The organism is Selenomonas sputigena (assembly GCF_026015965.1).
In the GTDB taxonomy this organism is placed as follows: domain Bacteria; phylum Bacillota; class Negativicutes; order Selenomonadales; family Selenomonadaceae; genus Selenomonas.
Map to the genome: position 1 here is coordinate 1172844 of NZ_CP110383.1, position 115343 is coordinate 1288186.

A 115343-nucleotide genomic window follows, 5' to 3' on the forward strand; every position below is an offset into this window, starting at 1 on the left:
GTCCCCTTCTCGCGGTAGCTGCGCAGCGCCGCCGCCAGAGCCGTCACCGCCTGACGACCGCCCGCAAAGAGGCGGCGCTCCGCCCCCTCCAACGGAACGGTCTGCAAAGAGACGGCAGGCAGGACGGTGCGGATCTGCCCGAGCAGAGAGGCGGGCAGGAGAGCCTTTCCCTCCGTATCGGCGAGAGCATAGGAAACCCACAGATAGTCACGCGCTTCCGTGAATCCTTTGTAGAGCAGGAATCTCTCGTTGAAACTTCCCTCGACGGAGCCTTGCGGAAGCTCCAGCCCGGCCTCCTTCAAATGCAGCCGGTCAGCATCGGAGAGCAGCCCCTTCTCCTGGCTGCGGCGCGGCATGACGCCCTCGTTCGCGCCGAGAATGTAGATGGCACGTGCATTTTCTACACTGTTCCGGTCGAAATCGGCGACGGTCACATAGTCGAGTCCCGGCGGAATCAAGGAAATCTGCAGGGCGTCAAGCCCGTCGCCCAAGACGTCCTCAAATTCGCGCACCTTGATCGTCTCGTCGCCGCTCGTCTCTGCCATCTGTTCCAACAGGGAGATGACGTCGTCCCAGATTTGACGATGCTCGCGCGACTCAGCGAGGCGACCCGCCTTCTCGGCCTCGTCCGCCCACCGCTCCAACGTCTGCGGCACGTCGAGCGCGAGCAGCAGACGATAGAGCGCCTCAGCATAGCCGCGCACCGTCGATGCCGCCTTCACCTGCGCCGCAAACTCCTGCAGGGGCTCTGCCACGGCGCGGCGGCAGGAATTGATCTGACAAAGGCGCTCCGCTTCCTTCTGCGTCGCGCCCTCTTCTTCCTCGTCCAGACTGCGGCGGCGATGCCAATGCCAATCCTCTTCCATCGTCCAGCGCGAGCCGCGAATGCCGAATTCCAGCACATAATTTTCAAGCAGGTCGATCTGACCGCGCGTCTTTTTGAAAAAGCCCGTCTTCAGTGCGCGGAACATGGCATCGTAGCGCCAGCCGCGCAGCACCTCGAAGGCCGAGCGCACGAGCTCGGCGAGCGGATGATGGACGCCCTCACGCTTGTTGTCGCGAAAGTACGGGATGCCGCAGTCCTCAAGCGTCAGAGCGAGCATGTCGCCGTAGGCAGCCTCGTCGCGCGTCAAGATGGCGATGTCGCGCCAGCGCAGTCCCTTCTCGCGGCACAGGCGCACGATGTCAGCAGCAGCCGCCTCCATTTCCAGCCGCCTCGTCGCCGCCTCGACGAGCGCGACGCCCGCCGCCCCTGCCTGCGGTACGAGAGGGAAGGAAAACGCCGTGCGCTCGATGGCGGCGAGCACATCGCTTTGAAAGCGCCGCCTCTCCTCCAAGCTGCGCACGCGCACGGGAATCTGCATCTCCTGCGCCAACCGCCGCAGCTGCTGCAAGGTCTGCGCCTGCCGATAGAAGAGGCTGCCCTCGCGCTGCATGGCCGCCTCATCCGTCGGATCGAACGTCAGCGTGATATGCACATTCTTCGCTTTTTGGAAGAGCGCCGCAAGAATCTTTCTTTCCTGCGGATTGAAGAAGGAGAAGCCGTCAACCCATACCTCCGCCCCCTCCAAAAGGCGCGAGGAAGGAATCTTCTCGGCAAGCGCGTCGAGCATGTCGCCCGTATCGTTGTAGCGCCCCGCCATCTTCTCTCTGTAGCGGCTGTAGATGAGCGCGAGATCCGCGAGCTTCCGGCACAGATCATCGTCAGCGAGCGCAGATTCCGCCTGCATCAAGGCGTCGCTGTCGATGCCGTAGCTGCGCATCTCCTCCATAGCTCTTTCCAGCGTCTCTGTAAAGCCGCGCTGCTTCGCCGCACGCGCGAATGCCTGCAGGCTCTCTCCTTCTTCGGCGAGGATGCGTTTCAGCAGCAGCCGTCTGCCCACGCTCGTGATGCGTGCGGCTGCCGCACCGCCCGTCTCCTGCAGTACATGACGCGCGAAGCGCTTGAAGCCGAACACGAGACCGCGCACAAATCCCTCGCCCGCACCCGCCATCATAGCGGCGAGGCGGCGCTCTGCACGATACGTCGCATGTTCGGGCAGGAGAAGCACGAGGGCGCTGCCCATAGGCTCTGCCTTCATGCGCTCTGCCATGCTGGAGAGGCAGGCGTGCGTCTTTCCCGTTCCCGCACGCCCCAGGATGAACTCGATCATATCTTCTCCCTCGTTTCCCATTCGTGCCAAAGAAAAATGCCGCGCGGCATAAAAGATGCCCGCGGCATTTTTGTCATATAAACGGCTCAGCGCGTCAAGCCGAACGGCGTCGCAAGGCGCACGAAGGCACGTCCGCAGCCGCACGGCTCGTCAAGCCGCATGACCGCCTGTCCCGTGCGATAGCGTATGAGCGGCATCGCCTCTGCAGCGAGCATCGTGACGACAAGCTCACCCATGCGTCCAGGCTCGTGAATGACTTTCGCGCCACTGAACTCAATGAGCTCCGTGTAGCAGTAATCCTCCTGCACATGATGCCCCTGCCCCTTGCCGCACGGATAAAAAAGGCCCGCCGTTCCCAGCTCCGTCGAAGCGAAGAGGTCATGCACCTCAGTCTGCAGCCGATCCGAGATATGGCGTCTCATCGGATTCGAGATCGCCTCGTTCAGACAGACGACCGTCTTGATCGGCAAGGTCGACGGCTCGATGTTTTTCATCTGCGCGTGCACGATGAGCTGCATGACGAGCGGCTGGCTCGCCAAGAGCGTATCCATACCCGTCAGGCGCACGAGTTCGACCGCCGACTGCATGTCCTCGCCGAGCAGCACGGTCGTCGCGCCGATCACCTCCGCCGCCATCTGCAAATCGAGCAGCCGTCCGTCCGACATGTCGCCGAGAATGCCGACGACAGAAGCGCGATAGACGCCCGTCGCTGCGAGAGCACGCGTCAACATGTCGACGTTTCTCGCAATGTCGCCGTTCGTATACATCTTGACGACAGCGCCCGTATGATTGCGGCAACTGATGCGCAGGACACCACTCAAAGGAAGCGTGAGGAAATCGAACGGCGATGTCGCGAGGATGTCGGGCAGAGAAGTGAACGGCAATTTCTCGATGTCTTCCAGCTTCTCAATCTGCGACGCGCAGCCGTTTGCAAACTTCGTGCGGTAAAAGGCGCTCTTCTCACTCGCCCAAGAAACCGCCTTCTTCAGGCGCACAAGCTGCAAATCCCGCAAATCATCACGGCTCATGCACTCGATCTTCTCGTTTGCAAACACCTGCCCCGCCCCCTTTCCTCAAAGATGCCGCCTCGCTCACGCCAGCGGTCTCTGATAAAAGAAAGGCTGGTAACTTGTGTAGCCGATCTTGCGGAAATTCAAAATTGCCTCCGTCGCGCCGACGAAGAGGATGCCTCCGGGCTTCAGTGCGCGGAAGAAGTTCGTGTAGAGGTCGAACTTCGCTTCCTCCGTGAAATAGATGACAACGTTGCGGCAGAGAATCAGATCGAAGCCCGTCTCAAAGGGATCCTTCAAAAGGTTGTGACGCTTGAACTCGATGAGCTTCTTGATGTCCTCATGCACGGCAAACGTACCGTCGCTTCCCTTCGTGAAATATTTGTTGAGGCGCGGACTCTCGACGCACTTGAGCTCGTTGTCCGTGTAGACGCCCCTCTTCGCCTTGGCAATGATCTCGACGTCGAGATCCGTCGCGAGGATGCGATGCTGCTTGCCCGGCGTCATCTCTTTCAAGATCATCGCCAGAGAATACGGCTCAGCGCCAATGGAGCAGCCCGCGCTCCAGATATTGAGCTTGGGCGAGCGCGTCAACAAATCGGGAATGACGTCCGTCTCAAGCTTCGAGAACTTCTCCGGCGTGCGGAAGAACTCCGAGACGTTGATCGTCAGATATTCGATGAAGGCGTCAAACTCCGTCTTGTCCTGCGTCGCCATATCGAAATACTTCGTATACGAATCGTAGCCCTTGCGCGTCACAAGACTGCCGATACGCCGCTTCATCTGCGGCTCCTTGTAGAGATCAAGGTCGATCTCCGCCTTCGCCTTGAGCTTCCGCTTGAATGCGCCCCAATCCTGATCGTCCAACATATTCCTTTTACCTCCTGCCGGCGGGGACATCGCGTACGCCGCCGCCTCTCATTTCGTTCTGCGAAAAGTGCCAAGCCGCTTTTCAAAGCGAGATGACACACCTTACTCTTTTTAATTCTACACAAAGGGAAAGAATCCTGTTTTTTCTCATGAACGCGCTAAAAGGCTGCTGCACTGAGCAGCAGCCCATGATGACCCTCAGCCTACTTGATCTCTATGCTGTTCTTTTTGATGTCCTCAACGCCGAGCTTCGGCAGGACAACCTTGAGGATGCCATTCTCCATCGAAGCCGCACTTTCCTCCCACTTGATGCCGTCGACGGCGAAGGAACGCTCGAAGCGACCCGTGCGGCGCTCGCGCATCAGATACTTCAAGTGGTTCTCGCGCTCAGGAACTTCCACGGCAATCGTCAGATACTTGTCGTCCTCGTAGGTCAGAGAGACGTCTTCCTTGAGGACGCCGGGCAGTTCCGCTTCAATCTCATAGTAATTTTCTTCATCGAGGATGTCGCAGCGAAAAGAAGCGAGCGCCCCCGTCACCTTGCCAATGGGATTGAGCGGCTGCTCCATGATGAAGTCCACCACGCGCTCCACCGTATCGCGCGTCTTCTCCGCATTGTTTCGGAAATTGAAAGGTATGCTGCGAATCATGACGTTTTCCTCCGATCAACACTCACGTCCTATTCTCATTTCTTATATTATACGGTGTTTTGCTAAAAAATTCAAGCGACGGACAAGGTTGTCGAGGAAAAATCAAGAGGTCAGCTTCATGTGGCGGCGCAGCAGATAGAGAAAGTACGGCGTACCGATAAATGCCGTCATGATGCCCACGCGGATCTCCATGCCTTGAAGCAGGATGCGCCCCAAGGAGTCGCAGACGACGAGGAATATGCCGCCGGCCAGGAGGCTTGCAGGCAGCAGCTTCCGATGGTCAGGGCCGATCAGGAGGCGCATCATGTGCGGCACGACGAGTCCGACGAAGCCGATGTTGCCGCTGATGCAGACGCCCGCCGCCGTCGTCAGCGACGCGAGCGCCAGAAAGAGCAGGCGGAAGAAGGTCACGGGCATGCCTGCGGCACGCGCCTCGACCTCGCCGAATGCGAGGAGGTTCAGATGGCGTGAGAGGAGCAGCATGAGAAAGGCGCCGCCGCTGATCGGCGCGATTCCCAGAAGGACGTGATCCCAGCGGCGATAGTCGAGGCCGCCGATCGTCCAGAAAAGGTACTGCTGCATCTTCTGCTCGTTCATGACCGTGAGAATCGCCGCCGTGCACGCGCCGAGGAACATGCCGACGACGACGCCCGAGAGCAGGAGCGTCATGACAGGAATGCGCCCGTGGCGCATGGAAAGCGACACGGTAAGCCCCACGGCGAGCATGGAGCCCGTGAAGGCGAAAGCAGGCAGCGAAAAGACGCTGACAGCGGAGACGCCGAGCGCGATGGCGAGCACAGCTCCGACGGAAGCGCCGCTCGATACGCCGATGATGCCGGGATCGGCGAGCGGGTTGCTGAAGATGCCCTGCAGCACTGCACCGGAGATGCCCAGCCCCGCCCCCACCATGAGGCCGACGAGCGTGCGCGGCAGACGGATGTGCCAGAGCACCGCCTGCTGCTCGGGCGTAACCGTGACATCGGAAAAGAATGGAAGACCCGCCGCATGGGAGAAAGCTGCGAGCACGCACTCCATTGAGATGTCGTACTGCCCTGAGCTCATCGACAGGACGACGGCGAAGCCGACGAGGCACAGCAGAAGAAGCCAAAAGAAGAGGCTTCTCTTCTCGTAATTCTTTTTCATGACGCTGCCTCCTCCCTTCCCAAGATGACCTGCAGGAGATGTGATTTCCTGCCTGCACCCTTCTCCGCCTCCGTGAAGACCTCAGCATGATTCGTCAGCGGATTCTCCACGACTTTGATGGGCGCACCGTAGGCGCGTGTCAGAAGCTCTGCCGTCAGCACCTCGCGCGGCAGACCGTCGGCGAGGAGCGCACCGCGTCCGATGAGCAGGAGGCGCGAGCAGAAGCGTGCGGCGAGGGAAAGCTCATGCGCGACGAGCACGACGGTCTTGCCCGCGGCACAAAGTTCGCGGCAAAAACGGAAGATTTCCTCCTGATAGATGATGTCCAGTCCCGTTGCCGGCTCATCGAGAAAGAGCACGGGCGTCTGCTGCGCGAGCACCTTGGCGAGCAGCACGCGCTGGCGCTGTCCGCCCGACATGGCCTGAAGCGGCTTCTCCGCCAGTTCCGCGACGCCCGTGTACGCCATGCACGCCTCAGCGATGGCGATATCGTGCGCCTGCTCCTGCCGCCACCACGAGAGATACGGATAGCGTCCCGAGAGCACGACCTCGCGCGCCGAGTAATCGAACGTCATCTCCAGATGCTGCTGCAGATAAGCGGCGCTCTTCGCAAACTCCTTCGCCGGCAAATCGCCGATTCTCTGTCCCATGACAGAGATCTCGCCCGCGAGCGGCGCCAAGATGCCGCGCATCGTCTTCAAAAGCGTGCTCTTGCCCGCGCCGTTCGGCCCGATGAGACCGACCATCTCGCCCGCTGCAATGCCGAACGAGACGTTCTCCAAGATCACCTGCCGCTCATAGCCCGCATAAAGGCCCGCAACCCGTATCATTTCCTGCAAATTCCACCGCTCCTTTGCTCGGAAAGCACGGATAAATCCACTTACCCTTCTTCACACATTCGGGCGGCTTTATTTATCCGTGCTTCCTTTATGACATCTATAACATCCATTGTCGTCGCAGAATGTGACCGTTCCAGAGCTGCTCCTCGATGAAGCGCGAGCCGCGCAGTCCCATGAACGGCGCATCCGTCAGCTGAATGCGGTCGAGCACAGGACTGGCGACGGGCAGGAACTGCGCGTGCTGCGGCGCGACCTGCGCCGCTTCGTTGCTGCTCGCGAGCAGCAGCCCGTTCTTCATGGAGGTGAGGAACTGCGCCAGCTCCGCCGTACGCGTTTCAGAAAAAACCTCGTCGGCGATCCCAGTGGCATCTGCCGCTTCCGCTGCCTCCGCCGCCACAGCGAGGCAGCGCACGTCCGCCCACTCCGTGCGCAAGGCTCTTGCCAACCCCCAGGCCATGGAGGATGGCGCACGCACGAGCGCCTCGTCGAACCAAAGCTCGCCCCACATGCTCTTTATTTCGTTCAGGCGCAGAAAATCTTCCTTTTCCACACGCGAAAGTTCTTCCTGTACCTCCTTTTCGCGCGGCGCAGGCAAAGCGCCTGCGATCTCTTCGAGCCAATGCCGCGTGCCCGCCCTGCCGTAAGGCGGCAGCGGTGCGACAAAGGGCGTGCCGCTGCGCTCCGCGAGCATCTCTGCCGGAGCGAGTCCCAACTCCCTGTGCACGACGATGTTGAGCGCGGCGGCGGGCAGATGCTGCAGCTCCTCCGCCGTCTCGCCGCAGCCGAGGACGGCGTTCACTTCATAGCCCGCCAGATGCAAAAGGCGCACGAGTTCTCGCGCGTCGTTCGCCCCGTTGCAGTAGCTCGCCGTCATGCCGAGAAGGTTCACGCCATGCGGCTTCTCCTCCTTCTTTTCAGGCAGAAGCGCCTCGATTGCCGCACATGCAGCCTTGCTCCAGCCTGCGGCGAAGCTGCCCGCAAGGCCGCTGCTGTCGACGGCGACGACGGGCGCTGCAATGCCCGCCGACCGCGCGATGGCGGCTACATCGTCGCCGATCAGTCCTGCGGCGCAGCTGCTGACGATGGCCAAAAGGCGCGGCGGCTCAGCGATATAGGGCTGCAGGGCTTCCAGCAGATAGTCCTCCGCGCCGAAGACGATGGCATCGTTGTCGAGCTGCGTGCAGCCTGTGCGTCGCACGGCATCGCTCACGCCATGCTCGACGTGGCGCAGCGCGAAGTAATGACACCACATGGGGCCGTTGACGATGACGGCGGCGTCTTGCCAGGCGGCAAAAAATGCCATCGCGCCCGCGAGCGCACAGCTGTCCGTCCAAGCGCAGACATCATCGAAACGCCTTTCCTGCTCAGCCATAGATCAGACCTCCCCGGCTTTCGTGACGACAGACGATATGAACCATATCGCGCAGGAGCTTCTTTTCCATCGACCAGCCGACGGATGGCATGAGCGCGAGGAAGATCTGCCGCAGCCTTGCGTTGGTAAGCTCGTGCGTCGTCAGGACGAAATCCGCCGCTTTGAAAAGCGCCTCCGCCTCGCGGCTTCCCTCATGGGCGATCGGCGCATCCGTCAGACGCGCGACCTCTTCTTCCATGACCTCGCGCCGCCCGGGCAGGAACGAATCAAGGAGGACGACGCCCGCCAGTTCTACGCCCGCCTTCTTCAGAAGGCGCATGATGATCTTCGGCTGAAACCAGTCGAGGTCGCGCCCGATGGCGAATGTCACGCGCCTTTCTGCGAGAGTCGGCCGCACCTCGTCCACGGCGCGTTGAAACGCCGCTTCTTCCGCGCGAATCGCTTCTTCCGCTTCCCTTTCCCTGCCGCAAAGCCTGCCGACCGCACGCAGCCACTCCTTCGTTTCCTCCGAGCCGACCGCATAGACATCGGCAAGGTACGGCGTGCCGAAACGCTCATGAATGTGCCGCGCCAAGTCGACGAGAAGCGCCTGCTTCTCGTCGCTTCGCCGCCCGAGCACGATGAGAAGCTCCGCTGCCGGCACGACATCCATCTCAGACAGGGCGAGATACGACGGAAACTGCCCCTCGACGCGCAGGGAAAGAAACCCGAGCAAGCGGCACAATTCCTTCACGTACTCGCCGTGGACGCCGCCGCAGTCGCCGAGCAGCACGACGCTTCCCGCACGGCGCTCTGCCGGCTTCATGAAGCGATCGACGAGCACGCGTGCAGCGTCAAGGTAGCCTGCATAATACTCGCCGTCAAGAAAGCCGTGCGCCGAGACGGCGCTGACGGGCAGGCCAAGCTCTTGCTCCATCTCCTCAGCCACGGCGCACGTATCGTCGCCGATGACGCCGCTCACACAGGAATTGGCGATAAATATCGCTTGCGGCTGATATTTTTCTGCGGCGAAGCGTATGCACTCGCGCAGACGACCCTCGCCGCCAAAAATCGCCTCTGCGTCCGACAACGAGCTTGTCAGAAGCGGCACAGGCGAGAGGCGCACCTTCGTTCCCGCCGCACGAAGGCGATGGAAACTTCCCACATCCATGCCATGGGCGATGTGAGCGCACGGACGCGGGCTGTGGAAGATGACGAGAGCGCCGCGCACGAAGGAAAGCGCACGCCAGACGCCCGGCATGCTGCAGCTGCAATTCGTGCGGCGCATCACCACACGTTTCGCTTCAGTTCCCATAGCTTTCCACCAGATCTTCCAACTCTTCAAATGCCATCGGCTTGGGGATGACGAGATCCGCATTTCCCTCAATCGCCGCCGCAAGTTCTTCGTAAACCTTCGCCTGTGCGGAATCCGGCGCGTAGGCGATGAGCGTCTGCCGATGGATCTCCGCCTCGTGTACGGCGGCAGAGCGCGGGATGTAGGCGATGAGCTTTGTGCCGAGGCGTGCGGCAAAGGCTTCCAAAAGCTCCTTCTCGCGTGCGACATCGCGCCCGTTGCCGATGATGCCGCCGAGCTTCACGACGCCTCGCGCAGCGAAGCGGCGCACGCCCTTGGCGATGTTGTTCGCCGCGTAGAGCGACATGAGCTCCCCCGAGGAAACGATGTAGATTTCCTCGGCATAGCCCTCTCGTATCGGCACGGCGAAACCACCGCAGACGACGTCGCCGAGTACATCGTAGATGGCGACATCGACATCGTCAAACGCATGGAGCGCCTTGAGCCTTTCGAGCGCCACGATGATGCCGCGCCCCGCGCATCCGACGCCCGGCTCGGGGCCGCCCGCCTCAATGCAGCGCACACCGCCGTATCCCTCATGCGCGATTTCTGCAAGAGAGAGTGCCGCGCCCTTCTTGCTGCGCTCCGCATCGAGCACAGTGAGCGGCGCAATGCGCCCCAGGAGAAGCCGCGTCGAATCGTTCTTCGGGTCGCAGCCGATCTGACAGACCTTCTTTCCCCCGCGCGAAAACGCCGCCGATACATTGGCGGCAGTCGTCGATTTGCCGATGCCGCCCTTGCCGTAAAACGCAATCTTTTTCAATCTCAAAGCCGCCTTTCTTTACATCTTTACTCCACCGCCGAGAGAAATTCCTGCCGCGATTGGCGAAAAGCGTCACCGTAAAGAATCCATGCCGTTTCCTGCACGCCGAAGACGATGTTCTGTGAAAGATTGTAGACGTAACGCGCCCACGGATGGCCGATCTGCTTTTCCCGCACGGCTGTCATCTGCTGAAGAGACGGATCTTCCATGTACTGCCTGCCGTAATTCTCTTCACGCGTTTCTGCGTCTTCGTAACTCGGAAGGAAGATGTAGTCGGGATTCGCCGCGACGAGCTGCTCCTTCGTCATCTCCTGTCCCATGCGGTTTCCTGCGGCGGCCTTTGCGTTGATCGACGCCGTATGGCTGCAAAGCTCATCGAAGGTGCAGCCGGCGCCGCCGTAGTTGGGCATGATGGAGATGAGCGCGATGCTCTTGTGCTTCTTTTCCTCGGGAACATCCTTCATCTTCTCTTCGATCTCCGCGAGTTTTTCCTCCATCTTCGCGATCAGTCGTTCGCCGCGCTCCTTCTCATCGACGGCTGCTGCAAAGAGGCGGATGTTGGCATGGATGTCCTCCATCGTCGCCGCCGCACGGCAGACGACGACCGGCACGCCAAGCTCGCGCATGGCATCAGCGTTCTCGCGGGGAAGCCACGGCGTGACGATAATGAGGTCGGGCGAGAGCGCGGCGACCTGCTCGACAGACGGACTGCGCGTGATGACCGTGGGAATTTTCCCGCGCACCCACGGCACATTCGTATGCTTCTCGTCCGCGAGCGAGTCGTTGACTGCCGCCATGCGCTCCGGCTCGACAAGACCGAGCATCATTTCATCCGTGCCCGCGCTGATCGTCAAGATGCGCCGGGGCTTATGCGGAATCTCGACGACAGTTCCCTCCGCATCGGTCACACGGTACGCGCTCGACGCCTCCTCCTTTTCGCCCATGCAGCCCGTCAGAAAGAGCGCAAAAAGGAGCGCGGCGCATGCGACGACTGCTGCAAATCGCGGATACTTCTTTGCCTTATACAATTTGTTCCGCCCTCTCTTCCAAATCGCCCTCGATGGAGAGGAACAGCTCGCGCAATTCCTCCTTCGTCTCCTCACGCGCTTTCCACAAGCCGCGCTGCTCCGCCTCTAGCAGCGTTTCCGCCATGCGGTGCAGCGCCCAGGGGTTGACCTCCTGCAGCCACTCCTGCATCGACGCGTCGAGCACATACTTGCGCGCATATCCTTCGTACATCCAATCCTCCATGACGGCGCTCGTCGCATCCCATTGATAGCTGTGCGCGAGATAATTCGCAAGGTCGGAAGCTCCCTTGTAGCCATGCTCCTTCATGCCCTCGATGAATTTCGGATTCATCGCCTCGCCGCGGAACAGCCGCTCGGCTTCTGCGGCGACGGTGCGCACGACGATGCGCTGACGGTCGCTCGTATCGCCGCTGTAGGAACGCGGCGCCTTGCCCGTGAGCGCACGCACAGTGGCAATCATGCCGCCGTGGTAGGCGTTGTAATCGTCCGAGCTGAACATGTGCGTCTCGCGCGTGTCCTCGTTCTTGACCGTGACATCAAGCTCCTTCATGCGCCGCTGGAAAAGCTCGGGATCGTAGCCGCGCGCCACGCTGTCCGCGCCGTACGCCGTGCCCGAAAAGCGCGTGTAGACGGCCGCGAGATCGTCGAGCGTCTGCCATGCCTTCGACTCCAAAAGGTCGCCGACGCCCGCGCCGTAAGCGCCCGGCGGGTCGCCGAAGATACGGCACGAGGCGCGTTCCCAAGCGAGAGCATGCTCTTCGCCCTGCTCTTCGAGCCATGCCGTGTCCGCGAGGATGTGCTTGCGCACGAAGTTTTCATCTGCGCTCTCATCCTGCGCTGCTGCAAGCTTCACAGCCTCGTCGACCCAGCGGATGGCGTTCGGCACGGCATCGCGGAAGAGACCGCTGATGCGCGCCGTCACGTCGATGCGCGGCCGCTTGAGCTTGGCGAGAGGGATGACCTCAAGCCCGACGACGCGCTGCGACGGTCTCTGCCAGACGGGGCGCACGCCCATGAGGTAGAACAGCTCGGCTATGCACTGTCCATGACTGCGCATGTTTGAGCCTGCCCAGAAGACGATGCCGACCGCCTCCGGGTAGCGTCCCTCCTCGCTGATATACTGCTCGACGAGCGCATCGCCCAGTTCCTTGCCGTACTCCCACGCCGCGGGCGTCGGCAGACAGCGCGGATCGAGTCCGTAGAAGTTGCGTCCCGTCGGCAGGACGTCTGCGCCGTTCGTCGTCGGCGCTCCCGCCGGCCCCGGCTCGATGTAGCCGCCCGAAAGAGCGCGGAGCGTGCCCGTCAACTCCTCCTCCGTGCGCAGGAGACGCGGCACGATCTTCTCCGTAACTTCGCCGAGCGCCGCCAGAAGTCCTTCCCTGCCCGCTGCACTGTACGAGGCGAACGGTTCCAAAGCCAACGCTTCTCTCGCCGCCTGCGGCATGTAGGCGCGCGCGGCGAGGCGCACGAGAAGCAGGCGCATGAGGTCTTCCACCGCATCGAGCTTTCTGCCGTACGTCATGCCGTCCTCCGTCATGCGTTCGCTATGCTCCAAAAGCTCTTCGTAATCGTAGCCCTCTTCCTTGGCGATGAGACGCAGGAGCGACGGCTCGCCGCCATGCTCGACGCGCACGAGCGCGAGCACGAGGTCTAAGAGTTTTTCAGCTTCCGGAACTTGCCCGAGGATATGAAGTCCCGTGCGGATCTGCATGTTCTTGATGTCCGTCACATAATTGTGCAGAGCAGCGACATAGGCGTCGAAGTCCTCGCCTTCCTCGATGGAATCCTCGAAATGGCAGAGCGCCGCCTTCTCGCGCACGATTTCCTGTACCGCTGTCAGATTGTCAGGCTGAGCCGCACGGAAATGAACGTACTCGTCGAGCGCCTGCTCAAGCTCCTGCAGCTCGTCGAAAGCGCCCGCGAGCTGCATCGGCGGCGAAAGATGGCTGATGAGGCACGCTGCGCCGCGCCTTTTTGCCTGTATGCCCTCGCCTACAATCGTGATCCAGTAGGGATATACGTCGGGCAGATCGCCAAGCGAGACGTCGGGATAGCATTCGTTCGAGAGCGCCGTACTCTTGCCCGGCAGCCACTCCAACGAGCCGTGCGTGCCGACGTGGACGACGGCGTCCGCCTGCCACAGATCGCGCAGCCAATGATAAAAGCCGATGTAGTGATGTGTGGGCGCGGCGTCCGGCGAATGCAGCAGCTTGCCCGGATCCTCGCCGAAGCCGCGCGGCGGCTGCACCGTAAGAAAGATATTGCCGTTGAGCGTGCCGGGCACGAGCAGCGTGCCGTCGTAGTTGAACACCTCGCCCGGCGCTTCGCCCCAATCCTTTCTCAGATGTTCCTTGACCTTTTGCGGCAGCTCCTTGAAGAATCTTTCATACTGCGCCGCCGTAAGCTGTCCGTCGGCATTCTTTACCCGCTCTTCACTCATGAAGCGGCGGTCATTCGTCGCGTGATTCGTAAAAATATCCATGAGCTCTTGGCTGCTCTCCGGCACGAAATCGACGCGATAGCACGCCTCACGCATCCTCGCGAGGAGGCGGCGCACGCTCTCTGGCGAGTCAAGCCCCGCCGCACTGCCGATGTTCGCATTCGTCGGCGGATAGTTGTGAAAGACGATGGCTATCTTCTTCTCGCCGTTCGCCTTATGGCGCAGATTCGCCCACTTCTTCGCCTTTCGCGCCAGACGCTCCATGCGCTCCTCAAGCGGCGCATAGCGAGGCGTTCCCGTCTCATCGAGCACCTTCGCCGCAATCGGCACGGCATGAAGGACGCCGTCGAACTCCGGCATACAGACGCTGAAGGACACCTCCATCGGGTCGAGACCCGCAGGCGACCTTTCCCATTCTTCCTTGGGCGCAAGCACCGTATACGCCTCAAGAAGCGGCACGCCGAGCGCATAGAGGTCTTCTATGCGCGTACCGCCCGCTTTGATGGAAAACTTCATCGTCGTGATGATGGCGTCAACGACGGTCTTCCCGTCGCGACAGAAGTATCGCTTCATGGCGTCAAAGAGCGTCGGCGACTCCACGCGCTCGTCGCGATAGGAATTGGAAAAGACTGCGACGGCATTGAGTCCCTGCGCCTCTATCGCACGAATCAATGCCGTGTGATAGGTGAAGTCCCCCGCAATCCACTCCGAACGATAGAAGATGACGCCGATCGTCCGCCGGCCGTCACGGCAATGCGCGGCACGATATCCCTCAATGTCCTGGCAATCGCCATGCCAATCGGGATGGTATATGCCGTGCCAAGGCAGCGCGCGCGGCGGCTCCGGCTCAGCAGAAAGTCCGAACTTTTTGGCAAGATGCAGCAGGAAATTTTTCATATTCTTCTCACCGTCGCAGCGGAAATACTGCCAGGCGAGAGCGATTTCCTCTGCCGAGAAGTCATAGCTGACCTTGTCATGCTCGGCATTGTCCACGAGAATCAAATGCGGCGCACGGCTCTTCTGCAAAGTGCGCGACGCCTGCTGCAGGAAGGGATTGTCCAGCCCCGTGCCCATCCACAGGAACAGTGTGACATCAGCCTTCTCCTGCGCCTCGCGCCACGAATCCATGCCATCCGCTAGGCGGACGGCAATCGCCAGCGAGGGAACTGCCGACACGCACGCTTCCTGCACGCGATGGACGAGCGCAAAGACGCGCTGAATATTCGTATAGACTGCGATCTTCATTTTGCTGCACCTCTCGTGTTCACTGGTTCATGCATCATCTGCATCCGTTTGCTTCCGAAACTGTCCGAGCCGCACGCTCGACGACGGCACGCACGAGAAGCATCGCAAGGGACTCCATATAGCCTTCCTGCATGAGTACGCCCTCCTGCGTCTTCAGACGAAGCGCTGTTGCCATCTCTTTCAGCAGCTTTTCGGCTGCTTCCCAAGTCTCCCCTTTTTCCAACAGTCCCCAGAGATGCTCATCATAAAGATGGATGAAGAGCACGCCCAAGGGGAAGAGCGCCGGCACAGCAATCATTTTTTCCAAAGCTGCGATGAATTGCGCCTTAATTAAGGCATCGTCGCCCACCTCTTCCTTATATCGCTGCCACAGCGTTTCTTCCGTGACGCCGAAGCGGCGCAAGCGGCGCAGCAGATCGTGCTGCTGCGCGGGCGTAAGCCCCGACTGCTTCTTGAGCGCTTCCTTGACCGCCGCCATGACGGCGAGACCGATGAGCTCGCCGAGCTTGGAATGTTTTCCTGCGCCCTCGAAGAAGAGCGGCGACTCGCTGTTGGCGACGACGATCGTCTGATCCGTGCCCGAACCCGTGGCGAGTCCTGTGGAATAGCGGCTCGGCGCCATGAGTTCCTGCAGCGCCGCCGTCTTCGCCTCCGTGCAGGTCACGAGAGCACGCGCAAGGATGCCGGGCGGCAGATCGGCGTCGATGACGAGCATGATGTTGATCGTGCCGCATTTCTTCTCCGCCGTCTTGTAGTAAGATGCAGGATCGCCGACACGCCCGCCGTTCGTTTCCACGCCGCCCGTTACGATCGCCGTCACGGTCAGTTCCTTGTAGCTTCGCGACACGATGGAAGCGTTTTCCATGTGCGCCGCCGTCCCCATGCCCGAGGTCAATTTCGGTGCAAGACCGAGCCGCTCCGCAACGATCTTCATGCTCTCGACGTACGTCGGTGCAAAGGACTCGCAGGGCATTCCCGATCCCTGCGTCATATCGCGGTTGAACACCGCCTCAAAATCCTCATGGTAGCCGCCATTGTAAAGCGAAGTGCTGAGTACCTTGCGTGGCCCGCTGAAAACCAGCACGATGCTCTTGTCATAGCGATAAGCGATGTCGCCCGTCGTCAGTCTTGCCAATTCCATCTGCTCTTGCCCCTCCATCACGCACCATCACGCTTGCATATCGCGAAAACGCCGCACGACTTCCAATACGCCTTCGGCACAAAGGCGCTCCAGCGTGGCGTAGCCGGCATTCATGCGCTGCGCAATCTCAGGCGCCAGTCCCACCTTCGGAAAGTTCTTCTCCGTATCGAGCACGATGCAGTGCGCGTCTCTTCGCGCGATCTCCTCCGCTGCGCGCAGCGCCTCCTCCTTCGCCTTCCCCGCTGCAGAAACATTCGTCCTGCCGTCTGTCACGAGCACGAGCACCGTCTCCGCGCCTTCCTTGCGACCGAGCTCATCCATCATCTTGAGCGCGGCGGCAAGTCCCTCCGCGAGCGGCGTCTTGCCGCCCGTCGGCAAAGAGCGCAGCGCCTTTTCCGCCAGCTCCACGCTTCGCGTCATCGGCAAGAGCGTTTCGGCGCTCGTGCGCCGAAACGCAATCAGTCCCACGCGGTCACGCTTTTGGTATGCTTCACGCAGGAGGGCGAGCACCGCGCCCTTCACCATCTTCATGCGCTCCTTCGCGCCCATGGAGCCGCTCGCATCGACGAGGAAGAGGATGTTCGCGGCGGCACGACGCGCCCGAATCCAGACGCGCAGATCCTCGCCGCGTATGACGACGGCCTGCTCGCCATGCCGCTGGCGCTGATAGGGCGCCGCCGCGCGAAGCGTAGCGGCAAAGGCGAGGTCGATGCACCGTCCGCGGCGCGGCAGCGATGTGCGCCAAGGACGTCCCGCCGGCACGTCAAGCTGCACGATTGCGCGTCTGCCGCTCTTGCCCTTCCTCCCGCACACCGCCTTGCGCAGGAGAGAAAGCCGCGCCATAACCGCTTCTATGGAGTGCGTCTCATCTCTATCTTCGCCGCCCGAATCGCCATCCGCAGGCGACGCCTGCTCCTCGTCGGTCTGCGCCTCTTTTTCCTGCGATTCTCCTCTATCATCTTCCTGCTCTTTCGATTCGCCGCCCGTCGCATCTCTCGTCAAAACATCGTCCGGGCGCTCCTCCTGCGGCGCATCATCCACCTCATCTTCCGACTCTTCCCGCGACTCAGCTTGCTGTTCCTGCAGCTGTTCCTGTTCCTGCGGCTCTTTCTGCTGTCCGCTTCTTTCTTCGCGCTGCTCCTTTTTTCGGCTCATGCGATGCGCGAGCACGAAGAGAGCCGCCTCCTCGATGTCCTGCGGCATCACATAGATGCGCCCGGCGAACGCCGCCAAGGCGCGTGCCGCTTCCACGAGATAGATTTCGGCACGATTTCCCACGCAAAGGGCGCGTGCGGCATACTGTGCAGCGAGATGCAGGATGGCACGGGAAACTTCCACAGCAGGAAGCATCTCTCGCGCTCGTGCCGCCTTCTGCTGCAGCTCGGCTTCCTGCTGCGCATACATGCGGCAGAAAGCTTTTGGCGCACGCTCAAAGGCGAGCACGCGCCGCGCGATCTCAGCACGCTGCTCCGTCTCTTCCACATCATCCATCGCTGCGAACATGCCGAAGCTGTCGAGCAGCACGGGCGAGAGCACGCCTTCTGCGGGATCCATCGTCCCGACAGGGATGCAACTTATCTCCTCGACCGCTGATATGCCGTCGCGTTCCAAGGAAAACATCCCCGCCGACGCGCTCTCTAAGACAGACTTCAAGACTTCCTCGCGCAGGAGGTTCACCTCGTCCATGTAAATGAGCGTATGCGCCGCACGATGCAGGAGTCCATGGCGCAGACGACGCTCGCCGTTCCGCACGGCCGCATCCACATCGAGGCTGCCGAAGACCATATCGTCCGTCGCGCCGAGCGGCAGTTCGACGAGACTCCCCGTCGGCGTGAACGGCGCTGCCGCACGCACGAGGACAGATTTCGCCGTGCCGCGGTTGCCTGAAATGAGCAAGCCGCCCGTGCGCGGATTCACGAGCGCGAGAAGAAGCGCCCTCTTCGCCTGCTCCTGACCGACGACAGCGGTAAACGGATAGCGCGGATATTCCATGCCCATCTCCTCAAGCCAGTATATCATCCACAGCAGACCAGTCGACCTCGCCCTCCTCGAAGGGGCGGCGGCGCAGACGATGCGCGAGCACGAGGCGGCTGACGGCCTTCATATCTTCCTTTTCGACCTCCGTGCGCCTCGAGAAGGCGGCATTCGCCATCGCCGCCTTGATGAGCGTAATGTCGGCGCGGTGTCCGTCGACGCCGAGCGCGAGCGAGATGTGCGCCGCCTTTTCCAGCATTCTATCTGCCACGGCGACGCTTTTGAGGAGAGAGCGCGCCCTTTCGATTCGCTCGCGCAATGCCTCCTGCTGCTCCCTGTAGGACGCTGCAAAGTCCTCCGCATCCTGCTCATAAGCGATGCGCCTCTTCACCACCTCGATGCGATCCTTCGCCTCGCGCTCACCCGTCACCGTCACCGAAAGGGCGAAGCGGTCGAGCAGCTGCGGGCGTATGTCGCCCTCTTCGGGATTCATCGTGCCCACGAGCACAAAGCGTGCCGGATGTGCATAGGAAATGCCCTCGCGCTCCACCGTATTGACGCCCATCGCCGCTGAATCGAGCAGGATGTCAACGATGTGATCGTCGAGCAAATTGATTTCATCGACATAGAGAATGCTGCGGTTTGCCTCCGCGAGGATGCCCGCCTCAAACTCCTTCCTGCCATGCCGGATCGCCGCCTCTATATCGAGCGTGCCCACGACGCGATCCTCCGTCGCACTGACGGGAAGCTCCACGACGCGCATGGGGACGCTCTCCTCCTTCATGCGTGCGCCCGCCGCAGCCTTCCTGCGGCAATCGTCGCAGAAAAACTCCGGCGCCGCAGGGTCACAGCGGCATGCACAGCCCGCCACCGCCCGCATGGCGGGCAGCAGTCCGGCAGCGGCGCGGACGGCGGTCGACTTCGCCGTCCCCTTCTCGCCCTTAATCAGCACGCCGCCTAAGGACGGCATGACGATATTGAGCAAAAGCGCCTTCTTCATCTCTTCCTGCCCCACGATGGCAGAAAAGGGATACGTCTTTTTCATCATGCAGGTTTTCCCTTTCTCCGAATTTTGGAATCTATCTTTCGGCACATTCACTCATCGACTGCCGAAATATGCGCATCATCAGGCAGATAAAATTCATCGCCATAAACCCTGTAGGCGATTTCCTGCACGCCGTAGACAAAGTCCTGCGAACAGTTGTAGAGGAAGGACGAGCGGGGCTTCACAAGGCTGTGAGTTTTGAGCGCCTTGAGCGTCTGAAGAGCCGGATCTTCCGTATAGCTGCGAATGAACTCATCGAGCCATGCCTGCCCCTTCCATGGATAATCGGGCAAAAACAGTATGTCGGGATTGATCGATAGAATCACCTCCTTCGTCACTTCCTGCCCATTGCGCAGTCCGTAGGCGGAAACACCGTTGATGACGCCCGCATAGTGACAGGCGTCGTCGAAGCTCGATCCCTTGCCGCCGTATGTGGGCATGAGCGAGAGGAACACGACGCTCTTCCTCTTCTCCTGTGGAATGGCGTCGACCTTCGTCTTGATCTCCGCCAGCTTTTCATCCATCTTCTTGAGCAAGATTTCACCCCTTCTCTTCTCCCCGATGGTTTCCGTCGCAAGGCGCACGAGATCCTTGACCTCTGCGAGATTATGCGGGCCTCTGCCGATGACGACTTTCAGTCCTGCATCGCGCAGCGGATCGGCAAGTTCCATATACTGCCAATCTGCAACAAGAACCACGTCGGGATGAAGGGAGACGATGTATTCTACGCTCGGCTGATGTATCGTCTCAGGTATTTGCGAAGCGAGCTCCACCATATTGGAATTGACGGATTCCTTCATGCTCGAATGAACGGCGACAAGCCTTTCAGGCGGCACGACGCTGAGAACGATCTGATCCAAGGTCGCCGACAAAGTGACGATGCGCTGCGGCGGAGTGTCGAAATGTATCGTGCGCCCCGTGATGTCCGTCACCGAATACGATGTCGAAGAATTCGCAGACGGCTCCTCCACATTCTTTTCGCCGCCGCACGATGTTGTCAGAAAAAGCAGCAAAACGACGACAACGAGGAGCGACGATTGCATGAAGACCTTACTCCGCACGATACCCTTCCTTTCCGAAAACTGCCGATGCTGCAGCCCTCTTCAACGCACATTCCGCCGCGCACGGCTCTTCTTGTTCCATTCCCAGCCAGCGCGCGAAGCAGCCGCCTCCGCAGGCGGCAAAATCGTGACATCGTCGGCAAAAATCCATGCTCCGCTGCATCTTGGCAGATACTTCCTGCAGACGACGCAAATTCACGCCCTGCATAACATTGCCTAGGAAGAAGCGCTTATCGCCGATGAAAGAGGAGCAAGCGTAGATGCCGCCATCGACGTCGACGTGGACGCCTTCGCCGTTCATCGCATAGCAGTGAGAAAAATCGCTCCCGCCGCGCCCTGCGATGTCTCTCGCCTGCTCCTCCTGCGATATGGCGAGACGACGCCCCGTCAAGCGATAAAGTGCATCGCGCCGAGCAAAAACCTCGCGCATCGCCGCCGCCATATCGCTTTCTCGCGGCAAAGCGGCGTTCGTGCCGCGCCCCTGCGCACGCAGGAGGTCGAAACCGACGCGATGCACATTGCCAAAGTAATAGGCCATATCGACGATATCGGTCAGGCTGTAAACATTCTCCGCCGTCACGACGCACGTCAGTCCGATGCCGACGCCGCGCCGCGCAAGGCGCTCGATGCCCGCCGCCACGTCAGCGGCAGAACCTCTGCCGTCCGAATATTGCCTTTGGCGATCATGCACTGCCGACCTGCCATCGAGGCTCACGCCGATGCCCATGTTGGAATCGCATAGGATATTCACCGCCTCTTCCGTCAGCAGCGTGCCGTTCGTCTGAACAGCCATGTGCGCCTCGATGCGATGATCGCGCACATAGGCGGCGATACGTGCAAGGAGCGGCAATGCAAGCAGAGGTTCGCCGCCCGAAAACTGCAGGAGAAACGGCTCCCCGCAGGAGGCAGCCAGATCGACAGCCCGCCGCGCCGTTTCCCATGCCATCGTGTGCCTCGCCTGACCGCTTGCATAGCAATAGCGACAGGCGAGGTTGCAGTCTCCCGTCAGGCTCAGCACCAGCATCTTCAGCCCCATCGCCGCCCCTTTCCGGCACGTTTGCACATCAAGCATCAATTTCCTGCACTCGCGCCGCCTTCATCGGCAAAACGCTCAGGATAAACGGTCTTTGCCAGCACATAGACGGCTTCGACGGCATTTTGCGAGGCGCTGTAGCGGTACGTATCGGGCACGCAGTAGAGACGGTTCTCGCGCACCGCCTTTACATGCTTGAACAACGGGTCATTGCGCAGCTTCTCACGGAATTCTTCCGTCTTTTCCCCCTCGGCGCTCCATGACGGCAGCAGGAACACGTCGGGGTCGAGCGCGACGACCTGCTCCATGGAGATGCTGTTGTCCTTCGTGAGACCCGCCATCGCTGCGCCGTTTCTGAGCGCGGCATGGCGGCACATATCGTCGAAGAGGTCGTCGCGCCGCCCGAAGACGCCGCTGAAAGCGAAAGCGACGACAATCGGCCTCTCGTCTTCGGGAATGTCCGCCGTGCGCCGCGTCACATCCGCCAAGCGCTCATGCAGCCTTCCAGTCAAGGCCGCCGCTTCCTCTTCCCTGCCGATCACCTTGCCGATGGACTCGATGCGTGGAAAAACCGCCTCGATACTCTTGGGCGTTTTGGAAACAAAGACCGTCAGGCCCAGATCGCGCATACTCGCCACGAGTTCCTTCGGCACGCTGTCCGTCGTGAGCACAAGGTCGGGATGCTGTGCGAGCACGCGCTCGGGACTCTTGTCGTGCAGCTTGACAGGTACGGCTTTCGCCGCCTCTGCCATGCACGAAAGCCCCGCATCATCCACGTAGGATGAAAGCGCCGCAATCTGTTCAGGTGGCGCGAGCGCGAGCAAAATTTCATCCGTGCCGAGATTGAGCGAGACGATGCGCTGCGGCTTCTCATGCAGCACGATCTCCGTGCCCATATCGTCTGTGCCGCAAAAGAAATCGCCCGCTTCTTCCTCCACCGCCGTTCCCCCGCGCGCACATGCGCAGAGGAGGACGGTGACAGCGAGAAGGAGCGCCGGCACCACGCCGCGCCGCCATGCGTCAGAACGTATGCGCATAGGTCAGGCGGAAGTTCAGAGGCAAATCGAGGTTGCCGTAGCGGTTCGAATAGTTCTCGCGATCGAGGAGATTGTAGATACCAAGCGTCACCGTATCATTCTTGCCGGCTGTATAGATAACATTCATATTAAGCTGCAGCTTATCCGGCACATCTTGTGCTGCCCCATATCTTTGAGCCGTATATTCACGATCTCCAAGATATTTGAGGTTCAAATTTCCCTGCCATTTTTTCATCTTATAATCAACACGTACGAGTCCTTCGACGCGTCCTGCATCCTGTACCCAGCCTTTACTTCCCGAAGGATCCTTGATTTCAGGATTGGAGAATCCTGCACCAAGGCTAAAGCTCCATGTATCATTGAAGCGTTTCGTATATTCGATTTCAAATCCCGTATTGCGAAAATCGCCCTTGTTCACTGCGTAACTTTGCTGCGTAGCCGGATTCAGAGCCCAGCCAATCTTATTCTTCATATCCATATGATAGACAGCAGCTTTCCACAGATCATTGCCACGCCTAATCTTAATGCCGGTTTCATACGTCCAGCCGCTCTCAGGCTTAAGACCTGTCGGATTGAAATTCTTATACCGGAAGCTATCATCTACCGTCGGCATCTGAAATGCTTTGCCAACATTGATGTACCATGCTGTATTGCGATCGAATTGATAATTCGTCTGGAATTGCGGCATAAAGACGCTTTGATCCTTCTCGGGATCATTGATCCATTCACCACGCAGTCCGAGTGTGAAATTGAAACGTGGCGTGAATTGCTTGCTGTATGAAGCATAAAGCGCATTTCCCGTGCGCACAGCCGTACGCTCTTTCGCCGGCGTATCGATGCCCTCACGCTTATAAGAATAGCCCAAAACCAGCGAATCTTTTCCAATCTTCCAGTTCTTTTGCAAGTCGAAAATCTGACCATCCATCGTTGCGTTGCTGTCATTTTTTTGATTTTTGATATAGTCATACCCATCTACCTGACGATAGTTATAACCAAGAACAGCGTGGATGCCATTTTCTTTCCCTTGGTAAACCAGACTAGCTGTATGGCGGCGATCATTATAGCGATAATTATATTTCACCCCCGTAGGAACAAGAGTATTTCCTGACTTCCTGTACTGGATTCCCCCGCGGGTAATATCACCTTCCATATAGTTGTAGTTCAGAGATATTTCTTCGGTCAGTTGTGCGATGAGTCCCACACGGCTTTTCTTTCCCTTGCCGACCCACCAATCAACCCATGAGATCTTATCAATGCCAAAGCCGTTGGAATGCGATAGATCCTTTGACCACTCACGACTCACATCGACGATGATACGATCTCCCATATAGGTTGCTTCACTTTTCTTGAAATAATTTCCAACCGTTTGATTTATTTGAAATTCTGGTTCTCCCTCCTTCGGCTTCTTCAAAATGATATTGATAACACCGCCCATAGCCTCGCCGCCGTAGAGTGTAGATGCAGCTCCCTTGACGATCTCGATGCGCTCGACCATCGCGGCGGGTATATTTTCAGTACTCGGGTAATTCTTGAGATTCATCGGCACGCCGTTGACCATGACGAGCGTGCCCCTGTCATAGCCGCGCAATGTGATGCGTCCGGCCGCAAAACCGAAATCCTGCCCTGTCTCGCCGAAGGACGTGCTCGTCGAGCCGATCTGCTGGTCGATCGCCTCAAATACGTTGCGATAGCCCGCTTTTTCAATATCCTTCGCTGTGATGATCGTCGTCGTCGCGGGCGTATCAAGATCGCTCTTCCACCTGCGCTGCGCCGTCACGAGCGTATCAGGCAAATCATGGCCACCGCTTTCTGCAGTTTCCGCACTTTGTTCCTGCACCTGCGTCGTTTTCGCTGCCGCCTTTCCTGCCGCCGCATTTTCCGCCGCATACGCCTCGCCCGATAGGCTCATGCCCGCGATTGCCGCAAGCACCGCCCACGTCAGATGTCTCTTGCCTTTCATCTACATCACCCTTTCCAAAAATAAAGCGCCCCTCCTGCAAGGCAGAAAAGGCGCATAAGGGCGACGCAAAAAAATCCCGGCAGTTTCGCCGGGAGGATTATGTTCGTGCAGCCGAAGAAACGCCAAACGGCGCTTCCTTAATCCCCTTCCCATCACTCGCAGGTCAAATGGCGATTGTCCATCAGGCAGTTCTCCTGGCTCCAGCTCATCGCTCCCTGCGCCTTCCCAAGGCATTCGCCCCAGTGACATTCCTTGCAGGGTTGCTCGCTGCTACAGTGGCGGGACCGCTCCGGCTTCTACCGAATTCCCTATTAAGTCTTGCGACACCTGATCCAACGATATGAAATTCCTATAAAAGAATAGCATTGATTTATTCCTATGTCAAGCATAGGAATTCGATAGGAATCATTCTCCTTGTAGAAATTCCCTATTCAACATAGTGACTGAAACTGCCGATGACGAGCGTCGGAAACTCCTTCTTGAGCCGTTCCAAAAACTCCCTAGCACCGACTGCCTCGCCCTGCGCCTCGGGCATGACTTCGAGGAAGGCATCGGGATCGACATTGAGGTTGCGCACCTGCACCATGTTGACTGGCAGCTCGCGAAAGAAGCTGCGCCACGCTTCAAGTTCTTCGGCGCGGTCGTTGAAGCCCGGAAAGAAGAGCATGTTGAGCGACACGTATACACCGTGCGAAAGCGCGTAGCGAATAGACTCCTTGACGTCAGCGAGCGTGTAATTGCTGCGGTAGTACGCCGCATAGCTCTCCTCGATGGCGCTGATGATGCTCACACGCATGGAATCAAGACCGGCATCGACGATCTTTCGGATGCCCTCGGTATAGCCGGCATTCGTGTTGATATTGATCTGCCCGCGCTTCGTCTCAGCACGAATCAGACGCTCGGCTGCCGCGATCGCATCCGCCGCAAGCGACGGCTCGCCCTCGCAGCCCTGCCCAAAACTCACGATGGCATCGGGTGCAGTCGACAGATGATAGACGCCGACCTGCGCGATTTCCTCGGGCGTCGGGTGGAACGTGATGCGGCTCTGCGGCGAGGGACAGCACTCGGCGGGCTGCAGGGAGATGCAGCCGAAGCAATTCGCGTTGCAGACAGGCGACGTCGGTATGCCCGCTTCCCAGCGACGGTAAAAGAGATTCTGCGCCGTGCAGCAATGCCACTTCAAGGAGCAGCCCGCCACCTGTTCGACGATGCGGTTGCCCGGCAGATCCTTTTCAACGCGGCGCACGAGTTTCTTTAGTTCGCGCGTGTTGTAGTATACGGGATCCCACTTCATATTCTCATCCGTATAGAGCGCCGCCGCATAAAGCTCATCCTTGTAGAGCACGACCGCTGTGTAGCCGTAGAGAGCGAGCCTTTCAGCCCCTTCCTCTCGCTGAAAGGCAGGCAGAAAGAGCCGCGTATAGCCCGCAGGCAGGATGGCAGCGACGGCGCGTCCTGCCAGAGGCAGCATCTCACCCGCCGCCGTCATTCCCATCGCCGCGCGCTCGGGCAGGAACATCAAGTCCGCCGACTCGGGCAGAGGAATGAGGTCGGCAGGCGCAAGCGGCACGAGTGTATCACCCGAGCGTCCCAATCCCGCGATACCCGGCGCATCGAAGATCGCCCCGTCCTCATCGGCATAGAGCGCACGTATTTCCGCCTTCATGCTTCGCCCTCCTGCCTCTCGGTCTGCGGTACAGCGCTGCCTTTCTCTGCGTTTTCCTTCTCATGCGCTTCCTGCTTTACCGCCTTCTTCTTGCGCGGGTTGTAGCGATTCATCGCCATGTCGATGCCATCCGTCACGATGCACTCGACGGCGGGCAATAAATAAGAAATCGCCTCTTGAATCTTCGGCGCGTCGTCTGCAGGAAAAGGCGCAAGCACATGTTTGACGACCGTCCAGCCGGGCAAAGGACGCCCGATGCCAATGCGCACACGCGAGAAGTCCTCCGAACCGATGTGCGCGAGAAGCGACTTGATACCGTTATGACCGCCCGCACTTCCCTTGCGCCGCAGACGGATCGTGCCTGCCGCGATGTCCATGTCGTCGTGCGCGACGATCAAATCCTCAGGAGTGAGCTTGTACCAATCGAGCAGAGGGCCTACCGCTCGTCCGCTTTCATTCATATAGGTCAAAGGCTTGACGAGCAGCACCTTCTGTGCGCCGATGCGCCCTTCGGCTGTAAGCGCATTGAACTTCTCACGCCAAGCATCGACACCAAGTCTTTCAGCCAAGGCGTCGACAAGCATAAAGCCGACATTGTGCTTCGTACGTGCATACTCCGCCCCGGGATTTCCGAGACCGGCAATGATCTTCATCGTATTCCTCCGAACGTTTCTAAACACTCGCCGCAAAACGCTGCGGCAAGTCCGCTATCACGATTCTACCGCACGAAATGCGCCTTGTCAAAATAAAGCCTTTGCACCTACGCGAAAAACAGGTAGAATGAAATGAGATTCTTCACCATACAAGGAGGCAAAACCATGAACCATCTGGAAGAGGCAAAACTTCTGCGACAAGAGCCGGGCGGCCGTCACTACAACTGCGCGCAGTCGCTCCTCGTTCCCTTCGCCGCCGAAATCGGCATGGAAAAGGAAGCAGCCGACGCTCTCGGCGTGTTCTTCGGCGCGGGCATGATGCACGGCTCCGCCTGCGGCACATTGACCGCCGCGCTGATGATCCTCGGCAAAGCGGGCAAGAACAAGGAAACGGCGAAGAAGCTTGTTGACGACTTCCTCGCCGCCCACGGCACGACGGACTGCCGATGTCTTCTCGCCGCCGCAGAAGAAAAAGGCATTGCACGCAAAGAAAACTGTGACGGACTTGTTTTTGACATGTGCCAAAAGCTTGCGGCACTTCTGACTGAAACAAAGTGACCCTATGCCGCTCATCCGTATCACAGCGCAGCACCATGACCAGAGGAGACTTCGATGGCAAAAAGACCGCAGGAAAACATCTTGAAAAACATAGAAACTCTCGACGAGATCGCCGAGCCTCTCTTGCGCTGGTTTCATAGCGAAAAACGCGCACTGCCGTGGCGTGAGGAGCCTACGCCGTACCGCGTGTGGGTGTCCGAGATCATGCTGCAGCAGACGCGCGTCGAGGCGGTCAAACCGTACTTCGAACGCTTCGTCGCCGCGCTGCCCGACGTACGCGCTCTCGCCCGAGCCGACGAAGACACTCTGATGAAGCTCTGGGAAGGTCTCGGCTACTACAGCCGCGCGCGCCACCTGCAATCTGCCGCGCGTCTCATCTGCAGCGACCATGGCTGCAAGATTCCCGCGCGCTTCGACGACCTGCTCACTTTGCCCGGCATCGGCCGCTACACAGCAGGCGCCGTCGCCTCCATCGCCTTCGGCGAGCGCCGTCCTGCCGTCGACGGCAACGTGCTGCGTGTCATCATGCGCCTCCTCGCCTGCCCAGCCGACATCTTAAAGGAGAGCACGAAACGCGCTGTCGAGGAAGCACTGATCGCGCGTCTGCCCAAAAATGTTGGAGACTTCAACCAAGCCTTGATGGAGCTCGGCGCCCTCATCTGTCTGCCGCGCGGCGCCGCACGCTGTCCCTCCTGTCCTCTTGAACGCCTATGCCTCGCCAAGGAAGCCAATCTGCAGGCGGAATTGCCCCAAAAAACGCCGCCCAAAAGGCGGCGCACGGAAAAACTCACGATCTTCCTGCTGGCGAAAAACGATAAAATCGCCCTCAAAAAGCGTCCCTCACAAGGACTTCTCGCGGGGCTTTGGGGTTTCCCCGCCATGGAAGGACACCTCAAAAAGAAAGAAGCGGAGGAGGCGCTACAAGCCATCGGCCTTATCCCCGCAAAACTCCACGCGCTCCCCGCCGCACAGCACATCTTCTCCCATATCACATGGCAAATGGTCGGCTGGCACGTCGAACTGGCGGAAACGTCGAGCGATGAACCATCCGCTGCGACGAAATCCTCGCCTGCTTCAACCGAAGCCGTCGAGTCCAATGCACGCCCTGCCTCCCTGTGCCTCCACGAAGCCACCGCTCCCTACGATGCTCAGACAAAAACGCCACCGCTTCTCTGGGCGACGGCACAGGAAATCGCCGACATTTACAGCGTGCCTGCCGCCTACCGCAGCTACTTTCCTTATCTTCAAGCACCGGACGGGGCGTCGTCCTGATTATTTCGGCAAAACATCCTGCTTTCGCGGCTCTACAATATTTACCAGCAGCTGATTCAGCCGGCTGCACAGCTCCGCCTCATTCCGTACAAGACAGTCCGCCACAGAAAGGACGCTCTGCGCCGGCTCATGCGTCAATCCCGAGGCGATGGCAATGTCCGCGGCACGCATCGCCTCCACATCGTTATGACCATCGCCAATGAAGACGACGCGATGCCCTGCGGCACGATATTTTTCAACGACGGTTTCTTTCTTTATGATATTCATAAGCTCTACTACTCGGTTGTTCTCTATCTTTCCCTCGGAGCAGTAGGCTTCGCAGCCAATTCGTGCGACGAGTTTCGCGACCCAGCACGAAAGATTTCCCGTAGCGATAGCGCAATGCGCACGATTCTTCCGAATGAACTTCACGATCGGCTCATGAAGTTCCACCCCCTCCAAAAGTGCATCAATCTCATCGATCGGCAGCTTCCCAAGAAGGAAGACGCGCCGAATGAATGATTCGACAAAAGGGACATGCCCCATGACTGTCTGCCGCGTAAGTTTTTCAATCTCTTCTTCCATCGAAAAATGTTTGGCAATAACAGGAAGCGTCTCTTCCTTCGTAATCGTTCCGTCGAGGTCGAAAATAAACTTTGTCATGACTCCGTCTCCCGCCCCTTTCTCATATTGCCTTTCCATGTTAAGCTATCGCGCACGGAAAAGCAAGGGAATATGTATCAGCGCTATGTCATAGAAAGTCTTTAGCAAAAACGATTCCCATGCAAAGGCAGCCGTCGAACACAGCAGAGAATGTATGCCTAAACGTTTACAGATATATGTCTCCATGGTATAATAAGCCTATATATTGATCGCAGGAAGAAAACGGCTGCAGGAGGGATTTCGGCATGTTTGACGAGAGCGACAAGGTCAGCGCCTATGTAAAGCAAAAGAACATCGGCATGAAGATCGATTACAACGGCAAAGCAAGGCAAGTGCTCAAGAACCGTGCGCCGCAGGACGCCGGCACTGCAGACGACGAGCCGCAGGCAGAAGAGCTCGATGGCGCGAGCCGCGCCATGCGCCGCATCATCCAGCAGAAGCTCTTGAACGGCGACGAACTCATGGCGGACGAGATGCGCTTTCTGAAACGCTCTGATACGGGACTTTACACCAAGGCGCGAGCCGCGCAGGATGCGCGCGAGGCGCTCGTAGAAAAGCTCGAAGCCGCGACCTCAAAGGAGGAGGCGAGCGAAGCCTTCCTCATCGCAAGCGGCCTCGTGAATGAAGCTGGGAACGCCGCACGTCAAAAGGAAGCGGCAGAGGAAGTGTCCGCGCGCACGCCTTCCGCCGAGACGAGGACGTTGGAAAAGACTTCTCCTGCCCGCGATTCGTTCGGTGCTCCGAAGCCGCGCACGCGCTGGAAGCTCGATGCAGCGAGCGCGTCGGGCACGACCACTGCAAAAACCTCAACGACGACGAAAACCGCCGCAAAGCAGCAGCCTGTGCATTCTGCATCTGCCGCCCCCGCTACAGTACGCGAAAAGCGTACGGGCAGCGCTCCGCCGCCCAAGACGAGTTCCGCCTTCGTGCAGCAGCCCGAAGACACGACGGGTATCGAATTCATCATGGCGCGCGCCCTGCAAGCAGCATGGGCGAAATTCACGCAAACGGCGAAATATCGGGAACTCACGAGTACAACAGAGCGCTCCGTCGAAAACCTCGACCCTGCCAGCATGACGGTAGCCACGCGCTTCTTCAGCGCATCACGCGCCTACCGTAACCTGCCGAAGCCTCGCAAGGGTGTACCGATGCAGTCGTTCGACAGCGAAACTTGACAGAGGAAAAGCCGCCCCGCGCACGGGGCGGCTTTTCCTCTGTCAACGGCACAGCGAGATCACGGCATCTTCCAACAATTCCGCGCCGCCCTGCCCCGTCTTGAGCAGATAGTCGGCGTCGATGAGCGAGAGCATCGCCCGCTTCAAAACAGGCTCGGAGAACTTCATGCTCGCGCGTCCCAGCTTCTCCGCGATGAAGGGATTGAGCTTCATCGAAGGGCCCAATGCCTTGCCGCGCACGCCTTGCGCCAGAAGGAGCTTCGCCTGCCACAATTGGCGCACATGGCGCACCATCAGGGCAAGCAGCACGGGCGCATACACGCCGTCCGCCGTCTGGCGGCGCAGAAGCGTCAGAGCCTTCTTCACGTCCTTCTCGCTCACCGCGTCCATCATCGCAAACGACGATACCTCGGGCAGCCCGGAGAATACAGCGGCAAGCTCCGTCCTGCCGATGCGCTTCTCCGCGGTATAGAGCGCGAGCTTTTCAAACTCCTTGTCGAGATACGAGAGCGAGACTTCATGCATCATGGAGACGGCGCCCATGAAGTACGCATGCGCCTCGCGGTCAAACTCCCTGTGAATCTCGGCGAGCTTTCCCGCGAGCCAGTCGCCGATCTCCCACGGGCGCACGGCATCGGCATCGAGCACCGCGCCCGCCGCCTCAATCGCCTTGTACGCCTTGCGCCGCTTGTCCGCCTTGCCCGCGCAGAGGAAGATCACATAGGCGTAGTCGGGCATGTCGGCAAGAAGATGCAGCAGGCGCTCTTCCTTCTTGTCCGCGCCGCTCTTCTTCCCTTTCGCTGCCTTCGCATCCTCGCCGTCCGCTGCCGTCCGCTTCTTCTCGCGAAAAAGAGAACTGTCCTGCACGAGCACGACATGCTTGGGCACGAAGAACGGCACCGTTTCCAAGAGGCCGATGAGCGCGTCGGCATCCATGTCGGGCGCAGCTTCTTCCAATGCATCCCGCAGACCTTCGCCCGCAGGAAAGAGGCACTCTAAGATCGCCGCCTTCGCCTTTTCGATATAGTAATGCTCCTCGCCCGCGAGCAGGTAGACATGCTTCGGCTCTCCCTTGCGGAGCGCCGCCATGAACGGCCCGTACTTCAACGCCTCACCCCATCCGTCAAAACAGAAGCTATGGCAACAAAAGAGCCATAGCTTCTGCACGCTTCCTATAAAAATCTGCTAAAAATCTGCGCCCTTACATCACGTTCTGCGGCTTGCCCGCAAGGTACGCTTGCACATTCTTGAAGGCGATGACGGCACGCTTTTCCATCGCCTCCTGCGTCGCAAAGCCGACGTGCGGCGCGAGGATGACGTTCGGCGCATGAAGCAGCGGATGATCGCCCGCGATCGGCGGCTCGCCCTCGAAGACGTCGATGCCCGCACCCGCGATGCGGCCTTCCTTGAGGGCGTCTGCCAGAGCCTTGCTGTCGACGACGGGACCGCGCGCCGTATTGATGAGAATCGCCGTCTTCTTCATCTTGGCAATTTCTTTCTCGCCGATCAAACCCTTCGTCTCCGCCGTCAGCGGCACATGCAGCGAAACGATGTCCGAGATTTCCATCAGCTCGTCGAGACTCACATACTTCGCCCCGTCGATCTTCGCCTCCTTGCGGTTGTAGTAGTACACCTCACAGCCGAACGCCTGCGCGAGCGCGATCGTGCGCCTACCGATGGCGCCTGCACCGACGACGCCGAACTTCTTGCCCGAAAGCTCGATGCCGAGAAGTCCGGCGCGCGTCTTGCCCGCACGCACCGCCTCATCTGCAGCAAGCATTTTGCGGTAGAGTCCGATTGCCAGGCCGATGGCAAGCTCGCTGACCGCCTCATTGGCGTAGCCCGAGCAGTTGGAAACGACGATGTCATGCGCCTTGCAGTAGTCCATCGCCACATGGTCGACGCCCGTGAAGGCGACGCTCAGGAACTTGACGTCCGAAAGCTCCTGCAGGACGTTTTCCTTGAACGGCATGTTCGCGAGCATGACAAGCTCTGCCCCCTTGGCACGCGCCGCCTTTTCCGCGTCGTCCTGCGGCGGCGTATTGCAGTAGACCATTTCAAGTTCTTGAGGCAGATACTCCTTTTTCAGCGCCTCCGCCTGCGCCTCCGAGATCCCCAGCGGCTCCGTGATTACGAGTTTCATGCGAATCCTCCCTTTCTTGACTGCCAAGAATGTTTGGATGCCTCCCCTTACCCCGCATCCGATATTGCGCTTCCATTATAGCATATCGGCCTGTCAAATTCATCCCATCGGCGTGAGCAAGCGCGCATAAACTTTCCGCTGCCCGGCTTCACGACATCATTTTATCTGCCTTCCCAGCTTCCTAAAAACCTACGCTTCTGCTCCCTTTTCTTTTACCCCCAAAAATGCTATAGTCAGAGACGAAACGAAAGACAAGGAGCAATACCATGAATCCATCGAAAAAAGGCGTCGCGCTCGTGGCGCTCGGCGCGCTGCTCTGGGGCGGCTCGGGCGTTGCCGCGCAATTCCTGCTGCAGCAAAAAGGATTTTCCACCGAATGGCTCGTCATGATGCGCATGACGCTCGCAGGCATACTGCTTCTGCTGCTCGATGCGGCAAAGAACCGCGAGAGCATCTTCTCCGTTTGGCGAAACCGCACGGCGGCGAAGCGGCTTCTCTTCTTCAGCCTGTTCGGCATGCTCGGCGTGCAGTACACGTACTTTTCTTCCATCGAGCACGGCAACGCGGCAGCGGCGAGCGTCCTGCAGTACCTGATGCCGATCATCGTCGTCCTCTGGCTCGCCCTGAAGAGCCGCAGCCTGCCGTCGCTGCGCGAGAGCGGCTGCGTGCTGCTCGCCTTCGTCGGCACGTTCCTCATCTTGACGCGCGGCAGTCTCTCGACTCTCGCCATCCCGCCCATCGCTCTCTTCTGGGGCGTCGCTTCCGCTTTCTGCGCTGCCATCTACACCATACAGCCCAAATGGCTGCTGGACAATTTCCGCTCGCCTCTCATCATCGGCTGGGCGATGCTCCTCGGCGGTTTCCTGCTCATGCCCTTTCGCGCACCGTGGAACTTCGCCGGCGTCTTGGACGCCGCCTCCGTCGCCGTATTCATCTATGTCGTCCTCTTCGGTACGGTCATCGCCTTTTGGTCATATCTCGAAAGCCTCAAATACATCCAGCCGAGCACCATCGGCATCCTGAGTTCCATCGAGCCTTTGTCCGCCGTACTCCTCTCCACCGCGCTGCTCGCCGTCCCCTTCGGACTCACCGAATCGGTCGGCGTCGTGCTGATCCTGTTCTCCATCGCGCTTCTCAACAAGCGCTGACGCAGTATCTTGCAGCATGACTTTCTGCAAAACTTTCCTCTCACGCTATACATTTCCAAATAAATCATGTATGATGAAAGAGGTCAACAAACGACGATTTCAAGGAGGAGAAATCTATGGGCAATATCGACACCACCTGTGTGAATGCGATCCGTGCACTTTCGGCGGACGCCGTGCAGAAGGCGAACTCCGGCCATCCGGGCCTGCCGCTCGGCGCAGCCCCGATCGCTTACGAACTCTGGGCGCACCACATGAAGCACAACGGCAAGAATCCAAACTGGGCGAACCGCGACCGCTTCATCCTCTCCGCCGGGCACGGCTCCGCCATGCTCTATTCCCTGCTGCACCTCTTCGGCTACGGACTGACGCTCGACGACCTCAAGAACTTCCGCCAGGACGGATCCTTGACGCCCGGCCATCCCGAGTACCGTCATACGAAGGGCGTGGAAGCCACGACAGGGCCTCTGGGCGCAGGCATGGGCATGGCGGTCGGCATGGCGATTGCTGAAGCGCACCTCGCCGCCATCTTCAACAAGCCGGATTTCCCCATCGTCGATCACTACACCTTTGCCCTTGGCGGCGACGGCTGCATGATGGAGGGCATCTCCTCCGAAGTCTTCTCGCTCGCGGGCACGCTCGCGCTCGACAAGCTCATCGTGCTCTACGACAGCAACAACATCTCCATCGAGGGCGGCACCGACCTCGCCTTTACCGAAGACGTGGAAAAGCGCATGGCGGCCTTCGGCTTCCAGACGCTCACGGTCGAGGACGGCACGGATCTCGCCGCCATCGGCAAGGCGATCGAAGAGGCGAAGGCAGACAAGAAGCGGCCGTCCTTCATCACGATCAAAACGAAGATCGGCTTCGGCTGCCCCGCCAAAGAAGGCAAGGCGAGCGCCCATGGCGAACCGCTCGGCGAAGAAAACCTGCGCGCGCTCAAGGAAAACCTCGGCTGGGAAAATCCTGCCGAGAGCTTCTGCGTTCCTGCCGCCGTCTACGAACATTACGAGAAGCTCGCCGCTGAGGGAGCGGCTCTTGAGGCGAAGTGGAACGAGCTTTTTGATGCCTACTGCGCGAAGTACCCCGAGGAGAAGGCTCGCTGGGATGCGTTCCACGCGCCTGTCGATGCTGCAGCGCTGCTCAAGAGCGAGGATTTCTGGGCGTACGAGGACAAGCCCGCCGCGACACGCGCCTTGTCAGGCAAGATAATCCAGCGTCTCAAGGAAATCGTGCCGCAGCTCATCGGCGGCAGCGCAGATCTCGGGCCATCGAACAAGACCGTGATGGACGGCGCAGGCGATTTCAGCCGCACGGATCGTGCGGGACGTAACCTGCACTTCGGCGTGCGCGAACTCGGCATGGCGGCGATCGCCAACGGCCTCGCGCTGCACGGCGGCGTCCTGCCCTACATCGCGACCTTCTTCGTGTTCAGCGATTACACGAAGCCCATGCTGCGCCTCGCCGCGCTCATGGGGCTGCCCGTCGTCTACGTGCTCACGCACGACAGCATCGGCGTCGGCGAAGACGGCCCGACACACGAGCCGATCGAGCAGCTTGCCATGCTGCGCTCGACGCCGAACGTCAACGTCTTCCGCCCTGCCGACGCGACGGAAACGGCCGCCGCTTGGTACAGCGCCGTGACGAGCAAGGATGCGCCGACCGTCCTCGCGCTCACGCGCCAGAATCTGCCACAGCTTGCAGGAAGCTCCAAGGAAGCCCTGAAGGGCGGCTACATCATTTCCGAAGCGAAGGGGGCGCCGCAGGGCATCCTCATCGCCACCGGCTCTGAGGTATCGCTCGCCATCGAGGCGCAGGAAGAACTTGCCAAAGACGGCATCGCCGTGCGCGTCGTCTCCCTGCCGTCCATTGACGTCTTCGAGCAGCAATCCGCTGAATACAAGGAAAGCGTCCTGCCGAAATCCATCCGCGCCCGCGTCGCCGTCGAAGCGGCCGCCGGCTTCGGCTGGGAACGCTACACGGGACTCGATGGTGCGACCGTCACGATGCACGGCTTCGGCGCTTCCGCCCCCGCCGGCGTCCTCTTCAAGAAGTTCGGCTTCACGAAGGAAAACGTCGTCGCGACGATGAAGAAGGTTCTGGAAAAATAATCGCACACAAGAAAAAGGAGCTGCCCAGCGCAGCTCCTTTTTGCGTGCCTGCATCAACGAGCAAGGATCACTTGCCCACGAAATCCCATGCCTTCTTGACCTTCGCGGCAAGCCCCTCGATCTTCTTCGTGGCGACACCGCAGACGGCGATGCGCACGCCGCGCTTCAAGGGAACGGCGAAGACGAGATCGTCATGCAGCTTGTCCGCCACAGCCTGCGGATCTTCCGAAGGCACGGCGAGGAAGAATCCCGCCTTGTACGGCAGAGCCTTGAGTCCGCAGGCCTGCGCCTCCTTCATGAAGAGCGCACCGCGCGAGCGCACGATCTGATAGAGCGCATCACGCTCCTTCTCGTACGCGGCGAGAAGCGCCGCATCCTGCTGAATCGTTGCCAGGAGCGCCATCGCGCCGCGATTGATGTTCGACCATGTCGCACGGCTCGAAAACTTGTTGACGTCCGAAAATTCCTCAATGACGGCGCGGCTTGCGGAAAGACCGACGATTGCTCCCGTGCGCTGTCCGTAGAACGTATACCCCTTGGACATGCTGAAAGCGAACATGACGAATACATTCTCGGGAAGATGCGCGAACTTCTCCATGAAGCCGCGCGTCTCCTCCTTCGTGCCGCTGTACTCGATGTAGGCGATGTCAACGAGAACGCTCATGCGCTTGCCCTTCTTCGCATGAGCCTTTACGGTCGCAAGAACCGCATCCCAATCCTCATCGGAAAGCGTATAGCCCGTCGGATTGTGCGCAGGCGTATTGAGGATGATGAGGAGAGAATCCTGTTTTTCGAGAAGCGCCTCCACCTTCGCCGTGAAAGCGGCGGCATTGAAGGCGAGCCCCTCGTCGAAAAGCTGGAATGTCTCCAAGCGCCGCCCGATGTTCTGACAGAGCGCGTTGTAAGGGCCCCAGAACCAATCGGCAGTGAGCACGGCTTCGCCGATCTCCGAGTAGTTTTCGATCGCGTGGTGGACGGCGCCCGTGCCGCCTGCCGTCGCGACGGCCTCGACATAGCCTTCCGGCCGATGATTGCCGAAGACGATGTCCTTCACGCTCTCAAGATATGCAGGCAGACCCGCGACGGGCGCATAGGCGATGATTTCGGGAATCGGCAGCTCGCGCAGCACCTTCTCGACCGTCGGTATGCAGGCGAGCTTTTCATCCTCACCAAAGATCGCACCCAGCGTGGCGTTCGTGATCTTCTCTGCCCCATGCTCCTTCGCCGCCGCCGTCGCCGCGCCGCTCGCGGCAAAAATCACGTCGTTCAGAACCTTGTTTTCCGTATGCGATGCTGCCATCTTCGTGCTCATTTTATATGAAGCCTCCCTCTCGCCTTGTTTCTTGCGGAATCACCGGATGTATCGGCGCTCCCTTATTTCTTCATCGAATCTTTCCCGCTCAATCGCGCGGAAAGAACTCGTCGTGGATCGCGTTCGCCGCTTCCTTGAGCTTGTCCTTCGTGATCAAGCAGGAAATGCTGATTTCCGACGTGCTGATGATGTCGATGTTGACGTTTGCCTTCTGCAGGGCGCCGAACATGCGCGCCGCGATGCCGGGGTTGCCGAGCATGCCGACGCCGACGATGGAAACCTTCGCGACGTTCTCCTCGACGAGAACCGACACGGCGTTGAGCTTCTTCTTGACGTCCTCGACGATCTCACGCGCCGTTTCGAGATCGTCGACGGCGACCGTGAAGACCATGTCCGTCACGTTATGCTCGATGTTCCGCACGCTCTGCACGATCATGTCCACGCTCACATTGGCGTCAGCGAGCGCAGAAAAGAGGGAATGTGCGACGCCCGGCTGGTTCGGCACACCCATGACGGCAAGTTTTGCCACCTTGTCGTCGTGTGCCAGCCCCCTGATTTCAAAATCCTTCTCTTCCATTGTATAAGCCTCCCTGATCATCGTGCCGGTTTTCTCGGTAAACGTCGAGCGTACATGGATGGGAATGCCGAAGTGCTTACCCATCTCCACGGAGCGCGGCTGCATGACGCCCGCGCCAAGGCGCGCCATCTCCAACATCTCGTCGTAAGTAATCTCCTGCATCTTGCGTGCACCTTGGACGAGGCGCGGGTCGGCAGAGTAAATGCCGTCCACATCCGTGAAGATCTCGCAGCTGTCCGCAGCGAGAGCACCCGCAAGAGCCACAGCCGAGGTATCTGAGCCGCCGCGTCCGAGCGTCACGGGATCACCGAAGGAGTCAGCGCCCTGGAATCCTGCAACGACGACGATATTTCCCTCATTGAGCGCTTCCTCGACGCGCTTCGGCTCTATACCTACGATGCGTCCTTTCGTATGCACGGAGTTCGTGCCCATGCCGACCATCGCGCCCGTCAAAGAGACCGCCTTATGCCCCATCGAGCAGAACGCCATCGCCAAGAGCGCGATGGAAACTTGCTCGCCCGTCGTCAACAGCATATCCATCTCACGCGCATAATGGTACGGATTCTTGTCTATGCCGCGCGCCAGCTCGATGAGATCATCGGTCGTGTCTCCCATGGCGGAGACGACGACGACGACCTTGTCCTCGGGCTTCATGCCATCGAGGACACGCCGCGCCACCGCTTTGATTTTTTCCGTAGTGGCAACCGAGCTGCCGCCAAACTTCTTTACGATCAGAGCCATAACTTCCTCCTAGATTGCCCGTCGACAAGAAAAATGTCACGAGCAAAAATGTCCTTTGAGAATGGTCATTCGTTACAAAATCTCAAGAAATGAGCTTGACCGCCTTATATTATACAAGAATTTCATGTCCACGTCTAGCGAGAAACAAAAAAATACAAAATGCAAATGGACAACCATGCTTCTCCATGCTATATTGCTGGAAAAGGAAGTGATTGCATGGGAAAGACGCGGCTTATCGTGCCGGAAGGACTGACTTGTATGGCGCTTCGGGAGTTTCTGCAAAAGGAGTGCGGCTTCTCCACGACGCTCTGGAAGAAACTGCGGCGTTCGGGCACGTTCTCGCTGAACGGCCTCCCCGCCAACGCCGCACGAACCCGCATCAAAAGTGGCGATGAACTTTGCTGGCATCTGGCGGAAGAGAGCCGCATCGCGTCCGAAAACATTCCGCTCGACATTCTCTATGAGGACGCAGCTCTTCTCATCGTCAACAAGCCTGCAGGCATGCTCGTTCATCCGACGGGTGGTGAGTACAGTCATACACTCGCCAACGCCGTGCTCTTTCACTACGAAGCGCACGGCGAAAAGCACGCCTTTCATCCCGTGCACCGCCTCGACCGCCAGACGAGCGGACTCGTGCTCATCGCCAAGGAGGCGCACGTGCAGCACCTCTTGTCCGCACATAATGCAATCGAGCGCATCTACCTCGCCGTCATCGAAGGCAAACTGCCCGAGCCTTGCGGCACGATCGCCGCGCCCATCGCGCGCCGCCCCGGCAGCATCATCGAGCGCATGGTTTCCCCTGCGGGAAAATGCGCCGTCACGCACTATGAAACGCTTGCAGAGCGCGGCGGGCTTTCGCTGCTCGCGCTTCGCCTGGCGACGGGACGCACGCATCAGATCCGCGTCCACCTCGCGCACCTCGCTCATCCGCTCCTCGGCGATGACCTCTACGGCGGCAGAACGGATCGCATCGCCCGTCAAGCGCTGCACGCCCATCACCTGCACCTTCGTCACCCGTCGAGCAGCGAAGAAATCACTGTACAGGCGCCTCTGCCTGCAGATATGTCCGCCTTTTTTCCCGAAATCTGCAGTAATTTTTCTCTTTTCACGAAAGATTCATGACGCTTTCATTAAATTATGATATAATAGAGTGGTAAACGAGTATCATCTATTCATAGGAGGTTGAGATCATGCCACTCATCGGAACAAAAGAAATGTTCAAGAAAGCCCACGAGGGCGGCTACGCCATCGGCGCTTTCAACGTCAACAACATGGAGATTGTTCAGGGCATCACCGAAGCGGCGGCGGCTGTGAAGTCTCCCATCATCCTGCAGGCTTCCGCCGGTGCGCGAAAGTATGCGAAGCCCGCCTACCTCAAGCACCTCGTGCAGGCTGCGCTCGAATGCGAGGATCTGCCCATCGCCCTGCATCTCGACCACGGCCCGGATTTCGAGACGTGCAAGTCCTGTATCGACGACGGCTTCACCTCCGTCATGATCGACGGCTCGCACCTGAGCTTCAAGGAGAACATCGAACTTACGAAGCGCGTCGTCGAGTATGCCCATGCGCATGGCGTCGTCGTTGAGGGTGAGCTTGGACAGCTCGCGGGCATCGAGGACGATGTGAAAGTTGCCGCTGAAGATGCGCACTACACGCGTCCCGAAGAGGTCGAGGAATTCGTCTCGAGCACGGGTGTCGACTCCCTCGCGATCGCCATCGGCACGAGCCACGGCGCCTTCAAGTTCAAGCCCGAGCAGTGCACGAAGAATGCCCAGGGCGTGCTCGTGCCGCCCGAACTGCGCTTCGACATCCTCGCTGAGATTGAGAAGCGCCTGCCGGGCTTCCCCATCGTACTGCACGGCGCCTCGTCCGTCATTCCCAAGTACGTCAAGATCATCAACGACAACGGCGGCAACCTCGCCGATGCCGTAGGCATTCCCGAGGATCAGCTGAGGAAGGCGGCGAAGTCGGCGGTCTGCAAGATCAACATCGACTCCGACCTGCGCCTCGCCATGACGGCGGGCATCCGCGAGCACTTCAAGCAGCATCCCGAGCACTTCGATCCGCGCCAGTACATCGCGCCGGGACGCGACTACATCCGCGAACTCGTCGAGCACAAGATCAAGGAAGTCCTCGGCTCCGACGGCAAGGCCGCAGAGGTCATGGCGCTCTTGAAGTAAGCTCAGACGCTTTACAAACTGTGCGCCGCCTCAATAAACGTTCTTTCAAAATCGTGCAGAAAGCAGCTTTCTGCACGATTTTTATATTTTAATATTTATTTTCAATTTCGTTTACTTTCTGCATACATAGAGGTATAATAGAACTGGAAACGATTTAAGGAGGTATGCAAAATGAATCAAGAGCAGCTCAATCGCATGACCAGCGGCAAGGGTTTCATCGCCGCCCTCGACCAGAGCGGCGGTTCGACACCGAAAGCGCTGAAGGCTTACGGCGTCGATGAGAGCGCCTATTCCAACGACGAGGAGATGTTCACGCGCGTTCATGAGATGCGCACGCGCATCATCAAAAGCCCCTCGTTCACAAAGGAGCAGATTCTCGCGGCCATCCTCTTCGAAAACACGATGGATCGCAAGATCGACGACCTCTATACGGCGGACTACCTTTGGGATAAGAAAGGCATCGTGCCGATTTTGAAGGTTGACAAGGGACTCGCCGCCGAGAAGGACGGCGTACAGCTCATGAAGCCCATCGACGGACTCTCCGCCCTCCTCGACCGCGCCGTAGAGCGCCATATCTTTGGCACGAAGATGCGCTCTGTCATCAAGGAGGCGAACAAAGATGGCATCAAGGCTGTCATCGAGCAGCAGTTCGCCGTCGGCAAGGAAATCATCGCCAAGGGACTCGTCCCCATCCTAGAGCCGGAGGTCGACATCCATTGCGCCAAGAAGGAAGAAGCGGAAGCCATCATGCTCGAAGAAATCAAGGCGAACGTGGCGAAGCTTCCCGCTGCCGACAAGATCATGCTCAAAGTCACGATTCCGACGAAGGAAAATCTCTATGAAGAACTCATGAAGGATCCGCACGTCGTGCGCATCGTCGCTTTGAGCGGCGGTTACCCGCAGGATGAGGCCAATGAGAAACTTGCCAAGAATCGCGGCCTCATCGCCAGCTTCTCACGCGCCCTCGCCCAGGATCTTCGCGCAAGCCAGAGTGACGCCGAGTTTGACAAGGTTTTGAAGACCGCTGTCGACGGCATCTATAAGGCCTCCATCACCTGAGAAAGCCCAGAGCATTCTTTCCAGGAATCTGCAAAGAAAAGGCAGGACAGCACATGACACGCTGTCCTGCCTTTTTCTTTGCAGGATTTTCCAATCTTGACAGAGAAAATCCCCTGCTATATGATAGTGTACTGGAGGGTATCGCATACGAACCTTCTCGTGACCCCCTATATCATACAAACCAAGGACGTGTTCTCAATGCATACTTCAAAGAAAAAAATTCTTGCCATCATACTTTCGCTCTTCGTCTTGCTCCTCGCTGCAGCGTACCTATGCTCAACCAGCTTCCAAGGCGGCGTTCCCGTTCTCAACTATCACCAGATCAACGACCGTGACCACAACGCCCTGACGTTGAGTACGCCCGAGTTCGAAGCGCAGATGCAGTATCTCGCCGAAAACGGCTACCATCCCATCACGCCGAACGAACTTGCCGATCACCTCGAAAACGGCACCCCTCTGCCCGAAAAGCCCATCCTCCTCACCTTCGACGACGGCTATATCGACAATTACAAGAACGCCTACCCTATCCTGCAAAAATACGGGCTTAAAGGTTCCATCTTCATCATCACGGACTATCTGAACGTCTATCCGAACTATCTCACATGGGAAATCTGCCAAGAAATGCAGGACTCGGGCATCATCGACATCGAGTGCCACACGATGACCCATGTCGCGCTCAGCGAGCTTTCCTCTGCTGAAGAGTTGCAGCACGAAGCCGTCGACTCCAAGAAAGCGATTGAATCGCACCTCAATAAAAAGGTCACTTCCATCGCCTACCCCTGCGGCGCTTACAATGACGAAGTGCAGCGTGTCGTAAGGGAAGCCGGCTACCGCACGGCGTTCACCGTCAACTACGGGCTCGACCATCCCGGCGACGACCAATATGCGCTCAACCGCATACCAATCTTTGGCTCCAACTCCCACTCCTTCCTGCGCTTCAAGCTGCGCCTCCTCTTCACTCCAATCTTCTCCCGCCTGCAAAACGTGCGCGCGGAACTTCTAAGCGGTGGTCACGATACCTGTGCACGCTTCATTCCTACACCCTGACACCATACAAAAAACGCCCCCGTTCCGGGGGTGTTTTTCATCAGTGAATACAATATCGCAAACAGTAGACAGAGCAAGTCGTAAAATGATACAATCCTTGTAGCCTAAAAATAACGATTCAACGGAGGCGCATCTCATGCACCAATACTTGTTCTTCATCGGCGACTTTCCCGTGCGCGCTTACGGGCTGATCCTAAGCCTCAGCATCATCCTGGCAACGGGCGTCGCCTACTTCCTCGCCAAACAGGACGGGCGCTACCACAGTCACATCGTCGACATGGGCATTTACTGCGGCATTGCGGGGCTCTTAGGCGCACGGCTCTGGGACGTCTTCTTCTTCGATTGGGATTACTACCAAAACCACCTGACGGAGCTTTTGAACGTCTGGCAGGGCGGCATGGCGATCCAGGGCGGCGTGCTGCTCGGCGCCATCGTCGGCATCCTCTACACGCGCCGTCACGGCATCGACACGTGGGCGCTCGCCGACATCGTAGCGCCTGCCATCATCCTCGGACAAGCGCTCGGCCGCTCGGCCAATCTTCTGAACGGCGATGCCTTCGGCGCACCAACCGGCTCCTCTTTCGGCATCCTCTATCCCGAGACGACGCTCGCCTTCCATACCTACGGCAGCCAGCCCCTGTGGCCGGCGGAAATCTGGGAATGCCAGCTTGACGTCTTCATCTTCGCACTTCTCCTCATCTTTCGCGCGACGAATCATGCGAAGGGACAGGCATTCGCCCTCTACATCATGCTCTACTCCGCCGCACGCTTCTTCCTCGAATACCTGCGCGGCGACTACAACGAACTCGTCCTTGGCCTGTTCAAATCCGCACAGATGACGAGTCTCGTCGCCTTTGCCATCGCACTCGCATTCTTCCTCTGGCTCGGCTTCAAAAAGCATACGGCAGAACCGCCGAAGAAGAAAAATCGCAAACGCACCGCTCGCACATGAGCGTCTCATCTCAGTGAAACGGAGTCCCTGCCATGCAAAAGACAAACCATACGCTTCAAATCGGCTGTCATCTCTCGTCCGCCGGTGGCTATCTCGCCATGGGAAAGGCCGCAGTGAACCTCGATGCCAACGTCTTCGCCTTCTTCACACGCAACCCGCGCGGCGGCAGGGCGAAGCCACTCGACATGGACGACGTACGCGCCTTCTGCAAATATCGCGAAGAGCACGGCATCGGCACGCTCGTCGCCCATGCACCCTATACAATGAACGCCTGCGCCGCCAAGGATACTCTACGCGCCTTCGCACGCGAGGCGATGGTAGATGACCTCGCACGTCTCGAACATATCCCGAACACGCTCTACAACTTCCACCCCGGCAGCCATGTACAGCAGGGCGCAGAAAAAGGCATCGAGCTTATCGCAGACCTTTTGAACGACGTCCTCAATCCGGCGCAGAAGACGATCGTGCTCCTGGAGACCATGGCGGGCAAGGGAACGGAGGTCGGGCGCAGCTTCGAGGAAATCGCCGCCATCATCGAGCGCGTAGACTGCAAGGAACGGCTCGGCGTCTGTCTCGACACCTGCCATGTCTGGGATGCAGGATATGACATCGCAAACGATCTCGACGGCGTACTTGAAGAATTCGACCGTGCAATCGGCCTCTCCCGCCTCCATGCCGTCCATCTCAACGACAGCCTCAACGTCCGTGCTGCCCGCAAGGATCGCCATGCACGCATCGGCGAGGGAGAAATCGGGCTCGAAGCCCTGACGCGCGTCATCCGTCACCCGAAGATTCGCCATCTGCCTTTCATCTTGGAAACACCGAACGACGATGCAGGATATGCAAGAGAGATTGCCCTGCTCAGGGAGCGCTCTGAATAAGCGCCCCTTGCACAAGTTCCGCTAGATAATGCGCCGTCGGCGCGAGCGCAGCGGGGTCTACGCGAAAGCTCGGATTGTGGATGGCAGCGGACAATCCCGTTCCAACCAGCACGAAACAGCCTGGCACGTTCTCCTGATAGAAGGCAAAATCCTCGCCGCCCAAAGATTTCGGAGCAGGCACAATCTGCAAATCGCACGCCTCTGCCACCCGCTTGGAAAACGATGTCCAGAAGGCATCGTTCGCCGTCGCCGGCGGCCCTTCGTACCAATCCGTCACCACCTCAGCGCCATGCGCCTGTGCCAGACCTTCAGCCAAAGCACAGACGCGCTTACGAATCAAGGCGCGTTCTTCTCCATCCATGCTGCGCGTCGTTCCTTCGACGAGCGCTTCTTCAGGGATGACGTTCCACGTATTGCCCGCGGCGACATGCGTGACGCTCACAAGCCCTGCCGAAAACGGATGAAGGTTGCGCGCGACGACGGTCTGCACCGCTTGGATGAATCCCGCCGCCAAAGGAATCGGATCGATGCCGCGCTGCGGATGCGCGGCATGCGTCCCCTTGCCGATGAAGCGAAATACGAAGCGGTCGACTGCCGCCGTGACAGCACCTTCCGATATGCCAACCGTGCCAACCGTCAAAAGGGGCGACGCGTGAAGTCCGAAAATTGCCTGTACATCGCGCAGGGCTCCTGCCTCCATGAGTACCTTAGCCCCGCCCGGCGCCTCCTCTGCTGGCTGGAAGAACAGGCGCACGCGCCCCTTCAGCTCCATCTCGCGCTTTTTGAGCAGAAGCGCCGCACCGAGAACGGATGCTGTATGAAAATCATGCCCGCAGGCGTGCATGCGTCCCTCATTCTCCGAGCGGTACGGCAAATCCGTCTGCTCTTCGATGGGCAGGGCGTCGATATCGGCACGCAAGGCAACGACAGGCTCACCCTCGCCCACTTCCGCAACAATTCCTGTCGAAAGCGGCAATTTGAGAATGCGTATGCCCGCACGTTCCAAGGAGGCGCGGATACGCTTCGTCGTTTCCACTTCTTCATAAGAAAGCTCCGGATGGCGGTGAAACCACTGAAATTCTTCCTCGATATATACTTCGATGTTTTCGATAGCTGACATAATGTTTTGCCTCTCTAATTCATATATGTTTAGTATATTATCTGACATTATATAGCGGAGCTGTCATATTGTCAACAACGGTTTCACTACGGGAAGTACGGATAAAGTTCAGCCGCCCATCTTCACACACCTGCCCCCTACTGCAATTTCTTGCGCTCCTTCGCCTTCTGCAAAAGCTGCACGGCTTCCGCAAAGGCGCCGGGTAGGTAGTCCTCTTCCCACTCTCGACCGCACTTCTCCCACGCCTTGATTTCCTTCCATTCCGTCAGCGGCTTGCCTGACGCATCCTTGACCGGTTTGCCGAACACGTGCGGATGGCGGCGCACCATCTTCTCTGCGGCAGCCTTTGCCACATCCTCCAACGTGAACAGTCCCTCTTCTTCGGCAAGCTGCGCATGAAAGATCACTTGCAGCAGAAGGTCTCCAAGCTCCTCACGCAGGTTTTCCGCCCTTCCCGTCTCCTTCAGGATATTGATGCCGCAGAGCACCTCGACTGCTTCCTCTATGCAGCCTGGCTTGATGCTCTCATGCGTCTGCTTCCGATCCCATGGGCAGCCATGTTCGGAGCGCAGCGTACGCACAATATCCTGCAATCGCTCAACGTATGTCATAAGTCCTCCTCGTATCTATCAAAATCCGTCTCTCTCCTCATGAGCAAAACCCCGCCGCACCATATGTGCAGCGGGGCAAAAGCGATCCCTCAAAGCCGATCGGCAAGCTTCTCTACACCCACACGCTCGGCATGACGCGGCGAGGGCGCAGCATCCTCGGCAGGATAGCCGACAGGGAAGATCGCCACAAGCTCATAATCCGCCATCTCGGGGAAAAACTCCTTGAGCTTCGGCGCATCGAAATGCGCTACCCACGTCGTCCCAAGTCCCAAGTCTTCAATCGCCAGCATCATATGTGTCGCCGCAATGCTCGCATCGACATCGGCGAAGTTTTTCTTGTCAAAGGGACGTACCCAAGCATCATCCGCCTTGCTGCCCACAACAAAGGCGACGGGTGCGCCGAAGATGAAGGATGTCGTCTGTGAAACCTTCTCCATCGCCTCAGCGCTCTCAAGAAGCCAGATATGAAGCGGCTGATTGTTGTGGGCGGTCGGCGCTAGATTCCCCGCCTCCAAAATCTTTTGCAGCTTCTCCTCCTCCACGGGCTGCGCCGAAAGCTTGCGGCAAGAATAGCGCTTTTTCGCCAAATCAAGAAACGACATAAAGAACTCCTCCTCTACGAAAAATGCACATCCATACATCTTTGATATATTCTAGCATAACCTTCCAAGAGGTCAAGGCGCAGACCGATCGGCTAATTTCCCCTCCGTCCTCCGCCAACCTCTTGCATTTCATGCCACGCCTTCGCCCTCGCGAGAAAATCTGCGAGCACCTGCTCGGAGAGACGCGGTTCTTCCTTTTTTTGCCACTCTGTTGGAACATCCTTGATTTTTTGATAAAGCGCCGTCTCGTGCGCAAAGCGTCCTTCGCGCCGCGCTTTCACCATCGCGAGGGACGTTTCCGCCGACTCCGCATATTGAGCGAAGAGCTGGAGCTGCGGCAGGCATTCGGCAAGAGTTTCCGGTGGAAGCTTCTCCTTCAACTGCTTGGCAGCACGCTTCAGGCGACGAAATTCCTTTGCGAGAGCTTCCGCTTCCTTGTCGGCCCTTTCCCCACGCTCCACCTTTTGCCAGAAAGCTTCCATCTGCTCTTTCAGCAAAGGCGCATCGAGTGCGCCCGTATGTGCCCAATCCTTTTCCATGCGGCGCGAATGAAGCGCGAAAAGTTCCATCGCTCCCGCCAAGCCGCCGTATTGCTCACGGATGGCGGTATACCAAGCTCTTTCCGCATCATACGAGGCGGGCGAAGAGAGCCACTCTGCGCCCGTAGCCAAGGCGATGCGCGAAAGATAGGGTTTTTCCATCGGATTCATCAAGAAGACGGGCGCACGCTCCGCCACAGTTTCATCCAATCCCTGTATGGGGCCAAGCGCGAGTTTGCCCGGCAAGTAATCCGTCACTGGATAGTTCCACCAGATGCCGAGCGTCCGCCCATAAAGGCGCTCAGCCTCCGTCATATCTTCGGCGCTTATGCCTTCGGGCACGACGCCTTCTCCTGTGAACAGAACGACGATATCGTCATCGAGCTGCGCGGCAAATTCACGCGTGTAGGGCTTCGCCACGCCAGCAGTCTCCATATCTTGCAGAAAATATTCCGTCGGCACGACAAACAGTGGCTTTTCCGTGAGGTGACGGGCTAAAAGCTCCTCATTCAGGCGGTTCACGAAAAGTGCCTGCGCCCTGCCGTCCTTGTGCTCAATATCGTCGAAGAATATGGCGAAGCGCTCTACGCCCATCTCATGAACAGATTCCAGCTTTCGCAGCATAGTCTTTTCATCCGCCTCGCCCGCCCAACCCGAAAAGCGCTGGTCAAGTCCCGGCGATACAGCGAAGACCAACTCCACGCCCGAAGTCCGCGCCTCGGCGGCAAGGCGCTTCAGCGCGAGCATCTCCTGCGACGGATACGGCTCACGCCACTTCTCGCGATGGTACGGATCGTCCTTCGGCGCGTAGACGTAGAGATTCATGCCGTGTTCGCCCAAGAAGTGCAGCATCATGCGCCGCTCGGCTTCCGTCCACGGTCTGCCGTAAAAGCCCTCGACGACGCCGCTCTCCGGCCTTAGACCTTGTGCTATCCAAGTATTTGCGCCCTGCGTCGAAGCGGAAGCAGCATTCTCCGAAAAAACGGCGGCGCTGCAGAAAAGCGCCGCCAAGAGCAATGTCAGGAAGATTCTCATTTCACTTCAAGAGCCGCCTTCACGAAATCACGGAACAGCGGATGCGGATGGTTCGGACGCGATTTCAGCTCGGGATGGAACTGCGAGCCGACGAACCACGGATGGTTCTTGACCTCGACGATCTCGACAAGGCTGTCGTCGGGCAGCGTTCCCGCAACGGCAAGCCCCGCCCCCTCAAGCTCGGTACGAAAATCGTTGTTGAACTCGTAGCGGTGGCGATGGCGCTCGCTGATTTCTTCCTCCGCGTAAGCGGCAAGGCTCTTCGAGCCTTCCCGAAGCTTGCACGGGTAAGCCCCCAAGCGCATTGTCCCACCCTTGTCCTCGACGTCCTTCTGCGAGAGCATGAGGTCGATGACGGGATGCTTCGTCTCGTGATTGAATTCCGTCGAATGAGCGTCTGTCATGCCGCAGACGTGACGCGCAAACTCGATGACGGCGCACTGCATGCCGAGGCACAGTCCGAGGAACGGAATCGCGTTCTCACGCGCGTACTGCACGGCGCGAATCTTGCCCTCGACGCCGCGGTCGCCGAAGCCGCCCGGCACGAGTATTCCCTTGCACCCTGCAAAGACCTCGCTGAGCTCGACGTCCGCCGCCTCGATCGCCTCCGAATTGACCCATGCGATCTTGACGTCCGTATCGTTCGCGATGCCCGCATGGTGCAGCGCCTCCGTCACCGACATGTAGGCGTCGGGCAGATCCACATACTTGCCGACGATGGCGACCTTGACTTTCTTCGCGGGATGCTTGATCTTGAAGACCATCTTCTCCCACTCTTCCATGTTCGCAGGGCTGTAATCCATGTGGAGCTTTTCGAGCACAATCTTGTCGAGGCCTTCCTTCGCCATCATCAGAGGAACCTCGTAAATCGTCGGCGCCGTGAGGTTTTCAATGACGGCGCTCTTGTCCACATCGCAGAAGAGAGCAAGCTTTTCCTTCATATCGCTCGAAATCTCTTTTTCCGCGCGGCAGACAAGGATGTCGGGCTGAATGCCGATGCCGCGAAGTTCCTTGACGCTGTGCTGCGTCGGCTTCGTCTTCAGTTCGCCTGCCGCCGCAATGTACGGCACGAGCGTCACATGGATGTAGAGCACATCGTAGCGTCCAACCTCTTTCTTGACTTGGCGGATCGCTTCGAGAAACGGCAGGCTCTCGATATCGCCTACCGTGCCGCCTATTTCCGTGATGACGACGTCGGCGCCGTCAGCGGCCGCAACATCATAGACGCGCTGCTTGATCTCATTCGTGATGTGCGGGATGACCTGCACCGTCTTGCCCAGATAGTCGCCACGCCGCTCCTTCGTCAGCACGTTGTTGTAAACCTTGCCCGCCGTGATATTGGAGTTTTTCGTGAGGTTGATATCGATGAAGCGCTCATAGTGTCCGAGATCGAGATCCGTCTCCGCGCCATCGTCCGTAACGAACACCTCACCATGCTGGTATGGACTCATCGTGCCGGGGTCGATGTTGATATATGGATCGAACTTCTGGATCGTGACCTTGATGCCGCGATTCTTCAAGAGCCGCCCCAAGGAAGCAGCCGTTATGCCCTTGCCGAGGGACGAAACGACGCCGCCCGTAACGAAAATATACTTTGCCATTTTTTCCTCCTGCCCTGTTTCCGGCATATCCTGCGAAAAAGATCGACTTCACCTGCAGTCTCGGCCAAATGCTCTGCCAAGCTGCATCCACAAAAGCCTTATTCCTCCTGTATGCCCTCCAAGAGCTTTTCGCGGCGGCGCGACGTCTTGGGACTGGAAGAAGCGCCCGCGCGCGAGGCATGCGTGCGCTTCACCTCAGGCGGATTCCACTCCGTCAGTCCCCATTTCCCCTCTCCCTCATAGTGGAAACGACTGTCCATGTTGATCAGCGTGTAGACCTCCGAAATCGCATGAGAAAGCGACTGCACAGGTTTTCGCTTCTTGTCGATGACCTCCATGACGAGATCCTTGTAGTACATCGCTTCGTTCTTTTCACTCAAAATGTCATGCGCCACATCCGTCTCCGAGCGCTTCGCGTAATCCGTATTTTCCAAAATCATGACCTCCTGCTTCCTGTCACATCTTCTCCGGCGCGGAAATGCCGAGAATCCCCAGAGCATGGCGCAGAACATTCCTCGCGACCGCCACAAGCGCCAAGCGTGCGCCCGAGAGCGCAGGCTCCACGCCTACGATGCGGCACTTGTTGTAAAAGCTGTGGAACAGCCCCGCCGTATCGTAAGCGAAACGCGCGATGCGGTGCGGCGCACGTTCTCTCGCTGCACGCTCGATCTCTTCCGCATATTCCTCGATCTTCTTGATCAAGGCGATTTCCGTCTCATCGACGAGCCGCGAAAACTCGGGTGCGTCGCCCGTCTCGATTCCAGCGTCGGCCGCCTGGCGGAAGATGCTCGAAATGCGTGCGTGCGCATACTGGATATAGTAGACGGGATTCTCGTTGGAATGCGACTTCGCAAGGTCGAGATCGAAGTCGAGCTGACTGTCCAGTGAGCGCATGAGGAAGAAGTAGCGCGCTGCGTCCGTACCGACCTCCTCGATGAGCTCTTCGAGCGTCACGCTCTCGCCCGTGCGCTTCGACATCTTCACGAGTTCGCCGCCGCGATACAGGCTGACCATCTGCAGGAGGAGCACTTCCAACTGCTCGGGCGCATAGCCAAGTGCCGCGAGCGCCGCCTTGACGCGGCAGACATAGCCGTGATGGTCTGCCCCCCAGATGTTGATGAGATGGCCGAAGCCGCGCTCCAACTTGTTCCGATGGTAGGCGATATCCGCTGCAAGGTATGTCGGCACGCCGTTGTCACGTATGACGACGCGATCCTTGTCGTCACCGTAATCCGTCGAGCGCAGCCACAGGGCACCGTCCTTGTCGTAGACCTTTCCCTTCTCCTTGAGCGTCTGACAAGCGTCGCGCACGGCCTCGGGATGGAGCGTGCGCTCGCTGAACCATTCGTCGAACGTCACGTTGAACGCGGCGAGATCCTCCTTCAGCTGTGCAAGCTTTTCCTTCAAAGCGAATTCCTTGAAGGCGGCGAGGCGCTGTTCCTCGCTCAGCGAGAGATACTTCTCGCCATCCGCTTCCACGATGCGCTTCGCCGTGTCAACGATATCTGCGCCGTGGTAGCCGTTTTCAGGAAAGACCGTCTCCTTGCCCAGCAGTTCCAAGTAGCGCGCGTTGACCGATGCCGCGAGGTTGTCGATCTGATTGCCCGCGTCATTGATGTAGTATTCGCTGTGAACGGGATAGCCTGCCGCTCGCAGAAGATTGACGAGTGCGCTGCCGACCGCTGCGCCGCGTCCGTGCCCGACGTGCAGCAGGCCTGTCGGATTCGCGCTCACATATTCGACCATGATGCGCGCCGTATCTTTCTGCGGCAGATTGAAACACGCCTCGCCCCCTTCGTATAGATGACGAAGCAGATCATAGAGCACATTGCCCTTGAGATAGAAATTGATGAAGCCCGGCCCTGCGATCTCCGCATGATCGAGCCAGTCACCCTCGATGCGCGACACAAGCTCCTCGGCAATCTTCTTCGGATTCATGCGAAAGACGCGCGCCGACTGCATAGCGAAGTTCGTTGCAAAATCACCAAACTTTTTGTCCGGCGGCACTTCGAGCAGGATGTCGGCAAGTTCTCCTGCCGGAAACACGCCGTCGGCAATCGCCTTTTGCGCCGCCTGCCGAATGGCTGCGCTCAACTGTTCCTTGATGTCCAAAAAAATCCTCCTAATCTTCTCCGTGAAAAGGCGTCTCAGTTCAGCTTCTGCAGTTCCGACACATCCGCCTCAACCTCGATGTGCAGTTCGTTCGCCGACTGCCATTCGCCGTTGATGTGCATGTCGTAGGAGACATCGATCCGACCTGAAACGGAACCGTAGGCGATGTCGAGACGCTGCGTCGCAACGCAGAGGTCGAGATCGCCGAAGGGCGTGCGGTAGCGGCTGCGGCTCTCGCTCTGCGGTGAGAAGCGCTGCTTCTGCTCGACGGCGCCGCGCCGCGTCAGCGTCAGGGAATCTGCCGCGACCTTAAGCATCGTCGAGGCGGGCGCGCCTTCGGCAAGGGATGTGTCCTCATAGATGATGTAGTGCTTGCCGTTGCGAAAGTAATGTTCGCCCATGGCCGTCATCTCTATGCGGCTGACATCGCCTGCCGCATCCTTCTGCTCTCCCGTGACTTTTACGATCACCCTGTTCACGCTGTCTCTCCTCTTCCCGTCGATTCTTAAATCCAAGTATAAAGGCTACCATGTCTGCCAGATTTTTTCCATAAGACTAAGGAAGTACTTTCGCCTCCGCATCGATTGTGACCGCATTCTCACGCGCCAAGCGTGCAAGCTCGTAGCAGTCCTCGATATACTGGCGTGCGAACCAGCGCATCATGCCATACCCAGCGGCCGCTGCGATTCCCTGTCCGATGAAAGGCACATACTTCGCCGTCGTCTTGCCGAGGTAGCGCTTGCCGAAGCTTTTCAAAACGATCATCACGCCCTCCTTCGTCGCGAAGTCAAACACCTTCTTGACGAGCGGTACGAGGACATCGTAGTGGCGCAGCTTGCTCTCGGCTTCCTTGGACAACCCGAAACGTGCGCGCATATCCGCCATCATGCGCAGGCAGAGTCCCGCATCAACGCCGATGTCGAGTCCAGGAATCGGATTGACCGCATTCGCCGCACCTAGCACGGCATACCGCTTGACACTCTTATGGCAGCCTTCGCGGATCTCTTCCAAAGTTTCCATGCGCACCATTTCAGCCATGAATATCGCCTCCCGCCTGTGCCGTCTCCTGCGTCCGAGCCGCTCCCCATGGCGCATCGGTGTAGCGCTCGATCGCTTCCTTCGCCTGCGGATACCTTGCCAAAAGCTCCTCACGCTGCCAGACGCGGATTCCCGCCGTCTCCAAGGCAGGAATCGTCATGCAGCTGATGAAGCTGTAGCCCGCAGAGTCAACATTCTCCGCTGCGAAGATCTGTCCCTTGGGAATCAGAACCATCGGCATAGCCGCGCCGCCCACGCCAAGCTCGAAGGTGCGCACCGTGCCGTCGGCGCCGAGCACCGTCAGCCTCATGCCGCAGCCTTCATGAAAGTACCATACTTCATCGCAGTCAAAGGACTGGAAGCGCAGGTTTTCCGAGCCGGCGAGCAGGAAGTAACTGCTGCCCGCCGCCGGGCGGCTGATGGCTTCCGCCGTCCACGTCGGCGACGTGTAGACCCAGCTGTAGGCACCGCTTCGCGGATTGCCCGAGAGTCGGAACTTCTGCATGATTTCCTGCACGCGTGCTGGCGCATTCGGAACTGCCGTCGTCTTTGCTGCCTGAACCTCGGGCGGCGTCATCTGTACGACCGCGCTTTCCTGCTGCATCTGCTGCGCAGGCTGCACCTGCTGCATCGCTGCGCCTCCATCGGACGTCACCGCCGCCTGCGCTGCATCAGACTTTTCATTTGCTGTCGGTGACTCAGCAGGACGCTCCGCTTGAGCTGCGCCCGCATTTGCCGCTGGCGTAACATCCGCCTTGCCAGCGGCCGCACTCGCATCCGGCGTCGCTTGCGCTGCAGCCGGATCCGGCGTCACCGTCCCATGCACAGCACTGACCGTCGCGCCTGCAGCCAAGGCGGCTTCCCACGCCGCCTCATCCATCGCCGTCCCCGCAGTATTCGTCTTGCCGTCCGCACCTTGGGCAGCGGACGAAGCCGGCGGCTTCGACTGAGCCGCCGCATCAACCGTCTGCACCGTCGGCGACATCCCTGCCAAGATTCCCGTCAGAAGCCAGACCGCAGCCTTTTCATACCGCATGCGCCTCCACCTTTCACACAAATTCAAAAGAAAAGCGGCAGCAGAAAAGCGCCGCCCGCCTCATTTTTCCGTCAAAAGTTCCATGATCTCACTGCGCTTTCGCTCGGCTTCGCGATCCTCCGTCCGCTTCGCCTGCTTGAGGAAGTCCCCTTCTTTCGCCTTGACCTCCTTGATCTTATCACCGATGGGGCAGCTTACGACGCCCTCCTTCATGAGCTTCTGAATCAAGTCGACCATATCGCCGTAGCCTTCCTTCATGCGCTTTTCGACAGCGAGGCGTGTGAAATCGACGCAGCCCGGGCGATCGGAGAAATCGGGGCGCGGAAAAAGCTCGTAAATCTTCGCATCGGGATAAAGGTTCTTCTGCACAGTGCTCCTCTGTGACAGGTGCAGCACGAAGATCAACCGCACGCCCGCCTCGTAGACGGGCAGGAGCGGCGAGAGATCCGTGAAGCTTCCCTCCCAGAGCACGACGCCGTTGGAAAAACGCAGCTGCGAGTAGAGGATCGGCAAAGCATTCGCCGCAGTCAGAAGAACCTTGCGCATCTTCTCCGGATAGCGCAGGATATCGTAGTAAGAAGGCTCGACCGTCGGAAACTTCGTTGCTCCGATAAAGATGTGCTCGATGCTTTCACGCACCTTGGAAAGATCCAGATGCTCTTCCAAGAACGCAGCGAAACTCTTTTCATCGAAAAGACCATGCCCGAAAAGTGCGAGAAACTGCTCGAACGATACGCCGGAAAGCCCGCTCGTCACGATGATGTCGTAGATTTCCTTGAGCTTCGTGATCGGCACGTTGGAAATCTTGAGCTTCGCGGCATTCTGCCACATGTCTTCCGCCTTCTCGTAGCCGTCGCTCGCGAACATCATGGCGTTCAGTGCACCGAAAGACGTTCCGGAGACGACGCTGACGGAAGACTCAAGCTCGTAGCTGCGCAACGCCTTCCATGCGCCCATCTGATAAGCGCTGTTGCCGTTGCCGCCGGCGAACACTATGCCCATCTTCTCCATGCTCATCGCCTCCGGCTACTTCTTCTCAAAACGCGCCTGGCAGCCGATACCGTCGCCATAGCCGACGCCGACGAGAACCGGCTCGCCGTTCTTCGCCTCCACCTTCACCTTTTTCCATGCGTCGTTGACGAGGACCTCGATCTCATCGCCCAATGCCAGCGACTGCAGATGTTCATCGCCATCCTCGAAGTAACGTATGGCGTAATGATCCTTCTTCCAGAGGATTTCTCCTTCCATGATGTTCCCTCTCCCTTCTCAGCAGTCTCCCATGTCAAAGAAGCACTGATAAATTCAGTCGCCCATCTTCACACATCTGCGCTTCCTAAAAATTCAAAGATCTTTCAAAAGCTCCTGCACCTTCGCCAAGCACTCCGCCTTCGTGCAGTCGAAGCTCTCGCCCGAGCGGCGCACCTTCAGCTCGATCTTTCCCTCTTCCAAGGCTTTCGGTCCGATCGTGATGCGCAGCGGATAGCCGATGAGGTCGGCGTCTTTGAACTTCACGCCCGCGCGATCCTTGCGATCATCGAGAATCGCGTCGACACCTGCGGCCAGAAGCGTCTCATACACCTCTTCAGCAAGCGCCAGCTGCTCGGACGCCTTCGCATTGACGGGAACGACCACGACCTCGTAGGGCGCAATGGCACGCGGCCAGATGATGCCGTGCTCGTCATTGTGCTGCTCGATGGCCGCCGCCATCGTTCTGCCGACGCCAATGCCGTAGCAGCCCATGAAGAGCGCCTTCTCCTTGCCGTTCTCATCGAGGAAGGTCGCGCCGAGCGCCTCGCTGTACTTCGTGCCGAGCTTGAAGACCTGTCCCGCCTCGATGCCTCTCGTGATCTCAACGGGCGCACCGCAGTGCGGGCAAGGATCGCCCGCCGTCATCAAGCGGATATCTGTGGTGAGGACATCCGTGAAATCGCGCACGGGATTCACGCCCGTATAATGCACGTCGACCTCGTTCGCACCCGCAACGGCATTCTTTATCTTCATGACCGTGCTGTCGACGACGATCTTCGTGCCCTTCTTGATGCCGATGGGACTCATGAAGCCCGCGACGCCGCCCGCTGCCGAAATCGCCGCCTCATCCGCCATGCGCAGTTCAAGCGCCCCCACGGCATTCTGCAGCTTCACATCGTTGACTTCATGGTCGCCGCGCACGAAAGCGAGCACGAGGGCGTCATTTTCATCCTGAAAGGCGACCGCCTTGATCGTCTTTTCGAGCGGCACGCGCAGGAAATCGGCAACAAGCTCGATGGTCTTGCAGGCAGGCGTCTCGACCTTCTTCAAAGGCTGCGCCTCTTCTTCGGATGCGTCGATAGGAAGAAGCTCCGCCTTTTCCACGTTCGCCGCGTAGTCGCACGCCGTGCAGCACGCAATTTCTGACTCGCCGGCGGCAGCGAGCACCGTGAACTCATGCGTGTGATTGCCGCCGATCGCACCCGCGTCCGCCTCGACGGGACGGAACTTCAGGCCACAGCGCGTGAAGATGTTTGTATAGGCGTCGTACATTTTCTTGTAGGACACATCGGCTCCCGCCTCGTCCTTGTCGAAGGAATAGAGATCCTTCATGATGAACTCGCGGCTGCGCATGAGTCCGAAGCGCGGACGAATCTCGTCGCGATACTTGTTTTGAATCTGGTACAGAAGGAGCGGCAGCTGTTTGTAGGAGCGCACCTCATCGCGCACGAGCGTCGTGATCATCTCCTCGTGCGTCGGGCCGAGGCAGAATTCACGGCCATGGCAGTCCTTCAGGCGGAACATCTCCTGTCCGAATACGCTCCAACGCCCCGACTCCTGCCAGATCTCCGCCGGCTGCATGATCGGCATGCACAGTTCCTGCCCGCCCGCCGCATCCATCTCCTCGCGGATGATCTGCTCGATCTTTTTGATCGTGCGCCACGCCAGAGGCAGATACGTATAGACGCCGCCCGCCGCCTTGCGGATCATTCCCGCACGCAGCATGAGACGATGACTCGTGATCTCAGCGTCGGAAGGCACCTCGCGCAACGTCGGCGCGTATAACTTCGATGTAAGCAATGAAAACTTCCTCCTCTTAGGGCGTGCGCTTCGTTCGCTGCATTCCCCATCTATGAAAGCACTTTGCCGCTCAAGGCAAGCGGACGCTTTTATTCAAACCTGCTCTTCCTCCAAGATACTGTCTATCTCGCGGAACAGTTCTTCAACCAGCTCTTCTTCCTTGACTCGCCGCACGACCTCGCCCTTTCTGAAGACGAGGCCGACGCCCTTGCCGCCCGCGATGCCGACATCGGCGCCGCGCGCTTCGCCCGGGCCGTTGACGACGCAGCCCATGACGGCGACCTGGATGGGACGCGCGATGCCGCTGAGCCTTTCCTCCACACGCTCGGCAATCGAAGGAAGGTCGATGGCCGTTCTGCCGCACGTCGGACAGGAAATCAGCGTCGGGCCATAATCCCTGAGCCCCAGGGACTTTAAAATCTCTCGCGCGACGCGCACCTCGACTATCGGATCGCCCGTCAAAGATACGCGCAGGGTGTCGCCGATGCCTTCAGCGAGAAGTGCACCGATGCCGACTGCCGATTTGATGATGCCCGAGCGTACGGTGCCCGCCTCCGTGATGCCGAGATGCAACGGATAGTCGCATCTCTCACTCATCAGGCGATATGCCGCGAGCGTCAATGGTACGTCATGCGCCTTGAGCGAAATTTTCATATCATGAAAATCCTGCTCCTCCAACAGGCGCACATGCTCCAATGCGGATTCTACGAGAGCTTCCGCCGTGACGCCACCGTACTTTGCCAGAAGACGCTTGTCCAACGAACCCGCATTGACGCCGATGCGGATCGGTATGCCGCGCGCCTTTGCCGCCTCAGCGACGCGGCGCACGTTCTCCGCTCCGCCGATATTGCCGGGATTGAGTCGGAGCGCATCAATGCCCTGCTCGATGGCCTGAAGCGCCAAGCGATAGTCAAAATGGATGTCGGCGACGAGCGGCACCTTCGTCTGCGCCTTGATCTTTCCGATGTTCGCTGCCGCTTCCTTGTCGGGCACGGCAAGGCGCACGATGTCGCAGCCTGCAGCCGCGAGCGCCTCGATCTGGCGAACCGTCGCCTGTGCGTCCTGCGTCTTCGTATTCGTCATGGACTGCACGGAGACAGGAGCCCCGCCGCCGATGGCGACAGCGCCGATATGAATCTGCCGCGTGATCTTCCTCTGCATGGTCTACCCTTCTTTTTTCAACAAAAAATATCAACCGCCAACGAAGATGCGCATGATGTCATTCTTCGTCGCGTAGAGCATCAAGAGCACGAGAAGCGATACACCAAACATCTGCGCGTAGTGCATCGCCTTCGCTGAAAGGGGCTTGCCGCGCACGGCCTCGACGACGAGCGTCAGGAAGTGACCGCCGTCGAGCGCCGGAATCGGGAACAAGTTGATGATCGCGAGATTGAGGCTCAAGAGAGCCGTGAGACTCAAAAGCGGCACGACGCCGATCTGCGCCGCCTCGCCTGCGATCTGCGCGACACCGATGGGCCCCGCGAGATCGGCCTGCTGTGCGCCTGTGACCATCTGCCCGAGCATCGAGAGCATCATCATGAGCGTCGTGCCCGTGCGCGTGACGGCAAGCTCAGCGGCTTCGAAGAAGCCCGGCATGCGCGTCGTGACGGACGAACTGACGCCGATGAGCGAGCGCTTCTCCTGCGCGTTGTAAGCAGGAATGACGCTCACCGTCTGATGCTCGCCTGCGCGTTCGTACTCGACGTGCAGGACCTTGCCGTCCGCGTCCTTAATGAGGCTCGTAATGTCCTGCCACGAGTTCACGGGCGCACCCTCGATGGCGACGATGCGATCGCCCGCAAGGAGTCCCGCATTGGCAGCAGGATGCCCCGGTACCACCGTGCCGAGCACAGGCTCGCTCGAAGGCGTAGAAACGCCGGCGAAAAAGAAAATGCCGAAGAAAAGGAAGATCGGCAGGATGAGATTCATGAAAGAGCCGGCAAGGATGACGATCATGCGCGCGGGAATCGACTTCGCGCAATAGCCGCGCTCACCCGCCGTATTGTTCGCGGCATCCATGCCCGCGATATCGTTGAAGCCGCCCAGCGGAAGCGCACGCAGGGAGTATTCCGTCTCGCCGTGCGTGTACTTGACGATCCTCGGCCCGAAGCCAATCGCGAAACGATCGACGCGCATATCCGTGAGCTTCGCCGCCACGAAATGCCCGACCTCATGCACGAGGACAAGGATGCCGAAGACGAAAATGGATGCTAGAAGCGTTACGACCATCTCAACCCCCTATTTCCTGCAGGAAGCCCTGCGCCACGCGCCGCGCCTCGCCATCGGCGGCGAAGAGATCGTCCAGCGTCGGCGCCTTCTGCACGGCGCACTTCTCCATCGTGCGCTCGATGATCGCATAGATGTCGAGGAAGTGGATTCTCCCCGCCAGGAATGCCGCGACGGCCACCTCGTTCGCTGCGTTCATGATGCACGGCATCGTGCCGCCCGCACGCCCCGCCTCGTAGGCGAGAGGAAGTCCGCGAAACGTCGCTGTGTCGGGCTTTTCAAAAGAAAGATGCGCGAGCTTGGAAAAGTCCAACCGCTCAAAAGTCGAAGACTGACGCTTCGGATACGTCAGCGCGTACTGGATCGGCAGGCGCATGTCGGCCGGTCCGATCTGTGCTATGACGGCGCCGTCCTTGAAGCCAACCATCGAATGGATGATGCTCTCAGGATGGACGACGACCTCGATCGCATCGTATGGCGCATCGTAGAGCCAATGCGCCTCGATGACCTCAAGCCCCTTATTGACGAGCGTAGCAGAGTCGATCGTGATTTTCTGCCCCATCTGCCACGTCGGGTGCGCAAGGCACTCCTCGACCGTCGCCTTCTTGAGCGCGTCCTGCGTCTTTCCTCGGAAGGGGCCGCCCGAAGCCGTGAGGATGATGCGCTCGACGCATCTTGCCTCCTCGCCCTGCAGGCACTGAAAGAGCGCCGAGTGCTCGCTGTCGACGGGCAGGATCGCCGCGCCCATCTCACGCGCCTTCGCCATGACGAGTTCGCCCGCGACGACGAGCGTCTCCTTGTTCGCGAGCGCGATATCCTTCCTCGCTTCGAGCGCCTTCATCGTCGGTGCAAGCCCCGCAAACCCCATCATGCTCGTGACGACGATGTCCGCCGCCGGATATGCCGCCGCCTCGATGAAGGCGTCGCGACCACCTTCGATGCGCGTCTTGCCGCCGTACCGCGCCTGGAGCCTCGCCGCCGCCGCCTCATCGGCAAGCACGGCAAGCTCAGGGGAGAGCGCTTCGATCTGCTTCTCCAACAATTCGTCGCTAGCGTTCGCCGCGAGCACGGAAACAGTAAAAAGCTCCGGATGTGCAAGCGCCACATCAACCGTCTGGCGTCCAATCGAACCCGTAGAACCCAAAATTGCAATATTCTTCATACATCAAACTCCTGCCAAGCCGAAGACCTGAATAAAATAATAGACGAAAGGCGCTGTGAACATCACGCTGTCAAAACGGTCGAGGACGCCGCCGTGCCCCGGGATGAGACGCCCCGAATCCTTGACGCCCGCATAGCGCTTGATGACGGATTCGGCGAGATCGCCGACCGTTGCCACGAGCGCGAGAAGCACACCGAGCAGCGCCATCAACGGCACGGAAAAGCCAAGAGCACAGCCGAGCGCCGCGACGACTGCCGTCGTGCCGACAAGGCCGCCAAGAAATCCTTCGACCGTCTTCTTCGGACTGATTGCGGGGCACAGTTTACGCCTGCCGAAGAACGAGCCGGCGAAGTAAGCGAACGTGTCGCTCGACCATGTGCCGAGGAACATGATCCAAAGGAACGCGCAGCCAAGCGTCATATCGCCGGCGGGCGTTGCGAGAACGACATCCTGCGCCAGGAAGCGCAGCAGGATCAGATGCGCGAAAGAAAAGCCGACATAGACGATCCCCGCGATGGAAAAGCAAGCCTGATCGACGGCAAAAGCCTCATGGCGAAAGACAGCCTCGGCAAAAACGAGGAGCACAGCAAACGTCGCGATTGCGACGAGCCACGCGCTTCCCCACAGCCAGGCGGCAGTGCCGAAGAGCGAGATGGCGACGAAGCCGACGAGCCTCGCGAGCGGCATTCCCAGATGGTCGAACGCCGACGCATACTCATGCCATGCGGCAAACGAAAGCGCGATGGCAAAAACGGCATAGAGCCAGCCTCCCTGCATAATGACGAAGGCTGCGAGCGCTATGCCGACAACGCCCGTGATAATCCTTGTAAGCAAATCAAGCACCTCTTTGTTGGAGCAATCTTTTTATTTCCCCTTAATTCCGCCAAAGCGCCGCTCGCGGCTCGCGTAGTCGCGAAGTGCCTCCATGAAGCATTCAGGCTTGAAATCCGGCCAATTCGTCTCCGTGAACCAGAACTCCGCATACGCCGCCTGCCACAACAGGAAATTGCTCAGGCGCATGTCGCCGCTCGTGCGGATGACAAGGTCAACGGGCGGCAATTCCTTCGTATCGAGCGACGCCTGAAAAAGCTCTGGCGTGATTTCCTCCGGCGAAAGCTCTCCCGCCTGTACCTTCTCAGCCAGCCCCTGCACGACGCGGCAAATCTCGTCCTGCCCGCCGTAGTTGACAGCGACGCAGAAGTGCACGCCCGTATTGTTCTTCATCAGTTCTTCGGCATGACGCACGCGCCGAATCAGCTCGGGCGTCAATTCATCGACGCGTCCGATGAAGCGGATGCGCACATTTTTCTCGTGCATCTCTCTTTCTTCCTTATCGAGATACTCAGAAAAGAGCCGCATGAGGAAGTCGACCTCGTCATGCGGCCTCTTCCAGTTTTCCGTGGAAAACGCATAGACCGTCAGAACTTCCAGCTTCAAATCGATCGCCGTATCCAAGATATCATGCAGCGTATCTACGCCCGCGCGATGACCGACTGTGCGCAAGAATCCCTGTCCCTTCGCCCAACGTCCGTTGCCGTCCATGATGACGGCAACATGGCGCGGCAGGCGCGAGCGCTCGATATCGACAGGAGTCACTTCATTCTTCTTTGTTGCGGACTTGCCAAAAATCTTCTTCCACATATACGCTCCCCTTACCAGTCATGGGTTCTCATCATGTCCACATTTTTATTACAGAGATCTCACGAAATCATTATAGCATGGAATCATTATAGCATGGAAAAAGAAGCATATCCATAGTATATTTTAGCAGCTGTCAGCGAAGGGATGCAACCAATGAGATCACGATGTTATCGTTTGCGCTTGACAACAGAAAACAGACACGAAAATCTAATTCCAACTCCGTCGATGTACCTGTTCCCAGCTTTTTGAGGTTCTCTGGGAAGGCTCTGTTACGTGCGCCCTTTTCTGAGCGTCTGTACGATTTCATTTCCATATTATCAAGTTTCTATCGCACAGAACAAAGCATCTGCCCAACGATTCTTTCTTCCGCACTCTATCCCTTTCCGCCTTCCTATGGTATGATGAGAAAAACCGTGTATACCCTCGAACAAAGGAGGATGTCATGACTGAAGATCATCTGGAACTCCTGCGCTCCAAAGGCTACAAACTGACCCCGCAGCGGCGCGCCGTCCTCGACGCCTTCCATGAATGCGATCCCTTCCCCACGGCGCAGCAGCTTCTTGCCGCCGTGCGCAAGAAGCATTCCAATGTTTCCCTCGATACGATCTATCGCAACCTCGCGCTCCTCTCGAATCTCGGCGTTATTCACGAAATCTACCGCGCAGCGGGAAACGTCTACGAGATCGTCGAGCCAGGTCATCACCATCACCACCTCGTCTGTACGGAATGCGGCAAAACGGAATGCATCGACATCTGTCCCATGCAGGAAGCCTACACGAAGGAAGCCGAAGCAAGAGGCTTCCTCATCACGGGACACATCTTTGAATTCTACGGCATCTGCCAAGAGTGCCGTGAAAAGAAAGGCCTTTGAATCCCTCTTTCCAACAAAAAATAAGCTTGTCAAATGAAATCTCCTGTGCTATTCTATCAAATAGTAAAATTACTACTCGCGGGAAATCGTTCATGACGTTTCCCCATGCACAGGAGGTCATCATTTTGAAACGCAAAAACATGCTCTTTTGCCTTCTCGCCTCTCTCTGCCTGCTCCTCACGGGATGCGGCAGCACGAACACGGCGGGAGGCGGCAAGGACGGATCTTTCCACATCGTCACGTCCTTCTACCCCATGTACGTCGCCACCATCAACATCACGCAGGGCGTCGACGGCGTGACCGTCACCAACATGACGAAGCCGCAGACAGGCTGCCTGCACGACTACCAGCTCATGACCGAGGACATGAAGACGCTCGAAAAGGCCGATGCCTTCGTCATCAACGGCGCAGGCATGGAGAGCTTCCTCGACAAGGTCGTCGAGCAGCAGAAGAACCTCAAGATCATCGACGCCTCCAAGGGCATCGAGCTTCTGAAAGACGACGATGAGGAAAATCCGCACGTTTGGCTCAGCGTCACCGACGCCATCCTGCAAGTGAAGAACATCGCCGAGCAGCTCAAGGCAGCCGACCCCAAGCACGCCGACGCCTATGAGAAGAACGCTGCCGCCTACATCAAGAAACTCGAAGCGCTCAAGGCCGAGATGCACGCCGAACTCGACACGGTGCCGAACAAGGACATCGTGACCTTCCACGAAGCCTTCCCCTACTTCGCCAAGGAATTCGGCCTCAACATCATCAGCGTCGTCGAGCGCGAGCCGGGCACCGAGCCGACGCCCGCCGAGCTGCAGGCGACGATCGAACAGGTCAAGAAACTGCCCGTCAAGGTTCTCTTCACCGAGCCGCAGTACTCGCCAAGCGCCGCTGAAACCATCGCGCGCGAGACAGGCGCGAAGATCTACACGCTCGATCCCGTCGTCACAGGCGAGGCGAACGAGCAAGCGCTCAACGCCTACATCGACACCATGAAGAAGAACATGGAAACGCTGAAGACGGCGCTACAGTAAGCCTGCCGCTGCGGGAGAAGAAGCCCGACTTCACGAACTTTCCCGAAAAGAAAGCGGATGCACCTCGAAGCCATCGAGCTGCATCCGCTTTTTCCATCTGGAAAAAATCCAAGATTCTTGTATAATGGTGATACTGCTGAATGAATTTTGACACATGAGGTGTTTTGTGATGGATGTACGCGACGATTTCCTGCTCGCCAAGAACCAGCAGGTCGAGCAGAACGAGAAACTTTCCGCCAAGAGCAAGCGGCGCATGCAGAAGAGCAAATCGTTCAATACGATCAAATCATACGCGAGCGATTGGAACGATTTCGCCGACTGGTGCGAGCATCACCAGACTGCTTCCCTGCCCGCAGAGCCCGAGACCATCGTCAACTACATCAATGACCTCGCGGACAATGCGAAGGCGAACACGGTCTCGCGCCGCGTCACCGCCATCTCGGAGAACCACATCGCCGCCGGCTACAAGCGCGACAATCCCGCCCACTCGGGACTCGTGCGAAACGCCATGTCAGCCATCCGCAGGGAGAAGGGAACTTTCCAGCACGGCAAGGCGCCGATCCTCCTGGAGACGCTCTATCTGATCGCCGACGGCTTCGGCACGGACGAGGCCTCGATTCGTGACAAGGCGCTGCTCCTCCTCGGCTTTGCAGGAGCGTTCCGCCGCTCGGAACTCGTCGCGCTCACGGTCGAGGATGTCAGCTTCTCCGCCGAAGGCATGGTCGTCTTCATCGGCAAATCGAAGGGCGACCAACTCGGCAAGGGAAGCTATATTGGCATTCCCTATGCGCCCGACAAGGAAATCTGCGCCGTTCGTGCGCTGCGTGCGTGGCTCTCCCTCAGCGGCATCAAAAAAGGGCCGCTCTTCCGCCCCTTCAAGCGCAATCATGAACTGCGCGATACGCAGCTTTCGGACAAGTCCGTGGCGCTCATCGTCAAGAAGTACATCAAAAAAGCCGGCCTCAGCGAGGAGGATTTTGCCGGGCACAGCCTGCGCCGAGGCTTCGCGACGAGCGCCGCGCAGCACGATGTCGACGCCTTGACCATCATGCGCCAGACGCGCCACAAATCGGAGAAGATGGTGCACCGCTACATTGAGCAGGGAAACATCTTCAAGGACAATCCGCTCGCTCGCATGTACGGCAAATGAGGAACAAGCGCGATACAAGGCGATGCTGTGACCGATACGATACAAAAAAGAGAAGGGGCCGCAGGCGAAAACGCTGCGGCCTCTTCTCTTTTTTGTATGCAGATGTCACGCCTCCTGCCTCTCGGCAAGCACGACGCGCTCCTCTCTGTCGTGCTCTTCGAGCATGACGCGAATCTCCTCCTTGGAGGAGGTCGGCACGTTCTTTCCCACGAAGTCGGCGCGGATCGGCAGCTCCCTGTGGCCTCGGTCGATGAGGACGGCGAGCTGGATGCTCTTCGGACGCCCCATGTCGATCAGAGCGTCGAGCGCCGCGCGGATCGTCCGCCCCGTGTAGAGCACATCGTCGACGAGCACGATGGTCTTTCCCGTGATGTCGACGGGAATCTCCGTCTCGCGCACGACGGGCTGATACGCGAGGGTCGAGAGATCGTCGCGGTACAGCGTGATGTCGAGGACGCCGATGGCAGGCCTCGAACCCTCAATCTTCTCAATCGCCGCCGCGATGCGCTCCGCGAGCGGAATGCCGCGGCTTCGTATGCCGACGAGGACGACTCCCGCCGTGCCCTTGTTCCTCTCCACGATCTCGTGCGAAATGCGCGTGAGTGCGCGGCGGATCGCATCTTCATCCATCAGAACCGTCTTGTCGACTAAGGTCGCCATATCATCCCGCCCCTTTCTGTCCTTCGATGGCGTTTTCGTCCATCAACTGCCTTGCCTTCTCCATGTGTTCAGCCGCTTCAGCGCCCTCGCCGCAAGGCATCAAGGATCGCTTTCATATCCTCGGGCATTTCTGCCGCGAATGTCATGCGCTCTTTCGTGCGCGGATGCGTGAACGAAAGCTCGCAGGAATGAAGCGCCTGCCCCGCTATATCGGGCGTCTTCCTGCCGTATTTCGGATCGCCGAGCAGCGGATGGCCGATATAGGCCATGTGGACGCGAATCTGGTGCGTGCGCCCTGTCTTCAAGCGGCACTCGACAAGCGTGTGCGCAGGGAAGCGCTCGACGACGCGAAAGAGCGTCGTCGCTTCCTTGCCGCCCGGCACGACCGCCATCTTCTTGCGCTCTGTCGGATGGCGGCCGATCGGCGCACGAATCTCGCCCCTGTCCTCGGCAATCGTGCCGCAGACGATCGCCCGATAGATGCGCTGCGCCGTCTTCTCCCGAATCTGCTCGGCGAGGTCGACATGCGCCCGATCGTTCTTCGCCGCCATCATGACGCCCGACGTATCCTTGTCGAGCCGATGCACGATGCCCGGCCGTATGACGCCGTTGATGCCCGACAAGTCCTCGCAGTGATGGAGCAGCGCATTGACGAGCGTGCCGTCCGCTGCTCCCGCCGCCGGATGGACAACCATGCCGCGCGCCTTGTTGATGACGATGACGTCCGAATCCTCGTAGAGGATGTCCAAGGGGATGTCTTCCGGCAGGATCTCCAACTCCTGCGCTTCGGGAAGTTCCATCTCCACGGCATCCCCTTCGCGCAGCTTGGCGTTCGCCTTCGCCGTCCTACCGTTGACGAGGACGCAGCCGCTTTCGATCAGCTTTTGGATATGGGAGCGCGAAACCTCCAGTTCCCTGCTGGCGAGAAAGCGGTCGAGACGTTCTCCCGCAGCCCCTTCGTCGACTATCAGCCGTTCCTTCATGTCAAGCGTCCTCCGCAGGGTGCATCTTGAAGAGGATGGCGTAGATGATGGCCGCGACGCCGACGACGATGGCGATGTCCGCGATATTGAAGACCGGCCATATACGGAAATCAAAGAAGTCGATGACATGCCCGAAGCGCACGCGGTCGATCAGATTGCCCAGGGCGCCGCCGAGCAGGAGTGCCGTGCCGCAGCGAAAGATGCGGCACTGGCGGCGGATGTAGGGCGAGAAAAGGCCGCCCAAGATGACGATGACGATGCCCATGACGATAAAAAAAGAGCGCTGATGGGCGAGGATGCCGAAGGCAGCGCCGGGATTCAAAACGAACGTGATATGAAAGACATCTTGTATGACGGGGATTGACATTCCCGGAAACATCTCATGGGCGACAAGGAATTTCACGACTTGATCCAAGACTACGATGCAAATGCTCAAAAAAATCGGCACGAGAACCGCCTCAGTCCTTTCTCTTAGAGAAACCTCGTTTCGTCATCACAGATAGCGGTGCAGGAGCACGCTGATGCGCCCCTTCTTCGTCTGACCGCGAATCTCCTTCACTTCAAGCCGTCCCCTGCCGCGCATGGAAAGCACATCGCCCTCCTTGACGGCTTGGGAGGCGCTCTTTACGGACTGCCAGTTGAGCTTGAGCTTTTCCGCCGCGATGTCCGCTGCAGCCCGGCTGCGCGACATGCCGAAGCCCGCCGCCGCAATCGAGTCGGCGCGCAGGGAGGCGACCGTCGCGCGAATCTCCTTGCAGCGCTCCTCGCGCGGCAGGAGGGCGGAAAGTTCGCCGAGCGAGCACGCCACATGCGCTGCGCCGAACTGCACGCAGTTCGTCAGCAGGAAATCCGCCATGTTCTCTGCCGTGACGATACGCGCCGTGCCCTGCTGAATCTGGATGTCGCCGATGATCTCGCGCTCGACGCCGAGCCCCATGATCGCGCCGAGAACGTCTCGATGCGAGATATGCGCGAACGCATCCTTCCATACCGCCTCCACGACGGCGATTTCCCAAGAGGGCGTGCCGCGAAAATCTTCATGCTGAAAGACGGCACGCTGGCGCTCCGCCCCCGCATAGCCGCCGTTGAAAGAGACGGCGAGACCTTCGAAGTTCGCCGCCACGACCTCGGCGATTTCCTGCCCGAAGGGGTCGAGGAACACCGTCAGGCGGAACTTTTGATTCTTCATCGCCTTTTCTGCGGCATCGACTAATTTCACTGCCGTTTCTTCGCCTTCCGAGCCGCGATAGAAACGCAGGATTTTTTCCCGATTCGACATAGTGCTCCTATTCCCCTAAAGACTTCGATTTTTCCGCCGCGCTCAAGACGGCGTCAAGGAATGCGCCGCGCACGGCACGCTGCTCAAGGACGCGCAGTCCTGCGATGGTCGTGCCCGCAGGCGACGTGACCTGATCGCGCAGCTCGTCGGGATGCCTGCCCGTATCGAGCGCCATCTTGGCGGAGCCGAGCAATGTCTGCGCCGCCAAAAGACGCGCGTCCTTGCGCGAAAGCCCCGCCGCCACGCCGCCGTCCGCGAGCGCGTCGATGACGAGGAAGGCGAAGGCCGGTCCGCTGCCCGAAAGCCCCGTGACGGCGTCCATCAAGGACTCCTTGACGCAGACGACCTTTCCCGCCGCCGCGAGAATCGTGCGAATCGCTTCCTCGTGAGCTGCGCCCGCACGCGAGCCGAGCGCGTAGGCAGACATGCCCTCGCCCACGGCGAGCGGCGTATTGGGCATGACGCGGGCGACGGGCTGACCGGGAAGCAGCGCTTCGAGTTTAGGAAGCGGCAATCCTGCCACGATGGACACGAGGACGGCATCCGAGCGCAAAGCCCCGCGAATTTCCAAGAGCGCCGCTTCCGCCGCATTCGGCTTGACGGCGAGAATGACGACGTCCATATCGCCGAGGAACGACTGCGCGCTGCAGAACGCCTGCACGCCGTACGTTTCCTTCAATTCCTCGGCGCGCGCCGCCTTGTGCTCGGAGACGAAGACCGCCTCCGCAGGAAGCACTGCTTCGCGCAGGACGCCGGCGATGACGGCCTCCGCCATCATGCCGCCGCCGATCAATGCAAGTTTCATCGCCGCCGCCCTACTTCTTCAGCCACGGCATCTCCGTCGACACCGACTTCTTGTCCTCCGAATAGGAGATATTGACGTTGCTCGGCGCACAGAAGAAGACGTTGTTGCTGACCTTCTTGATCTCGCCATTCAGCGCGTAGATCGTGCCGCTGATGAAGTCCGTGATGCGCTTAGCGTCCTCCTCGATGGTGTTCTCAAAGTTAATGACGACGGGGCGCTTCTCGCGCAGACAGTTCGCCACCTGCTGCGCATCGTCGAAGGACTTCGGCTCGATGACGACGACCTTCATCTTGTAGGCAGCGACATTGTTCATCGCAGCGTTCGCCGCTGCCGCTTGGAAGTTCACGACGTTCGACGCCGGCGTTTCCTCGCGCTCCATCTCGTCAAACTCTGCAAAATCGTCGTCTTCGTCGCGCAAATCCCTTTTATCGTTGATGTCTTCCGGATCGATCAGGCCGATTTTTCCGCACACCTTATCAATGAAGCCCATCTTGTTCCCTCCTCAATATTGACGTGGCCCGAAAATGGCCGTGCCGACACGAACGATATTGGCGCCTTCTTCCACAGCGATCCGATAATCATGTGTCATACCCATTGACAAATAATTTATATTCGCCGTTTTCCACGGAAACTCCTTCGTCCTTTGAAAAATTTCATACATGCAGCGAAAGAGCGGCCTCGTCTCCTCGACCTCGTCGTAGTTGGGCGCTATGCACATCAGACCGCGAAGGCGCAGATGCGGCAGTGCGTCGACAGCTTCGAGCAGGGGCTGCAAGTCTTCTTCGTAAATGCCGGACTTCGACGCTTCTTTGGCAAGGTTGACCTGCACGAGGACGTCCTGCCGCTTGCCGATCTTGCCCGCTTCCTTGTCCAATGCCTCGGCAAGCTCCAAGGTGTCAACGGAATGAATGAGGTCGAAGAGCTTCACAGCGTACTTCGCCTTGTTCTTCTGCAAGTGACCGATGAGATGCCATACAGCCGTGCGCTCAAGCGTTTCGAACTTCTTCCGCGCTTCCTGTATGCGGTTTTCGCCGATGTCCGTCACGCCATGCGCGATCGCCTCGCGCATCTCGGCGACGCCGTGATTCTTCGTCACCGCCACGAGGCGGACAGGCTCTTTCGCGTCGGCAATCGTCCTCTTCGCCCTGCTCTCCTCGATGGAGCGCAAAACTTCATGCAGATTCTCTTCGATCAACTTGCTTACCTCCTGCAAACTACTTCAAGGCGATCCACGCGGCGAAGCGTCCCGTCGTCCCGTGCTCTTCGCGATAGGAAAAAAAGAGTTCGGCATTGCACTTCGTGCATACGTCAGCGCTGTCGATGTGCGCGGGAAGGAGTCCCGCCGCTTCGAGCTGCAGGCGGTTGGCCGCCCACAGGTCGATCGTCCGCTTTCCCTCGGGCGAGTGTGAAAGAAGCTCAGGCGCTTCAGGAAATGCCGCGCGAAAAGCCGCAGCGACCTCCTCGCCGACCTCGAAGCAGCACGCGCCGATGGAGGGGCCGATGCCCGCGAGGATGTCCTGCGGACGCGAGCCGAACGTCTCGGCCATGCGCTGCACGGTCTTTCGCCCAATCTCGGCGACCGTCCCCTTCCAGCCCGCATGAGCGGCGGCAATGACGCGGCGCACAGGATCGAAGAAGAGGAGCGGCACGCAGTCGGCGAAGCACAGCAGCAAGGGCAGTCCCGACTCCGCCGTCATCAGGGCGTCGCAGGCGGGCACGGACTCGTCATAGCAGCTCGCGCCCATGCTCGCATCGCTGGCGCGGACAAGGCGCACTTCGTCGCCGTGCACCTGGCGCGGCGTGACGATCCGCGCAGCGTCAAGCCTCAGAGTCTCAGCAAAGAGACGACGATTCTCCAAGACGTCCGCGGCACAGTCGCCGACGTGGAGCGCCATGTTCAATGCGGCAAACGGCGGCTTCGAGACGCCGCCCAAGCGCGTGGAAATGCCATGCGCCAGCCCCTCCTCGGGAAAGAGCGAGAACGAGCCGCGCCAAAGGCCGCCGCTATGTCTGAGCTGAAACATGTTTCTCCTCCATTGTATCACAAACGCCGCAGCGTGTGCATCCCGAAAAGCAAGGTTTCGTATATTGCAGCGCCGCCGCCCTCTGCAGTTCGCGGTAGAGGTACTGCTTGGGAAATCCCATGTCGAGCACATCCCACGGGAATACCGCATCTTCTGCGTGCCGCACCTGCAGAAAATCCGCAAAGGAAAGCCCCTCTTCCTTCAGCGCACGCTTGAACGATTTCGCGCCGCCCGCGAGGAAGGCGCGGTGCAGGGCGCGAGCGACGCGGCGGTCGCCGCGCGCGAGCACGCCCTGCACATAGGCGCTCTTGGGCGATTCGGCGATGATGCGGATGCTCCTGTAGGGCGCCAGCCCCTTGCGGATCGTCTTCATCGCCTCCTTGACCCATTTCTCGTCCGCCATCGGCAGCCACTGGAAGGGCGTGAACGGCTTGGGGATGAACGGATTGATGCTCAAGGTGATCTGCGCATGCTCCTTCTTCGCCCGGATGTGCTCATGCAGGCGCACGGTCATATCGACGATGGCCTTGATGTCCTCTTCCTCCTCGTAGGGCAGACCGATCATCAAGTAGAGACGGAATTGGCGGATGCCCGCCTGCAGAGCAAGATCGACCGTATGGCGCAGATGCTCCTCCTCGATGCCCTTGTTGATGATCTTCCTCATGCGCACGCTGCCCGCCTCGGGGGCGAGTGTGATCGTGCGCAGCCCGCTCCTCGAAAGGGACGCGACAAGCTCCTCGGTCACGGAATCGGCGCGGAAGGAGGCGACGGACATGCCGAGATTTTCTGCCAGAATGTCGCGGCACAAAGCGTCGATCTCGGGATAGTCCGAGATGGCGGCTCCCATGAGTCCGATGCGCTTTTCGTACTTCTTCGCCTCTTGGACTTCCTTTTCCAAGACCTTCAGCGAGCGGTTGCGCGGCTGTCGAAAGCAGTAGCCCGCCATGCAGAAGCGACAGTGCCTGCCGCAGCCGCGCGCCGTCTCGATGAGGTAAAGGTTGAATTCCGTATCGTCGGTGACGACGACGGTGTGCGCGGGAAAATCATCGAGATCGCGCACCCATTGGCGCGTGACGCGCGAAGGAGCGCCCGCCGCAGGGCGAATGGCGCACAGGCGGCCCGACTCATCGTAGTCGTGCGCGTAGAGCGAGGGCACGTAGACGCCCTCGACCTTCGAGAGGGCGCGCAGAAGCTCGGCACGCGAAAGACCCTGCCGCACGGCGGCGTCGTATGCGTCCATCAGAGCCGGCATGACGACCTCGCCCTCGCCGATGACGAAGGCGTCGACGAAGAGGCTCAACGGCTCGGGGTTGAACGTGGCGCAAGGGCCGCCCGCGAGGACGATGGCGTCCTGCTCGCCGCGCTCCGCCGCCAGAAGTCTGACCTTGCCGAGCTGCAGGATGCGCAGCAGGTTGAAGTAGTCCATCTCGAAGGAGACGGCAAAGCCGATCAAAGAGAAGCGATGGAGCGGCTGCTGGTTCTCCAGGCTCAGAAGCGGCGTGCCCGTACGCTCATGCTCGCGCTGTTCCTCGTCGCTCGGCAGGAAGAAGCGCTCGCACGCCGTGTCGCCGCGTCGGTTCAAGAGGTCGTAGATGATGTGCAGACCGAGGTTCGACATGCCGACGAAGTAGGAATTCGGGTATACGAGCGCGAAGGCGCGCCGCGTGCCCGTCGGAAACGAAAAATAGCCTTGCTCGCGTTCCAACTGCTCGCGCAGACGCCGCTTGATCTTCCAGCTCAAGACGGGTTCTTCTCCCTGAGCAGCGCTTCCAACTCCTCGCGGAAGCCGCTGATGTCGGCAAACTTGCGGTAGACCGAGGCGAAGCGGATGTAGGCGACCTCGTCGAAGTTCTTGAGCTTCTCCATCACGAGTTCGCCGATGTCGCGCGTGTAGACCTCGCGATCCATCGTGTTGCGAAGCTCCTTTTCGATCTCATCCGCCAGGGCGACGATGCGCTCCGTCGGAATGTCGCGCTTGTCGCACGAGCGTATGAGGCCGTTCAGCAGCTTGTTGCGGTCGAAGACGACACGCCTGCCGTCATTTTTAATAACCATCAGCGGAATCTTCTCCACTGTCTCGTATGTCGTAAAGCGCTTGCCGCACGACGTGCACTCCCTGCGGCGGCGAATGGTATTGCCGTCGTCAGCTGCACGCGAGTCGACGACGCGGCTGTCCTCCTCCTTGCAAAATGGGCAACGCATCTATATCCCCTTCTCTTTTCTTCGTTTTCTTCTCGTTTTTTCTACCGTCTCGCGCCGCTTCGGACGCAGCAGACACTTCTTCCCGTAGCCAATGAGGTCGCTCCTGCCCGCCAGATGCAGCGCTTTGCGCACGATGGCGTCGTTCTCGGGCAGCCAATATTGCAGAAGCGCGCGCTGCATCCTCTTCTCCTCCGCCTTTTTCGCCGTATAGACCTTCTCGCCTGTCAGAGGATTGATTCCCGTGTGGTACATGCAGGTCGAAAGCGTGCCGGGCGTCGGGATGAAGTCCTGCACCTGCTCGGGATGGTAGCCGCGCTCATGGATGAACTCCGCAAGCTCGACGGCATCTTCGAGGTGCGCGCCCGGGTGGCTTGACATGAAGTACGGCACGAGGTACTGCTTCTTGCCGAGCTTTCGGTTCATTTCCTCGAACGCCTTGACGAAGCGCAGGTATACGGATTTTCCGGGCTTTCCCATGAGTCGCGTGACGCGCCTCGATACATGCTCGGGCGCGATGCGCAGCTGTCCGCTGATATGATGACGGCACAGCACTTCCAGAAAATCATCGTGCGCCTGCTGCAGGTAGTCGAAGCGAATGCCCGAGCGGATGAAGACCTTCTTCACGCCCGGCAGCGTGCGAAGGCTCTCTAGGATAGCCAAGTATTCTCTGTGATCGGCTCGCAGGTTCTCGCACAAGGGCGAAAGACACGCCTTGCCGCGGCACGTCCCGCGCACGAGCTGGGCTCTGCACGACGGCTCATAGAAGTTCGCCGTCGGCCCGCCGACATCGTGAATATAGCCCTTGAAATCGGGCAGGGCGATGAGCCGCTCCGCCTCGCGCAGCAGGGACTCCTTGCTCCTATGCTGGATGATGCGCCCCTGATGCGACACGATGGCGCAGAAATGACAGCCGCCGAAGCAGCCCCTCTGGCTGACGAGGCTGAACTTGACCTCGGCGATGGCGGGCACGCCGCCCGCCTTGTCGTATACGGGATGCCACGTATAGCGATACGGCAGTTCGTAGATCTCGTCCATCTCTTCCGTCGTCAAGGGCAGCGCCGGAGGATTCTGCACGACGCAGATCTCTTCGTTCTGCTGGATGAGCCTGCGCCCGCGCAGGGGGTCCTGCTCCAGATATTCGACGCGGAAGGCGTCGGCAAACTGCGCCTTGTCCTTCGCGACCTTCTCATAGGGCGGCAGTTCCACATAGTCCCATACATAGTCGCGGTTCGGTACGCGGTAGCAGGTACCGCGCACATCCTGCACGTTCTCGATCGCGACGCCCGCATGAAGTTCGGCGGCGATCTCGACGATCTGCTTCTCTCCCATGCCGTAGATCAAGAGGTCTGCGCCGCTCTCTAAGAGGATGGACGGGCGCACCTCATCGCGCCAATAGTCGTAATGCGCCATGCGGCGCAGGCTCGCCTCGATGCCGCCGATGATGACGGGAATCTCACCCCAAGCCTCACGCAACCGCTTCACATAGACGCTGACAGCGCGCTCAGGCCTGCAATTCATGCGTCCGCCAGGTGAATAGGCGTCCTGCCGGCGCAGTTTCTTCGCCGCCGTGAAGCGTGCGAGAACGGAATCGAGATTGCCGCTCGATACAAGAAAGGCAAGCCGAGGCTTGCCTAAACGTCGAAAATCTTTTGCACTGTGCCAATCGGGCTGGGCGATGATGCCGACGCGATAGCCGTGCGCTTCGAGCACGCGGCAGATGATCGCAGTGCCGAAGCCCGGATGGTCGACATAGGCGTCGCCCGAAACGAAGATGAAATCAAGCTCGTCCCAGCCTCTTGCCTCCATGTCCGTCCGGCTCATCGGCAAAAAATCCTTCACGCTTCCAACCATCGATCACTTCGCCGTATTCTCTTTGGTAAAGGTCTTCTCCACCACTTCACCCTTCTGCCCGATCGCGCCCATGTCCTTGCCATTCAGAGAATAGTTGAGCGCTCCGGCATTGCCCGCCGTGATGCGCACCTTGTCCTTGCCCTTGAGCGTCAAGACCTTGCCCTTTTCAGCCGTCCCCTCGAACTCCGTCTTGCCGTCAACGACAACTTCCGTCCAGCAGCGATCGGTGAAACTGAGCTTCACCTCTACACCGTCAGCCGCCGCCTTCGGCGCGGCCTCCGTCTGCTTCTGTCCCGGCTTCTGCCCCTGCTGCGTCTGCGTCTTTGCACGCGGCGCGGGAGCGCTCGGCTCTTCGTCCCCGCCGAAGGCGATGAGCGCCGCGAAGGCAACGACGAAGACGGCCACCGCCACCATCAGAGCATTGCGAACGCCATGGGAGCTCTTCTCCATCGGATAACTTTCAAGCGAGGTGATCTTCGGCCCTCGGTATTCTTCCCTGTTCTTTTCTGACGACTGCTCCTGCCTCGCTTCTTCCGCAGAAGAAGACCCCGCCACTTGCATCTCTTCCTGCGGATGCATCTCTTCATTGAAAGCGTTTACAATCTCGTTGGCATTAAGCTTCAAATAGTTTGCATAATTGCGGACAAAGCCCTTCGCATAGACCTCGCCGGGCAATGTCTTGTATTCGCCTTTCTCGATTGCATCTATATATAAAGCGCGTATGCTCGTAGCCTTTTCAATATCCTTGATCGATAAATTCTGCCTCTCGCGTTCCCTGCGCAGAAGATCGCCTATCATCGAAATTCATCCTTTCCGAAAGCTTCCCAATAAAACTTCCCATTCCATTATACCGTCATAGAAGAGAAAAGACAATAAGCGCGAAAAGCACGCGGTGCAAGAATAGGAATTGAGTCTCAATAAAAGACTCGCGCCGCAGCAAGCAGCGCGAGCCTTCGATTCCTATAGTCAGAGAAGAACCTTGTGCGAGAGGTTCACACGTCCCTGCTTGTCGATCTCGACGACCTTGACTTCAAGCTCATCGCCTTCATGCACGACGTCCTCGACCTGAGCGACACGATGGCGTGCAAGCTGGGAGATGTGGCAAAGCCCCTCCTTGCCCGGCAGGATCTCAACGAAGGCGCCGAAGTTCATGATGCGCGTGACCTTGCCCTTGTAAACAGCGCCGACCTCCACATCGCGCACGATATCCTCGATGATCTGCTGCGCCTTCTTTGCGCCCTCGCCGTCCGCCGCCGCGATGAAGATCGTGCCGTCCTCCTGGATGTCGATCTGCGCACCCGTCTCGTCAATGATCTTCTTGATCGTCTTGCCGCCCGAGCCGATGACCTCGCGGATCTTGTCGACATGGATCTTCATGACCGTGACGCGCGGCGCATAGGGCGAGAGATCGGCCGCCGGCTTGTCGATGACGGCGAGCATCTTCTCTAAGATGAAGGCGCGGCCGCGCTTCGCCTGCGAGAGCGCCGAAAGGAGAATGTCGCGCGTGATGCCGGCAATCTTGATGTCCATCTGGATCGCCGTCACGCCCTTCTCCGTGCCCGCGACCTTGAAGTCCATATCGCCGAGCGCGTCCTCCATGCCCTGGATATCCGTCAGGATCGTATAGTGGTCACCGTCCTTGACGAGTCCCATGGCGACGCCCGACACGGGACGCTTGATCGGAACGCCCGCGTTCATCAGCGAGAGCGTGCTGCCGCAGACGCTTCCCATGGAGCTTGAGCCGTTCGACTCCAAGACCTCCGACACGAGGCGGATCGTATAGGGGAACTCATCGAGCGAGGGAATCATGGGCAGGAGCGCACGCTCCGCCAGAGCGCCGTGACCGATCTCGCGCCTGCCGGGACCGCGTGCAGGCCGTGCCTCGCCGACGCTGTAGCCGGGGAAGTTGTACTGATGAATGTAGTGCTTCGACTGCTCGGGACCGAGACCGTCGATGATCTGCTCGTCGCCGACGGAGCCGAGCGTCGTGATCGTGAGTACCTGCGTCTGTCCGCGCGTGAAAAGCCCCGAGCCGTGCGTGCGCGGCAAAAGGCCAACCTCGCAGCTCACGGGGCGCACCTCATCGAGCGCACGCCCGTCGGGACGGATCTTCTCGTGCGTGATCATGCGGCGCACGCTCTCCTTGACGATCTTGTGCGTGACGGCGGCGATCTCCTTGGCGTTCTCGGGATAGTCCGCAAGGAAATGCTCCAGAACCTCCGCGCCGATGGCGGCGATATGCTCGTCGCGGTCGAGCTTGTCGGGATTGCGCACAGCTTCGTCGAGACGCGAAGAAGCGTAGTCGCGAATCGCCCGATCGAGTTCTTCCGGCGCGAGGAAGAGCTTGACTTCGCGCTTCTCCTTGCCGCAGGCAGCGGCGATCTCCTGCTGGAACTCGACGATGCGCTGAATCTCCTTGTGCCCGAAGAGGATCGCTTCGAGGATGACTTCCTCGGGAAGCTCGTTCGCTCCCGCCTCGACCATCATGACGGCGTCGTGCGAGCCGGCAACCGTCAGATTCAAGTCGGAAACTGCACGCTGCGCCTCCGTCGGATTGATGACGAGTTCGCCGTCGACGCGGCCGACCTTGACGCCTGCGATCGGTCCGGCAAACGGGATGTCCGAGACGCAAAGAGCGCACGAAGCGCCGATCATGCCTGCGATCTCGGGAGCATTGTCCTGGTCGACGCAGAGCACCGTCGCGATGATCTGCACATCGTTGCGGAAACCCTCGGGAAACAGCGGGCGGATCGGGCGGTCGATGAGACGGCTGCAAAGAATCGCCGATTCGCTCGGGCGGCCTTCGCGCTTGATGAAGCCGCCCGGAATCTTGCCGGCAGCGTACATCTTTTCTTCGAAGTCAACCGTCAGCGGAAAGAAGTCGATGCCCTCGCGCGGCTCTGCCGACGCAGTCGCCGCGACGAGAACTGCCGTATCGCCGTAACGGACAAGAACGGAGCCGTTCGCCTGCTTCGCCATCTTTCCCTGCTCGATGATCAGCGGACGGCCTCCAACCTGCATTTCAAAACTCTGCATTTGAGTTCCTCCTAAATTTTCACTCTTTGATTCATGACCTTATTCGACAAAAAAACGCATTATCCTTGCCACATGCAAAAAAAGGCGGGGAAAAATCCCCGCCTCTCTCTTACTTCCTCAAGTTCAGTTTTGCGATAATCGCGCGATAGCGCTCGATGTCACTGTTGTAGAGGTAGCTCAGAAGCCTCCTGCGATGACCGACCATCTTCAAAAGACCGCGTCTCGAATGGTGATCCTTCTTGTGCTCTTTCAGATGCTCCGTGAGGTAGACGATACGCGCCGTCAAGAGCGCGATCTGCACCTCGGGCGAACCCGTGTCGCCTTCGTGTACGGCATTTTCCTCGATGATCTTCTGCTTTGCTTCCTGTGTCAGCATGAATAAGCCCTCCTAAGCGTCTTTCTTTTCTCCTGCAGCCACGGCGTCGTCGGAGAAATCGGCGTCGTAGCTGCGGAATTCCTTAAAACTTCTCTGGCATTATAGCACAGTTCCTTCGCCCTTGCAAGCCTTCGACATGCGCGTTCCGGCATATATCCGGCCTCAAAGACCGAGTTTCCTGCTGTAGTCTCCGAGGTAGCGCTCGAAGTTGACGCCGTAGCGGATGTCCGTACCCGCCTCCTTCGTCCAGGCGATGCACTCCACCGTATAGTCGACGGCGATGCGTGCGGCCTCCGCGATCGGCTTGCCGCCGACCGCCGCGCCGACGAAGGCGCTGCCGAACACATCGCCCGTGCCGTGGTAACTGCCCGGAATGTTCTTGCCGAGGACATAGCAAACATTGTCCGCCGCCGCATCATAAACCGCCGCGCCAAGTTCCTTGTCGTCAAAATAGACGCCCGTCAGCACGATATGCTTGACGGGAATCGCCTTCGCCAGGCGGCGCAGCAAACCTTCCACATACTCGCGCGTGTAGGGACCTTCCGCGTAGTCCTCGCCGAGCATGAACGCTGCCTCCGTCATGTTGGGCAGAATGATGTCCGCCTTGGAGCAAAGCCCCTTCATCGCCGGCGGGAATGTCTCGTCGAAAATGGAATAAAGCTTGCCGCCGTCCGCCATCACAGGGTCGACGACGAGCAGCGTATCCTTGTCCGCCAAGGCGGAGAAAGCATCGCCGACAAGCTTGATCTGCTCGAAAGAGCCGAGAAAGCCCGTGTAGATGCCGTCGAATTTCAGACGAAGCGACTGCCAATGCGCGACCATCGGCGAGATGTCCTCGGTCAAGTCACGATAGGTGAAGCCCGTGAAGCCGCCCGTATGCGTCGACAAGACCGCCGTCGGCAGCACCGAGCACTCGACGCCCGCCGCCGATATGATCGGCAAAGCCACCGTCAGCGAGCACTTCCCCACGCCCGAAATATCATGAATCGCCAAGACTCTCTTCTGTCTTTCCATTTTTATAGCCTCTTTTCAATCTTCAAGTGGGAGAGGTATTTGAGAAAGCACTGATAAATTCAGCGCTTCCTTGATGACTGCTTCCACATCATCCCCCTCAAGGTCTTTTCATTCTACCACGAAACCCCAAGAAGTCAAACCCAAAGGGTGCAGGCTGATTGGCTAGGTTTCTGGTAAGGGCGGCGCACTATGTCCACAAAGTGGACGTTTGTGCGTGTAGTTCGCCGTGAAACCCCAAGAAGTCAAACCCAAAGGGTGCAGGCTGATTGGCTAGGTTTCTGGTAAGGGCGGCGCACTATGTCCACAAAGTGGACGTTTGTGCGTGTAGTTCGCCGTGAACGTCCATGAAGTCAAGCAGAAGGCGCAAATCGTCGCCTTATTTCAGGCAGGGAGCATGGAAGAATCGCTCTTCTCGCTCGGCTTGACGCAAGGAAATGGAGAATGATATACTCAAGAAAACGAAAGATTCTCTGGAAAGGAGCTTGATTTCCATGACCACGCTTGCCATACAGATTGATGATGCCAATGCCCGCATACTGGAAGATTATGCACGATCGAACAAGATCACGATTGACAGCTGCATCAACAAATTGATTGCCGAACTTCACCAGCGAGAAAGAACCGCCTACCTCAAGATGCTTGAAGAAAGCAACCAAGCGCTTCGCGAAGGCCGCACGATCACGAAGACGTTTGCTGAGCTTAAGGCCATGGAACATGAGTAATATCACCTTTACAGAACCCGCATTTGCACAATATCTCTATTGGCAAACGCAAGACAAGCGTACGCTGAAAAAAATCAATCAACTTCTGCAGAGCATCGACCGCGACGGCGTCTTGAACGGACTTGGCAAGCCTGAAGTGCTGAAGCACCTCGGCGGCGATTTCAGCAGACGCATCGACGAACAAAATCGTCTCGTATACACCGTCGAAGGCGATAATATCATCGTAAAAGCCTGCAAAGGGCACTATTGAAACCAAAGAAAAAACTTCAAACACATATCAAAAGAGGCAGCACCGACTCACAAAGGGTCGGTTGCTGCCTCTTTTATTCCTTATCTCACACGCCGAAATGGCCGATCCCTACGCCGATTTTCTGCGCAAGCTCTTCTATGTCGTCGGTGCCCGTTTCCATTCCTGCAAAAAGCGGGATGGCGGCGCACGTTCTGGCATCGTCCAAGGCGCGGTGATGGCGGAAGTTGATATTGAGGTGTACGCCTACGGTGTTGAGTTTGTGATCGTCAAGAGCAGGCCAGACCTTGCGTGCGATACGCACGGTGCAGCATGTGCGAAAATCTGGTGCCTGCAGGCGATTGGCAAGGAGCGATGCCTTGAGCACACCCATGTCGAAGGACGCATTGTGCGCGACGACGATCTTGCCAGCAAGGCGCTCCTTCAGCTCTTCCCAGACCTCGGCGAAGGTCGGCGCATCTGCCACATCCTTAGGGCTTATGCCGTGGATGCCGATGTTGAAGCTGTCGAAGCGAAGTCCGGGCGGCTGAATGAGCGTCGTCCACCCTTCCTTTAGCTGTCCGTCCCGCACCTCTACGGTAGCCACGCTGCAGGCGGAGTTCATGCTGCCCGTCGCCGTTTCAAAATCAATCGCGATATAGTTCATCATGGCGATCACCTCGCAAAACACTTTCTGCGGCACTGCCGCGCCGTACACACGCCGAGGGACGCTCCCTTCCCGCGTCCCTCGGAAACGCCTGCCGCTTCGGTCTTCTTCGAAGCTCAGGCGTTCTTTTTCTTCTGCAGATACTCGTCGATGGCGGCGGCCGCCTTCTTGCCCGCGCCCATCGCCAGGATGACGGTCGCCGCGCCCGTCACGATGTCGCCGCCCGCGAATACGCCTTCCTTCGTCGTAGCTCCCGTCTCCTCGTCGGCGACGATGTTGCCGCGCTTCGTCGTATCCATGCCGGGCGTCGTCGTCGCGACGATGGGATTCGGCCCCGTGCCGATGGACATGATGACCGTATCGACGGGAAGCTCGAACTCCGAGCCTTCGATGGGCACGGGACGACGGCGTCCCGAATCGTCCGGCTCGCCAAGTTCCATCTTGATGCAGCGGATCGCCTTGACCCAGCCGTCTTCGTTGCCCAAGATTTCGACGGGATTGTTCAGCAAGCGGAAGTCGATGCCCTCTTCCTTCGCATGGTGCACTTCCTCGCGCCTTGCGGGCAGTTCTTCCTCGCTGCGGCGGTAGACGATGTAGACTTTCTCCGCGCCGAGCCGCAGCGCCGTGCGCGCCGCGTCCATGGCGACGTTGCCGCCGCCGACGACGGCAACGCCCCTGCCGACGTGAATCGGCGTCGCAAAATCGGGGAAACGGTATGCCTTCATGAGGTTGCAGCGCGTCAGGAACTCGTTGGCGGAATAGACGCCGTTGAGGTTTTCGCCGGGAATGTTCATGAAATGCGGCAAGCCCGCGCCCGTGCCGACGAAGACGGCGTCGAATCCCTCTTCTTCCATGAGTTCGTCGATCGTATAGAGCTTGCCGACAACGGAATTCAGCTCGATCGTCACGCCGAGCTTCCTGAGGTTTTCGACTTCCTTCTGCACGACGCCGTCCTTCGGCAGGCGGAACTCGGGAATGCCGTAGGAGAGCACGCCGCCCGCGACATGCAGCGCCTCAAAGATCGTCACGCGGTAGCCCTTTTTCGCGAGATCGCCGGCGCACGAGAGTCCCGCAGGACCTGCGCCGATGATTGCGACCTTCTGCGCGTCCGGGGCGAACTCGACGGGCTTGACCTCTTCTTCCTGCGCGAGCTGCCAATCCGCCGCGAAGCGCTCAAGTCTGCCGATGCCGACAGGCTCGCCGCGCTTGCCGAGGATGCAGAGCTTCTCGCACTGGTTCTCCTGCGGACAGACGCGGCCGCAGACGGCGGGCAGCGCATTGTCGCCCTTGATGATGTCGATCGCCGCCGCAAAATCGTGCGCCTTGATCTTCTGGATAAACTCGGGGATGCGCACGGACACAGGACAGCCCTTGCGGCACTGCGGCACCTTGCAGTTGAGACAGCGCTCAGCCTCGGCGATCGCCGTTTCCTCATCGTAGCCCAACGCCACTTCTTCAAAGTTGTGGGCGCGAACCTTCGGGTCTTGCTCAGGCATCTTATGTTTTTCCAGCACCAACGCCATGTCAATTCCTCCCCAAGCCGATGTTGCAGATGTGATCCTTCTCCTTCGCTTCCTGCGTGCGGTACATCCTGCCGCGCGCCATCAATCCGTGGAAATCGACGAGATGACCGTCGAACTCAGGGCCGTCGACGCAGGCGAACTTCGTCTCCTCGCCCACCTGCACGCGACAGCCGCCGCACATGCCCGTACCGTCAACCATGATGGGATTGAGGCTCACGATGGTCTTGATGCCGTAGGGGCGCGTGGCTTCGGCGACGCTCTTCATCATGACGCCCGGGCCTATCGCCGTGACCTGGTCGATCTTCTCGCCGCGCTTTATAAGTTCTTCGATGGCGTTCGTGACGAACCCCTTGATGCCGTAGGAGCCGTCGTCCGTCGTGATCAGAACCTCGTCGGAGATTGCCCTCATGCGATCTTCAAAGATGAGGATGTCCTTCGTCTTCGCACCGAGAATCGAGATGACCTTGTTGCCAAGTTCATGCGCCCCGCGTGCGATCGGATAGACGGGCGCGACGCCGATGCCGCCGCCGACGAAAACGACGGTTCCCATGTGATTGGAAAGCTCCGACGGCTGCCCCAGAGGGCCGACGAAGTCAAGAATAGAATCGCCCTCCTTGAGAGAGGCGAGGAGCCCAGTCGATGCGCCGACGACCTGGAAGAGGATCGTGACGATTCCCTTTTCGCGGTCGAAGTCGGCGATCGTCAGCGGTACACGCTCGCCTTCCTCATTGACGCGCAGGACGATGAACTGCCCCGGCAGAGCCTTCTTCGCCACGCGGGGTGCCTCGATATCGTACTCAAGGATGCCCGGTGACAACTCTTGCTTCTTTAAGATTCTGTACATTCCAATGCCCCTCCTCTGCATTAAAAAAACAAAGAATCAGATTTCTGACACGCCCTTTATCCTTCGGCAAATATGCCGCCCAAATACTCGTCAATCCCCGTGCGAATCGGCATGAGGTAGACATGTTCACCCTTTGCCCGCGCTTCTGCCAAAACATCACGCGCAAACGCGATGCTCCATGCAAGCGTCGGTTCGAAGTCCTTCGGGAACACGACCTGATTCTTCGTCTCCCAATAGCTCTCAGAGCGCTGCGAGGTCACGGGCGAGAGCCCCCAGTAAACCTCGATGCCTTCGAGCATGTCCGCATACATCGCGAGGAAGCGGCGATCGAAAAACGGCTGTGTGAAGAAGCCGACAGCGCCCGCCTGCAGTTTGCGGCGGATGCGGTAATCTTCCTGCCTCATGCTGCCGCGATACTGGTCGATGCCCGCAAAGACTCGAATCTCGGGCATTTCCTCGCGGAACTTCCGTATGACGTCGATGCTCTCCGTCGGATAGACGGTGTGCGTCATGTTCTGCGGCGCATCTCCCTCGATGACGAGGACTTCTCGAATCGCATGTTCGCGCAGGTAGTCCTCCATGGGCAGCGGCTTCGTGATATCGATGTCCATGGCGCGAATGTGCGGCACAGCGGGGAAAGTCTCGCCCGCAATCGCCGCACCCTCCCAACTGCGCACAGGAAGCCGCAGGAGGTCGGGGACGTTGATGAGATCGATCTTTCCCTCATATTTTTTCGTCTGCGCGAGTTCTTCACGCAGCGCCGCTTCATCGCGCGGCACAAGTTCAAGCGACACTTTGCTCATATCAATCACCTGCTCAACTCTAAAGGATACGCTTCTCGCACAGCCTCATCCATCGTCTCGAATGCCGGAATGAAGCGGGTCAAAATCTCCGTCACCAAAGCCCTTGCACGCGCACTGTCATAGATATGCGTCAAATCGTTGCGCGTGCGCAGCATGTCGAGCCACACGTCTTCCTCAAGAAAATCAAAGCAGCGGTATGCCGCCTTGATAATCTCCCTTGGCGACCCCGAAGCGGCAGTCGCCTTTCCCTCGTAACGCAGAAGCTCTTTCAGCACCTTCCAGCCAAGTTCAAACTGAATGAAAAACTTGTCGATGATGCCGCTGATGATGAACTCATTCTCCAAATCCTGCAGCGGAGCCTGCGCCAATACATGCAGATGACGGGAAAACTCGTCATACCTTTTCATACAAGATCACCCCATCGCGCAAAATCTCTGCAACAAGTTCCGCCGACGGCGATTCATTCATGTTGACGATGTCAAACGTCAGCAGCGTGTCCACTTTCTCCTCCACATCGAACGCGAAATCACGAAAATCGGCACAGTCATAGACGGCGATATCCACGTCACTTTTCTCCGCTTGCAACCTGCGCGCCCGTGAGCCAAAAAGCACCAGTTTTCCTACATCGTAGCGCTTTGCCAGATCTCGAAGCTGGGCGAAGATTTTTTCCTCGCGCACCGTCCAACAAATTTGCGGCTCAGCCATCGTTTTCATTCGCATGACCTTCCCTTGTGCTCCAAGCGCCTTGCTGCCTCAGAACAATCCCGTGATTCTACCGTCTTCCGTGATGTCCATATCCATCGCCGCCGGATGCTTGGGAAGCCCCGGCATCGTGAGGATGCTGCCCGTCAGGGCGACGACGAAACCCGCGCCCGCCGCGAGGCGAAGCTCGCGCACCGTGATGCGAAAGCCCTCGGGCCTGCCGAGAAGCGCGGCGTCGTCGGAAAGCGAATACTGCGTCTTCGCCATGCACACGGGCATCTTGTCGAAGCCCAGCGCTTCCAATTCCTCAAGCTCTCTTTGCGCTTCCTTCGTAAAATCGACGCCTGCCGCGCCGTAAATCTCACGCGCAATCTTGCCGATTTTTTCAGGGATAGTCTCCTTCTCATCGTAGATATAGCGAAAGTCCGCCTTCTTTTGAAGCGCCGCCTCGACCTTCTCGGCAAGCGCCTCGCCGCCCTCGCCTCCCTTCGCCCAGACCTCGGACAGAGCGACCTCGGCACCGAGCGCCTCGCACTCGCGGCGCACGAAATCAAGCTCTTCGGCCGTATCGGTCGGGAAGGCGTTGACGGCGACGACGGCGGGCAAACCGAACTTCTGCACGTTCTCGATGTGCTTGGCGAGATTCGCCATGCCCTTTTTGAGCGCCGTCATGTCAACCTTCTCCAATTCCTTCTTGGAGAGTCCGCCGTGCATCTTGAGCGCACGCACCGTCGCGACAATGACGACGGCGTCGGGAGAAATCCCCGCAAAGCGACACTTGATGTCGAGGAACTTCTCCGCACCGAGGTCGGCGCCGAACCCCGCCTCCGTCACAACGACGTCGGCGAACTTCAACGCGAACTTCGTCGCCATGATGCTGTTGCAGCCGTGCGCGATGTTGGCAAAAGGACCGCCGTGGATGAAGACGGGCGTGCCTTCGAGCGTCTGCACGAGGTTCGGCTTGATCGCGTCCTTGAAGAGCAGCGTCAGTGCGCCCGTCGCGCCGAGCTCGTCGGCACGCACAGCTCTGCCCGAGCGAGTGTAACCGATGACGATGCGTCCGAGACGCCCCTTCATGTCCATGAGGTCGCGCGAGAGACAGAGGATCGCCATCATCTCCGACGCCACCGTGATGTCAAAACCCGTCTCACGCGGCACGCCGTGCGCCTTGCCGCCCATGCCGATGACGACATGGCGCAGTGCGCGGTCATTGAGATCGAGGACGCGCTTCCATGTGATGCGGCGCACGTCGAGATCAAGTGCATTGCCCTGCTGGATATGGTTGTCGATGATGGCGGCGAGGAGGTTGTGCGCCGTCGTGATGGCGTGAAAGTCTCCCGTGAAATGCAGGTTGATGTCCTCCATCGGCACGACCTGCGCATAGCCGCCGCCCGCCGCGCCGCCTTTCATGCCGAAGCACGGCCCCATCGACGGCTCACGAAGCGCCGCCGCCGCTTTGCGGCCTCGGCGAGAAAGCGCGTCGGCCAGCCCGACGCTCGTCGTCGTCTTGCCCTCGCCCGCCGGCGTCGGATTGATCGCCGTGCAGAGGATGAGCTTGCCGTCCGGCCTGTCCTTGACGCGCTGCCAGGCGTCAAGTGTGACCTTCGCTTTGTATTTGCCGTAAAGCTCCAGATCATCAGGCGCAAGGCCGATCTTCGAAGCAATCTCCTCGATCGGCTTCATCTTCGCCGCCTGTGCGATTTCCACATCAGATTTCATGGCTGCTCCTCCTCACTTTTCCACTCGCATCTTCGCCGCCTGCACCGTGTTCGCCATGAGCGTGGCGATGGTCAGGAGTCCGACGCCGCCGGGCACGGGCGTGATCGCGCCCGCGACTTCCTTCACGGCGTCAAAATCGACATCACCGACAAGTTTCTTCTCGGCGATGCGGTTGATACCGACGTCGATGACCGTCGCGCCGGACTTCACCATATCCGCCGTCACGAAGCGCGGCTTGCCGACGGCAGCGACGAGGATGTCCGCCTCGCGTGCGACAGCGGCGAGATCTTCCGTGCGCGAGTGACAGACCGTGACCGTCGCATTCTCTGCGAGCAAGAGATGGCTGATCGGCTTGCCCACGATATTGCTCCTGCCGATGACGCAGGCGCGTTTGCCCGCGACGGGAATCCCCGCGAGCTTGAGCATCTTCATGCAGCCTGCAGGCGTGCATGGCACGAGCGCTTTTTCCCCCGCCACGAGGCGGCCGATATTGATCGGATGGAAACCGTCGACGTCCTTTTTCGGGTCGATGCGCTCGATGATCTCCGCCGCGCTCTTCGCGAGGTGTGCGGGCAGAGGAAGCTGCACGAGGATTCCATCGATGCGGCGACTCGCATTGAGCCGGTCGATCTCGGCGAGAAGATCCTCCTTCGTCGTCGTTTCGGGCAAGGCGATCAGAGCGGAGAAAAAGCCGAGCGCCTCGCACGCACGCTCCTTGTTGCGCACATAAACCTCGGATGCCGGATCTTCGCCGACGATGACGACGGCAAGCCCCGGCATCCTGCCGAGTACGGTGCGCAAAGCCAGCGCCTCCTCCCGCGCCTCGTCCTTGATCTTTTGGGCAAAGACCTTGCCTTCGAGCAATCGGGCTGTCATATTTCACTCCCCCATCAAACGTACAAGCTCGCCACGGTAAAGATGAGCATGGCGATGGAAACGATGCCGTTGCGCATGAAGTAGCGCTGCGTGACGCGGCTGTAGTCGTCAGCACTCACGATGCGGTGCTGATAGACGAGCGTTCCTGCCGCGACACCGACACCGATGAAGTACGGCCACTGCAGTCCCATGAGGATGCCGAGACCATAGAAGCACGCGATACTCGCGGCGTGCACGAAGCGGCAGATGACGAGTGCGCCGTGCGCCGTGAACTGCGTCGCCAGCGAGTGAAGCCCCTCCGAGCGGTCGAACGCCTCGTCCTGCGAACCGTAGACGGCATCGAACGCGCCGATCCAGAGCGCCACGGCGACGCAGAGGACGACGGCGGGCAGAGGAATCTCTCCCGCCACCGCGACCCAGCTGCCCGCTGGCGCCATGGCGATGGCGATTCCCAGCACCAAGTGACACAAGAATGTGAAGCGCTTCGTATACGGATAGATCAGGAACGGCACGACGGCGACGGGCAGAAGCCAAAGACAGATCGGCCTGAGCTGCGCCACCGCCAAGATGCAAACGATGAGATAAAAAACGATCGAGAGTTTCGCCTCGCGCGGCTTCAAGTCGCCGCGCACCATGGCGCGTGAGGCGAGCCGCGGCTGCTTCTTGTCGTACTTTAAGTCGGCGAGGTTGTCCAAGGCGAGCGCCGCGCTCCTCGCGCCCGCGATGGCGACCGTGATCCAGACGAGATCCATCACGGGCGGCATCCCCCCCGCCGCCAAAAATGCGCTCATGTAGGCAAACGGCAGAGCGAAGACGATATGATGGAGCGCGATGTTGTTGATGTGCGCACCGAGTTTAGCCAAGTCCGAGTTCCCTCCACTTCGCATCGACACGCGCCTTGACCTCGTCCGTCATGACGATCTCATCGGGCCATTCGCGCGTATGCCCCTCTTCTGGCCACGACTTCGTCGCATCGATGCCGAGTTTCGTGCCCCACTTCGCCATCGGCGAGGAGTGATCGAGCACGTCGAGAGGCCCTTCGACCATCTCCAGATCGTATTTCGCGTCGATGTTGTTGAAGACGCGCCACCAGACTTCCTTCATATCCTGCACGTTCACATGCGCGTCGACGACGATGATCATCTTGCAGAACATCATCTGCCCCATGCCCCAGATCGCGTGCATGACGCGGCGCGCCTGCATCGGGTACGTCTTCTTGATGGAGACGACGCAGCAGTCATGGAACACGCCTTCAAGCGGCATATTGATGTCGACGATCTCGGGCACCATCTGCTGCAGGAGCGGCAGGAAGATGCGCTCCGTCGCCTTCGCGAGGAAGCAGTCCTCCATCGGCGGCTTGCCGACGATCGTCGCCGGATAAATCGGATTCTTGCGGTGCGTGATGCAGGTGATGTGAAACACCGGGTAATCGTCCGCCAGAGAATAATAGCCCGTGTGATCGCCGAACGGCCCTTCGCGGCGGCGTTCGCTTTCCAGCACATAGCCCTCCAAGACGATCTCGCTCGTCGCAGGCACCTCAATGTCGACCGTCTTGCACTTGACAAGCTCGACCGACTTGTGACGCAGAAAACCCGCGAAAACCATCTCGTCGATGTCGCGCGGCAGGGGTGCCGTCGCGGCATACGTGAGGACGGGATCCGTGCCGATGGCAACGGCGACCTCGATGCGGTCCTTGCCCTGCTCCTGTGCCGCACGGAAGTTCTCCGCGCCGTTTTTATGAATATGCCAGTGCATACCCGTCGTATTCTTGTCGTATTTTTGCAGACGGTACATGCCGACGTTGCGCTTGCCCGTCTCGGGATTCTTCGTAAAGACGAGCGGCAGCGTGATGAAGGGGCCGCCGTCCTCGGGCCAGCACTTCAAGATCGGCAGGATGTCGAGCGACGGATTATCCATCTCCACGACTTCCTGGCACGGCGCTTTCTTAACGTACTTGGGGAAGTTCACCGCCTTGCGCATCTTCGGGATGAGCGTGACGAGATCCATCTTGTTCGCGAGCGAGATCTTCGGCAGACGCATGAAATCGCGCAGATCATCGGCGATCTCGTCAAGACTCTCGACCCCCAGAGCGATGCTCATGCGTTCCATGCTGCCGAAAGCGTTCATGAGCACGGGCATGTCGTAGCCCTTGACGTTCTCGAAGAGCAGCGCGACGTTCTTCTCGCCCTCCATCTTGGAAACACGGTCGGTGATCTCGGTGATTTCGAGTTCGGCGTCAACCTCCGTCTTGATGCGGCGCAAAAGCCCGCGCGATTCCAGTTCCTCGATAAACTCGCGTAAATCCTTGAAAGCCACGAATATTCCTCCTTATTTGCGCAAAACAAAACGAACGATGACGTAGCTGATCTCATAGAGGAGGATCATGGGCACGGCGATCATCGTCTGAGAAAAAACATCGGGTGTCGGGGAAATGACAGCGCCGATGACGAAAGACAGAAACACCACGATGCGCTGCTGCTTCCAGAGAAAGGCAGAGCCGACGAATCCGAGCTTCGCGAGAACCACGATGATAAGCGGCAATTCAAAGATGCAGCCAAACGGCAGGATGAACGCCAGCACAAAGTCAAGATACTTTCCTAAGGAAAAAAGCGGCTCCAGATTGTCCGTGCCGAAGCCGATGAAGAAGCGGATGGCGGCGGGCAATACAAGGGTGAAGGAAAAGGCGATGCCGACGACGAAGAGCACGACGGAAAGCGGCACGATGAGGAGCAGCGCCTTTCTCTCGCGCACGGTCAAGGCCGGCAGGATGAAGCGCCAAATCTCGTAGAAGATGACGGGCAGAGCGAGCAAAAAGCCGCCAAAGACCGCAATCTTCAGATAGGTGAAGAACGCCTCTGCCGGCTGCATGTAGTAGAGTTTTCCCGCAGGCGCCGTCAAGCAGCGCATGATCTCGTCGATGTAGAAGTAGGCGACGCCGCTTCCGACGGCGACGGCAGCAATCGAATAGATCAGCCGCTTCCGCAGTTCTTCGAGATGCGCGATGATGGACATGCTGCCGTCCCTGCGCTCTTCCGGCGCCTGCTGCCCCGCTTGCTCTCGCGGCTCAGACAGCTGCTGCATCGGCGACTCGGGCGGCTGCTGCATCGGCGGCTCGTGCCCTGCCTGTCCATCGTTCAAGCCTTGCGGCTGCTCATGCTTTTCGTACGTCATTTTTCGCTCTTCTCATCTTTTTTAGCAAGCGTCGACGACTCGGGCGTGACGTCGACGGTGCTCTTTTCGCCTTCGTCCTTGCCTTCCTTGAACTCCTTCACGCTCCTGCCGAGCGCCTTGCCGATCTCAGGCAGTTTGCGCGGGCCGAAAATGATGAGTGCAACGAGGATAATGGCTCCAAGCTCATAAAGGCTCAGCATTTTCTATCTCCCCTCGCTTTCCTGCTTCTTCGCTGCATCGCCTTCTGCGGCAGTCGTCTGCGCCCCATTCACCGGCTCGGGTGCAAGCGGCTGCTGCCCCGCCGGTGGTTCGGCAATCGTCTGCATCGGCGGCTGCTGCACACTCGGCGGCGCGGCGCTTTCGATCGGCTTATTCACGTCGGACATCAGATTGTTCGTCGCCTTTTTGAACTCGCTGAGACCCTTGCCAACGGCACGGCCGATCTCGGGCAATTTGCCCGGACCGAATACCACGAGCGCAATGATGAGAATGAGGATGAGCTCAGGAAAGCCCAAATTAAACATAGCTTTTCCCCCTTAAAGAACTGCACAAAGCAGAACTTGCATATTTCAAGCAAAACTTACGATTCGCGCTTCGCGATGTAGTCCGCCGCCTTGCAGAAGGTATCACGCACCTTGTCGGGCAGAACGGCAGGCAGAGCCTCCTTCGCCTCGATCAGGAACTCGCGCACCTTGGCACGCGCATATTCGATGCCGTCGGAAGCACGCACGATGGCGAGTGCGCGCTCGACGTCTTCGCGCGTCATCGAAGGATTCGTCACGATGGAAAGAAGTTCTTCGCGTTCGGAGCTGACCTCAAGCGCACGAATCACGGGCAAAGTCACGATACCCTCATGGATGTCGTTGCCCGCAGGCTTGCCGATCTTCTTCTCGTTCGAGGTCAGGTCGAGAAGGTCGTCCGTGATCTGGAACGCCATACCGACGTACTTGCCGTAGGCATGAAGCCCCCGTTCCGCCTCCGCGCCGAGATTCGTCGCGATGGCGCCAAGCTCGCAGCAGATGGCGAGGAAATTCGCCGTCTTCTTCGCTATGCGCTCATAATACTCCTCGACATCACGCGAGGCGCGATAAAGTTCCTTGTTCTGGATGATCTCACCCGAACTCAAATCCATGATGAGCTGCGCGATACGCCTCGAAACGCGCTCGCCGAAGCCGTTCTCAACGATGAGAAGAAACGCTCTCGCGAAGAAGTAGTCTCCCGAGAGAATCGCCTGTTGATTGCCCCACATGGCATTTGCCGTCACCGCGCCGCGCCGTGTATCGGCATGATCGAGCACATCGTCATGGACAAGCGACGCCATGTGGATCAGTTCGAGTGCAACGGCTAGCGGCATCATTTTTTTCGCGTCAAAATCCTTGCTGGAGCGTGCCGCAAGCAAAAAGAGCGCAGGGCGCAGCCTCTTGCCGCCGGACTTCACAAGATGCGTGCCGATCTCCGTGATGCGATCTACAGGCGAGACGACCGCCTGCAGAAGCTCTTCTTCAAGCAAGGCAAGATCTTTCTTTATCAAGAGAAACATCGAATGGATGAACATCCCATCACCTACATGCCTACAATTTCATAATGCTCTCATAAGTGTACACCATTCAAGCATTTTTGTCATGAATTTTCTTTTTGGGAGCAGTGCTAATCGATTTTCTCATCGAGTTCCCTTTGCTTCTCGATGAGATCGGCAAGCGAGACATGATCAATGACGTCCTTCATTGCCTCATGCAGCTTTTGCCACAGAAGAAGCGTTGCACATCGTTCGTGCCTTGGACAGTCGTTCTCCTCCATGTCCATACAGGCAACGGGGGCGAGACTGCCCTCAATTAAATGCAGGATGCTGCCCGCCGTATATTCCTGCGGTGAACGCATCAAGCGATAGCCGCCCTGCGGTCCGCGGCTGCTCTTGACAAAGCCCGCCTTGTTCAGCACGGAGACAATCTGCTCCAGATACTTTTCCGAGATCTCCTGCCTTCGCGCAATATCCTTGATGCGCACAGGCTCGTTCTGCCCGTTCATGGCGATATCCATCATGAGCCGCAGCGCATATCGCCCTCTCGTAGAAATCTTCATTTCTTTTCCTCCGCTTGGATTTTTCCTGCGTTTCTCGTGGAAGCACGGATAAACTCAGAACTCTCTTGTATATCGTTCCTATATGATATGTTTATGCATGTTCTATTATAGCGCATTTTCTTCTCTCTGTCTCCCTTGCAAATTCCTGTGCATCCCTTATAATATTCTTATGAATACCATTCCAAGGAGGAGTCCATCATGCCAACACCACACAACTCCGCTGAAGTCGGCGATATTGCCGAGCGCATTCTGCTGCCTGGCGATCCCCTGCGTGCGAAGTACATCGCTGAAAACTTTCTCACGGACGCTAAAGAATACTCGCATGTGCGCAATGTGCTCGGCTATACGGGAAGCTACAAGGGCACGCCCGTTTCCGTGCAGGGCACGGGCATGGGCATGCCGTCCATCGCCATCTATGTGCATGAGCTGATCAACGTCTACGGTGTAAAGAAGCTCATCCGCGTCGGCAGCTGCGGTGCGCTCGCCAAGGATCTCCACATCCGCGATGTCGTCATCGCGCAGGGAACGACGACGGATTCTTCCATGCCGAAAAACATCTTCGGCACATCCGTCAACTTCGCACCGCTCGCCGATTTCTCGCTGTTAGAAAGTGCCGTACATCATGCGCGCGAAAAACATCTGCCCGTGCGCGTCGGCAACGTGCTGTCGCAGGATCGCTTCTACGACGACGAGATCGACTTCGCCAAACTCCTCAGCTACGGCGTGCTCGCCGCCGAGATGGAAACGGCGGCGCTCTACCTGATCGCAGCCAAATTCGACGTACAGGCGCTCGGTATCTTCACGGTCAGCGACCACATCACCTGCGACGAAGCGCGTGCAACGCCCGAAGAGCGCGAACGCTCCTTCAACGACATGATCGAGCTTGCCTTGGAAAGCATCCTCAAGGAATGAAAACAAAGAAGCCGCACGGCAACATGCTGTGCGGTTTCTTTTCGCTCTCATGCAAACAAAACCGTCCGCCATGTTCAAAAGGCGGACGGTTTTGTGTATGCAGCTTACTGATGCAAAGAGGCATACGACCAATCATTGACGCCCAGCATGCGGATGGAGATTCTCATGCCGGCAGTCGTCGGATGCAGAGACAGTGCGAAGTATTTCTCCGTACCGTGGTCGTTGATCTTGAAGATGCTGTCGAAGTGGTTTCCTACACCATAGAAACTCAGGAACGTCATCGGATAGGTGTTGAACGTCCCATTGCGGAAAAAGGCGACGAGGTTATTGTCAGCGTCGTACCAATGACCATCAAGGTAATCATAGGCGCTGTCGGGCACTTGGAACCATTCCTTGTGGACGTTGACGCCGTTCAAGTGTACCGTCGGGCGGAAGAACGGGTTGTTCTTCTCCTTGTCGTTTGCCGCCGCATTGGAATATTCGACGGGCACGTTGCGGAAGCCGTTCGGTTCCTGCACCTGCACGGCCGCAGCAAAATTGCCGGGGCTGCCCGCCATCGTGATCATATCCATGCGGAAGGTATTGAGCCTGCCGTCGCGCACGATGGCAAAGAGATTGCCGTTGTCGTCGTACCAGTTCCCCTCAAGGAGATCCAACTCGGAATATGCGTGCGCCTGCGGCGTCGCCAAGAAGAGCGAACACGCGAAAAGCGCAGCAGCAAGGAATTTTTTCATGTTTTCTGCCTCCTGATTTCAAAATTATTGCCTACATCAAGTATTTTTATTCTTCATCAAGGCTTAAACTCCTGCTTCTTTGCCTAAACTACCCAAATTTTAAGGAAACGATGATAAGACGAAATCGCCCAGATTCGTGAAGATGGACGGCTGAATTTATCAGCGGTTCCTGAAGGAAGGAACTTTGTTCAACAGAAGAAGCGGTCGACGCGAATCACAGGATGATAGATTGGATGACGTTCCTCAATTTCCCGTGTAAGGAAGAAACGCACATCTTCGTTCGTCATCTTGCATGCAGGAGCAACTTCAACGTCAAAGATGAGTTTCTTGCCGCCGCCCTTTGCCGTCGTCATGCGAAAGTCATGGATGGATTCACCTAACTTGTTCTCGCGCATGATGGCCTCCACCTCTGCACGCGCACGCTCAACCTCGGGATCATCCGTGACGACGGGATCCATATGGACGGTCACGATGATGTGATACTTCCTGCGCAGAAGTTCTTCGACTCCGTCGATGATCTCATGCGCTTTGAGGAAGTCCATTGAAGCGGGCACCTCGGCATGCACCGAAGCGAAGATGCGCCCTGGGCCGTAGTCGTGGATGATGATGTCATGCACGCCCGTGATCGCGCGGTGCTTGAGCACCGTCTTCTCGATTCCCTCAACGAGCGCGGGATCAGGCGGCTGCCCAAGGAGCGGCTGCAGCGTGTCGCGCGCTGCCTCCCAGCCACTGTGCAGAATGAAGAGCGCGACGAGAACGCCCGCCCAGCCGTCGATATCGATTCCCGTCGCATAATGGAACGCGAGGCTGGCGACGACGACGACGGTCGCGATGCAGTCGTTCAGACTGTCCGCCGCCGCCGCACGGATCGCCGCTGAATCGATGCGCTCGCCGATCGTCTTGTTGAAGCGACCGAGCCAGAGCTGCAGCGCGATGGACGCCGTGAGGATCACGAGCATCGAAACGCTCACCTCGGGCGGTTCGGGCGCGAGGATCTTCTCTACGGAAGCTTCCAATAGCTTAAAGCCGATCAGAAGGATCAGCCCCGCGATACAGAAGCCTGCAATGTACTCGACCCTGCCGTGCCCAAAGGGATGCTCGGCATCCGCCGGCTTCGCCGCGAGACGAAAGCCCAGGAGCGTCGCAATGGACGCCGCTGCATCAGCGAGGTTGTGCACGGCGTCGGCGACGACGGAGACGGCACCACTCATGAGACCGAGCGCAAGTTTGATGGCACTGAGGAGGAAATTGACTGCTATGCCGACGCGGCCGCTCAGATTCCCGTAGGCAAAGCGCACCTCGGGCAATGCCGTCTTGTCATGGTTCTTGACGAAACGGCGGAAAAGAACTTCGTACATGCCGCTTTATGCCTCCGCGAGAAACGCGGCGTACCCTTTCTTCACTTCGTAGACGTCAACCTTGCTCGTGACTTCCCACGGCGCATGCATTGAGAGCACCGCGACGCCGCTGTCGATGACCTGCATGCCGTAGAGCGCCATGATGTAGGCGATCGTGCCGCCGCCGCCGAGATCGACCTTGCCGAGTTCGGCGGACTGGTAGCGCACGCCGCGCGCATCGAGCATGGCGCGAAGTTCGCCCAGATATTCGGCATTCGCGTCGTTCGAGCCGGACTTGCCGCGCGAACCCGTAAACTTATTGAAGACCATGCCGCGCCCGAGGTAGGCGACGTTGCGCTTGTCGAAGGCCTCGGCGTAGAGCGCGTCATAGCCCGAGGAAACGTCGGACGAGAGCATCTTGGACGAGGCGAGCGCACGGCGCACGGCAAGTTCCGAATATTGGCCGAGCGCATTCATGAGTTCGGCGAGCATGTTCTCGAAGAAGTGCGAGCGCATGCCCGTCGCGCCGACGCTGCCGATCTCCTCCTTGTCGACGAGCAGGCAGCACGCCGTGCGCTTCGAGGGCTTCGTCTCAAGCATGGCAGCGAGCGATGTGTAGGAGCACACGCGGTCATCCTGCCCGTAGCCGAGGATCATGCTGCGGTCGAAGCCCATCTCGCGAGCCGCACCTGCGGGTACGAAGGAAAGCTCCGCTGACAGGAAGTCTTCTTCTTCGATGCCGTACTTTTCCTGCAGCAGATGAAGCACGTTCTTCTGCACAGCCTCCTTTTCCTCGCCCGCAAGCGGCAGCGTGCCGACGAGCACATCGAGCTTCTCGCCTTCGACGACCTTGTCCGCCGACTTCTTGAGCTGCTCCTGCGACAGGTGCACAAGAAGATCGGTCACGCAGAAGGTCGGCTCGGACGCATCTTCGCCGATGACGATGTCCTGCACCGTGCCGTCCTTCTTGGCGACGACGCCATGCAGCGCGAGGGGAACCGTGACCCACTGATACTTCTTGATGCCGCCGTAATAATGCGTATCGAGGTAGGCGAGACCACCGTCCTCATAGAGCGGGTTCTGCTTGACATCGAGGCGGCACGTGTCGATGTGTGCACCGAGAATCGCCAGGCCGTTTTCCAGCGGCTCCGTGCCGACATGAAAGAGCGCGATCGCCTTCTTCATGTAGGCGTAGTAAACCTTCGCGCCGGGTGCGATCTTCCTTCCGGAACGCACGATTTCTTCAAGATCCTCGTAGCCTGCCGCCTGCGCCTGCCGGATGATCTCGCGCACGCTCTCGCGCTCCGTCTTGCACTTCGTCAAAAACTCGATGTAGCCTTTGGAAAGTGTCTCAAGCTCCTTTTTCTCAGCTTCGGAGTACGCACTCCAAGGCAGTTCCTTCTTCTTGTCCTTCGTTTCTGCCATAATATCACCTTTCTATAGCCTTATGCCAAATTTTCCAAGATCGCGGCGAAATCCGCTCTCGTTTCCGCGCGATTGAAAAGCTCTCTGAGACGCGCACCATTCTTCATGCCGCGCGTGTACCACGTCGCATGCTTTCGCATCTCGCGCGGCCCGACGTAGTCGCCCTTCGTTTCGAGCAGCATGTCGAGGTGGCGCAGGATGAGCGCACGCCGCTCGGAGGCCGTCGGCGGCGCAGCAACCTCGCCCGTACGCAGGAAGCCCGCCATCTCACGAAAGAGCCACGGATTTCCCTGCGCGGCTCTGCCGACCATCACGCCGTCGGCATCCGTCGCCTCGAAGATGCGCACGAGATCGACGACGCTTCGGACATCGCCGTTCGCGATGACGGGAATGGCGACACGCTCCTTCACGGCGCGGATGATTGCCCAATCCGCCTCGCCGCTGTAGAACTGCTCGCGCGTCCTGCCGTGCACGGCGATGGCGTCAACGCCCGCCGCTTCGGCGCGCGCGGCAATCTCCACCGCGTTGACGTGCGCCGCGTCCCAGCCCTTTCGAATCTTCACCGTCACGGGCAGATTGACGGCACGCTTCAATGCCTTCAAGATGCGCTCGGCACGCACAGGATCGAGGAGCAGCGCCGATCCCTCGCCGTTCTTGACAATCTTCGGCGCGGGACAGCCCATGTTGAAGTCGATGACGTCGGCGACGCCGAGGCTCTCGACATAGGCGGCAGCACGCGCCACGGCTTCCGGCTCATTGCCAAAAAGCTGCATGGCCAGAGGACGCTCGCGCGGATCGGTCTGAAGCATCTTGAGCGTGCGCTCGTTTCGGTAGTTGATGCCATTCGTGCTGACCATTTCCGTGTAGACGAGCGGGCAGCCCATCTCGTGAACGAGGATGCGATACGCCATGTCCGTCACGCCCGCCATCGGTGCGAGAAAGACGGGTACGGAAAAATCGAGCCTGCCGAGCCTCATTCGGCGTTCCTCTCATAGAGGACGCGAAGTCCCGTGAGCGTCAGGAAATGATCGATCTTGTCGATCGTCTTCGATTCGCGCGAAACCATGCGTGCGTAGCCGCCCGTCGCGACGACCTTGATCTCGTCGTAGCCCATCTCCTTCTTCATGCGGCGCACGATCTCATCGATCTGCCCGACGTAGCCGTAGATGATGCCAGCCTGCATACCGCTGACCGTGTTGCGGCTGATGATACGCTTCGGCGTCACCAGCTCGATGCGCGGCAATCTCGCGGCGCGCTGGAAGAGCGCGTCCGCAGAACTCGACAGCCCCGGTGCGATGACGCCGCCGAGGAAGTCACCGTTCGGCGCGACGACGTCGAAGGTCGTCGCCGTGCCGATGTCGATGACAATCAAGGGCCCGCCGTACTGCTCGAAAGCACCCGCGACGTTGACGATGCGGTCGGCGCCGATCTCGCGTGGATTCTCATAGGAAATGCGGAAGCCCGTCTTGATGCCCGGCCCCACGACGAGCGGATGGATGTGGAAGTAGCGCTCGCACATCTTGATCATCGGCACCATCAGAGGCGGCACGACGGACGATATGATGATCGACCTCACCTGCTCCATGCGGATGTTCTGATACGCGAAGAGGTTGTTGATGAGCATGCCGTACTCGTCGCCCGTCTTCTGCCTGTCCGTCGAGATGCGCCAATGGCGCAGGAGCTTCTTCCCCTCGTAGGTGCCCATCACGATATTGCTGTTTCCTATGTCAAAAACAAGTAACATTCTCCATCCTCCCAGACTGCACTGCCCCTAGGCAGGCTAGAAAAGGCACATTTCCCATGATCTACGCCTTCTTCGGGCGAATCGACACGTCGCCCGCGAGCACGCGGCGCACACCGCCCTCCGTCTCAACGAGCAGCGCGCCCTCTTCGTCGATGTCGATCGCTCTGCCGTCGAAGCTGTCCTTGCCTATGGCGCCGATGACATGAACCTCCTGCCCGAGCGTCACGGCATACTCGCGCCAGCGCGCGATAATGGGCGCGAATCCGTCTTCTTCCAGCACGATGCAAAGCTCGTCGAGCGCTTCGAGAACTGCTTGGAAGAAGGCGACGCGCGGCAATCTCTCCCCCTTCATGATGGAAAGCGACGTCGCCTTGTCGCGCAGCTCCTCGGGGAACTCCTCCTCCTCAATATTGACATTGATGCCCGTGCCGATGACGATGTAATTGATGCGGTCGATCTCGGCGCTCATCTCCGTCAGGATGCCCGTGAGTTTCTTTCCCTCGTGCAGGATGTCGTTCGGCCACTTGATCTCTGCCTTGAGGTCAAAACGCTTCATCGCCATCGCCACAGCGACGGCGGCAAGAAGCGTGCACTTCGGCGCTTCCTGCGGCAGGATGTGCGGGCGCAGGATCACCGAAAACCAGATCCCCTTTCCCGCAGGCGAGAAATACGAACGCTCCAAGCGTCCGCGCCCCTTGCCCTGCGACTCCGCCACGACGACGGTACCCGCCGCTGCGCCTTTTTGTGCGAGCTGCTTCGCCACCTGATTCGTCGAATCGATCTCTTCAAAAAAGACGATGTCCTTGGCGATGAAGCGTGTCCTAAGGCCGTTCTTGATCTCCCCAGGCAGCAGGCAGTCGGGCGTCTCCTCCAAGGCGTAGCCGCTTCTCGACCGACTCTTGATCCCATAGCCAGCCTCGCGAAGCTCCTTGATGTGCTTCCAGACGGCGGTGCGCGAAACGCCGAGCCTCTTGGCGATCTCCTCGCCTGACATGTACTCTTCACCCGCCTTGCGCAAAAGCTCTAAAATCCTGGAGCGCAAATTCATCCCTCCTGACGAAGAGGGCTGTTTCCTGGAAACAGCCCTCTGTCTTTGAAGTGCGGGCGTCCTCCCGACTTCTCCTATCCGTCATGCCGCGTCACATTGAGCTTGGGCGCGACTTCCTTCACTTCCACTTCTTCCTCCGCCGCCTCTTCCACCGGCTTTCTAAGCTCGGCATCCGCAGGACGGTGCAGCGGCTCAAGGATCACGCCGTCGTGATCGTCGGGTTCGTTCACATCCTCTTCGGGCTTCTTGTCCTTTTCCGTGATCTTTCCCGTCTCGACAAGTTCCTCCAGCTCGGAAGCTTCGAGCGTTTCACGCTCGATCAGAGCCTGTGCGATGAGGTCGAGCTTGTCGCGGTTGTCGATGATGATCTTGCGGCATGCCTCGTATGCCTCGTCAATGTAGCGGCGCACCTCCTTGTCGATCTCGCTCGCGACCTCTTCCGAGTAGTTCCTCTGATGATTGAGATCGCGTCCCAAGAACACCTGATGCTCGGCGCTCTCGCCGTAGGAAATCGGCCCCAAGACGTCGCTCATGCCGTACTGCGTGATCATGCTGCGCACGATGCGCGAGGCATGCTGAATGTCCTGCGAAGCGCCCGTCGAGATCTCCTTCAAGACGACCTCTTCGGCGACGCGGCCGCCCATCGCGACCTTGAGCTTATCCATGAGTTCCGAGCGCGTCGCGTAGGAGCGATCCTCCTTGGGCAGCATCAGCGTGTAGCCGCCCGCCCTGCCGCGCGGAATGATCGTGACCTTGTGTACGGGATCGGCGTTCGGCAGGAGCATGCCGACGAGCGTATGACCGCCCTCGTGATACGCCGTCAGTTCCTTCTCCTTGTCCGTCATGACCTTCGAGCGGCGCTCCGGCCCCGCCATGACGCGCTCGATGGACTCTTCCAGCTCGTTCATGCCGATGCGCTTCTTGTCGCGCCGCGCTGTCAAGAGAGCCGCCTCGTTCACGAGGTTCGACAGATCTGCGCCCGTAAAGCCCGGCGTGCGCCGCGCGAGGATGTCGAGATCGACATCACTCGTCAGAGGCTTGCCCTTCGAGTGAACCTTCAGGATCGCGAGCCTGCCGCGCACATCGGGCTTGTCGACGACGATCTGGCGGTCGAAGCGGCCGGGGCGCAGAAGCGCGGGATCAAGGATGTCGGGACGGTTCGTCGCCGCCATGATGATGATGCCTTCATTGGCCGCGAAGCCATCCATCTCGACGAGCAGCTGGTTGAGCGTCTGCTCGCGCTCGTCGTGACCGCCGCCGACGCCTGCACCGCGCTGGCGGCCGACGGCGTCGATCTCGTCGATGAAGACGATGCACGGCGCGTTCTTCTTCGCCTGATCGAAGAGGTCGCGCACGCGCGAGGCGCCGACGCCGACGAACATCTCGACGAAGTCCGAGCCGCTGATCGTGAAGAACGGCACGCCTGCCTCGCCTGCGACGGCGCGTGCGAGCAGCGTCTTGCCCGTGCCCGGGGGGCCATAGAGCAGCACGCCCTTCGGGATGCGTGCACCGAGGTCGTTGAACTTCTTCGGATGCTTGAGGAATTCAACGACCTCCTCAAGCTCCTGCTTCGCCTCGTCTGCGCCCGCCACATCCTCGAACGTGACCTTCATCTTGTCACTCGCCGTCATGCGCGCACGGCTCTTGCCAAAAGACATCACGCGGCCGCCGCCGCCCTGCGTCTGCTGCATGATGAAGAACCAGACGCCGATCAAGAGAAGAATCGGCAGGATCGAAGAGAACATCGTCGACCACCACGGCGTTTCCGCCGGGCGCTCCGCCTTGATCTCGACGTTCTTCTCCTGCAGGGTCTTGAGGAAGTTCGTATCCTGATTCGGCGCATCGGGCGTGATCGTCAAAAACTCCGTGCCATCGGCGAGCGTGCCCTTGACGACGTTGTGCTCAAGCGTGACCTTCGCGACCTCGCCATTTTGCACCTGCTGCAGAAAATCCGAATAGTTGACCTCGTTCGTCACCACCTCGCGCGTCTGAAAATAGTCAATCGCGGAGATGGCGATCAAGATGATCAGCAGATAGAACACCACACTGCGAAAAAGTTTATTCAATCGGTCATCCTCCTGTTCCAAAACAATGCTTTAAGAAAAAGCCGGAAAGTCACGGCATTTCACCAAAATCCCCATATCATGTTTCAGCAAAAGGCGACGAAAGCGCCTTTTGACTCACACAACAAAAAAACCTCTACAGCATTTCATTATAGCATTAAAACAGGTGTTATACAAACCCTTTCGCACGATATTCGAATATTTCACAGAAGGCGCACGCCGTCTCATTTACTGTAGATCTCGGGTTTTAGGATGCCGAGGTACGGCAGGTTTCTGTACTTTTGATCGTAGTCAAGCCCATAGCCAACGAGGAAGGCGTCGGGCACTTCCGCACCGCAGTAGTCGACTTTCACATCGACCTTGCGCCGAGACGGCTTGCTCAAAAGCGAGCAGAGCTTGACGCTCTTCGCCTTTCGATGGCGGAAGTTCTCCATCAGATAGTGCATGGAAAGCCCCGAATCCACTATGTCCTCGATGAGCAGGATGTTGCGCCCCGCGACGCTCTTCGCGAGGTCGAGGAGGATCTGCACATCGCCCGTCGAACTCGTACCGCCGCCGTAGCTCGAAAGCTGCATGAAATCGAGCGTCACGGGCAGATCGATGGCGCGCACGAGGTCGGCGTAGAAGAGCACGGCGCCCTTCAGAATGCCGACGGCGTAGATCTCCTCGCCTGCATAATCGCGCGTGATCTCGCGCCCGAGCCGCTCCACCATCTCGGCGAGCTGCGCCTCATCGAAAAGAATCTTCTCCAAGTCGTTGTGCATGATCGTATGCTCCTTCTTCAAAAATGGCACGAAGCCGTACCATCGATTCATCTTCCTTCACCAGTGCGGACGAAAAACGCCGCACGCCTACCGCCCAGACGACCTCCCCGTCGCAGACAACGAGCGGCACGCGATCGCGCGCGGTGCGCGGCACATGCTCATCGATGAAGAAATCCTTGAGCTTCTTTTTGCCGCAAGGAAGGCGCACGCGGTCGCCCGCGCGGCGCGTGCGCACGACAGCTGCGGCAAGAACGCGAGACGGCAAATAGACTTCCGTGCGCCCGTCCGTCTGGGTGCGCTCACGGACAAAATCCGTGACGAGCGCGACGCCGAGCGCGGGCAGACGCGTCACGCCAGGCGCTCGAAGCGGCACGCCTCTCAAAAGTTCGCTCTCCGCCATGCCGTCCGCCGTCCTGCGCGTGGAAGCCGACCTGCCTCCTGCACCGCCTTTCTTATGGGCAGTACGAAGCTCATCGACAAAAAAGACGCCCCTTTTTCCATCGAGGAAAAAGCGCACGCGGCCGGGCAAGTCCCACGAGAGGCCGCCCCTTCCTTCCACCATCATGCGGCGCACTTGCTCGACCTGCCGCCAGCCCCAATCGTGCGACTCATCGACGAAGGTGTGCGCAGCAAGGCGCACGATGCGCCGCTGCAAGGCGAGCGGCTCGGCGCGAAACGCCGTGCGCGAAAGCGCAAGTCTCTCGTGCGCCGCGCCCGCTTCCCACCCCTCGCTGCAGACGACGCGCGAAAATGCCTTGTGCGCCATCTCATCGAGCAGCACGTCGTCTGCGCGGGCGGCTTCCGCGAGGCGCACGAGCGCCGCTCCCGCCGACGCGTTGACATGCGCGGCGAGGCGCGGCAGGATCTCCAGCCGCAGATAGTTGCGCTGCGCATCCGCCGCATCGTTCGTCGCATCGTGGCGCACCTCGATGCCATGCGCCGCGCAGTAAGCGACAAGCTCCTCCTTCGTGCAGGCGAGCAGGGGGCGCACGACATCGCCCGTGCGCGGCCTCATGCCCACGAGGCCGTGCAGCCCCGCGCCGCGCAGGATATGCTGCAGCACCGTCTCCGCCTGATCGTCTGCATGATGCGCGACAGCGATCACCTGAGCGCCTACATGCGCCTTTACACGACGCAAAAAAGCGTAGCGCAGTTCGCGTGCCGCCGTTTCCAGCGACATCCTGCGCTCTTTCGCATACTGCGGCACATCCGCCGCCTCCACGCTGCAGGCAACGCCCTTCGTTCGGCAGAATGCAGCGACATAGTCCGCATCCTCGCGCGACGCCTCGCCGCGAATGCCGTGCTCGAAATGCGCGACATGCACGGAAAGCGCCAGCCGCTCCTGCAAATGCAGCAGCAGATCGAGCAGCGCCATCGAGTCTGCGCCGCCCGAGACGGCGACCACGATGGAAGAGCCATGCGCCAGAAGTCCATGCTCCTCGCAAAAAGCCAAGACCTTATTCAGCATGAGATTCTCCCATCTGCCGCCGTCCGGCAAGCTCTGCACTACTCTTCCCAAATACGTCTCTCAAGACCATAAACAGGAAAAGCACTCCTTGTAAGAGTGCTTTTCTCATGTCGTCAATCCCTGCGCGAACCGCGGCCGCCGCGCTTGGAATCCGTCTTGCGGCGCAAGTCCGTCAGCCTTTCATCGCTGTCCTTGAGGAAGCGCGACAACTTGTCTTCAAAGGAGGCACTGCCCGGACCGAAACGCCCCTGCCGCCTAAAGTCCCCGCCTGCACCGCGGCGCGGCGGCATCGGACGGCGCGGAACTTCGCCGACCTTCTTCTCCATCGGTTTCTTTTCCTGCAGTTGCTTGATGGAAAGCCCGATCTTGCCGCGATCGTCGATCGTCAAGACCTTGACCTTCACCTTGTCCTTCTCCTTGAGGAAATCATGGACGTCCCGCACATACTCGTCAGCGACCTCAGAGATATGGACAAGACCGACCTTCCCCTCAGGCAGCTCGACGAACGCTCCAAAATTCGTAATGCCCGTCACAACACCCTCAACAATACTGCCTACTTCAATGGACAAATTATTTCCTCCTTAATTATACTGTGGGAATCGCCGACTGCGTCAGCACCCACCATCCCAGCGTCTTCTTCCGCGCTGAGTGTGCTTTCTTATTATACTCTTGCGCCTTTTGCGCTGTCAAGAAAATCCGCGCGTGAAACGAGAAAACAAAAAGAGACCGCTACATGCGTCTCATCGACTCATGCGGCAGCCTCTTCTCACTTCTTCGCGATATACGGCAGCTCGCCCTCGTGCGTCATGCCTAGCTCTTCGCGTGCCGTCTTCTCGATGTAAACGGGATCGTCGAGCTTTGCCTTGAGGTCCTTAAGCTCTGCGTTCTCCCGCTGCGCTGTTTCCAGACGCTGCTGCGCCGCCGCGCAGTCGCGGTCAAGCTCGTTCAGGTGAATCTGCTGATCGATCATCGTGTAGGAGAAGTACCCGAGCACGCAAAGGATGACGACGACGAACCAGTCGAGTCGGTGTCCCCTGCGCTTGCTTTCCGTTACCATCTCCATCACGACCTTCCGTGCACATCGATGCGCTTCTCCTGCCCGTACAGCTGCACGGAGCATCTTCTTTCTGCGATCGGGACGGCTACTTCTCCGCCCACTGGAAATATTCTGTCGTCGCTATGCGACGAAATATGGAATCGCAGCTCGCACAGCGAAAGTGCGGCGAGACGTTTTCCATATCCGCCTTGCCGTCCACGAGATGAACGGGCTGCCATTCGACGAGGTCGAGCTGCCCGCCGCAGCGAGGGCACGGCGCGTGTCCCTCGGCGTCAACGCGCAGAATCGTCGGCGTGAGATCGCCGACTGCCTTGATTTTCGGCATGTCAAACACATCGTAATAACCCGAATTCAGAAGCTCGCGGTAAAACACTCTGCAGTTGTCGCATTCGTAGCGCGGCTTCACACTTTCCAAATCCGCCTTGCCGCCCCGAATCATGACCGTGCCGCCCTCAACCGTGCGAAGTGGCCTGCCGCACTGCGGACAGAGAAACGCGCCGTTCGCGTCCTTTTCCAATTTCGATACTGCCACAAAAACCACCCTCGCCCGAAATCGTAAAAACCATATTCGTCAACCGACGCTTGCGCCTGCCATCTGCAGAAACTGTGCGATCTCCTGCGCCGCTGCGGGGCGGCTTGCGAGAAGCGCCGCCTCGCGCATGGAGGCGAGACGCGACGCGTCCCCCAGCAACCCCATGACGAGAGCCGCCAGATTCTCGCCCTTGCCGAGCCAAACCGCCGTACCGCGCTCGCTTGCAATCATCGCATTCTCAAGCTCCGGCCCTGGAATCGGCTCATGCAGGATCAGCGGCACGCCCATCGCCCACGCCTCGCTGATGGTCAATGCGCCAGGCTTCGATATGAGAAGCGCTGCAACCGCCATCAGATCAGGCACCGCATTGGTGTACCCCCAGGCGCGAACCGCATGGTGCGAGCGCACGGCGTGTGCTTTGACCCAAGCAAGAAGGCGCTCGTTCTTCCCTGCAACAACGAGGATCTGCAGCTTTTCTGCGACATCCTCAAGCTTTTCAAGAGACTGAGCCACATCGCCGAGTCCAAGCCCGCCGCCCATGACGAGGATTGTAGGAAGCGACTCGCTGAGTCCCAGCCTTTCGCAAATCGCCGCACGGTCAAAATCTGCTGGGGACAGCGGCAGAATCGGAATGCCCGTCGCATGAACCGCCGTCGCTGCACAGCCTTCCTTGACGAGGCTGCGCCGCATCCTCTCCGTCGCGACAAAGAAGGCGTCGACACCCGGATAGAACCACATGCGATGCACGCTGTAGTCCGTAAGAACCGTGGCAAAAAAGAAATCTTCCTCGCCGCTCTTCTTGAGACACGACGCCGCACCCTCGGGAAAAGGATGCGTGCAGATCACCGTGTCCGCTGCATGGAGACGCACAAGTCTGCGCATGTTGCGCTTCGTCAAGGAAGCGATGAGCTTCTGCACGGGCGAAGCGCCCTGCCTGTGCCCCGTGAAACGATAGAGTAGCTGGTAAAGGTTCGGCATGAAGTGCAGCATCTTCAGATAGGCCGCCTTCATGAACCAAGTGACCCATGCCGTATCGCGCCTCGTGAAGTCGACGACCGCCACATGCGCCTTCGGCTCCGCCCGCAAAAGAGCCGCTGCCAAGGCTTCCGCCGCCTTCATGTGTCCAGAGCCGATCGACGCCGCTACGATCAGATAGCTGCGAGCCGCCATAACCGACCTTCCTTCACTCTTGAAAATGAAATAGTCAAACAATTCTCCTTTGTTATGCCCTCTATTTTAGCACAAGCAAGGAGGAGATACAACGAAACAGACGTTCGCTGCCGCCTGCCTCCTCAAGCCGTAAGGCCGCCGTCCACGCTCCACGCCGCGCCCGTCACGAAGGAAGCGGCATCGGAGGTCAGAAAAAAAATAATATCGGCGACTTCTTCCGCCCGCGCGATACGACCGAGCGGATAGACGCCCGACATCTGCCGCAGAGCCTCTTCACGGTCAGGAGCATCCTGCAGCTGCGCCTCCGTCATCGGTGTCGCAACATCTCCGGGGCACACGCAGTTCACGCGCACGCCGAAAGGCGCGAGTTCCAAGGCCAGAGATTTTGTGAAGAGCGTCACGGCGCCCTTCGATGCGCAGTAGGCCGTGCACAGGAAATTGCCGTGAATCCCCGCGTCAGACGAAAGATTGACAATGCTGCCGCGACTCTCCTTCAAGGGCGCAAGCGCCGCCTGTGTTGTGAAAAAGGTGCCCTTGACGTTCGTGTCCATGACGTCCTCGAATTCCTCTTCTGTCAATTCTTCCAACGCGCGTTCCAAATAGATCCCTGCCGAATTCACGAGAACATCGAGTCGCGAAAAGCGTTCGCACACCGCACCCACGAGCCGCCTCGCCTCATCGGCGCGGCGCAGGTCGGCGGCGAAGAACGCGGCGCGCCCATCGAGCGCCAATTCACCTAACGAAGCGAGCGCCGCCTCGCCGCGCGTCGCCGAGCGCCCCGCCAGAGCGACCGTGCTGCCCGCCTGCAGGAAAAGACGCGCCGCCGCAAGGCCGATGCCCGACGTGCCGCCCGTAAGAAGAACAACGCGATTCATGCGAACCACCTCTCGAAAACTGCAAAATGCTACGAAAAAAGGCTGGGTAAAAACCCAGCCCTCGGAGAGCCACCGTGCTCACTTGTTGTTGACAGCATCCTTCAATGCCTTGCCAGCCTTGAAAACAGGATTCCTCGAAGCGGCAATCTTGATTTCCTTGCCCGTCTGCGGATTGCGGCCGGTACGGGCAGCGCGATCCTTGACCTCGAACGTACCGAAACCGATGAGCTGAACCTTGTCGCCCTCGACAAGAGCCTCTTCAACGCTCTCGATGACTGCGCTCAGAGCCTTTTCGGCATCCTTCTTCGACAGCCCTGCTTTTTCCGCTACATTAGCCACTAATTCCGTTTTGTTCACGTTTGTAGCCTCCTTTTGAATTTGTTACGCTACTTTTATTCGCTGTAGTTGCCTAGAATCCTCTTTCTCACAACGAAAAAAGTGCAAAAAAACTTGAAAAACCGCCTTCCGTAGGCTTTTTTAATCATCCTGGAAGCTACCGTGAGGAATGAAAAGACTCGTCAGATGATCCGTATCCGTCTGTCGATCGATTTCATAGAGCGGCATCGGGCGCACGGATTCATCGGGCAGCGCAATATTGTGCAGATAGATGACTTCCTTCTCGTCATTCATTCGCTCCATCAAGGCGAGTTTCAACTCAGAAGCAATCTCGCGGCTGTAGACCTGCGTGAAGAGCACACCTGTCGGAAAACGGAAGGGCATGCTCTCCGCATCCGATGCATCGAGGATCATAAGACCCTCGACGGGATCGATGCCGAGACTGCCGTAGAGCGTCTCAACGAAGCTCATGCCCGGCAGAATAGAAAGCTCCAATCCTTCCTTCGCGCACAAATCACGCAAAAAGAGAACCGTTCGTTCCGCCACAAAGGGACTGCCGGGTACGGCATAGACGATCTCCTCGCCTGCACGCGCCCTTGCAGTGAGATCTTCCGCAATCGCATGGTAGAGCGCCTCGAAGCTTTGCGCCTTTTCATACCAGGAATCGTAGCTCATGAAAGGAACGCCGCGCCTCTTAAGTTCCGCCACGGATGGATGAACTGCCGTGCGCAGGAGAAGGCTTCGCCCGCTCGTCACCGCCTCCATGCTTTCAAGCGTGATAAGCCCGAAGCGTCCGGGGCCAAGTCCCACGACCGTAATGCTTCCTACGTCTTTCATATATGCCTGCCTCCTCTCATACCATAAAATAGAAAAAGACTTCTAAGCGAAATACCCAGAAGCCTTAAAATCTCTATGGTGCCGAAGGCCGGACTCGAACCGGCACGTAGGTAACTACGCTTGATTTTGAGTCAAGTGCGTCTGCCAATTCCGCCACTTCGGCACATGATGCAACAACAGAAAAAATGATACCATTCCCTTGAGGTTTTGTCAATAGGAGCGTAAAGAGTTTTTGAGTGGCTGCCGTGTTGCGAATTTACGTTGCGAATGTACGCTTCACAAACTTCAGATGAAAAGCTCGATTGCACTAGGTACAACCTCGACGTGCATGGGAAGAGGCGGCCCCTGCTCACCGTCCACATCACTCAAAAGCGGCGCATCCGCCGCGATGCGAAACTCACTTGCCTGCAGATACAGCACATTCTTCTCTGAGATTCCCCTGCCCGAGACAATCTCCGCCGTCAGAGCGACGAGTTCCGGCAGACTGCACTTCTTCACGAGCAGCAAATCAAACTTACCATCATTGATGCTCGCATGCGTCGCTACGTTATTGAAACTGCCGACGATACCGCTGTTGGCAATGACGAAGAGGAAGCCCTCTTCCTCGCGCATCTCGCCATCCGCCTCGATGGAAAACTTCACCGAACGGAACTTCGGCAGTTCGCTGATGCCCTTCAGGTAGTACGCCATCTTGCCCAGCGTATTCTTCAGCCGCACATCGACCTCATGTGCGATATTTGTCATGACGCCGGCGCTCGCGACGTTGATAAAGTATTCTTCCCCGATGCGCCCGAGATCAACGCGCATCGTCTTGTGCGCGAGGATGCGCTCGATATACGCTTCCAAGCCATCTGCAAGACCGAGGTACGTCGCAAAATCGTTCGACGTGCCGCTGCCGATGATCGCGAGGGGAACCGCAAGTTTTTCACGCACGATCACGTTGACGACTTCATGCACTGTGCCGTCACCGCCCGCGACAAGCACACCCTCGGCCTCAGATTCCCGCACATAGAGCGCAAGATTCGTAAGTTCGCGATCCGTGCGGTAGAGGATAAGCATGCAGCCGAGTGTCTGGAAGCGCCAGATCATCTCATCGAGCCGCTGCTTGAACGATGCATTGCCCGAGACAGGATTATAGACCAGCAGAAACTTTCTCATCCCTTCGCCCCCTCAACGCTGCGGAAAATGCCAATGCGGCGCAAAAAACGAATGCTCAAAGAGCCGATAAACGGAATGCGCGCCATATCCTCTTCGAGCAGTCCGCGCACGAGAATCAGCGCCGCGACGTAGACGATGACGCCGACGAACACCGAGCCGAAGGTCGCCACGGCATTGACGGCGAGCGTGCTCATGACAAAGCTGTAGAAGAGATACACAGCGCCCGCCATGAAGGCAGCCGCCGCCATCGTCTTAAAGAGCTGCAGCAGCTCCATGCGATAGCCGATATAACGCCAGATGAAGTAAAGGTTAATGACAGCGGCAACCCCCATATCCGCCGCCGTCGCCCAAGCCGCGCCCATGATGCCGAGCCAAGGGATCGCTGTCAAGATCCAGTTGAGGGCGACCTTGACGGCAGCGGCAAGAATCATGTTGATCATCGGAATCTTCGGATGCCCGAGTCCTTGCAGAACCGCCGTCGACACCTGATGCAGGCCGAGGAGCACGATGGAAAACGACGAGACGAGCACGGCGGGACCCGCGCCCGGCGCATTGTAAATGAGCGTCGAGATTGGCGTCGCGAGCACGAACACGACGACGAATGCAGGAAAGCAAACGAAGTTCGATATGCGCACGGCGGCTGCCGTTTGATTGTAGACGCGCTGCGTGTCCTTCAAGGCTCGCGCCTCCGAAATCGCCGGCACGATGCTCACCGCCAAGGACGCCGTGAGGATTGTCGCGAGATTGACGAGCGGCACCGCCATGCCCGTGAGATAGCCGAACAACTCCGTCGCCTGCGGCACCGTATAGCCCGCGACCTCAAGACGCTGCGGCACGATCAAAAGGTCGAGGTTCGACACGATCGGCAGCATGATGCTCGCCGCTGACACGGGCAAGGCGAGTGAGAAGATACGTCGGACGATCGCCCCGAGAGGCGCCGGCGCTTTCCCCGGCGGTGGCGCAAGATTCGGGCCGTACTCACGCTCAATGTCCTTGTCCAGCTTCCAATGATAGTAGACGAGCACGAGAAGTCCGCCGATAGCGCCGGCAAACGCGCCGAGGCTCGCGCCCGCCGCCGCATAGTCGAGTCCCATCGGCAGGAGAAGGCTCGCGAAGAGCACCATCGTGAGCACGCGGAAGATCTGCTCGACAATCTGCGAGACCGCCGTCGGCGTCATGCGCTGCCAGCCTTGCAGATAGCCGCGTGAGCTCGCGAGCAAGGTCACGAAGAAAATCGTCGGCGAGAGCGCCACGACTGCCATATAGGCGCGCGGGTCACGAATGAACTGCCACTCGATGAGCCAGCCTGCGCCAAAATATGTCAAAAGGGAAAACAAAAGCCCCGTAAAAACCATCAAGGTCATGGATATGCGGAATACGCGCCGTGCGCCGAAAACGTCCTTCAAAGCGACACGCTCCGCCGTGATGATCGATATGGCGACAGGCACGCCCGCCTGCGAAATGCTCATGGCGAAAAAATAAATCGGGAAAGCCATCTGATAAAGCCCGATGCCCTCGCCGCCCAAGATGCGCGAAACGAAGATCCAATTCAAGGAACCGATGACCTTTACGACGAAGCTTGCCACCGTCAAGATCAAAGTCCCCTTGAGGAAACTCTCCGCTTTGCTCTTGCCTGTAGATTTTTGACTGCTGATACGAAACACCGCCTAACTGCCCAATTCCCCTCTTCGCTTCTTCCCTGCAATCCGAGATATGAAAAAGCCGCTTTGCAAAAATGTACGAATTTCTATATAATAAGGGGAATGATGCATCTTCTGCACCCTAAGGCTCAACGTAGGAATTATACCATTTCTGCCGGAAATATACTAGGTCGATTTTGTTACAAAACTTGAGGTGTCTTCTCTATGGAAATCAATCTCATCGGTTTCAATACGACGCTCGGCAAGAAAAAGCCGGAAAATATCATCAACAAGACCGCCCCATGTCCTTTCTGTGACCGTGAAAATCTCTCGGGCATCGTCGATACAGACGGCGACCTCGTGCTGCTCAAGAACAAGTACAACGTCATCGAAGACGCCGACCAGTTCGTTCTCATTGAGAGCAAAATCTGTCACTCCGACATGCCCGACTATTCCGCCGAGCACATGCACCGCCTCATTCGTTTCGGCGTGCATCACTGGCAGAAGATGCAGAATTCGGGAAAGTACGAGGCCGTCATCTTCTTCAAGAATTTCGGTCCACTCTCGGGCGGTACGCTGCGTCACCCCCACATGCAGATCGTCGGCTTCCACTCGCTCAACGAAAACCTGACCTTCGACCCCCTGGAATTCGAGGGACTGACCATACACGAGGAAAACGACGTCGACTTCAACATCGCGACATGCCCGCGCATCGGCTTCAGCGAATTCAATGTCGTCCCCAAGACGAACGAACCTCTGGACACCGTAGCCGACGACATACAGATTGCCGTCGACTATCTCATGCACCACTTCAACAAGCGATGCAACAGTTACAACATCTTCTTTTACCAGGAGAACGGCATCCTACGTGCCAAAATCATGCCGAGATTCGCTACCTCCCCCCTCTTCATCGGCTACAACATCCGCTTTCGTCCGAGCAACTTGGAGGATTTGCGGAACAATGTGCGAAAGATTTATTTCGATCGGAAGTAGTATGATGGCAGAAATGCCACCTGGACAAAGCAAAGGATCCATCGAAGAGATTTCTATGAAACTTTGCATCACAATCAAAAAAATTAGCACGGAGCAATAAAGAAAAGAAGGGATGATCCATAAAATACGCTATTTATCTTTATTTTCTTTGGGCAGCTGGGAAAATGGCATATTTCTATTACTATAAGAAATTTGAAAGAAAATACAGCTATCGGAAATGGTATGTATTCAGCCATTGGTTTTCCTGCCTCATGCTTGCCGTTTCATGCTTTTGTATGGCTCTGTGCTTTGATGCTTGGAACGAAGGGATACAGCGCACAAAATTCTTTTGGATGGCACCCAGTATATTTACCTTTATATTGGGTGCGGTCTTCTTCTTTGAATCAAAGATCGTTTTAGAAGAAGAGAAGTTTCATCATGGGAATTATCCTTTAGAAACTTTATCTAATTATCGGTATAGATACTGGATACGACTGAGAAGTATTTTAGCTTTATTGAGTGCGGGTTTAATGGGCGGATATATATTTTTTACTTTTGGTATCTAACGATCATGCAGAACCAGGAAACCTGCGAAGGGAAGAACCGCCTCAGCACAGGGACGTTCTCTTTCAACAATTTGGAGAACGATGCCGACTACAGTGCCAAAAGTGAACGAAATAGCAAAAACCCAGCATTAGTAGCACAAATTCCTCCGGTACTCCTAAGCGAACTCTTTTCAACTTCAACCGTGTGGATTCCTAAAACAAGCCGCAAAGTTGGGAAGGACAACAAGAACGCTCTTCGTCTTCTTGGCTCCAGGCGGCGCAACAGCCAGTTCACAGAATCCTACCTCCATAGAGTATGATCTTTCGGAATAACACCAATACATTAAGGAGGCTAATATGCGTGAATAAATTGGACTGGTATGATTTTGCTCTAGGATATCTTATCCGGGCACACTATGATGTCATAAAGGCTACACTCACAATAAATGTTGATGTACCACGAACAATTGATCATCCAAAACATCAAGAAGCAAAATGCTTTGAGGAAACTTTTGCCAATGTCAATCTAACATTTAAAGAGGTACGGTATCTCAAAAATATTGTAAGCTCCAATATGACATCAGATCCAAACGAAGATGCGGGTGATACTGAACAGATCGTATATGCACCTGCCTCAGAGGATTGTTTGAACGCCCTAGGGTTTAAAGATAAAAAAATTCAGCTAGACTACGGAGATGGCACGAACGCCAGTCTCTTTTGGAAAAAAGAGCCTTTAATGTACACTAAATTTGAAACAGCAGAAACGATTTTTCATATAATTTTTTGTGAATTAGATATAGTAGAACTCTGATTGCTACAACATATCGCATCATCGACTACAGCAACTACGACCGGATGAGCCGACAGGAGTTGGCCGTCGCGCCCTTCGCCGAGAAAGCGTCCTGCTCGCCCTTCAGCAGCATCAGGACGCGCGTGATGAAATTCGCGATGTTCTTCTTGTACTGCGCGGCCAGACGTATGCGAAGCATCTGCTGCGGCGGCGGGAGCATCTTGGCGTTCCTGCCGAAGAGGCCGAGGAGCTTCAACAGCCCATCGGGATCGAGTGTCGGTTTATCGACGAAAGAGATTTCCAAGAACATCGGCTTTTCCACGACGGAACGTATGCCAAGTTCTCGCGCGTAATTGCGTATGCGTGCAACTTCCAGCAAACGCAGCACGACGGGCGTCGGCTCGCCGAAGCGATCGATCAATTCGTCAAGCAGTTCCTGTATCTCCGCATTCTTGCGAATCGCTGCAATGCGCTGGTAAATCTCGATCTTGTGCATGGGATCGCTGATGTATTCACCGTCGAGGTAGGCTTCCGTCTCAATGTCGACGACAGGCTCAAGCTTCTCTTCAGGCGGCTTTCCCGTGCGCCTCTCCTCGATCGCCTCGTCAAGAAGCTTCGAGTACATCTCGAAGCCGACGCTCGCGATGTGGCCGTGCTGCTCCGCACCAAGGAGGTTGCCCGCGCCACGGATCTCAAGGTCGCGCATGGCGATCTTGAAGCCCGCGCCCAGTTCGGCAAACTCCTTCATCGCCTGCAGACGCTTTTCCGCCATCTCGGACAAGACCTTGTCGGCCTGATAAACGAAATAGGCAAACGCCATGTGATTCGATCGGCCGACGCGGCCGCGCATCTGATAGAGCTGCGACAGACCGAAACGATCGGCATTGTAAACGATGATCGTGTTCGCGTTCGCCACGTCGAGACCATTTTCCACGATGCTCGTCGCAAGCAGGATGTCGTAGCTCCCCTCGTAGAAATCGACCATGACGCGCTCCAAAAGCTCTTCCGCCATCTGCCCGTGCCCCGTCTGAATCCGCGCCTCAGGCACGAGTTCTTCGAGCCGTCGGCGCATGATGTCGATGCTCTCGACACGGTTGTAGACGAAGTAAACCTGCCCGCCGCGCCGAAGTTCACGTCGAATGGCATTTTTCAAGACGGCGTCGTTGTCCTCGATGACGTAGCTCTGCACGGGGAAGCGCTCGGCGGGCGGCGTCTCGATGATGCTCATGTCACGCGCTCCGACGAGCGACATGTGAAGCGTCCGCGGGATCGGTGTCGCCGAAAGCGTCAGCGCGTCTACGCCTGACGCAAGTTTCTTGATCTTCTCCTTCTGCTTGACGCCGAAA

At 58.5% G+C, this 115343-nt stretch carries 112 protein-coding genes, 1 tRNA gene and 1 riboswitch (2 of these 114 cut by a window edge); of the genes, 20 read left to right on the top strand and 93 right to left on the bottom strand.

Features of this window, described 5'->3' with window-relative positions:
- The 20 genes from addB to pth form a co-directional block, all read right to left on the bottom strand.
- Window positions 1-2153, bottom strand: the 5' portion of a protein-coding gene (gene addB, locus OL236_RS05705; protein ID WP_265071658.1) for a helicase-exonuclease AddAB subunit AddB. The gene continues 1282 nt to the left of window position 1, outside the view; only the first 2153 of its 3435 coding nucleotides appear in the window; its start codon is at window positions 2151-2153; the stop codon falls past the left edge of the window.
- Window positions 2154-2239: 86 nt separating this feature from the next.
- The gene (locus tag OL236_RS05710; RefSeq protein WP_265071659.1) at window positions 2240-3208 is read right to left on the bottom strand and encodes a phenylacetate--CoA ligase family protein; all 969 of its coding nucleotides are present in this window, start codon (window positions 3206-3208) and stop codon (window positions 2240-2242) included.
- Between the two features lie 36 nt (window positions 3209-3244).
- Complete coding sequence (locus OL236_RS05715) at window positions 3245-4033, bottom strand: CheR family methyltransferase (RefSeq protein WP_264919203.1); 789 nt, start codon at window positions 4031-4033, stop codon at window positions 3245-3247.
- Between the two features lie 203 nt (window positions 4034-4236).
- Complete coding sequence (locus OL236_RS05720; RefSeq protein WP_006192295.1) at window positions 4237-4683, bottom strand: Hsp20 family protein; 447 nt, start codon at window positions 4681-4683, stop codon at window positions 4237-4239.
- 102 nt (window positions 4684-4785) lie between these two features.
- Window positions 4786-5826: a FecCD family ABC transporter permease gene (locus OL236_RS05725; protein ID WP_265071660.1), complete on the bottom strand. Its 1041-nt coding sequence runs from the start codon at window positions 5824-5826 to the stop codon at window positions 4786-4788.
- Complete coding sequence (locus OL236_RS05730) at window positions 5823-6656, bottom strand: ABC transporter ATP-binding protein (RefSeq protein ID WP_006192292.1); 834 nt, start codon at window positions 6654-6656, stop codon at window positions 5823-5825. The genes OL236_RS05725 and OL236_RS05730 overlap by 4 nt, the downstream gene beginning before the upstream one ends.
- A 106-nt stretch (window positions 6657-6762) precedes the next feature.
- On the bottom strand, window positions 6763-8037 hold the full coding sequence (locus OL236_RS05735; RefSeq protein ID WP_265071661.1) for a nitrogenase component 1: 1275 nt from the start codon (window positions 8035-8037) through the stop codon (window positions 6763-6765).
- Window positions 8030-9331 (bottom strand): nitrogenase component 1, encoded by a 1302-nt coding sequence (locus OL236_RS05740; RefSeq protein WP_265071662.1) that lies wholly within the window; start codon window positions 9329-9331, stop codon window positions 8030-8032. The genes OL236_RS05735 and OL236_RS05740 overlap by 8 nt, the downstream gene beginning before the upstream one ends.
- The gene (locus tag OL236_RS05745; RefSeq protein ID WP_265071663.1) at window positions 9321-10133 is read right to left on the bottom strand and encodes a nitrogenase iron protein NifH; all 813 of its coding nucleotides are present in this window, start codon (window positions 10131-10133) and stop codon (window positions 9321-9323) included. Before OL236_RS05745 ends, OL236_RS05740 begins: the two co-directional genes overlap by 11 nt.
- A gap of 26 nt (window positions 10134-10159) precedes the next feature.
- On the bottom strand, window positions 10160-11161 hold the full coding sequence (locus OL236_RS05750) for an ABC transporter substrate-binding protein (RefSeq protein WP_265071664.1): 1002 nt from the start codon (window positions 11159-11161) through the stop codon (window positions 10160-10162).
- The gene (gene cobN / locus OL236_RS05755) at window positions 11154-14846 is read right to left on the bottom strand and encodes a cobaltochelatase subunit CobN (RefSeq protein ID WP_265071665.1); all 3693 of its coding nucleotides are present in this window, start codon (window positions 14844-14846) and stop codon (window positions 11154-11156) included. The genes OL236_RS05750 and cobN overlap by 8 nt, the downstream gene beginning before the upstream one ends.
- 34 nt (window positions 14847-14880) lie before the next feature.
- On the bottom strand, window positions 14881-15987 hold the full coding sequence (locus tag OL236_RS05760; protein WP_265071666.1) for an adenosylcobinamide amidohydrolase: 1107 nt from the start codon (window positions 15985-15987) through the stop codon (window positions 14881-14883).
- A 27-nt stretch (window positions 15988-16014) separates the two neighbouring features.
- Window positions 16015-17979 (bottom strand): VWA domain-containing protein, encoded by a 1965-nt coding sequence (locus OL236_RS05765; RefSeq protein WP_265071794.1) that lies wholly within the window; start codon window positions 17977-17979, stop codon window positions 16015-16017.
- A gap of 10 nt (window positions 17980-17989) precedes the next feature.
- Window positions 17990-19009: an ATP-binding protein gene (locus OL236_RS05770; protein ID WP_265071667.1), complete on the bottom strand. Its 1020-nt coding sequence runs from the start codon at window positions 19007-19009 to the stop codon at window positions 17990-17992.
- Window positions 19010-19056: 47 nt separating this feature from the next.
- The gene (locus OL236_RS05775; RefSeq protein WP_265071668.1) at window positions 19057-20067 is read right to left on the bottom strand and encodes an ABC transporter substrate-binding protein; all 1011 of its coding nucleotides are present in this window, start codon (window positions 20065-20067) and stop codon (window positions 19057-19059) included.
- Complete coding sequence (locus OL236_RS05780) at window positions 20057-21103, bottom strand: radical SAM/SPASM domain-containing protein (protein WP_265071795.1); 1047 nt, start codon at window positions 21101-21103, stop codon at window positions 20057-20059. The genes OL236_RS05775 and OL236_RS05780 overlap by 11 nt, the downstream gene beginning before the upstream one ends.
- A 35-nt stretch (window positions 21104-21138) precedes the next feature.
- Entirely contained in the window at window positions 21139-22137 is a 999-nt protein-coding gene (locus tag OL236_RS05785) for an ABC transporter substrate-binding protein (protein ID WP_265071669.1), read from the bottom strand.
- The gene (locus OL236_RS05790) at window positions 22121-24097 is read right to left on the bottom strand and encodes a TonB-dependent receptor plug domain-containing protein (protein WP_265071670.1); all 1977 of its coding nucleotides are present in this window, start codon (window positions 24095-24097) and stop codon (window positions 22121-22123) included. Before OL236_RS05790 ends, OL236_RS05785 begins: the two co-directional genes overlap by 17 nt.
- Before the next feature lie 166 nt (window positions 24098-24263).
- A riboswitch (cobalamin riboswitch) is annotated at window positions 24264-24443 on the bottom strand.
- A gap of 81 nt (window positions 24444-24524) precedes the next feature.
- Window positions 24525-25763, bottom strand: coding sequence for a radical SAM protein (locus tag OL236_RS05795; RefSeq protein WP_265071671.1), 1239 nt, complete (start codon window positions 25761-25763; stop codon window positions 24525-24527).
- The gene (pth, locus tag OL236_RS05800) at window positions 25760-26416 is read right to left on the bottom strand and encodes an aminoacyl-tRNA hydrolase (protein ID WP_265071672.1); all 657 of its coding nucleotides are present in this window, start codon (window positions 26414-26416) and stop codon (window positions 25760-25762) included. The genes OL236_RS05795 and pth overlap by 4 nt, the downstream gene beginning before the upstream one ends.
- A 165-nt stretch (window positions 26417-26581) precedes the next feature.
- On the opposite strand from pth, the gene OL236_RS05805 reads away from it, so the two are divergent.
- Both OL236_RS05805 and mutY read left to right on the top strand, forming a co-directional pair.
- Complete coding sequence (locus OL236_RS05805) at window positions 26582-26974, top strand: C-GCAxxG-C-C family protein (RefSeq protein ID WP_265071673.1); 393 nt, start codon at window positions 26582-26584, stop codon at window positions 26972-26974.
- Window positions 26975-27028: 54 nt separating this feature from the next.
- On the top strand, window positions 27029-28246 hold the full coding sequence (gene mutY, locus OL236_RS05810; protein ID WP_265071674.1) for an A/G-specific adenine glycosylase: 1218 nt from the start codon (window positions 27029-27031) through the stop codon (window positions 28244-28246).
- Here the strand turns inward: mutY and OL236_RS05815 are convergent, their stop codons facing one another.
- Entirely contained in the window at window positions 28247-28888 is a 642-nt protein-coding gene (locus OL236_RS05815; RefSeq protein WP_265071675.1) for an HAD family hydrolase, read from the bottom strand.
- Window positions 28889-29133: 245 nt separating this feature from the next.
- Between OL236_RS05815 and OL236_RS05820 the strand changes: the two genes are divergently transcribed.
- Window positions 29134-30063 carry a hypothetical protein gene (locus OL236_RS05820; protein ID WP_265071676.1) on the top strand — a complete coding sequence of 310 codons (930 nt, stop codon included), beginning with the start codon at window positions 29134-29136 and terminating at the stop codon, window positions 30061-30063.
- Window positions 30064-30105: 42 nt separating this feature from the next.
- On the opposite strand, the gene holA is transcribed toward OL236_RS05820, so the two are convergent.
- Window positions 30106-31170, bottom strand: a complete 1065-nt coding sequence (gene holA, locus OL236_RS05825; RefSeq protein WP_265071677.1) for a DNA polymerase III subunit delta — start codon at window positions 31168-31170, stop codon at window positions 30106-30108.
- Window positions 31171-31264: 94 nt separating this feature from the next.
- Window positions 31265-32206, bottom strand: coding sequence for a 2-hydroxyacid dehydrogenase (locus tag OL236_RS05830; RefSeq protein WP_265071678.1), 942 nt, complete (start codon window positions 32204-32206; stop codon window positions 31265-31267).
- Window positions 32207-32472: 266 nt separating this feature from the next.
- Between OL236_RS05830 and OL236_RS05835 the strand changes: the two genes are divergently transcribed.
- Both OL236_RS05835 and tkt read left to right on the top strand, forming a co-directional pair.
- On the top strand, window positions 32473-33354 hold the full coding sequence (locus tag OL236_RS05835; RefSeq protein ID WP_265071679.1) for a DMT family transporter: 882 nt from the start codon (window positions 32473-32475) through the stop codon (window positions 33352-33354).
- 116 nt (window positions 33355-33470) lie between these two features.
- Window positions 33471-35462: a transketolase gene (gene tkt / locus OL236_RS05840; protein ID WP_265071680.1), complete on the top strand. Its 1992-nt coding sequence runs from the start codon at window positions 33471-33473 to the stop codon at window positions 35460-35462.
- 67 nt (window positions 35463-35529) lie between these two features.
- Here the strand turns inward: tkt and OL236_RS05845 are convergent, their stop codons facing one another.
- Together OL236_RS05845 and OL236_RS05850 are read right to left on the bottom strand one after the other, a co-directional pair.
- On the bottom strand, window positions 35530-36774 hold the full coding sequence (locus tag OL236_RS05845; RefSeq protein ID WP_265071681.1) for a pyridoxal phosphate-dependent aminotransferase: 1245 nt from the start codon (window positions 36772-36774) through the stop codon (window positions 35530-35532).
- Window positions 36775-36862: 88 nt separating this feature from the next.
- Window positions 36863-38092 (bottom strand): aspartate kinase, encoded by a 1230-nt coding sequence (locus tag OL236_RS05850; protein WP_265071682.1) that lies wholly within the window; start codon window positions 38090-38092, stop codon window positions 36863-36865.
- A 216-nt stretch (window positions 38093-38308) separates the two neighbouring features.
- Here OL236_RS05850 and OL236_RS05855 point away from each other — a divergent pair, with 216 nt between their 5' ends.
- The 6 genes from OL236_RS05855 to OL236_RS05880 all read left to right on the top strand — a co-directional run bounded on the left by OL236_RS05855 (window position 38309) and on the right by OL236_RS05880 (window position 44211).
- Window positions 38309-39214: an RluA family pseudouridine synthase gene (locus tag OL236_RS05855; RefSeq protein ID WP_265071683.1), complete on the top strand. Its 906-nt coding sequence runs from the start codon at window positions 38309-38311 to the stop codon at window positions 39212-39214.
- A 68-nt stretch (window positions 39215-39282) separates the two neighbouring features.
- On the top strand, window positions 39283-40272 hold the full coding sequence (gene fba / locus OL236_RS05860) for a class II fructose-1,6-bisphosphate aldolase (protein ID WP_265071684.1): 990 nt from the start codon (window positions 39283-39285) through the stop codon (window positions 40270-40272).
- 171 nt (window positions 40273-40443) lie between these two features.
- The gene (locus tag OL236_RS05865; RefSeq protein ID WP_265071685.1) at window positions 40444-41331 is read left to right on the top strand and encodes a fructose bisphosphate aldolase; all 888 of its coding nucleotides are present in this window, start codon (window positions 40444-40446) and stop codon (window positions 41329-41331) included.
- A 198-nt stretch (window positions 41332-41529) separates the two neighbouring features.
- Window positions 41530-42378 (top strand): polysaccharide deacetylase family protein, encoded by an 849-nt coding sequence (locus tag OL236_RS05870; RefSeq protein ID WP_265071686.1) that lies wholly within the window; start codon window positions 41530-41532, stop codon window positions 42376-42378.
- 136 nt (window positions 42379-42514) lie between these two features.
- Complete coding sequence (gene lgt, locus OL236_RS05875) at window positions 42515-43330, top strand: prolipoprotein diacylglyceryl transferase (RefSeq protein ID WP_265071687.1); 816 nt, start codon at window positions 42515-42517, stop codon at window positions 43328-43330.
- 32 nt (window positions 43331-43362) lie between these two features.
- Window positions 43363-44211, top strand: coding sequence for a deoxyribonuclease IV (locus tag OL236_RS05880; RefSeq protein ID WP_265071688.1), 849 nt, complete (start codon window positions 43363-43365; stop codon window positions 44209-44211).
- On the opposite strand, the gene OL236_RS05885 is transcribed toward OL236_RS05880, so the two are convergent.
- From OL236_RS05885 to OL236_RS05970, 18 genes are all read right to left on the bottom strand, one after another.
- On the bottom strand, window positions 44192-45331 hold the full coding sequence (locus tag OL236_RS05885; protein WP_265071689.1) for an amidohydrolase: 1140 nt from the start codon (window positions 45329-45331) through the stop codon (window positions 44192-44194). The genes OL236_RS05880 and OL236_RS05885 overlap by 20 nt on opposite strands.
- Window positions 45332-45468: 137 nt before the next feature.
- Window positions 45469-45942 carry a MazG nucleotide pyrophosphohydrolase domain-containing protein gene (locus OL236_RS05890; protein WP_265071690.1) on the bottom strand — a complete coding sequence of 158 codons (474 nt, stop codon included), beginning with the start codon at window positions 45940-45942 and terminating at the stop codon, window positions 45469-45471.
- An 89-nt stretch (window positions 45943-46031) separates the two neighbouring features.
- Complete coding sequence (locus OL236_RS05895; RefSeq protein ID WP_265071691.1) at window positions 46032-46544, bottom strand: nitroreductase family protein; 513 nt, start codon at window positions 46542-46544, stop codon at window positions 46032-46034.
- A gap of 92 nt (window positions 46545-46636) precedes the next feature.
- Window positions 46637-48118 carry a protein O-GlcNAcase gene (locus tag OL236_RS05900; RefSeq protein WP_265071692.1) on the bottom strand — a complete coding sequence of 494 codons (1482 nt, stop codon included), beginning with the start codon at window positions 48116-48118 and terminating at the stop codon, window positions 46637-46639.
- Window positions 48115-49719, bottom strand: a complete 1605-nt coding sequence (locus OL236_RS05905) for a CTP synthase (protein WP_265071693.1) — start codon at window positions 49717-49719, stop codon at window positions 48115-48117. Before OL236_RS05905 ends, OL236_RS05900 begins: the two co-directional genes overlap by 4 nt.
- Before the next feature lie 98 nt (window positions 49720-49817).
- A complete protein-coding gene (gene rpoE / locus OL236_RS05910) occupies window positions 49818-50159 on the bottom strand; it encodes a DNA-directed RNA polymerase subunit delta (RefSeq protein ID WP_265071694.1) in 342 nt (113 codons plus the stop codon).
- Between the two features lie 16 nt (window positions 50160-50175).
- Window positions 50176-51831, bottom strand: coding sequence for an arginine--tRNA ligase (gene argS / locus OL236_RS05915; RefSeq protein ID WP_265071695.1), 1656 nt, complete (start codon window positions 51829-51831; stop codon window positions 50176-50178).
- A 35-nt stretch (window positions 51832-51866) separates the two neighbouring features.
- On the bottom strand, window positions 51867-52310 hold the full coding sequence (locus OL236_RS05920) for a DUF1934 domain-containing protein (RefSeq protein WP_265071696.1): 444 nt from the start codon (window positions 52308-52310) through the stop codon (window positions 51867-51869).
- 76 nt (window positions 52311-52386) lie between these two features.
- On the bottom strand, window positions 52387-52869 hold the full coding sequence (locus tag OL236_RS05925; protein ID WP_006191867.1) for a DUF697 domain-containing protein: 483 nt from the start codon (window positions 52867-52869) through the stop codon (window positions 52387-52389).
- On the bottom strand, window positions 52862-53905 hold the full coding sequence (locus OL236_RS05930; protein ID WP_265071697.1) for a cupin domain-containing protein: 1044 nt from the start codon (window positions 53903-53905) through the stop codon (window positions 52862-52864). Before OL236_RS05930 ends, OL236_RS05925 begins: the two co-directional genes overlap by 8 nt.
- 60 nt (window positions 53906-53965) lie before the next feature.
- On the bottom strand, window positions 53966-54916 hold the full coding sequence (locus tag OL236_RS05935; protein ID WP_265071698.1) for a patatin-like phospholipase family protein: 951 nt from the start codon (window positions 54914-54916) through the stop codon (window positions 53966-53968).
- Window positions 54917-54931: 15 nt separating this feature from the next.
- Window positions 54932-55153 carry a DUF5348 domain-containing protein gene (locus OL236_RS05940; protein ID WP_265071699.1) on the bottom strand — a complete coding sequence of 74 codons (222 nt, stop codon included), beginning with the start codon at window positions 55151-55153 and terminating at the stop codon, window positions 54932-54934.
- Between the two features lie 93 nt (window positions 55154-55246).
- Window positions 55247-56953: a proline--tRNA ligase gene (locus OL236_RS05945; RefSeq protein ID WP_265071700.1), complete on the bottom strand. Its 1707-nt coding sequence runs from the start codon at window positions 56951-56953 to the stop codon at window positions 55247-55249.
- Window positions 56954-57046: 93 nt separating this feature from the next.
- Entirely contained in the window at window positions 57047-58114 is a 1068-nt protein-coding gene (gene ispG / locus OL236_RS05950; protein WP_265071701.1) for a flavodoxin-dependent (E)-4-hydroxy-3-methylbut-2-enyl-diphosphate synthase, read from the bottom strand.
- Window positions 58115-58144: 30 nt separating this feature from the next.
- Window positions 58145-59182 carry an RIP metalloprotease RseP gene (gene rseP, locus OL236_RS05955; RefSeq protein WP_009645685.1) on the bottom strand — a complete coding sequence of 346 codons (1038 nt, stop codon included), beginning with the start codon at window positions 59180-59182 and terminating at the stop codon, window positions 58145-58147.
- A 1-nt stretch (window position 59183) separates the two neighbouring features.
- A complete protein-coding gene (locus OL236_RS05960; RefSeq protein WP_265071702.1) occupies window positions 59184-60341 on the bottom strand; it encodes a 1-deoxy-D-xylulose-5-phosphate reductoisomerase in 1158 nt (385 codons plus the stop codon).
- A gap of 3 nt (window positions 60342-60344) precedes the next feature.
- Window positions 60345-61175, bottom strand: a complete 831-nt coding sequence (locus tag OL236_RS05965; protein ID WP_265071703.1) for a phosphatidate cytidylyltransferase — start codon at window positions 61173-61175, stop codon at window positions 60345-60347.
- 30 nt (window positions 61176-61205) lie between these two features.
- Window positions 61206-61982 carry an isoprenyl transferase gene (locus tag OL236_RS05970; protein WP_265071704.1) on the bottom strand — a complete coding sequence of 259 codons (777 nt, stop codon included), beginning with the start codon at window positions 61980-61982 and terminating at the stop codon, window positions 61206-61208.
- Window positions 61983-62424: 442 nt separating this feature from the next.
- Between OL236_RS05970 and OL236_RS05975 the strand changes: the two genes are divergently transcribed.
- The 3 genes from OL236_RS05975 to OL236_RS05985 all read left to right on the top strand — a co-directional run bounded on the left by OL236_RS05975 (window position 62425) and on the right by OL236_RS05985 (window position 65028).
- Window positions 62425-62853, top strand: coding sequence for a Fur family transcriptional regulator (locus OL236_RS05975; protein ID WP_265071705.1), 429 nt, complete (start codon window positions 62425-62427; stop codon window positions 62851-62853).
- A gap of 92 nt (window positions 62854-62945) precedes the next feature.
- A complete protein-coding gene (locus OL236_RS05980) occupies window positions 62946-63878 on the top strand; it encodes a metal ABC transporter substrate-binding protein (RefSeq protein ID WP_265071706.1) in 933 nt (310 codons plus the stop codon).
- Window positions 63879-64047: 169 nt separating this feature from the next.
- Window positions 64048-65028, top strand: a complete 981-nt coding sequence (locus OL236_RS05985; RefSeq protein WP_009645647.1) for a site-specific integrase — start codon at window positions 64048-64050, stop codon at window positions 65026-65028.
- 105 nt (window positions 65029-65133) lie between these two features.
- On the opposite strand, the gene pyrR is transcribed toward OL236_RS05985, so the two are convergent.
- From pyrR to OL236_RS06060, 15 genes are all read right to left on the bottom strand, one after another.
- Window positions 65134-65688 (bottom strand): bifunctional pyr operon transcriptional regulator/uracil phosphoribosyltransferase PyrR, encoded by a 555-nt coding sequence (gene pyrR, locus OL236_RS05990; protein WP_265071707.1) that lies wholly within the window; start codon window positions 65686-65688, stop codon window positions 65134-65136.
- Window positions 65689-65765: 77 nt separating this feature from the next.
- Window positions 65766-66671 carry an RluA family pseudouridine synthase gene (locus OL236_RS05995; RefSeq protein WP_265071708.1) on the bottom strand — a complete coding sequence of 302 codons (906 nt, stop codon included), beginning with the start codon at window positions 66669-66671 and terminating at the stop codon, window positions 65766-65768.
- A gap of 1 nt (window position 66672) precedes the next feature.
- Entirely contained in the window at window positions 66673-67119 is a 447-nt protein-coding gene (gene lspA / locus OL236_RS06000; RefSeq protein ID WP_009645640.1) for a signal peptidase II, read from the bottom strand.
- A 45-nt stretch (window positions 67120-67164) separates the two neighbouring features.
- A complete protein-coding gene (locus OL236_RS06005; RefSeq protein ID WP_265071709.1) occupies window positions 67165-67950 on the bottom strand; it encodes an RNA-binding protein in 786 nt (261 codons plus the stop codon).
- Between the two features lie 7 nt (window positions 67951-67957).
- Complete coding sequence (gene proC / locus OL236_RS06010) at window positions 67958-68755, bottom strand: pyrroline-5-carboxylate reductase (RefSeq protein WP_265071710.1); 798 nt, start codon at window positions 68753-68755, stop codon at window positions 67958-67960.
- Window positions 68756-68765: 10 nt separating this feature from the next.
- Entirely contained in the window at window positions 68766-69245 is a 480-nt protein-coding gene (locus tag OL236_RS06015) for a cell division protein SepF (protein WP_265071711.1), read from the bottom strand.
- 12 nt (window positions 69246-69257) lie between these two features.
- Window positions 69258-69950, bottom strand: a complete 693-nt coding sequence (locus OL236_RS06020; protein WP_265071712.1) for a YggS family pyridoxal phosphate-dependent enzyme — start codon at window positions 69948-69950, stop codon at window positions 69258-69260.
- A 19-nt stretch (window positions 69951-69969) separates the two neighbouring features.
- Window positions 69970-70779, bottom strand: coding sequence for a peptidoglycan editing factor PgeF (gene pgeF / locus OL236_RS06025; protein ID WP_265071713.1), 810 nt, complete (start codon window positions 70777-70779; stop codon window positions 69970-69972).
- Window positions 70760-72520 carry a TIGR03960 family B12-binding radical SAM protein gene (locus tag OL236_RS06030; protein ID WP_265071714.1) on the bottom strand — a complete coding sequence of 587 codons (1761 nt, stop codon included), beginning with the start codon at window positions 72518-72520 and terminating at the stop codon, window positions 70760-70762. The genes pgeF and OL236_RS06030 overlap by 20 nt, the downstream gene beginning before the upstream one ends.
- Complete coding sequence (nrdR, locus tag OL236_RS06035) at window positions 72517-72981, bottom strand: transcriptional regulator NrdR (RefSeq protein WP_009645711.1); 465 nt, start codon at window positions 72979-72981, stop codon at window positions 72517-72519. Before nrdR ends, OL236_RS06030 begins: the two co-directional genes overlap by 4 nt.
- A complete protein-coding gene (locus tag OL236_RS06040; protein ID WP_265071715.1) occupies window positions 72982-74832 on the bottom strand; it encodes a YgiQ family radical SAM protein in 1851 nt (616 codons plus the stop codon). It lies immediately after the preceding gene.
- Window positions 74833-74835: 3 nt separating this feature from the next.
- A complete protein-coding gene (locus tag OL236_RS06045; protein WP_265071716.1) occupies window positions 74836-75630 on the bottom strand; it encodes a helix-turn-helix domain-containing protein in 795 nt (264 codons plus the stop codon).
- 168 nt (window positions 75631-75798) lie between these two features.
- The gene (locus OL236_RS06050) at window positions 75799-77868 is read right to left on the bottom strand and encodes a polyribonucleotide nucleotidyltransferase (protein WP_009645713.1); all 2070 of its coding nucleotides are present in this window, start codon (window positions 77866-77868) and stop codon (window positions 75799-75801) included.
- 109 nt (window positions 77869-77977) lie between these two features.
- A complete protein-coding gene (gene rpsO, locus OL236_RS06055; protein WP_006192940.1) occupies window positions 77978-78244 on the bottom strand; it encodes a 30S ribosomal protein S15 in 267 nt (88 codons plus the stop codon).
- A gap of 162 nt (window positions 78245-78406) precedes the next feature.
- Complete coding sequence (locus OL236_RS06060) at window positions 78407-79258, bottom strand: pyridoxamine kinase (protein ID WP_265071717.1); 852 nt, start codon at window positions 79256-79258, stop codon at window positions 78407-78409.
- A gap of 491 nt (window positions 79259-79749) precedes the next feature.
- Here OL236_RS06060 and OL236_RS06065 point away from each other — a divergent pair, with 491 nt between their 5' ends.
- Together OL236_RS06065 and OL236_RS06070 are read left to right on the top strand one after the other, a co-directional pair.
- Window positions 79750-79980 carry a hypothetical protein gene (locus tag OL236_RS06065; RefSeq protein ID WP_264919271.1) on the top strand — a complete coding sequence of 77 codons (231 nt, stop codon included), beginning with the start codon at window positions 79750-79752 and terminating at the stop codon, window positions 79978-79980.
- Window positions 79973-80230, top strand: a complete 258-nt coding sequence (locus OL236_RS06070; protein ID WP_009645629.1) for a Txe/YoeB family addiction module toxin — start codon at window positions 79973-79975, stop codon at window positions 80228-80230. The genes OL236_RS06065 and OL236_RS06070 overlap by 8 nt, the downstream gene beginning before the upstream one ends.
- Before the next feature lie 85 nt (window positions 80231-80315).
- On the opposite strand, the gene OL236_RS06075 is transcribed toward OL236_RS06070, so the two are convergent.
- The 15 genes from OL236_RS06075 to OL236_RS06145 form a co-directional block, all read right to left on the bottom strand.
- Complete coding sequence (locus OL236_RS06075) at window positions 80316-80924, bottom strand: 3'-5' exonuclease (protein ID WP_265071718.1); 609 nt, start codon at window positions 80922-80924, stop codon at window positions 80316-80318.
- A gap of 65 nt (window positions 80925-80989) precedes the next feature.
- Window positions 80990-82396 carry an NADPH-dependent glutamate synthase gene (gltA, locus tag OL236_RS06080; protein WP_265071719.1) on the bottom strand — a complete coding sequence of 469 codons (1407 nt, stop codon included), beginning with the start codon at window positions 82394-82396 and terminating at the stop codon, window positions 80990-80992.
- A 1-nt stretch (window position 82397) separates the two neighbouring features.
- Window positions 82398-83240: a sulfide/dihydroorotate dehydrogenase-like FAD/NAD-binding protein gene (locus tag OL236_RS06085; RefSeq protein WP_265071720.1), complete on the bottom strand. Its 843-nt coding sequence runs from the start codon at window positions 83238-83240 to the stop codon at window positions 82398-82400.
- Between the two features lie 56 nt (window positions 83241-83296).
- Window positions 83297-84043, bottom strand: a complete 747-nt coding sequence (locus OL236_RS06090; protein WP_265071721.1) for a methylenetetrahydrofolate reductase — start codon at window positions 84041-84043, stop codon at window positions 83297-83299.
- Window positions 84044-84048: 5 nt separating this feature from the next.
- Window positions 84049-84450 (bottom strand): HI0074 family nucleotidyltransferase substrate-binding subunit, encoded by a 402-nt coding sequence (locus tag OL236_RS06095; protein ID WP_265071722.1) that lies wholly within the window; start codon window positions 84448-84450, stop codon window positions 84049-84051.
- Window positions 84437-84757 (bottom strand): nucleotidyltransferase domain-containing protein, encoded by a 321-nt coding sequence (locus OL236_RS06100; protein WP_265071723.1) that lies wholly within the window; start codon window positions 84755-84757, stop codon window positions 84437-84439. The genes OL236_RS06095 and OL236_RS06100 overlap by 14 nt, the downstream gene beginning before the upstream one ends.
- 39 nt (window positions 84758-84796) lie before the next feature.
- Window positions 84797-86464 carry a formate--tetrahydrofolate ligase gene (locus OL236_RS06105; protein WP_265071724.1) on the bottom strand — a complete coding sequence of 556 codons (1668 nt, stop codon included), beginning with the start codon at window positions 86462-86464 and terminating at the stop codon, window positions 84797-84799.
- A 12-nt stretch (window positions 86465-86476) separates the two neighbouring features.
- Window positions 86477-87340, bottom strand: coding sequence for a bifunctional methylenetetrahydrofolate dehydrogenase/methenyltetrahydrofolate cyclohydrolase FolD (folD, locus tag OL236_RS06110; RefSeq protein ID WP_265071725.1), 864 nt, complete (start codon window positions 87338-87340; stop codon window positions 86477-86479).
- A 14-nt stretch (window positions 87341-87354) separates the two neighbouring features.
- The gene (locus tag OL236_RS06115; RefSeq protein WP_265071726.1) at window positions 87355-88203 is read right to left on the bottom strand and encodes a 4-hydroxybenzoate octaprenyltransferase; all 849 of its coding nucleotides are present in this window, start codon (window positions 88201-88203) and stop codon (window positions 87355-87357) included.
- Window positions 88196-89656: a menaquinone biosynthesis decarboxylase gene (locus OL236_RS06120; RefSeq protein WP_265071727.1), complete on the bottom strand. Its 1461-nt coding sequence runs from the start codon at window positions 89654-89656 to the stop codon at window positions 88196-88198. Before OL236_RS06120 ends, OL236_RS06115 begins: the two co-directional genes overlap by 8 nt.
- Before the next feature lie 12 nt (window positions 89657-89668).
- Window positions 89669-90511 carry a twin-arginine translocase subunit TatC gene (gene tatC / locus OL236_RS06125; RefSeq protein ID WP_265071728.1) on the bottom strand — a complete coding sequence of 281 codons (843 nt, stop codon included), beginning with the start codon at window positions 90509-90511 and terminating at the stop codon, window positions 89669-89671.
- Complete coding sequence (locus tag OL236_RS06130; protein ID WP_265071729.1) at window positions 90508-90711, bottom strand: twin-arginine translocase TatA/TatE family subunit; 204 nt, start codon at window positions 90709-90711, stop codon at window positions 90508-90510. Before OL236_RS06130 ends, tatC begins: the two co-directional genes overlap by 4 nt.
- Window positions 90712-90714: 3 nt before the next feature.
- Window positions 90715-91035 carry a twin-arginine translocase TatA/TatE family subunit gene (tatA, locus tag OL236_RS06135; RefSeq protein ID WP_009645664.1) on the bottom strand — a complete coding sequence of 107 codons (321 nt, stop codon included), beginning with the start codon at window positions 91033-91035 and terminating at the stop codon, window positions 90715-90717.
- A 56-nt stretch (window positions 91036-91091) separates the two neighbouring features.
- A complete protein-coding gene (locus OL236_RS06140) occupies window positions 91092-92066 on the bottom strand; it encodes a polyprenyl synthetase family protein (protein WP_265071730.1) in 975 nt (324 codons plus the stop codon).
- 92 nt (window positions 92067-92158) lie between these two features.
- Window positions 92159-92590, bottom strand: a complete 432-nt coding sequence (locus OL236_RS06145) for an RrF2 family transcriptional regulator (protein WP_009645666.1) — start codon at window positions 92588-92590, stop codon at window positions 92159-92161.
- 198 nt (window positions 92591-92788) lie between these two features.
- On the opposite strand from OL236_RS06145, the gene deoD reads away from it, so the two are divergent.
- Complete coding sequence (deoD, locus tag OL236_RS06150; RefSeq protein ID WP_265071731.1) at window positions 92789-93502, top strand: purine-nucleoside phosphorylase; 714 nt, start codon at window positions 92789-92791, stop codon at window positions 93500-93502.
- 104 nt (window positions 93503-93606) lie between these two features.
- Here deoD and OL236_RS06155 read toward each other — a convergent pair whose 3' ends face one another.
- The 19 genes from OL236_RS06155 to OL236_RS06245 form a co-directional block, all read right to left on the bottom strand.
- Window positions 93607-94236 (bottom strand): hypothetical protein, encoded by a 630-nt coding sequence (locus OL236_RS06155; RefSeq protein WP_009645735.1) that lies wholly within the window; start codon window positions 94234-94236, stop codon window positions 93607-93609.
- Between the two features lie 188 nt (window positions 94237-94424).
- Complete coding sequence (locus OL236_RS06160; RefSeq protein ID WP_009645662.1) at window positions 94425-95594, bottom strand: cation diffusion facilitator family transporter; 1170 nt, start codon at window positions 95592-95594, stop codon at window positions 94425-94427.
- 6 nt (window positions 95595-95600) lie between these two features.
- Window positions 95601-96998 carry an aminopeptidase gene (locus OL236_RS06165; protein WP_009645688.1) on the bottom strand — a complete coding sequence of 466 codons (1398 nt, stop codon included), beginning with the start codon at window positions 96996-96998 and terminating at the stop codon, window positions 95601-95603.
- 20 nt (window positions 96999-97018) lie between these two features.
- A complete protein-coding gene (gene dusB / locus OL236_RS06170; protein WP_265071732.1) occupies window positions 97019-97975 on the bottom strand; it encodes a tRNA dihydrouridine synthase DusB in 957 nt (318 codons plus the stop codon).
- A complete protein-coding gene (locus OL236_RS06175) occupies window positions 97972-98742 on the bottom strand; it encodes a type III pantothenate kinase (RefSeq protein ID WP_009645673.1) in 771 nt (256 codons plus the stop codon). The genes dusB and OL236_RS06175 overlap by 4 nt, the downstream gene beginning before the upstream one ends.
- Before the next feature lie 61 nt (window positions 98743-98803).
- The gene (locus OL236_RS06180) at window positions 98804-99784 is read right to left on the bottom strand and encodes a biotin--[acetyl-CoA-carboxylase] ligase (protein WP_265071733.1); all 981 of its coding nucleotides are present in this window, start codon (window positions 99782-99784) and stop codon (window positions 98804-98806) included.
- Window positions 99785-99864: 80 nt separating this feature from the next.
- The gene (ftsH, locus tag OL236_RS06185; RefSeq protein WP_265071734.1) at window positions 99865-101856 is read right to left on the bottom strand and encodes an ATP-dependent zinc metalloprotease FtsH; all 1992 of its coding nucleotides are present in this window, start codon (window positions 101854-101856) and stop codon (window positions 99865-99867) included.
- 221 nt (window positions 101857-102077) lie between these two features.
- Window positions 102078-102617, bottom strand: coding sequence for a hypoxanthine phosphoribosyltransferase (gene hpt, locus OL236_RS06190; RefSeq protein ID WP_006192960.1), 540 nt, complete (start codon window positions 102615-102617; stop codon window positions 102078-102080).
- Complete coding sequence (gene tilS, locus OL236_RS06195; RefSeq protein WP_265071735.1) at window positions 102583-104136, bottom strand: tRNA lysidine(34) synthetase TilS; 1554 nt, start codon at window positions 104134-104136, stop codon at window positions 102583-102585. The genes hpt and tilS overlap by 35 nt, the downstream gene beginning before the upstream one ends.
- 62 nt (window positions 104137-104198) lie before the next feature.
- The gene (locus OL236_RS06200) at window positions 104199-104654 is read right to left on the bottom strand and encodes a S1 domain-containing RNA-binding protein (protein WP_006192957.1); all 456 of its coding nucleotides are present in this window, start codon (window positions 104652-104654) and stop codon (window positions 104199-104201) included.
- A 197-nt stretch (window positions 104655-104851) separates the two neighbouring features.
- Window positions 104852-105148 (bottom strand): FtsB family cell division protein, encoded by a 297-nt coding sequence (locus OL236_RS06205; protein WP_009645704.1) that lies wholly within the window; start codon window positions 105146-105148, stop codon window positions 104852-104854.
- A gap of 79 nt (window positions 105149-105227) precedes the next feature.
- Entirely contained in the window at window positions 105228-105674 is a 447-nt protein-coding gene (locus OL236_RS06210; protein WP_009645636.1) for a hypothetical protein, read from the bottom strand.
- Between the two features lie 39 nt (window positions 105675-105713).
- Window positions 105714-106844 (bottom strand): MGDG synthase family glycosyltransferase, encoded by a 1131-nt coding sequence (locus OL236_RS06215; protein WP_265071736.1) that lies wholly within the window; start codon window positions 106842-106844, stop codon window positions 105714-105716.
- Between the two features lie 122 nt (window positions 106845-106966).
- Window positions 106967-107719: an SDR family NAD(P)-dependent oxidoreductase gene (locus tag OL236_RS06220; RefSeq protein ID WP_009645665.1), complete on the bottom strand. Its 753-nt coding sequence runs from the start codon at window positions 107717-107719 to the stop codon at window positions 106967-106969.
- Between the two features lie 78 nt (window positions 107720-107797).
- Window positions 107798-108076, bottom strand: a complete 279-nt coding sequence (locus tag OL236_RS06225; RefSeq protein WP_009645699.1) for an HU family DNA-binding protein — start codon at window positions 108074-108076, stop codon at window positions 107798-107800.
- 120 nt (window positions 108077-108196) lie between these two features.
- Window positions 108197-108892 carry an SAM-dependent methyltransferase gene (locus OL236_RS06230; protein WP_265071737.1) on the bottom strand — a complete coding sequence of 232 codons (696 nt, stop codon included), beginning with the start codon at window positions 108890-108892 and terminating at the stop codon, window positions 108197-108199.
- Window positions 108893-108968: 76 nt separating this feature from the next.
- Window positions 108969-109055: transfer RNA gene (locus OL236_RS06235), tRNA-Leu, on the bottom strand.
- Between the two features lie 122 nt (window positions 109056-109177).
- Window positions 109178-110050 (bottom strand): diacylglycerol/lipid kinase family protein, encoded by an 873-nt coding sequence (locus OL236_RS06240; protein ID WP_009645712.1) that lies wholly within the window; start codon window positions 110048-110050, stop codon window positions 109178-109180.
- Entirely contained in the window at window positions 110047-111714 is a 1668-nt protein-coding gene (locus OL236_RS06245; protein WP_265071738.1) for a polysaccharide biosynthesis protein, read from the bottom strand. The genes OL236_RS06240 and OL236_RS06245 overlap by 4 nt, the downstream gene beginning before the upstream one ends.
- A 201-nt stretch (window positions 111715-111915) precedes the next feature.
- Between OL236_RS06245 and OL236_RS06250 the strand changes: the two genes are divergently transcribed.
- The 3 genes from OL236_RS06250 to OL236_RS06260 all read left to right on the top strand — a co-directional run bounded on the left by OL236_RS06250 (window position 111916) and on the right by OL236_RS06260 (window position 114018).
- Entirely contained in the window at window positions 111916-112683 is a 768-nt protein-coding gene (locus OL236_RS06250) for a DUF4931 domain-containing protein (RefSeq protein WP_265071739.1), read from the top strand.
- A gap of 164 nt (window positions 112684-112847) precedes the next feature.
- Entirely contained in the window at window positions 112848-113228 is a 381-nt protein-coding gene (locus OL236_RS06255) for a hypothetical protein (protein WP_265071740.1), read from the top strand.
- Between the two features lie 340 nt (window positions 113229-113568).
- Window positions 113569-114018, top strand: coding sequence for a hypothetical protein (locus tag OL236_RS06260; protein WP_265071741.1), 450 nt, complete (start codon window positions 113569-113571; stop codon window positions 114016-114018).
- 34 nt (window positions 114019-114052) lie between these two features.
- Here the strand turns inward: OL236_RS06260 and mfd are convergent, their stop codons facing one another.
- Window positions 114053-115343, bottom strand: partial view of a transcription-repair coupling factor gene (gene mfd, locus OL236_RS06265; RefSeq protein WP_265071742.1) — the end only. 2051 nt of this gene lie beyond the right edge of the window; the window shows 1291 of its 3342 coding nt (coding positions 2052-3342); its start codon lies off the right edge, out of view; its stop codon occupies window positions 114053-114055.

Excerpts from the sequence above, each read along its gene's own strand:
- OL236_RS06105 (WP_265071724.1), bottom strand. The coding sequence starts at position 86,464 with ATGAAATCTGATGTGGAAATCGCACAGGCGGCGAAGATGAAGCCGATC.
- hpt (WP_006192960.1), bottom strand. The coding sequence starts at position 102,617 with ATGCACAACGACTTGGAGAAGATTCTTTTCGATGAGGCGCAGCTCGCC.
- pgeF (WP_265071713.1), bottom strand. The coding sequence starts at position 70,779 with ATGTTTCAGCTCAGACATAGCGGCGGCCTTTGGCGCGGCTCGTTCTCG.
- rpoE (WP_265071694.1), bottom strand. The coding sequence starts at position 50,159 with ATGATTTTGGAAAATACGGATTACGCGAAGCGCTCGGAGACGGATGTG.
- OL236_RS05795 (WP_265071671.1), bottom strand. The coding sequence starts at position 25,763 with ATGAAGGCGGAAATACGTGCGCTCTATGCCGATGAGGACGGGGCGATC.
- OL236_RS05975 (WP_265071705.1), top strand. The coding sequence starts at position 62,425 with ATGACTGAAGATCATCTGGAACTCCTGCGCTCCAAAGGCTACAAACTG.
- OL236_RS05715 (WP_264919203.1), bottom strand. The coding sequence starts at position 4,033 with ATGTTGGACGATCAGGATTGGGGCGCATTCAAGCGGAAGCTCAAGGCG.
- OL236_RS06145 (WP_009645666.1), bottom strand. The coding sequence starts at position 92,590 with ATGAAGATTTCTACGAGAGGGCGATATGCGCTGCGGCTCATGATGGAT.
- rpsO (WP_006192940.1), bottom strand. The coding sequence starts at position 78,244 with ATGCTGACACAGGAAGCAAAGCAGAAGATCATCGAGGAAAATGCCGTA.
- OL236_RS05890 (WP_265071690.1), bottom strand. The coding sequence starts at position 45,942 with ATGACATACGTTGAGCGATTGCAGGATATTGTGCGTACGCTGCGCTCC.
- pth (WP_265071672.1), bottom strand. The coding sequence starts at position 26,416 with ATGAAGATCATTGCCGGTCTCGGAAATCCCGGGGCGGAGTATGCACGT.
- OL236_RS05805 (WP_265071673.1), top strand. The coding sequence starts at position 26,582 with ATGAACCATCTGGAAGAGGCAAAACTTCTGCGACAAGAGCCGGGCGGC.
- OL236_RS06175 (WP_009645673.1), bottom strand. The coding sequence starts at position 98,742 with ATGTTACTTGTTTTTGACATAGGAAACAGCAATATCGTGATGGGCACC.
- OL236_RS06220 (WP_009645665.1), bottom strand. The coding sequence starts at position 107,719 with ATGAATCGCGTTGTTCTTCTTACGGGCGGCACGTCGGGCATCGGCCTT.
- OL236_RS05830 (WP_265071678.1), bottom strand. The coding sequence starts at position 32,206 with ATGAAACTCGTAATCACGGAGCCGCTGGGGATCTCGGAGGCGCAGGCG.
- OL236_RS05870 (WP_265071686.1), top strand. The coding sequence starts at position 41,530 with ATGCATACTTCAAAGAAAAAAATTCTTGCCATCATACTTTCGCTCTTC.
- OL236_RS06250 (WP_265071739.1), top strand. The coding sequence starts at position 111,916 with ATGGAAATCAATCTCATCGGTTTCAATACGACGCTCGGCAAGAAAAAG.
- OL236_RS05925 (WP_006191867.1), bottom strand. The coding sequence starts at position 52,869 with ATGGCTGAAATGGTGCGCATGGAAACTTTGGAAGAGATCCGCGAAGGC.
- OL236_RS05940 (WP_265071699.1), bottom strand. The coding sequence starts at position 55,153 with ATGGAAGGAGAAATCCTCTGGAAGAAGGATCATTACGCCATACGTTAC.
- OL236_RS05790 (WP_265071670.1), bottom strand. The coding sequence starts at position 24,097 with ATGAAAGGCAAGAGACATCTGACGTGGGCGGTGCTTGCGGCAATCGCG.
- OL236_RS05720 (WP_006192295.1), bottom strand. The coding sequence starts at position 4,683 with ATGATTCGCAGCATACCTTTCAATTTCCGAAACAATGCGGAGAAGACG.
- OL236_RS05980 (WP_265071706.1), top strand. The coding sequence starts at position 62,946 with ATGACGTTTCCCCATGCACAGGAGGTCATCATTTTGAAACGCAAAAAC.
- OL236_RS06140 (WP_265071730.1), bottom strand. The coding sequence starts at position 92,066 with ATGTTCATCCATTCGATGTTTCTCTTGATAAAGAAAGATCTTGCCTTG.
- mutY (WP_265071674.1), top strand. The coding sequence starts at position 27,029 with ATGGCAAAAAGACCGCAGGAAAACATCTTGAAAAACATAGAAACTCTC.
- OL236_RS05845 (WP_265071681.1), bottom strand. The coding sequence starts at position 36,774 with ATGAGCACGAAGATGGCAGCATCGCATACGGAAAACAAGGTTCTGAAC.
- lgt (WP_265071687.1), top strand. The coding sequence starts at position 42,515 with ATGCACCAATACTTGTTCTTCATCGGCGACTTTCCCGTGCGCGCTTAC.
- OL236_RS05885 (WP_265071689.1), bottom strand. The coding sequence starts at position 45,331 with ATGTCAGCTATCGAAAACATCGAAGTATATATCGAGGAAGAATTTCAG.
- gltA (WP_265071719.1), bottom strand. The coding sequence starts at position 82,396 with ATGGCGTTGGTGCTGGAAAAACATAAGATGCCTGAGCAAGACCCGAAG.
- OL236_RS06050 (WP_009645713.1), bottom strand. The coding sequence starts at position 77,868 with ATGCAGAGTTTTGAAATGCAGGTTGGAGGCCGTCCGCTGATCATCGAG.
- OL236_RS06015 (WP_265071711.1), bottom strand. The coding sequence starts at position 69,245 with ATGGGCTTCATTGATAAGGTGTGCGGAAAAATCGGCCTGATCGATCCG.
- folD (WP_265071725.1), bottom strand. The coding sequence starts at position 87,340 with ATGACAGCCCGATTGCTCGAAGGCAAGGTCTTTGCCCAAAAGATCAAG.
- nrdR (WP_009645711.1), bottom strand. The coding sequence starts at position 72,981 with ATGCGTTGCCCATTTTGCAAGGAGGAGGACAGCCGCGTCGTCGACTCG.
- OL236_RS05730 (WP_006192292.1), bottom strand. The coding sequence starts at position 6,656 with ATGATACGGGTTGCGGGCCTTTATGCGGGCTATGAGCGGCAGGTGATC.
- OL236_RS06240 (WP_009645712.1), bottom strand. The coding sequence starts at position 110,050 with ATGAGAAAGTTTCTGCTGGTCTATAATCCTGTCTCGGGCAATGCATCG.
- OL236_RS05855 (WP_265071683.1), top strand. The coding sequence starts at position 38,309 with ATGGGAAAGACGCGGCTTATCGTGCCGGAAGGACTGACTTGTATGGCG.
- OL236_RS06085 (WP_265071720.1), bottom strand. The coding sequence starts at position 83,240 with ATGTACAGAATCTTAAAGAAGCAAGAGTTGTCACCGGGCATCCTTGAG.
- proC (WP_265071710.1), bottom strand. The coding sequence starts at position 68,755 with ATGAAACTTGCATTGATCGGCGGCGGCATGATGGCGGAGGCCGTCATC.
- OL236_RS05895 (WP_265071691.1), bottom strand. The coding sequence starts at position 46,544 with ATGTCGTTTCTTGATTTGGCGAAAAAGCGCTATTCTTGCCGCAAGCTT.
- OL236_RS05770 (WP_265071667.1), bottom strand. The coding sequence starts at position 19,009 with ATGATGAAAAAGACGTATCCCTTTTCTGCCATCGTGGGGCAGGAAGAG.
- OL236_RS05970 (WP_265071704.1), bottom strand. The coding sequence starts at position 61,982 with ATGTGGAAGAAGATTTTTGGCAAGTCCGCAACAAAGAAGAATGAAGTG.
- OL236_RS06040 (WP_265071715.1), bottom strand. The coding sequence starts at position 74,832 with ATGGTTGGAAGCGTGAAGGATTTTTTGCCGATGAGCCGGACGGACATG.
- tatC (WP_265071728.1), bottom strand. The coding sequence starts at position 90,511 with ATGACGTACGAAAAGCATGAGCAGCCGCAAGGCTTGAACGATGGACAG.
- OL236_RS06100 (WP_265071723.1), bottom strand. The coding sequence starts at position 84,757 with ATGAAAACGATGGCTGAGCCGCAAATTTGTTGGACGGTGCGCGAGGAA.
- OL236_RS05760 (WP_265071666.1), bottom strand. The coding sequence starts at position 15,987 with ATGGAATTGGCAAGACTGACGACGGGCGACATCGCTTATCGCTATGAC.
- deoD (WP_265071731.1), top strand. The coding sequence starts at position 92,789 with ATGCCAACACCACACAACTCCGCTGAAGTCGGCGATATTGCCGAGCGC.
- OL236_RS06070 (WP_009645629.1), top strand. The coding sequence starts at position 79,973 with ATGAGTAATATCACCTTTACAGAACCCGCATTTGCACAATATCTCTAT.
- OL236_RS05835 (WP_265071679.1), top strand. The coding sequence starts at position 32,473 with ATGAATCCATCGAAAAAAGGCGTCGCGCTCGTGGCGCTCGGCGCGCTG.
- OL236_RS05880 (WP_265071688.1), top strand. The coding sequence starts at position 43,363 with ATGCAAAAGACAAACCATACGCTTCAAATCGGCTGTCATCTCTCGTCC.
- dusB (WP_265071732.1), bottom strand. The coding sequence starts at position 97,975 with ATGAGGCTCGGCAGGCTCGATTTTTCCGTACCCGTCTTTCTCGCACCG.
- OL236_RS06255 (WP_265071740.1), top strand. The coding sequence starts at position 112,848 with ATGGCATATTTCTATTACTATAAGAAATTTGAAAGAAAATACAGCTAT.
- OL236_RS05865 (WP_265071685.1), top strand. The coding sequence starts at position 40,444 with ATGAATCAAGAGCAGCTCAATCGCATGACCAGCGGCAAGGGTTTCATC.
- OL236_RS05935 (WP_265071698.1), bottom strand. The coding sequence starts at position 54,916 with ATGGAGAAGATGGGCATAGTGTTCGCCGGCGGCAACGGCAACAGCGCT.
- fba (WP_265071684.1), top strand. The coding sequence starts at position 39,283 with ATGCCACTCATCGGAACAAAAGAAATGTTCAAGAAAGCCCACGAGGGC.
- OL236_RS06130 (WP_265071729.1), bottom strand. The coding sequence starts at position 90,711 with ATGCTGAGCCTTTATGAGCTTGGAGCCATTATCCTCGTTGCACTCATC.
- OL236_RS05960 (WP_265071702.1), bottom strand. The coding sequence starts at position 60,341 with ATGAAGAATATTGCAATTTTGGGTTCTACGGGTTCGATTGGACGCCAG.
- OL236_RS06160 (WP_009645662.1), bottom strand. The coding sequence starts at position 95,594 with ATGTACGAAGTTCTTTTCCGCCGTTTCGTCAAGAACCATGACAAGACG.
- OL236_RS06205 (WP_009645704.1), bottom strand. The coding sequence starts at position 105,148 with ATGGAGATGGTAACGGAAAGCAAGCGCAGGGGACACCGACTCGACTGG.
- OL236_RS05815 (WP_265071675.1), bottom strand. The coding sequence starts at position 28,888 with ATGACAAAGTTTATTTTCGACCTCGACGGAACGATTACGAAGGAAGAG.
- rseP (WP_009645685.1), bottom strand. The coding sequence starts at position 59,182 with ATGGTCGTAACGCTTCTAGCATCCATTTTCGTCTTCGGCATCCTTGTC.
- OL236_RS05780 (WP_265071795.1), bottom strand. The coding sequence starts at position 21,103 with ATGGGGCTGAAGATGCTGGTGCTGAGCCTGACGGGAGACTGCAACCTC.
- OL236_RS05900 (WP_265071692.1), bottom strand. The coding sequence starts at position 48,118 with ATGAGAATCTTCCTGACATTGCTCTTGGCGGCGCTTTTCTGCAGCGCC.
- OL236_RS05725 (WP_265071660.1), bottom strand. The coding sequence starts at position 5,826 with ATGAAAAAGAATTACGAGAAGAGAAGCCTCTTCTTTTGGCTTCTTCTG.
- OL236_RS06215 (WP_265071736.1), bottom strand. The coding sequence starts at position 106,844 with ATGGCGGCTCGCAGCTATCTGATCGTAGCGGCGTCGATCGGCTCTGGA.
- OL236_RS05905 (WP_265071693.1), bottom strand. The coding sequence starts at position 49,719 with ATGGCAAAGTATATTTTCGTTACGGGCGGCGTCGTTTCGTCCCTCGGC.
- OL236_RS06045 (WP_265071716.1), bottom strand. The coding sequence starts at position 75,630 with ATGATAGGCGATCTTCTGCGCAGGGAACGCGAGAGGCAGAATTTATCG.
- tatA (WP_009645664.1), bottom strand. The coding sequence starts at position 91,035 with ATGTTTAATTTGGGCTTTCCTGAGCTCATCCTCATTCTCATCATTGCG.
- OL236_RS06095 (WP_265071722.1), bottom strand. The coding sequence starts at position 84,450 with ATGAAAAGGTATGACGAGTTTTCCCGTCATCTGCATGTATTGGCGCAG.
- OL236_RS06060 (WP_265071717.1), bottom strand. The coding sequence starts at position 79,258 with ATGGAAAGACAGAAGAGAGTCTTGGCGATTCATGATATTTCGGGCGTG.
- OL236_RS05735 (WP_265071661.1), bottom strand. The coding sequence starts at position 8,037 with ATGGCTGAGCAGGAAAGGCGTTTCGATGATGTCTGCGCTTGGACGGAC.
- OL236_RS05850 (WP_265071682.1), bottom strand. The coding sequence starts at position 38,092 with ATGGCTCTGATCGTAAAGAAGTTTGGCGGCAGCTCGGTTGCCACTACG.
- pyrR (WP_265071707.1), bottom strand. The coding sequence starts at position 65,688 with ATGGCGACCTTAGTCGACAAGACGGTTCTGATGGATGAAGATGCGATC.
- OL236_RS05930 (WP_265071697.1), bottom strand. The coding sequence starts at position 53,905 with ATGCGGTATGAAAAGGCTGCGGTCTGGCTTCTGACGGGAATCTTGGCA.
- OL236_RS06065 (WP_264919271.1), top strand. The coding sequence starts at position 79,750 with ATGACCACGCTTGCCATACAGATTGATGATGCCAATGCCCGCATACTG.
- OL236_RS05785 (WP_265071669.1), bottom strand. The coding sequence starts at position 22,137 with ATGCGCATACGTTCTGACGCATGGCGGCGCGGCGTGGTGCCGGCGCTC.
- cobN (WP_265071665.1), bottom strand. The coding sequence starts at position 14,846 with ATGAAGATCGCAGTCTATACGAATATTCAGCGCGTCTTTGCGCTCGTC.
- OL236_RS05985 (WP_009645647.1), top strand. The coding sequence starts at position 64,048 with ATGGATGTACGCGACGATTTCCTGCTCGCCAAGAACCAGCAGGTCGAG.
- OL236_RS06230 (WP_265071737.1), bottom strand. The coding sequence starts at position 108,892 with ATGAAAGACGTAGGAAGCATTACGGTCGTGGGACTTGGCCCCGGACGC.
- OL236_RS06165 (WP_009645688.1), bottom strand. The coding sequence starts at position 96,998 with ATGGCAGAAACGAAGGACAAGAAGAAGGAACTGCCTTGGAGTGCGTAC.
- OL236_RS06090 (WP_265071721.1), bottom strand. The coding sequence starts at position 84,043 with ATGAGCAAAGTGTCGCTTGAACTTGTGCCGCGCGATGAAGCGGCGCTG.
- OL236_RS05820 (WP_265071676.1), top strand. The coding sequence starts at position 29,134 with ATGTTTGACGAGAGCGACAAGGTCAGCGCCTATGTAAAGCAAAAGAAC.
- OL236_RS05740 (WP_265071662.1), bottom strand. The coding sequence starts at position 9,331 with ATGGGAACTGAAGCGAAACGTGTGGTGATGCGCCGCACGAATTGCAGC.
- tkt (WP_265071680.1), top strand. The coding sequence starts at position 33,471 with ATGGGCAATATCGACACCACCTGTGTGAATGCGATCCGTGCACTTTCG.
- OL236_RS05765 (WP_265071794.1), bottom strand. The coding sequence starts at position 17,979 with ATGGAATATCCGCGCTATCCGTTTACCGCTGTCGTCGGTCAGGAGCAG.
- OL236_RS05995 (WP_265071708.1), bottom strand. The coding sequence starts at position 66,671 with ATGAAGGAACGGCTGATAGTCGACGAAGGGGCTGCGGGAGAACGTCTC.
- ispG (WP_265071701.1), bottom strand. The coding sequence starts at position 58,114 with ATGCAGAGGAAGATCACGCGGCAGATTCATATCGGCGCTGTCGCCATC.
- OL236_RS06005 (WP_265071709.1), bottom strand. The coding sequence starts at position 67,950 with ATGTCGAATCGGGAAAAAATCCTGCGTTTCTATCGCGGCTCGGAAGGC.
- OL236_RS06155 (WP_009645735.1), bottom strand. The coding sequence starts at position 94,236 with ATGAAAAAATTCCTTGCTGCTGCGCTTTTCGCGTGTTCGCTCTTCTTG.